Genomic DNA, 113,358 nt, shown 5'->3' on the forward strand with positions numbered 1-113,358 from the left:
GGTCTTCGTCTTGCGTGGCATTCATGCTCCTTGTTGACATGCTATGCCTCACACACAAACTTTCTGACAGGCTCGTGGGTCGCACTGCAACACCTGGCGCTGATCGCTCGCTGTCGCCTGTCACTTCTCCCCCGGCCACCACTCTGCCCAACATGGAAAAGTGCGCAAAAAAATGCTGCTGCCAACCGGGAGGCCGCATGAACTACTTCCCGTTTCACATAGGCGACTACGCATCCGACACGGCCCATCTTGAGCCCATGGAAGACTTGGCCTACCGCCGGATGCTCGACCTGTACTACAGGCGCGAATCCGCGCTTCATGCCGACCCTGCCGAAGTAGCCCGGCTGATTCGTCTGCGCAACTGCCTGGAAGAGGTGAAAGCAGTGCTTGGCGAGTTCTTCGACCTTTCGGACGACGGCTGGAGGCATGTCCGCTGCGATGAAGAAATCAAGCACATGCAGAAAAAGCAGTCGAAGGCTCGCGAGTCTGCCGCCGCATCCGTTCATGCGCGCAAGGCAAAGGCTGACGACCAGCCTCGGAGCGAACGTTCAACGAACGCTCAACGGACGCTCAACAAACGTTCAGCGGATGTTGAGCTACCAACACCAACACCAACACCAATAACCACTACCAACGTAGTGGGGGAAAGCGCGCCAAAGCCGCGCCCCACCCGCAAGTGCCCCGAGACATTCATGGTCACACCTGCTATGCAGGACTGGGCAGACCAGAACACCCCCCTGGTCAACCAAAACCAGGCCACGGCCACCTTCCGCGACCATACCTTTAAGACCGGCATTGCGGACTGGGCTGGCGCATGGCGCAACTGGATGCGCCGCGAGCAGAAATTCATCGAAGACCGCAAGCCAAGCGCAGGCCGGCAAACCCTGAGCTTCGCCGAGCGTGACGAAAAAACCCGCCGAAAGCGCTGGGAGGAGATGACCGGGCGCAAGTGGCCGGAAGGTGGCGAGGTCATTGACGTGGCCGCCGTGAACAGCGAAATCCAGGAGTTTCTGCAATGAGCCTGCCAATGAATGCCATTGACCGCCTGTTCGAGCGCCTAGCGGCCACCTACGGCGCAGCCTGGACACGCCAATGGGCCGATGTCCCGATGAACGACGTGAAGAGCTCGTGGGCACATGAGTTGGAAGGCTTTGCTGGACAGCTTGAGGCTCTGGCCTGGGCATTGGAGAACCTGCCGGAGCGCTGCCCCAACATCATCGAGTTTCGCAACCTCTGCCGGCGCGCGCCAGCCCCCAGTGTCCCCAAGCTACCCGAGCCAAAGGCTGATCCCGAGCGGGTCAAGGCAGAAGTAGCCAAGCTCAGGCCGATAAGCGTACTACTCGCCCAGGGCGGCCGAGACATGAAGGAGTGGGCCAAGGTCATCGTTGCTCGCGAGAAAGCCGGAGACAAAGTACCCCAGGTCTCCCTGCGGTTCGCCCGCGAGGCTCTTGACATCAAGGTGGGTACTTGACGTGCGAGTCAACCAAGTCATCTGCCGCACTCGATTTGCCTGGGGGATTCGAGCGCAAGCTCAAATTCCTTGTCAAGGTGGCCATAACGCTGGGCTGGAAGGCCTACTCTGGCACCGGGCCAAGGAGCTGGATGCCGACACTTGTTGGAATTTTGCAGGGATACACCTGGGCCCTACAAAGGCCAGGCAACAGCAGACAGGTGTCCTTGATTTAACAGAGGCGAAACAATGACCGAACCCATCAAGAAAAAACGCCAAGGCCGCTGGAAAGCCGGAGAGAGCGGAAATCCGAAGGGGCGCCCTACAGGCACAGGCAAGGTGGCACAGGTGCGCGCATCCATCGCTGAGCATATTCCCGAGTTGCTCCAAGCCCTCGTGGCCAAAGCCATCCATGGGGACGTGGGGGCGGCTCGCCTGCTACTGGAACGGACCATCGCGCCATTGCGTGCCATCGAACCAGCGCAGGCATTGAGCCTGCCAAACGGAACCCTGACGGATCAGGGACGGGCCGTGTTGACAGCGGTCGCTGCCGGCGAGCTGACTCCCAGTCAGGGCGCATCACTACTAGGGGCAATCGGCACGCTGGCTCGTGTGGCTGAAATTGACGAACTGATTACCCGCATCGAAGCACTGGAAGCCACGCACACAAACCGAGAGGGGTTGCATGGGTAATAACCTGAGAAAACTTGAAATGCGCCTGCTGGCACTCGAGCGAAACCGCACGAGTAGTCGACCCACTTGCGGCGTGGTGACGTTTGGGCGGCATGAGACGGCAGACGAAGCCATTGAGCGAGCCAGGCTCGCAGGGATGACTGGTTCTATTTTGGTGGTCCCAGAACCCATGACCGAAGAGGAGTGGGTAGCCATGATGAAAGATGCGATCATTCAAGACAGCCAAAAAAATAACCTATGAAAGGGACTCTCATGAACAAAAAGGCGCGACCCGAGGCCGTCGGCAATGAGAAGTATTCGTCCATCTGGGAGAGTACCCCCCATTGGACTTATGCCAGGCGGGACCGATACCCCTGCGGCACTGGGCTCGGCGAATACTTCGACCCTGGGAGCGTCAGGGACACTTTTCAGGGCCGACTGCACGGCTTTCTCAATCGCATCAAGCGACTGCTTCCTTTTCGCTGAAGCACCGTCGCTGAACTTTCCTCGACAGGTGCGGCATGAGTGGCTGGCGGAGAGAAATGGGCCTGCCTGCGAAGCTGGTACGGCCTAATAAATAAGACCCTGTTGGCCATACCGAATCACACCACCGGCACCTCGTCCCATGCCGTCGTGTAGTTCGGTGACTTGCGCTCCTGGCGCATCTCCCAGTCCCTGAACGCCCCCTGCGTGGACACTTTGACCGTACCCCGCCCAAAGCGCTGGTTGAGGGTGTCCAGCGCCAGCATCAGCTTGTCGTTGGCAAGGGTCACTGGCTCCAGCAGATCACCCTGCCGATGCGTCACTGGACTGATCTCGCTGAGCATGACCCCGGCCTTCTTGTACTGGTAACCCGGCTTAAACATCCGCTCGCACAAGTACGCCGCCCAGCGGTTGACCTCCAGGCTGTCGTTCGTGGGGTATGGCAACGGGACCGCCAGGCTTGGGTTGTATTGCGGCAGGTCCTTGCGAAAACGGTTGGTCTGCAAGAAAACCTGGATCACTGCCGCGTGACTCTTCTGTGTGCGCAGCTTTGCGCAGGCATTGGCCACGAAGGTGGACAGCGCGTCCTGGAGGATGACCAGCTCCGTGACCATGTTGCCGAATGACCGGCTGGAGATGATCTGCTGCTTGTCTGGCTGGATTTCCTGCAAGTCTATGCAGGGCACTTCCTGCAACTCGCGCTGGATCTTCTCCATGACCACGCCGAACTCGGCACGTAGCGTCGGCACATGCGCGTGGCGCAAGTCATGCACGGTCTGCACGCCGTGGACTGCCAGTTTCTTGGTCAGCTTGCGCCCTACTCCCCAGACCTCCTCAACGGCAATTTGCTTGAGCAGCCTTGTCTTCTGCTCATCGGTCAGCTCGTTGTAGTTGAAGACGCCTTTGGAGCGAGGGTGCTTCTTGGCCACATGGTTGGCCAGCTTGGCCAGGGTCTTGGTCGGGCCAATGCCGACGCACACCGGGATGCCCGTCCACATCCCAACCCGCTGGCGCATGCTGTAGCTCACGTCCCGCAGCTTGCGGATGCCAGTGAGGTCCACGAAGCACTCATCGATGGAATACACCTCGTGCCGAGGAGAGAAATGACTCAGGATGGACATCACCCGATTCGACATGTCGGCATACAACGCGTAGTTACTGCTGAAGGCCAGGATGCCATGCTCTTCGGCCAACTGCTTGCACTCGAACCAGGGCTGGCCCATCCGGATACCGAGGGCCTTGGCCTCGTTGGACCGGGACACCGCACAGCCATCGTTGTTCGAGAGCACCACCATCGGCACCCGCGTCAGGTCAGGACGGAAGACCCGCTCGCAGGAGACGTAGAAGTTGTTGCAATCAACCAGGGCCAGCTGCTGGGTCATACCACCTCGACCGTGGCGGTCCCCATCATGATCGGCTTGACCAGAATCTTGTACGTGTCCAGGTCAAACCCGTGCTGCTCGTGCGTGCTGAGTTCGTTGGCTCTGGAGCACCAGGTGCCCATGTAGCGCCAGTCCTGGATGCGGTGACGCTGGACCCAGTCGCCACTTTGCTCGACCAGATCTACGGCACCAGGGAACGGCCACACCTGCACCTTCATGTCCACCAGTGCTGAAAACAGCCGCTGGTCATGCTCCCGACGGCCTTCCTTGCCCACGCAGGCGCCCAGGCAAGTTTTGACTTGGAGGCCAAAGCAGCCCCGCTTGCTGATCTTCTCCAGCCCCAGTAGGCCCAGACACAGCCGGTGCTGGTCGGCCAGCTCCCGCAACTTGCTCTGGGCCGAATGCACGGAGCTGAACAAGCCGTACAGGTCATCGGCCTGCCCAACAGCCACCGCCTTACCGGAGAGGATTTCCGGGCTGACAACGCCGTCTTGCTCCGCGAGGCGGATTGAGCACAGGTTGCGCAGGCGCCGCAGTCGGATGTTGAACAAGGGGCTTTGCTGCTTGATCAGACGCGCTTCCAGCAGCAGTGCGCCGATCTCTCCTGCAGTCTCGATGAACTCCACCCGCCGGGACTGGGCAATCATCTCGGCCTCGTCTTCGGCACGCAGGTGTGACAGCACCCGGCTGCGAATATCCACGCTCTTGCCGATGTAGAGAGGCAGCGTGCCCTCGCCCTTGAATATGTAGACACCCGAGGTGCGTGGCAAAGCCGCCAGCGAGCCTGGGTCAATCTGATGCGGTAGCGGTGAAGCGTCAGGCTGCGTCATGGTCTCAGTACAGCTTGTGCAAGTTGTAGGTCACCACACCCCAGACGGAAAACTCTTCCTCCGGCTTGACCACGATGGTCGGGTAGCGCTGGTTTTCCGGGACGAGCTTGATGACGCCGCCTTTTCGGTACAGCCGTTTGAGCGTGAACTCATTGCTCAGGACCGCCAACACGATGTCCCCATGCTTGGGCTCGATAGAGCGGTCGATCAGCAAGGAGTCGCCCTCATAGATGCCGATGTCAATCATCGAGTCACCCTTGACCCGGTGAACGTACGTGGCGTCCGCATTGCGGATCAGGTGGTCATTGAGGTCGATACGCTTGCGCGTGTGATCACCTGCGGGGGAGGCAAATCCCGCAGGCACCTTCCAGCCACACACCTCCAGCCAGACCTTCTTGTCGGTCACGAGAACGGGTTGCGGGTGGGTAAGTACTGCGGCTTTCATGCCACCGAATATACTGTTATTTCATACAGCATTTCAAGTACACTAAGGTCCTCAGCCGCAAGCGCTTAATGGCGAACCTCGGGCAGCTTTCGGCCAGAAGCAGAGATCTTGGGCCATTCCTGAATTCAGTCGTTCACAGTTCATTGCGGACCGCAGTGATTTATTGGTCAACTTGATATCAATTAACTAATTTTCCAAGGGTTTCCACCAATACGACATCTCAACTTATCAGATAACCTGGTAACCATGTTTGAACACACTATGACAGCTCTTCCGAAGCCATTGCGCTTTCCCGATGAAATCACCACTGTGCTGCTACGCAGGATTGAGTCGGGTGAGTACACGCCTGGCTCCAAATTGCCTTCAACGCGCGAATTTGCACAGGCGTTCAATGTGAGCCCACCCATGGTGCGTGAAGCACTGTCGCGGCTCAAGCACGATGGCTATGTTGAAGCGCGTCAAGGCTCGGGGGTATTTGTCAGTACTCGGCAGTCAACACCTAGCCTTCGGCTCGGCGCAGGCATGACTGCTGACCAAGCGTTGCTTGCTGATACCTATGAAGTACGTCTTCATGTCGAGCAATCGTGCGCTGAGCTGGCAGCTTTGCGCCGTACAAATGAAAACCTGATCGAGATGCGCTTGGCCTTGGACGAGATGGCCGAGGCGGTCAAAAACCACACCAATGGCACGCCAGCAGATGTCCGGTTTCATCTCGCGATAGCTCGGGCCACACACAATGAGGCGATGCTGAAGTTGCTCAGGTTCCTGCATGGCTCCCTGGAAGAAAGCGTTCAGTTGGCCCGTGTTAACAGTGAAAAGACGCCTGGACAGCCCCAGAAAACACAGCTTGAACATCAATCGATTTACGCTGCCATTGAGGCAGCTGATCCTTTGGCCGCGAGACTGGCTGTCAAAGCTCACCTCGATGGCGCGGCCAATCGACTGGGTTTGCGCGTTGGTCCGCATCCTCAAGCCGATGTACAGAGCAAGGTCGCCTCAGACCGTCAGGAAAACAAATGAGCGCCACCCACACATATCTGCCCTACAAGGCGGAAGTTTCGGTGCCGTCCAAACGCTTGCCAGCTGGCGCGTGCGACTGCCACTTTCATGTCTTTGAAGACGCAAACCAGTATCCGTTCGCCGCTGCTCGCAGCTACACGCCAACGCCTGCGCCCATGGGAGCGTACAGGGCAATGACGCGTACGCTGGGCATTGAGCGTGCCGTCCTTGTGCATCCAAGCGTCTACGGACGCGACCACTCAAGTTTTGAGCATGCGCTGGCAGAGAACACCAGCTGGCTGCGAGGCGTTGCGGTGGTCTACACCGATATATCCGATCGGCAAATCCAGTATTGGCATCAGCTAGGCGCTCGTGGAACGCGTTGCAACGCACTGTTTGATGGGGGTGCTGCCATGCAGGACTTACCGGAGATTGTGGCACGTATCAAACCCCTGGGCTGGCATCTACAAGTGCTCATTGATGTCGATAAAGACCCCGAAATGGTCATCAAGATGTCTAGGTTCGGCGTACCACTCGTGGTCGACCACTACGGTCATGTTCCCGCCGAGCGAGCGATCAACAGCAAGGGCTTCAACAACCTCCAAGCCCTGATCAAGGAGGGCAACACTTGGGTGAAGCTTTCCGGAGGCTACCGAATTTCTCCACAACGCAGCAAATTCACAGACGTCGCACCGCTGATGCAGGCATTGCTCAAAGCCAACCCCGACCGACTCGTCTGGGGTAGCGACTGGCCGCACCCATCAATCGCGGCCCCTATGCCCGACGACGGGCACCTGATCGATGCACTGCTTGATGCTTGCGGGCCACAGGAGATTCAAAAGATTCTGGTCGATAACCCTACACGGCTTTACTGGAACGACTGAGAAGTTCAGTCGTGATTTATCTCATTGATCAACCCACCACCAAAAAGGAGACAACATGAAACGTCGCACCCCTCTGAAACTAATCGCCAGCCTGTCCGCAGCGGCACTGCTGGCCATCGCGCCCACAGCGCATGCACAAAACAAGCCAATCATCAAGGTCGGTTGGACCACTTCCGATGGCGCGCAGGACCCCTACGCTATTGGCGCACGCGCCTTCAAGGCAGCGGTGGAAAAGAACACCAAGGGCACCGTCGAAGTACAGCTTTTTCCCAACCGTCAACTCGGCGATGAACGCCAGATGCTTGAAGGCATGCGCTTTGGCACAGTGGATGCTGGCGTAATCACCAACGCCGTGATCGGTCAGATCGAACCTTCTTTCAGCATCAATGATCTTCCGTTCCTCTTTGCAAACGAAGAACAAGCACATAAGGCGCTTGATGGAGCGCTTGGTGCAGAGCTGAGCAAGCGCATTGAGGGCAAAGGCATTGTCGCGCTGGGCTATATGGAGGGTGGCTTTCGCAACATGATCAACAACAAGCGCCCCGTCTCTACTCCCGCAGACGTCCAGGGCGTGAAGTACCGGGTCATGCAAAACCCTATCTACATCGACATGTTCAATTCACTGGGGGGGTCTGCCGTTCCCATGGCCTGGGGCGAGACGTTTACAGCTGTGCAGCAAGGCACGATCGACGGGCTTGAAATCCCCTTGGCAGTCATCGAAGCGAACAAATACTACGAGGTGACCAAATTCCTTTCTCTGACAAATCACACCTATTCGATGATCGGTCTGATGATGAGCAAGCGCGCGCTGGACAAACTCACACCAGAGCAGCGTTCGGCCGTTATCGCAGCAGCCAAGGCCGCCACCATCGAACAGCGAACAACGGCCAAGGCCGATGCCAAGGGCATTTTGACCAAGCTGGAAAAGAGCGGAATGAAAGTCAATGCCATTGGTGATGTCGCAGCATTCCGCAAGGGTGTTTCCTCGCTGTATGAAAAGTACCGACAGGGCGGCAATGGCTCATTGCTGGAACTCGCGTTGAGCGCATCAAAATAATTCGAGGTAGACCATGAAATCGCTCTTTCGCAAAGGCTTCGACTGGCTGGACATGGGAGTGCGAACTGCCGTGATGGCATTCGCAACTGTCATGCTTCTGGCTCTATCTTTACAAGTGTTTATGCGTTTTGTTCTGGATAAGCCTTTGAGTTGGAGCGAGGAGTTGGCCCTGGCGTGCTTTAGCTGGAGCATGCTGCTCGCTATCGGATTGGGGGTCCGCCAGAAAACCCACGTACGCATGGACATCTTGGTGGACCACCTGCCCAAAGCTTTGAGTTTGGTGATTGAGAAAGTGGTCACGCTTTGCATCGCAGGATTTGGTGCATTCCTTGCCGTTGCAGGCAAAGATTACGTCGCAGATGCCGTGGGCTCCACCTCTGCCGCGATTGGTTATCCGATCGTTTATTTGTATGCCTGCGCGCCAGTCTGTGGCCTGGTCATTGCGCTCTTTGCTTTGGAGCACTTGATTCTTGGTAGTCCGGACAAATCACAAGACGAATTGGCCGAGGTCAATGTCTCAAAAGGATAAATAAAAATGACATTAACTTCTTGGATTTTGACGGCTGGTTTTGCTGGTCTGGTCGTGCTCGGGATGCCGTTTGCCTTTGCCATCGCGATCAGCGTCTTGGCCATTCTCGTGCTCAGCGGCATTGAGCCGATGCTGCTGCCCCAGACAATGGTTGCCGGCACGCAAAGCTTCAGCTTGCTTGCCATCCCGTTTTTCATGCTCGCTGGCGAGCTGATGAGTTCGGGTGGCTTGTCGCAGCGCCTGGTTAAAGTGGCAGACGTTTTTGTGCGCCACCTTCCGGGTGGGCTTGGACTTGTGGTTGTGGTTGCGGCTCTCATATTCGCAGCGGTCAGCGGCTCAGCACCTGCCACAACAGCAGCCATCGGCTCTGTAATGATTCCGTCAATGGTCGAACGGGGCTACAGCCGCAACTATGCAACCGCCTTGGTGGTTGCCGTTGGCGTGCTTGCCCCACTGATTCCGCCTTCAATCGCGTTTGTGATTTGGGGTGTCATTGCGGAGCAGTCGATTTCAAAGCTTTTCCTGTCCGGCGTGCTGCCTGGTTTTCTGATGGCTTTTGGCATCACCTTGATCGTCATCTTCAAAGACATTCAAGATAAGAGGCCTCGCCAACCTCGAGCCTCACTGGCCGAAATCATGTCCGTTCTCAAGGAAGGCATCTGGGCCTTGATGGCGCCAATCGTTGTCTTGGGCGGCATTTATGGTGGCGCATTTACCCCCACTGAAGCAGCTGTCGTCGCTTGCCTCTATGCACTGCTTGTCGGCTTCGTCATTGAACGTAGGCTGCGTTGGAAAGATCTGCCCAAGATCATGATGTCCGGCATGACCGTCAGTGCCATCGTCATGGCCATCGTGGCCGTATCGCAAGGTTTTGGATTCTTGGTCGCTCAAGAACAATTGGCAACCCGACTGGCCACCTGGCTCGGAGAGAACATTCACGACCGATGGATGATGCTGCTCGCGCTCAACCTGGGCTTCTTCCTACTGGCAGCGGTGATGGACGAAATCGCCATCATGGTGATTCTTGGCCCCATGCTAATCAGCATTGCCAAGCAGTTCGGCGTAGATCCGATCCATTTCGGAGCGATGATCGTGACGAACGTGGCCATCGGCATGGCGGCACCTCCTATCGGCTACTGCCTGTTCGTTGGCATGGCCATCGGCGGCACGAAGTTGTGGCCGCTCTCGCGTGCGATATTGCCTTTCGTGTTCGTCATGCTGCTGGTGCTGATCGCTGTGACCTACGTGCCAACGTTTGCACTGGCTTTGGTGCCCTGATGATGAGTCCAGAAAATATGTCTGACGATCAATCCGTGCTGAGTCAACTGCGCGGCACAGTGGGCGAGAAACATGTCCTGACCGAGGGCCAGGCCACCGCACCCTACTACGAGGACTGGCGCAAAAAATACCATGGCACTGCATTGGCCGTGGTGTGTCCTGCCAACACCCTGGAGGTGGGGGCGGTCATGCGCTTGGCACAGAAACACGGGTTGGCCATTGTTCCCCAGGGCGGAAACACCGGACTCTCAGGCGGTGCGACGCCCTCGGGCAATGCCCGTCAACTGGTCCTGAGTACGCGACGCCTCAATCGCATACGGCAGATCGATACAGCCAATGACACTGTGACTGTGGAGTCCGGTGTCGTGCTGCAAACGCTGCAGGATGTGGCCCGGGAAAACAACCGACTGTTCCCCCTCTCGCTGGCCGCACAGGGCAGCTGCACTGTTGGAGGCAACCTGGCCACCAATGCCGGGGGCACGGCTGTGTTGAGGTACGGCAGCATGCGTGACCTCACGCTCGGCCTAGAGGTGGTCACCCCTAACGGTGAAATCTGGGACGGCCTGAGAGCCTTGCGCAAAGACAACACAGGCTACGACCTTAAACAACTCTACATCGGCTCTGAAGGAACTTTGGGCATCATCACTGCTGCCGCTCTCAAGCTATTCCCGCACCCCGTCGCCAACCTGACCGCCATGATGGCTCTGCCATCACTGGTTGAAGCCGTCAATTTGTTGGCCCAAGCCCGAGAAGCCCTCGGACCGGGTCTGACAGCATTTGAGGTGATTTCAGCGCCTTGTGTGCCATTGCTCCAAAAACACTACCCGAACCTTCGCTGGCCCTTCAGCGATCCATGCGAAGTAGCTGTGCTGATGGAACTTACTGATCATGACAACGAAGCACATGCGCGCGATCAGCTTGAACGATTACTCATGCGGTCAATGGAAGCAGGGGACGTCTTGGATGGTGTTGTTGCCGAATCGGTTGCGCATTCTCAGACGTTGTGGTCGCTTCGTGAGTCAATTTCCGAGGCACAGGGTCTGGAAGGGGCGCACATCAAACACGATATTTCCGTGCCCGCGTCAGCCGTTGCTCAATTTGTCGCGCAGGCTCAGGAGGCCTTGAGCCAGGCTGCACCAGGTGCACGCTGTGCCTGGTTCGGCCATTTGGGAGATGGGAACTTGCATTTCAATGTGCTTTCCCCAGCAGGCGCCGATCCCATGCCGTTCGCTGCTCGTCAAAATGAAATCAATGAAATTGTTCATGATCTGGTCGTACACCATCGCGGCTCGATTAGCGCCGAACATGGCCTGGGGCAATTGCGCCGAGATGAGAACCAACGATACAAAAGCCCGCTCGAAATGGCGCTGCTGCGCCAGATCAAATCGGCGTTTGATCCCGAAGGACGAATGAACCCCGGTAAGGTTATTGCGTGACGACATTCGGTATTCGTGCCAAAGCCGTAAATGCTTAGGTTCGAGATGAGTGTTCTGCTGCGCGCGATCGCTGAGCTGCCCTCGAAAAAGGCAATGAAGTTTGACGGCCCCAGCGGTTCGACGCATTACTTGCCGCATCGTAATCAATAGCCTGGATTGAGTGGACCTCAGGGCAATTGAGTGAGGTATCCCCTATTGCTGATCCGACATCGAGTCCAGGCATTTAAAGACGAAACCCCAGGATCGTGCAATCTTGGTCGGGCGCTTTGGATAGAGGTTCTCGGCCAATCTGTCAGAACTGTTTTAGATAAATTTTCAAGAGGTTGCTATGAAGATTCTGGTTCCCGTCAAACGGGTGGTGGACTACAACGTCAAGGTGCGCGTCAAGAGCGACAACAGTGGTGTGGACATCGCCAACGTCAAGATGAGCATGAACCCGTTTGACGAGATCGCTGTCGAAGAAGCTGTGCGCCTGAAAGAAAAGGGCGTGGCCACCGAAGTGATCGCCGTCTCCTGCGGCGTGGCGCAGTGCCAGGAAACCCTGCGCACCGCCATGGCCATCGGTGCCGACCGCGGCATCCTGGTGGAAACCGCTGAAGAGCTGCAGCCCCTGGCCGTGGCCAAGCTGCTGAAGGCCTTGGTCGACAAAGAACAACCTGGCCTGATCATTCTGGGCAAGCAGGCCATCGACGACGACTGCAACCAGACCGGTCAGATGCTGGCCGCGCTGGCCGACCTGCCGCAAGCCACCTTCGCTTCCAAAGTCGAAGTTGCTGATGGCAAAGCCAATGTGACCCGTGAAATCGACGGTGGCCTGGAAACCCTGGCTGTGAGCCTGCCTGCTGTGGTGACCACCGACCTGCGCCTGAACGAGCCGCGTTATGTGACGCTGCCCAACATCATGAAGGCCAAGAAAAAGCAGCTCGACACCTTCAAGCCCGAAGACCTCGGCGTCGATGTCGCCCCGCGCATCAAGACCCTCAAGGTCATGGAGCCGGCCAAACGCAGTGCCGGCATCAAGGTGCCTGATGTCGCCACGCTGGTCGACAAACTCAAGAACGTTGCAAAGGTGATCTGATCATGACCGCACTCGTCATTGCCGAACACGACAACGCGTCCATCAAGGGCGCCACCCTCAACACCGTGACCGCTGCTGCCGCTTGCGGTGGCGACGTGCATGTGCTCGTCGCTGGCCACAACGCCGCTGCTGCTGCACAGGCCGCCGCCCAGATCGCTGGTGTCGCCAAAGTCATCCACGCCGACAGCGAAGCCCTGGCCCATGGCCTGGCCGAGAACGTCGCTGCGCAAGTGCTTGCCATCGCCGGCAACTACAGCCACATCCTGTTCCCGGCCACTGCCGGCGGCAAGAACGTGGCCCCGCGCGTGGCCGCCAAGCTCGACGTGGGGCAGATCTCTGACATCACCAAGGTGGACTCGCCCGATACCTTCGAGCGCCCGATCTACGCGGGCAACGCCATTGCCACCGTGCAGTCCGCTGATACCACCAAGGTGATCACTGTGCGCACCACCGGCTTTGACGCGGCTGCCGCCACCGGCGGTTCTGCTGCTGTGGAGTCTGCCGCTGCAGCAGCCGACAACGGCAAGAGCAGCCATGTGGGCAGCGAGATCGCCAAGAGCGACCGCCCCGAGCTGACCGCCGCCAAGATCATTGTGTCGGGTGGCCGCGCCCTGGGCAGCAGCGAGAAGTTCAACGAAGTGATGACGCCCCTGGCCGACAAGCTGGGCGCTGCCATTGGTGCCAGCCGCGCTGCGGTGGACGCGGGCTACGCCCCCAACGACCTGCAGGTTGGACAGACCGGCAAAATCGTCGCCCCTCATCTGTACGTGGCTTGCGGCATCTCGGGCGCCATTCAGCACCTGGCGGGCATGAAGGACTCCAAAGTGATCGTCGCGATCAACAAGGACCCCGAGGCCCCGATCTTCAGCGTGGCTGACTTCGGCCTCGAAGCCGATCTGTTTGCGGCCGTGCCGGAATTGATCAACTTACTTCCTTGACAAGCCATGGAACTGCCTGCGCATCAATTAACCATGACGGTGCTTATGACCCCCGATACCGCGAATTTTTCTGGGAATGTGCATGGTGGGACCATCCTCAAACTGCTGGACCAAGTGGCCTATGCCTGTGCCAGCAGGTATGCAGGTGCATACGTTGTAACCTTAAGTGTTGACCAAGTCATGTTCCGACAGCCCATCCATGTTGGTGAATTGGTTACCTTCCTGGCCTCAGTCAATCACACGGGTACTTCGTCCATGGAAGTAGGCATCAAAGTGATTGCCGAAAACATCCGCACCCAACAAAAACGGCACGTCAATAGCTGCTTCTTCACCATGGTCGCGGTGGATGATGAACGAAAACCGCAAGGGGTTCCTCCGCTTCGGCCCTTCTCCCCAGAGGAGAAACGTCGCTTTGCTGCAGCAGAGACTCGGAGAACCATGCGCCGCGAGATGGAGAAACGATTTTCAGAAATTTGACGATCAATGACAGCTTATGACCGAAGACCTCATTCACGGATGACAGCTTCGGTTATTGCCGAAGGACAGCAATGGGTCGACTGCTGCCGGCCATAAGCCGTCATCCGCATTCTCATCCTGCAGGTCAGGCCTGGGCTGCAGATCTTTGCATGGCTTGCGATGTTTCATTTCTGCAGTCGCGAGCCAACGTAGTTGGAGAGCTTTGATCCCAGCGCCATCAACTTGGATGCGACTGTACCCTTGGTGTTTGCAGCAGTGTTGAGTTGATTACCGATGACTACGACTGCCATATGGGTCGAATAGTTCTTCCCGTCCAGAACCAATTAAAAATCTAATTTAGCCATGCGGCAATAAATTGCTCTATTCGCGGCTGATATACTGAAACAACGCTCCGGGGTGTCCACATGGTGTGGGCTGAGATGGCTTGTCCAAACCCGCGAACTTGATCCGGTTCATACCGGCGGAAGAAGAGCATTTCCCTCTGCCCATGCTGGCTTTGCGCCTGCATGCTAACCAGGGCGACCTTCGGAGCGCACACACTGAAGGAATCTGCTCGTGAATGCTCCCGATCAATTCATCGCCCAATCGGCTACCGTGGATGAGGCCGCTATTGCGCCCCTGCCTGGCTCGCGCAAGGTGTACATACCTGGTTCGCGCCCTGACTTGATGGTCCCGATGCGCGAGATCAGCCAGAACCCCACGCCCTCGGCTTTTGGCGGTGAGGAGAATCCGCCAGTCTTCGTCTACGATACTTCTGGTCCCTACACCGATCCAGCAGCACGCATCGACTTGCGCCATGGCTTGCCTGCGCTGCGCCAGCGCTGGATTGAGGAGCGCCAAGACACTCAGGTCCTTGAAGGCCTGACCAGCGACTTCGGCCGTACCCGAGCCGAAGACCACGCGCTGGATAGCCTGCGCTTTCCCGGTTTGCTGCGCCGGCCACGCCGGGCGCGAACAGGTTCCAACGTCACTCAGATGCATCAGGCACGCAGAGGCATCGTCACGCCCGAGATGGAATTCGTGGCCATTCGCGAGAACATGAACCGAGAGCACTACTTGGCCACGCTGACCGCCAGCGGTCCAGGGGGCGAGAAACTGGCACAAAGACTGGGCCGACAGAATCCAGGACAGGACTTTGGCGCAAGCATTCCAGCACGGATCACCCCCGAGTTCGTGCGTGACGAGGTGGCACGTGGCCGGGCCGTCATTCCCTGCAACATCAACCATCCCGAGTCGGAACCCATGGCCATCGGTCGCAACTTTCTGGTGAAAGTCAACGCCAACATCGGCAATTCGGCGCTGGGCTCCTCGATCAGCGACGAGGTGGACAAGATGACCTGGGCCATCCGCTGGGGCGCCGACACAGTGATGGACTTGTCCACTGGCAAGCACATTCATGAAACAAGGGAATGGATCATCCGTAACTCGCCAGTGCCCATCGGCACGGTACCGATCTACCAGGCGCTGGAAAAAGTGGATGGCAAGGCGCAGGACCTGAGCTGGGAAGTCTTCCGCGACACACTGATCGAGCAAGCCGAACAGGGCGTGGATTACTTCACCATCCACGCAGGTGTGCTGTTGCGCTACGTGCCGCTGACTGCTGATCGCATGACCGGCATCGTGAGCCGGGGTGGCTCCATCATGGCCAAGTGGTGCCTGGCCCATCACCAGGAAAACTTCCTCTACACGCACTTCGAGGACATCTGCGACATCATGAAGTCTTATGACGTGGCCTTCAGTCTGGGTGATGGCCTGCGACCGGGCTCCATCTATGACGCCAACGATGAAGCCCAGTTGTCAGAACTTCGCACCTTGGGCGAGCTCACGCAAAAGGCATGGCAACACGACGTTCAGGTGATGGTTGAAGGCCCTGGCCACGTTCCGCTGCACATGATCAAAGAGAACATGGACCTGCAACTGGAGCAGTGCCATGAAGCGCCTTTCTACACCCTGGGTCCGCTGACCACCGACATCGCTCCTGGGTATGACCACATCACCAGCGGCATCGGAGCGGCCACCATTGGTTGGTACGGCACGGCTATGTTGTGCTACGTGACACCCAAGGAGCACCTAGGCCTGCCGAACAAGCAAGACGTCAAAGAAGGCATCATCACGTACAAGCTGGCAGCTCACGCTGCCGACCTGGCCAAAGGTCACCCTGGCTCGCAGGTGCGTGACAACGCGCTTTCAAAAGCCCGCTTCGAGTTCCGTTGGCAGGATCAGTTCAATCTGGGGCTTGACCCTGACAAGGCACGCGAGTTCCACGACGAGACCCTGCCCAAGGACTCGGCGAAGGTGGCGCATTTCTGTTCGATGTGCGGCCCTCACTTCTGCTCCATGAAGATCACTCAGGACGTTCGCGACTACGCCAACAATCAGGGGCTGGACAACCAATCTGCATTGACTCGCGGGATGGATGAAAAATCCGCTCAATTCAAAGCATCGGGTGGCGAGGTCTACATCCCGATTACGCAGAGTTCTTAAGACCAACTTCAACACAGTCACCCCGATTGGCATTCACTTGGATATATTCTTCGAGTGTCTGCCTTGGGTCGGGTAGAGCCGGTCAAGGGCCGCCGACTCAGTTCGGCCAAGAGAAGTCATCCGTGATCATTTCCTACAGCGGTCATTTGCAGGTCATATCGACCCAAAGCGGTCGGCCAATAAGCGCAGGCAATGTCGGCGCAGCCACCACATTTCAGAACCAGCATGCGAATGTAGGTGTATGAGCTAAACTAAAAAGGTTGGTGCTCGCGGTGTATTTCACACATCGCAGTTAAACGGGAAGCAGGGAAGCTAACCCTTTCAGGGAAAACTCAACCTGCGCTGTCCTCGCAACGGTAAGTGGACGAGACTCACCTCTCACTCCTGTCACTAGCCACTGAGCATATTGCTCGGGAAGGCGACAGCAGCTTCCACCAGCCCGGATACCGGCCAACAAGGTGGCGCATCGCCAGGTGACGCTGTTTTCCCATTCACTGTCGAGGATGCCAGTGAGGGAGCGTTCAGATTCATACCTGATGAAATTTCACTCTGCTCAGCAAGGTGAGCTTGCCATTCGGAGCCTTAACGTGGTGTGGCACCCTTGCACGCAAATGGCTCGCGCACAGAAGACGCCGCCTCTGCCAATCGCACGAGGCGAAGGCCCTTGGTTGTTTGACACGCAAGGAAGACGCTACTTCGATGCCAACAGCTCCTGGTGGGTCAACCTGTTCGGCCATGCGCATCCTGACGTCAATGCAGCCATCAAAGCCCAGCTCGATACGCTGCCGCATGTCATGCTGGCCGGTTGCACGCACGAACCTGCCGTTCGGCTGGCCGAACGGCTAAGCGTCCGAACGGGTGGCTCGCTGGGTCATGTGTTCTTTGCCTCGGATGGTGCGAGTGCCGTTGAAATCGCGTTGAAGCAAAGTTTTCACAGCTGGCGCAATCAGGGGCAAACGCTCCGGCGCGAGTTTGTCTGTCTCAAAAATGGCTACCACGGTGAAACCATCGGTGCGCTCGCCGTGACCGACGTGGCCATCTTCCGTGACGCCTACGATCCACTGTTGATGCATGCACACATCGTTGAATCGCCGGACAGCCGACTCAACAACGAGGATGCCGCGTTTTCTGCCTTGCGCAGCTTGCTCGATGAGCGGGGCGAGCACATTGCTGCAGTGATCGTGGAGCCGCTAGTCCAGGGGGCGGCCGGCATGGTCATGCACTCCCCCGAATACTTGCGCAAAGTGCGCGCGCTCACCCGCCAGCACGGTGTTCACTTGATTGCCGATGAGATTGCGGTGGGCTGCGGGCGCACAGGAACCTTTTTTGCCTGGGAACAGGTTGACACAGCGCAGTGGCCTGATTTCGTCACCCTTTCCAAAGGGATCACCGGTGGAACATTGCCCTTGTCACTGGTGCTGACCACAGAGGCTGTCTACCGCGCATTCTGGAGCGATGACGTATCCCGTGGGTTCCTGCACTCTCACTCCTACACGGGCAACGCTCTGGCCTGTGCCGCAGCCAATGCGGTGCTGGATCGATTCGATGCTGGACAGATACAGGCCAATCGAGTCCAGGCCTCGGCCTTGAGCGAAGCATTTGCAGTTTTGTCAGAGCACCCTCGTGTCAAGAACTTCCGCCAGCGGGGAATGATTCTCGCTTTCGACGTCACAGATGCCGGCGACCGATTCAGCGAACGTTTTCACTTGGCTGCACGGCGTCATGAGTTGTTGATCCGGCCGATAGGCAGCACGGTCTACCTGATGCCCCCCTATGTAATCGACCAGGCAGCAGCGGATTTTCTGGCCCATGCCGTGGGCGTCACCTTGAACGAGGTTCTGCACCATGCTGCATGAGCATCTGACCCAGAAACTCGACGCCATAGCCCAGCAGCACTTGACCCGGGTGTTGCGCACCGCAGAATCGCCAACGTCACCTCATCAAATCGTCCGGAGTACAAACGGCGTCGGCCAGCAGAGGCTGATGTTCTGTTCAAACGACTATCTTGGGCTGGCATCCCACCCGCGCATTGCCGAGGCTTTGGCGGAAGGCGCGCAAATTTGGGCTGGTGGCTCGGGCGCCTCACACCTGATCAGCGGCCACACGCTGGCGCACGAGCGCCTCGAAGACAGGCTGGCCAGCTGGTTTGCGCCTCACATTCCACAGGCGCGTGTGTTGAGCTTCAGCACCGGCTATATGGCCAATCTGGCGGTTACCTCGGCTTTGGGGGATTCCGAAGCCGAATTTTTCTCGGACGAACTCAACCACGCATCCCTGATCGACGGCATGCGCCTGGCCAAGGCACCCGTTCAGCGCTATGCCCACGCCAATGTGGCCGAGCTGCGCAAGCTTCTGGCGTCCAGCACGGCGAAAATCAAACTCATCGTCAGCGACACCATTTTCAGCATGGACGGGGACATGGGCCCCTTGCCGGAGTTGCTGCAATTGGCACAGGAGCACGATGCGTGGCTGGTCCTCGACGATGCGCACGGCTTTGGCGTGCTGGGGGAGCGTGGACGTGGTGCACTGGAGCACTTTGGCCTGTGCAGTGAGCGCATCATTCTGGTCGGCACCCTGGGCAAGGCGGCTGGCTTGTCAGGGGCTTTTGTCGCCGCCCACGAACGTGTCATCGCCTATTTGATGCAGGCGGCTCGCACTTACATCTTCACCACGGCCTCCTTGCCTGCGGTCTGCCATGCCTTATTGGCCAGTCTCGATCTCATTGAAGGAGATGTTGGCCAACAACGCCGCAGACACCTGTTGGCACTGCAGCACCAATTACGCAAGGGCTTGGGTGAATTGCTGGATCGCCATGCCCATTGGGGTTGGCAACTGACCCTTTCATCCACACCCGTGCAACCGCTGATCGTTGGCTCCAACGACGCCACCATGATCCTGTCATCGGAGCTGGAGACGGCTGGCCTGCGTGTACCCGGCATCCGTCCGCCGACGGTTCCCGTGGGGCAGGCGCGATTGCGCATTACCTTGTGCGCCACACACACTGCAAGCGACATCGACCGCCTTTTGGATGCCGTAGAGGCAGCCGTGCAACGCATGGAGGGTGCATGAAGGGATTTTTCGTCACAGGCACCGACACGGAAATCGGAAAGACCGCCATCACAGCAGGGCTGACCCATTTGGCGGGTAGCCTTGGAATGCGCAGCGCAGCCGTCAAACCCCTGGCGGCGGGCCAGGACATCGTGAATAACCGATGGGTCAACGAGGACGTACTGCGCCTGCGCGCCGCTGCCAATATTGAACTGACCGACGCCCAGGTTGGGCCTTTACAACTGCGCACACCTTGCGCGCCTCATATCGCAGCCGAACTCGAGGGCATCACCATTGAGCCAGAAGCGTTGCTCGCAACCGTGCAGCGGACGCTGAGACTTTGCGACATTGGGTTTGTGGAAGGCGTGGGTGGTTTTCGTGTGCCACTGACCGCTGGCTGGGACACCGCCGATATGGCAGCAGATCTCGATTTGCCAGTCATTCTCGTGGTGGGCATGCGCTTGGGATGCATCAATCACGCACTGCTCACCGTTGAGGCCGTTCAAGCTCGCGGATTGCACCTGGCTGGCTGGGTTGCCAATGCAGTTGATCCCTCGATGGCCTATGTTGAAGATAATCTGGCCGCTTTATCGGCCCGACTGAATGCTCCTTGCTGGGGTCAGGTGCCTCGTCTGCCAGACCCCAATCCCGCGGCTGTTGCCGCTCACTTGAGCCTGAGCGCTTTGCGCGTGGCACTGGAAAACGCATGAACCTCAATCAAATCAAGACACTGACACCGACTACTGACGCGGACCGCCGCAACACCAAACCGTGGACGGTGGATGAAGTGGCAGCACTGTTTGAGCTACCGTTCAATGACCTGATCTTCCGTGCGCAGCAGGTCCATCGGGACAATTTTGACCCCAATGCGATTCAGCTCTCCTCGCTGCTGTCCATCAAAACGGGCGGCTGCGAAGAGGACTGCAAATACTGCCCGCAATCAGCCCATTTCGATACGGGCCTCAAAGCCGAAAAACTGCTCCCGCTGGAAGAGGTCTTGGACGCGGCCCGTGCAGCCAAAGCCAGCGGTGCCACGCGCTTTTGCATGGGGGCGGCCTGGCGTTCACCCAAGGAGCGTCACATCGAGCAGATTGGAGAGATGATCAGCGAAGTCAAAGCGCTGGGGATGGAGACCTGCCTGACCGCAGGCATGCTGGATGATGTTCAGGCCGAACAACTCAAGGATGCCGGGCTGGACTACTACAACCACAACCTGGACACCTCCCCCGAGTTCTACGGCCAGATCATCACGACCCGAACCTATCAGGATCGACTCGATACCCTTGGACGTGTTCGCCATGTTGGGCTGAAAGTCTGCACCGGCGGCATCGTCGGCATGGGCGAGACGCGCCGTCAACGAGCCGGTCTGATCGTCCAACTGGCCAATCTGGACCCTTATCCTGAATCTGTGCCGATCAATAATTTGGTGCAAGTGGAAGGCACGCCTTTGGCAGGAACCCAGAGACTGGACCCCTTTGAGTTTGTCCGCATGATCGCGATTGCCCGCATCTGCATGCCTCGGGCGATGGTTCGTTTGTCGGCAGGTCGAGAAGAAATGCCTGAAAGCCTGCAATCGCTGTGCTTCCTGGCGGGTGCCAACAGCATGTTCTATGGGGATCGACTGCTGACGACCAGCAATCCTCAGGCGGAGAAGGATCGCCTCCTATTGAGCCGTTTGGGTATGCACTGTGCCACTGAAACGGAGAGCAAGGTGAAGGTCGTTAACTAGCTACTCGCCCCATTTTCACTGTTGGTCTTCTGGGTGCCTGCGACGCAGGTCTCACTCTCCAGCGAGACACCCAATTCTCTATATCGTGCGGGGACTGAGAGTCTGCTTATGGCCGAAGGGCTGGCTTCGTGAATGACAGCTTCGCTTCGCTGCCAACGACTGGGATGGGTCGACTGCTGCCGGCCAGAAGGCGTCGTTGGTGTGTCCGCCCTGGTGGGCCCGTCTAGGCTGAATGCGGCCGCTCGATTTTCATCAATGGTACAGCCGTTGAGTGAATAAGCAGTCGTTCGCTACAGGTGCCGAATGTGTCCAGTGGGTCAGGGTCGGTGAGCCTGATCCGTATTAAGCCGGCATCCTCGCAAGGCGGCGTTGGCAGTTCGCATACTGTCATGACCGCTGTGTGCCTTTGTTTGGCTCATCGGCCGCCACTAGCACTCCTGCTGAGATGATGAATTCCGCAGCAGACTGGATGTCGCCCTGCAAGGCTTTGCATGCCTTCTCCGGGTTTTTGGTGCGAAGGGCTTCTACGAGGGCGGCGTGGTGGGTTAGGGCGGTGCGCTGGCCCACGCGGTCTGAGCCGGCGCGAATGTCATAGTTCAGGATCGGGCCGATTCGCAACCACAGGGCTTCGATCAACTGCATCAGCACCGGCATACGCGAACCGCGGTAAATGCCAAAGTGCAGTTCCTTGTTGAAAGCGATCAGCCGTGCCACGTCCTGCGGCTGGTTTTTCATTTCATCTACAAAGCCCTCGTGCCAGACTTGGATCTGGCGTACCTCGTCTTCAGTCATGCGTTCGGTTGCGGTTGCCGTTGCCAGTCCTTCAAGGTTCATGCGGATGCTTGTGATTTCACGAAATTGACTGACTGACATGAGTGGTACCCGCAACGTGCGGTTTGGCGTGAGTTCCAGCGCTTGCTCGGCGCTCAGGCGCTGAACCGCCTCTCGCACGGGCATCACGCTCACCCCCAGCGCCTCGGCCATGCTGCGTAGAGAAATCTGTTCACCCGGCATCATGCGGCCGCTAATCAACAGTTCCTTGAACTGCTCGTACACGTCGGCGCTCAGGGTCTGGCGTTTGAGAGGGGTTAGATGTTGCGAAACCGTCATGGAGATCTTGCCTTCTTGGGTGGGCATGTTTGTGTGCATGTGCTGGATATGCAACGAAGCTTAGCGTTTCCTGATCGAATATGGATCAGGCACAGGGTAATCACTGACATGGTATCTGTGATCACAGATTACGATCGGGATGCCAGGGTAAGCAATCGCCGCACTGGCCTTCCCTTCCCTTCCCTTCCTTTCCTTCCTATCGGGACCATACAGGAGACAAGTTCATGAGTGACAAGACACTTTCGCCCTCTCAGGCCAACCGTCGGTTGGTGGTGGGTGCCATGGCCAGCGCCGCAGCGGCCCTGGCGGCACCGGCCATCGTGCGTGCACAGCCCAACGTCCTACGCATTGGCCATCTGACCCCCCGCACCGGTTTTCTAGGCCCGATGGGCGAGTACGCCGTCATGGGCGCTACGCTTGCCATGGAAGAGGTGAACGCTGCCGGTGGTGCGCTTGGCCGACCGTTTGAGATCCTCTTTGAAGATAGTGTGAACCCGCAGACCGCTTCGACCAAGGCGCAACGAATGGTCGAGCGAGACAAGGTGGACTTTCTGGTGGGTGAGATCAGCTCGGCCTCGGGGCTGGCGATTTCGCAAGTTGCCACCCGTGCACAAAAAATGTTCATGCAAACCGGCTGCAACTCCGATGAACTGCGCGGTAAGAACTGCAGCCGCTACATGTTCCACCTGGAAGCCAACAACAGCATGTATGTGCGCACCATCGGCCGCGAGATGCTGCGTCAGAACATGGTCAAGGGCAAGCGCTGGATGGCCTTCACGGCAGACTACGCCTTCGGTCACGATCTGTTCGAGAAGACCAAGCGCTTCATGGACGAAAACGGCGCCATCTTCATCTCCAACGACATGGTGCCGACCGATGCCACCGAATTCAGCTCCTTGATCCTCAAGGTGCGCCAGCAGCGCCCCGACCTGGTGATGAGCAACCTGGCCGGCAACTCCACCACCAACTTCATGAAGCAGTACAAGGAGTTCAACCTGCCGATCCCTCTGGCCGGTGCCGACCTGAACGCGGTCAGCATCTGGGGCGCGGGCGAGGGCAGCTTCCAGGGCGCCTGGCCGATCATCTGGACACACCAGGTCAATGCCCCTTCGGCCAAGGCATTCACCGAACGCTTCACCAAGCGCTGGGGCCGTCCGCCCGACAACCAGGCCGTGGCCGACTACCTGGCGGTCAAGATCCTGGCACGTGCCATTCAGGAGACCAAGTCGGTCGACACGCAAAAGCTCATCACCTACCTGGAGAGCGGCGTCAAGTTCGATGTGCTGCGTGCCCGCGAAGGCTACTTCCGTCCCTGGGACCACCAGCTCATGTTCGAGATGTACACCGTCAAGCCCGTGGCCGGCAAGGCGGGCAGCAAGTGGGATGTGATGGAAACCAGCGCCCCGGTGCCTGGCCCCAACGAGAGCCTGGAAGTGCTGGCCCCCACGCAGCAGGAAAACGCCTGCAAGTTCAGCTGATCTGACTGAAGCCGGACGCTGCCGAAGCAGGCTTCGGGCGTCCGGCTTGCATGCATGACGGGATAACCGGACAACTGGAACACTGGGAGAAGGCCTTGGCCAACGAGTTTGTTTTTTTGATCGAGCAGGTCATCAACGGCCTGCTCATGGGCGTGTACTACCTGCTCATCGCGCTGGGGCTGTCGATCATCTTCAGTCTGGGCGGTGTGGTGAACCTGGCGCACGGCGCCCTGTTTGCGATTGGCGCCTACATGATGGTGCAGATCACCGACATCGCCGGCTACGGTGTGGCCTTCATCGCCTCGCCCTTGATCGTGGCGGCGCTGGGCATGCTGCTTGAGCGCTTGTTTTTAAGGCACTTTTACAAGGCCGATCCGGTCTTGAGTCTGCTGTTCACCTTTGGTCTGGCGATGATCATCGAGCAGGCCCTGCGCATGGTGTTTGGTGCCTCGCCGCTGCAATTCAACGTGCCCAACTTCGCGCGCGGGCAGTTGATGCTGGGCGACTTCATGTACCCATATTACCGGCTCGCCATGCTGGCCGTGGCATCGGTGGCGCTGTTGCTGACCTGGTTGCTGCTCAACAAGACCGCCTTCGGCAAGGTGGTCAAGGCCGGTGTGTCCGACCCGGACATGGTGCGCGCGCTGGGCATTTCACTGGCCCCGGTGCTCACCGGCGTGTGCGGCATTGGCATTGGGCTGGCCGGTCTGGCCGGTGTGTTGCTGGCCCCGATCAGCGGGGTCCACCCGGCCATGGGGCAAGAGATCATGACCGCCGCCTTTGTGGTGGTGGTGATTGGGGGGCTGGGCAGCTTCTGGGGTGTGGTGGTGGCCGCGCTGCTGGTGGGCGTGATCCGTGGCCTGACCACGTATTTCTATCCCCCGGCCTCCGAGGCTTCGCTGTACATCTTGATGTTGGCGGTGTTGTTGTTGCGTCCGCGTGGCCTGATGGGCGAACGCATGGACCGCCTGGAGTAAATGAAGATGAGCCACATATCCCAAACTCTGGACGCGGCAGAAAACACCGCGTCACCTGTGCGCGGCCCCGCCGCGCGCCATGAAATGCGCGTCTGGCTCGGCATGCTGGCGGGTCTGGTGCTGTTGCCCTGGGTGCTGCAGGCCGGTGGCCTGACCATGACCTCGGTGGTCGACTGCGTGCTGCTGGCCATGGTGGGCCTGGGCCTGAACCTGCTGCTCGGTCACACTGGGCTGGTCTCTTTCGGTCATGCGGCCTGGTTCGGTCTGGGCGGCTATGCGCTGGCGATTGTGCAGCAGCGCTTCTTCCCCGATTCGGTGCTGATGCCCTTGCTGCTGGCCCTGGCCCTGGTGCTGGTGTCGTCACTGGTGCTGGGGGCAGTCATTCTGCGGCGCAAGGGGGTGTATTTCTCGTTGCTCACCCTGGCCCTGAGTGCGCTGACCTTCACCGTGGCTTTTCGCTGGACGGCGCTGACCGGCGGCGAAAACGGCCTGGGCGGCATCGAGCGGCGCAGCCTGTTCGGTCTGCGGCTCGACGATCCCTGGACCTTCTACATTTTCGTGGCCGTGATTGCCATGGCGGTGGGCGTGTTCATGCTGCGCCTGATGCACTCGCCTTTTGGCAAGGTGCTGCTGGCCATCCGCGAGAACGAGCAGCGCACCCGCTTCATCGGCTATTCGGTACGAAAGTACAAGCTGACGGCCTTCGTCATCTCCGCCACGGTCACCGGTCTGGCGGGCGCCTTGTCGGTGCTCAACCACCGCATTGCCTCGGCTGAAATGCTGTCTGTGCCGCTGTCGGGCGAGCTGCTGGCGATGGTGCTGATTGGCGGCATGCGCAGCTTTGCAGGTCCTTTGGTGGGCGCGCTGTTCTTCCTGCTGTTTCGCGAATATCTGTCGCAATACACCGAAAACTGGTTGTTGTTCTTTGGTCTGGTGTTCGTGGGCTTCATCCTGCTCTCGCCAGCAGGTCTCGTGGGCATTGGTGAGCGGGTAATGCGCTGGCTGCGCCCGGCCAGCACCACGCAGGCGGCCATGTCGGCGCGCAAGGTGCCTGCCACGCCGCAGCCTTTTCCCTCGTTCCTGCCCGAGGGCGGGGCCGACGCCCTGGTGGCCGAGCAGGTGACCAAGCACTTTGGCGGGGTCAGGGCGGTGCACGAAGTGTCGGTGCATGTGCAGTCGCGCGGTTTGCACGCCCTGATTGGCCCCAACGGAGCCGGCAAGACTTCCCTGTTCAACCTGATTTCGGGCATGTTCGCACCCGACACCGGCCGGGTCCGGCTGGGCGCTTCAGTTTTGCCGGGTGAAGACCCGACTGCCGCCTGCCAGGCGGGCTTGAGCCGGTCGTTCCAGATCACCAACCTTTTCAAAGGCCTGAGTGTGCAGGACAACCTGCGCCTGTCGGTCATGGCCCGCGACGCATCGTGCTTTTCCATCTGGCGCCGTGCCGAAGACTTGGCCGGTACCGAAGCGCAGACCCGTGAGCTGATCCGCTTTCTGGGCGTGGACGGCATGGAGTCTGCCCTGGCCGAGGATCTGTCCTATGGCGGTCAGCGCCTGGTGGACATGGGTCTGGCCCTGGGCGGTGCCCCGCGCATCCTTTTGCTCGACGAGCCGCTGGCCGGTCTGGCGGTGGCCGAGCGTGAGCGGATTGGCAAGCTCATTCGCCGCCTGGCCGACCGTATTGGCGTGCTTTTGGTCGAGCACGATGTGGACCGGGTGTTTGAATTGTCTGACCGCATCACTGTGATGAGCATGGGCAGCGTGCTGGTCGAGGGGGAGCCCCAGGTGGTGCGTGGCGACGACCGGGTGCGCGAAATCTACATCGGCTCGGGCACCGAAGCGCTGGCCAGCAAGGTCGTGCCCACCCGCGTGGGCGAGCAGGTGTGCATCAGCGTTTCAGGCATCGAGGCCTACTACGGCAAGAGCCACATCCTGTCGGGCATTGGGTTTGAGGCCCACGAGGGCGAGATCCTGGCGGTGCTCGGTCGCAACGGCGCGGGCAAGTCGACCTTGCTCAAGAGCCTGATCGGCATGGCCAGGCTCGGTGGTGGTTCGGTGCAAATCGAGGGCCGCTCGATCACCGCGCCGGTGCCCGAGCTGATGGCGCGGCTGGGCATTGCCTTTGTGCCGCAGGGCCGCCGCCTGTTTCCGGGCCTGACCGTGCGCGACAACCTGATGCTGGGCCGCCTGCGTCGCAGCCACAGCGGTGGCGAGGCCTGGACCGACGAGCGGATCTTCGAGGTTTTTCCCCGGCTGCGTGAGCGCTACGAAGTCAATGTCGAATCGCTATCGGGTGGCGAGCAGCAGATGGTGGCGATTGCGCGAGCGCTGGCTGGCCATGTGAAGGTGCTGCTGCTCGACGAGCCCTTTGAAGGCCTGTCGCCGGCCATGACCGAAGAGGTGTTCAACGCCATCTTGCGCCTCAAGGGCCAGGTGACGATGCTGATCGTGGACCACAACCTTGACCTGACTCTGGCCTTGTCCGACCGCGCCTTGGTGCTCGACCGTGGACGCATCTCGCACCTGGGCCCGGCCGAACCTTTGCTGCGCGACCTCGATTACCGTCGCGAAAAACTCTGGATCTGATTTTCACTGGAAGTTCTTATGCTCAAAGACCCTTCTCATTCCCAACTCAAGGTCCTGATCACGGCCGGTGCCAGTGGCATTGGCCTGGTCATGGCGCGCGGCTTCATGCAGGCCGGGGCCCGCGTGTTCGTTTGTGATGTGAACGGCGCCGCGCTGGCGCAGGCACAGCACGAGTTGCCGGGCCTTCAGGGCTGCGTCGCGGATGTGGCCAACGAGGCCAGCGTGCAGTCCATGCTGGGCCAGGTCGAGCAGGCCCTGGGGGGCCTAGATGTGCTGGTCAACAACGCCGGCATTGCGGGGCCCACGGCCCTGATCGGCGAGATGGAGCTGGTCGATCTGGTGCGCACGCTCGAAGTCAATGTGGTGGGACAGTTCCTGTGTGCCAAGCATGCCGTGCCCCTGCTTCGCCAGTCCAGGCAAGCGGCCATCGTCAACATGTCCTCGGCCGCGGGGCACCTGGGCATGCCGGGCCGCTCGGCGTATTCCGCGTCCAAGTGGGCCGTGATTGGCCTGACCAAGTCGCTGGCCATCGAGTTGGGCAAGGAGGGCATCAGGGTCAACGCTGTGCTGCCGGGGGCCGTGGACGGGCCGCGCATCCGCGCGGTCATCGAAGCCAAGGCCAAAATCATGGGCAAGAGCCTGGAGTCGGTCACCGCCGACTACGAAAACCAGTCGGCCCTGGGCCGCATGGTCACGCCCGAAGATGTGGCCGACACCGTGCTGTTTGCCAGCAGCGCGGCCGCACGCAGTATCACCGGCCAGGCGCTGGCGGTCGATGGCCACACCCAGTCCTTGAGCTGAAAGGACCTGATATGACAACAACCCCAACCGTGGCGGTGGTGGGCACCGGCCTGATCGGCCAGGCCTGGACACTGGTGTTTGCGCGCGCAGGCTGCGTCGTGCGCATATGGGACGGCGATGCCGCCGCATTGCAGCGCGCCCGTGAAATGGTGGGCGAGCTGGCCAACGAGCTGCAGCGAAGTGGTCTGGTGGACGATGCCGGCGCGCTGCTTTCGAGGGTGCAGACCTGCGAGGCTTTGGCCGACGCACTGGCCGGTGTGGACTATGTGCAGGAAAGCCTGCCCGAAGTGCTGAGCATCAAGCAAGACATTTATGCCCGCATGGACACGTTGGCGCCTGCACAGGCGGTGATTGGCAGCTCCACCTCCAGCATTCCGGCCTCGGCCTTCACCGAAACGATGGCCGGGCGCTCGCGCTGCCTGGTGGCCCATCCGGTCAACCCGCCCTATCTGGTGCCGGTGGTCGAGGTCTGTGGCGCACCCTGGACCACCCAGGAGGCGGTGCAGCGCTGCATGGCACTGATGGACCAGGTGGGCCAGAAACCGGTGCATGTCCGGCGCGAGCTCGAGGGTTTCATCCTCAACCGTTTGCAGGGTGCCTTGCTGCGCGAGGCTTTCCGTCTGGTCGAGCAGGGCTATGTCGATGTGGATGGACTGGATGTGACGATTCGCGATGGCCTGGGCCTGCGCTGGTCCTTCATGGGCCCGTTTGAAACGATCGACCTCAATGCCCCTGGCGGTCTGGAAGATTACTGCGCCCGTTACGGCGGCATGTACCAGTCGATCGCGAAGGAGCAGGTGTCCACCGAGCCTTGGTCCAGCGCACTGATCGAGCAGCTCCACCAGGCGCGTCGCGACCTGCTGCCCAGCGAAGCGCTGGGCGAGCGCCGCAATTGGCGTGATCGCCGGCTGATGGCGTTGGCGCTGCACAAGAAACAACTCGAATCCCAACTTTCCACCCGGAGCTGACCATGAGCAAGAACCGCAAAGTCATCATCACCTGCGCGCCTACCGGCGCCATCCACACGCCCAGCATGTCGCCCTACCTGCCGGTGACGGCCGACCAGATTGCCGAGGCCGCGATTGCCGCCGCCGAAGCGGGTGCGGCGATTCTGCACCTGCATGCGCGCGATCCGGCCGATGGGCGCCCTTCGCAGGACCCGGAGCTGTTTGTGCCGTTTCTGGAGCAGATCAAGGCGCGCACCCAGGCGGTGGTCAACATCACCACCGGTGGTAGCCCGCACATGACGGTGGATGACCGCATGCGCCCGGCCATGCGCTTCAAGCCCGAGGTGGCCTCGCTCAACATGGGCTCGATGAATTTCGGCCTGTTCCCGATGCTCGACCGCTTCAAGAATTTTGCGCACGACTGGGAGCGCCAGCACCTGGAAAACAGCCGCGACCTGATTTTCAAGAACACCTACAAGGACATCGAGGCGATTTTGCGCAAGGGCACCGAAAACGGCACCCGCTTCGAGTTTGAGTGCTACGACATCAGCCACCTCTACAACCTGGCGCACTTCATGGATCGTGGCCTGGTCAGCGGCCCGCTATTTGTGCAGTCGGTGTTTGGCATTCTGGGCGGCATCGGTCCTCACCCCGAAGACCTAATGCACATGCGCCGCACCGCTGACCGCCTCTTTGGTGACCAGTACCAATGGTCCATCCTGGGTGCAGGCAAGAACCAGATCGCGATGGCCAGCATTGGCGCGGCCATGGGCTCGCATGTGCGGGTGGGGCTGGAAGATTCGCTGTGGATCGGGCCTGGCGAGCTGGCGAAATCCAGCGCCGAGCAGGTGCGTCGCATCCGCACCGTGCTTGAAGCCCTGAACCTGGAGATCGCCACGCCCGCCGAGGCCCGACAGATGCTGGCCCTCAAGGGCGGTGATCAGGTCGCCTTCTGACCATGGCGCGCACCCCCTTGTTCCGACTCGATGGCCGCACTGCGCTGGTGACCGGTTCGACGCGTGGCATCGGTCTGGCCGCCGCGCAGGCGCTGGGTGAGCAGGGCGCCACGGTGGTCATCAATGGCCGCCAGGCCGCCCAGGTTGAGCAAGTGGTGCAAGAGGGGCGTGCGCTCGGACTGGATTTTCGGGCCATGCCTTTCGATGTTGGCGACTTGGCCGCCAGCGAGCAGGCGGTCGATCGCATCGCACGCGAGATCGGCCCGGTCGACATCCTGTTTGCCAATGCCGGCATCCAGCACCGCGAGGCTCTGCTCGACTTTCCGCAGGCCGAGTTCGAGCGGGTGATCGCCTTCAACCTCACGGCGCAGTGGGCGATTGCCCGACAGGTGGCGCGCACCATGGCCGAGCGCGGCTGGGGCCGCATCCTGTTCACCGGCTCGATCACGGCCGTGCTGGGCCGCGAGCGGGTGACGGCCTACACCGCCGCCAAGGGGGCACTGCACGCCCTGGTGCGCCAGTGGTCGAGCGAGCTCACCCCCCAAGGGGTGACCATCAATGCGATCGCGCCGGGCTATATCCAGACCGAGCTTACGCAAGCCCTCTGGCAGGACCCCCAGTTTGACGGCTGGTTGCGACAACGCACACCGGCCGGTCGCTGGGGCCAGCCGCAGGATCTGGCGGCAGCGGTGGCGTTTCTGGCGTCGCCCGAGGCGGCTTTCATCACTGGCCAGCTGCTGGTGGTTGATGGCGGTCTGACCGCCACCATGTGAGTTGGCGGATGGGCCTGAGATGTGCGGGCAGTCTCAGGCTGTGGCGCGTTCGATCAGTCGGCATTCCAGCACGACGTGGCGTGCCTGCACCCGGCCCTGCATCTGCTCCATCAGCAGCTCCACCGTGGCCTGTACCATGGCGGGCACATCCTGCAGCACGGTGGTGAGCTGGTAGCTGCCCCAGCGGGCGGGGGCGATGTCGTCAAAGCCGACCACTGCCACATCCTGCGGCACCCGCAAACCGCATTCGATGCGGGCCACATCCAGGGCTGCGATCGCCATGTGGTCGTTGGCCACGAAGACCGCATCGGGGCGGCTTGGCAGCGAGAGCAGTTCACGCATGGCCTGTTGTGCCGTTTCGAAGTTGTAGTCGCCGCTGGTGCGCGCATGCAAGGTCAGACCTGCCTGCGCCAGGCCTTCGCGCAGACCCGCTTCGCGCTCGATGCTGGTGGAGGCGTTCTCCAGACCCGCCACGTAGGCAATGCGTCGATAACCCTGCGCCACCAGCCACTGGGCTACCAGCAGGCCGCCCTGGCGGTTGGCGGTGGTGACACTGCTGGTGCCCCGCAAGGCCTGCTGCCCTATCTGGGCCAGTCGGTTGAGCAGCACCACCGGCACGCCCGAGGCTTCACAGTTGCGCGCCAGCTCGGGCGAGAGCGTGGTCGAGGCCAGCACGATGCCGTCCACCTGGTACTGCAGGATCTCGGTCAGTACTGCGTCGGCGTTGTGCTGACCGGTCTCGCCGATGAACATGAGGACGTGGTAGCCCTCTTGCTGCAGCTGCTGCGAGAGTTTTTCGATGACCTGGGGGTAGAACTGGTTGTCCAGGTAATTCATCACCAGCGCAATGATGCGGCTGCGGCGCGTGATCAGGCTGCGCGCCAGTGCATTGGGCCGGTAACCCAGCGCCGCCGCAGCGGCCAGCACTTTTTCACGCGTGGCGCTCGAGACGCTGGCCCCCGGTGTGAAGGTGCGGCTGACCGCCGACTGCGACACCCCAGCCTGGCGTGCCACCTCCTGGGCGGTGGCAGATTGCTTCATGCGGCGGTCCAGCCGCCGTCGAGCATTAGGGCGCTGCCCGTCATCAGGCTGGACGCCTCGCTGGCCAGAAAAACCACGGCCCCCATGACTTCTTCAGGGCGCCCCCAGCGTTGCAGCGCGATCTTCTCCTGCGCCCATTGCCTGAAGCTGGGGTCGGCCAGCATGGGCGCGGTCATGTCGGTTTCGATGAAAGTCGGGCACAGGGTGTTGACGCGGATGCGGGCGGGACCCAGCTCCCAGGCCAGGGCCTTGGTCATGCCTTCGATCGCATGCTTGCTGGCGCAGTACAGCGTGCGTCGGGGGCTGCCCACATGGCCCATCTGCGAGGAGATGTTGATGATGCTGCCAGGCAGCCCGGCGGCCAGCAGTTGACGGCTGACCGCACGGCTGACGTAGAAGGTGGCCTTGACGTTGAGGTCCAACACGGCGTCGATGTCGGCGTCGGGCGTGTCCACCAGCGGGCGGGGTCGGTTCATGCCGGCGTTGTTGACCAGCACCTGAAACGGTCCGTGCGTCGCAATGTCGCGTTCCACACGGGCCGAATCGGTCACGTCCAGCACCAGGGCATCGGCCGCCAGACCGGCCTGGCGCAAGGCCTGACAGGCCTGCTCGAGGTCAGTGGCTGAACGCGCTGCCAGGGTGACGTGGGCGCCGGCCTGGGCCAGCGCGGTGGCGGCCGCCAGGCCAATGCCCCGGCTGCCACCCGTGACCAGGGCCCGCTGGCCGTCGAGTCGGAAGGAGGGGGCTTGCGGCAGCTGCATGCTCAATCCAGTGCCGGGACCGGCTGGTACCACGGCACCTCGGCGCGCGTGCCATAGCGGCGAACGCGCAGATTGGCCTGCTCACCGTGACCTGCGAAATTTTCCATGTGGCACAGGCGCGAGCAGTACTCGCCCATCAGCGCGCTGGCTTCGTCGGTCAACACCCGTTGGTAGGTGCAGGTTTTGAGGAATTTGCCGACCCACAAACCGCCGGTGTAGCGGGCGTTGCGGTTGGTCGGCAGGGTGTGGTTGGTGCCGATCACCTTGTCGCCAAAACTCACATTGGTGCGCGGGCCGAGGAACAGCGCGCCAAAGTTGGTCATGCGGTGCAGGAAGTCATCGGGGTTGCGCGTCAGGACCTGCACATGCTCAAAGGCCAGCTCGTCGGCCTTGGCGATCATCTCGTCTTGCGTGTCACAGACAATGACCTCGCCATAGTCGCGCCAGCTTTGCGAGGCAATGGCTGCGGTGGGCAAGATGGTGAGCTGGCGCTCGACTTCGACCATCGTCTCGCGGGCGAGCTGTTCGCTGGTGGTCAGCAGCACCGCCGGGGAGGTGGGGCCGTGTTCGGCCTGGCCGAGCAGGTCGACTGCGCACATCTCGGCGTCCACGCTGTCATCGGCAATCACCAGGGTCTCGGTGGGGCCGGCAAACAGGTCAATGCCCACACGGCCATAGAGCTGGCGTTTGGCTTCGGCCACATACATATTGCCCGGGCCGACCAGCATGTCCACCGGCGCGATGCTGCCGGTGCCCACGGCCATGGCGACCACAGCCTGAACCCCGCCAAGCACCAGGATCTCGTCAGCCCCGGCCATGTGCATGGCCGTCACGATGGCCGGGTGCGGCTTGCCCTGGAAAGGCGGTGCTGTCGAGACGATGCGCTGTACGCCCGCCACCTTGGCAGTGAGTACGCTCATGTGGGCCGAAGCCAGCAGGGGGTACTTGCCGCCAGGCACGTAGCAGCCCACGGCATTGACGGGGATGTGCTTGTGGCCCAACACCACGCCGGGATAGGTTTCGACTTCCACGTCTTTCATCGAATCGCGCTGGATTTGCGCAAAGCGCTGCACCTGGGTCTGTGCAAAGCGGATGTCTTCGATCTCCCGATCGGACAGGGCCTTACGCGCCGCCTCGATCTCGGCCATCGAGAGCCGGAAATCGGCTGGGTCCCAATTGTCGAATTGCCGGCTGTACTCACGCACGGCATCGTCGCCGCGTTGTTCGACGTCACGGATGATCGACTCAACGGTGGCGCGCACCTTTGCATCGTCGTTGGCACGGATCTGCATGTCCTTGCCGCGCTTGAGGTATCTGATCATGGGAAAAACTTTCAAAGATGAGATTGCATACGTATGCAATTCCAGCAGAAAAAAAAGTTATAGCCATGGGGTGAAACCCTGATCCGAGTCATGGTGCAGATTATGAGCCGCACCTGAATGCTGTATTGGTACTGCAGACCCAGAAAGCAAAAAGCCCGGCGAACCGGGCTAAGTGCTTGATTTATATGGGGTGGCTAATGGGACTCGAACCCACGACAACCAGAATCACAACCCTAGAGACTTTTGCTTTTCACCTGGGCGACTACAGGGTCACCAGTTCAGTTCCCATGTCTATGTTCAGAATGCCAGCCATATTTCGAAAGCAGGCTTCGCTCGCAGTGTGGCTAAAAGTGTGGCTAAATTTTTCCATCTGGTTCCAGAAAGACAAAAGGGTTAGCAGACACTAGTCTGCTAACCCTTGTCATTACTGGTCGGCGTGGCGGGATTCGAACTCGCGACCCCTTGCACCCCATGCAAGTGCGCTACCAGGCTGCGCTACACGCCGACAAGACTTAGATTATATACAGATAATTCATCCGTCCCGGGAAAGCAGTGCACGAATTTCAAATAATTCCTGGCGCACCCCATGGCTGTCGAGCCAGACGCTGGCGGAATCGGCGCACAGGCCTTCCATGGCATCGTCGGTCACGACACCGTGCACCGATTCCGGCACCAGCGCCAGCGGCGGCGCTTCATCGTGCCCAAAAGGCGCCGGTTCCTGCAAGCGATTGCGTGCCCCGCTGATGGTGAAGCCCTGGTCGTACAGCAGATCACGGATGCGCCGGATCATGAGCACCTCGTGGTGCTGGTAATACCGGCGGTTGCCACGACGCTTCATGGGCCGCAGCTGGGTGAATTCCTGCTCCCAATAGCGCAACACATGTGGCTTGACACCGCACAGCTCCGCAACCTCACCAATCGTGAAGTACCGCTTGGCGGGAATCGAAGGAAGCTGGGTGCCCATAGATGCTGGTTCGGACGGAAAGCTGGCTAGCGTACTGCAGACAGGCTGCAAACGCCAGAATGAAACAACAATGGAGTCAAACTGTTCACGCTTCACCCAGCCACCGAAGCAGCAGACTGGATCTGCTCCTTGAGCTTGCTGCTGGCATGGAAGGTCACCACCCGGCGTGCCTGGATGGGGATGGCCTCACCCGTGCGCGGGTTGCGCCCCGGCCGTGGCGCCTTGGTCCGGATCTGGAAATTTCCAAAACCAGAGAGTTTGACGTCCTTGCCATCCACCAGGCGTTGGGCGATGAGGTCGAAGAAAGCGTCGATCATGTCCTTGGACTCGCGCTTGTTCAGTCCGATCTGATCGAACAGGAGATCGGCCAGCTGCGCCTTGGTCAGCGCAGGGGTTTCGATACTGTCTACCGCAAATTCAATCACGCAGGCGCTCCCGATTCCAGATCAAACACGCAACCGTCCACCAGTGTCGGCTACCCATCGGGCCACCACCGCTTGCACCGCGGCCTCGATCTCGGCTTCGGTCAGCGTGGCTTCGTCGCGTCCCAGCGTGAGGCGCACCGCCAGGCTTTTTTCGCCGGCAGCCAGGCCGCCTGCGGGAGCCGTTTCACCAGCGCGCAAAGGCTTGGGACGGTACACGTCAAACAGCACGGCAGAACGCAACATGCCGCCGGGGATGGCCGCCGTGATGGCATCCATCACCTGCGCATGCGTCACCCGCTCGGCCACCACCACGGCCAGATCGCGCTCGACCGCCTGGTGCTTGGCCACCGCCTTGAACTCGGGCACCACGCACTGCAGCACGGCATCCAGCTCCAGCTCGAACATCACCGGCGCCTGGGGCAGGTCCCACGACTGGCGCCACTGCGGATGCAGTTCGCCCACAAAGCCGCTGGCGCGTCCATTCACCAGCACGCGGGCACAGCGCCCGGGGTGCATGGCGGGATGGGTGCCCGGCTCGAAGGTGGCGCGCAGCGGCGCCAGCAAGGCCTCCACATCGCCCTTCACATCAAAGAAGTCGATGGCCTGTTCCTTGCGGCCCCATTGCAATGCATCGTTCGGGCCATAGGCCAGGCCGGACACGCGCATGGGCTGATGGAAGCCTTCCACCGTGGTGTCCGTGTTGCGCACGCCAGCGTCGCGCAGGAACACCCGGCCCAGCTCGAACACGCGCACGCGCTCGGCCTTGCGGTCCAGGTTGAATTTCAAAACCTGCAGCAAAGAACCCAGCAAACTGGAACGCATGACGCTCATGTGGCTTGCAATCGGGTTGAGCAGCCGGATGGGTTGCGCATTGCCAGCCAACTCCAGTTCCCAGCGCTCTTCCACAAAGCTGAAATTGATCGTTTCCTGATAACCCAGCCCTGCCAGGGAGCGGCGCACCGCGAACGGACTGCGCGTGGCCTCGGGTGAAAGCTTGGGCGTGATGGGCGCCAGCGGCGGTGTGGTGGGCAGGTGGTTGTAGCCCACCATGCGCGCCACTTCCTCGATCAGGTCTTCCTCGATCGTGATGTCGAAACGGAACGACGGCGGCGTGACGGTGACGGTGCCGTCGCCCTGCACCACCGGTAGCCCCAGGCGCTGCAATGCATCGGCACACTGCACCTGCGTGAGCGGCATGCCGATGACCTTGGCCGCACGCGCCACGCGCAACGTGACAGGCTTGGGGGTCGGCAGGTTCACCGTCTGGTCGTCCATGGGGCCGCACAGGGTGTCGGACGTGCCGCAGATGTCGATGACCAGCTGCGTGATGCGCTCGATGTGCTCCACCGTCAGGCTCGGATCCACGCCGCGCTCGAAGCGGTGCCCCGCATCGGTCGAGAAATTGAAGCGACGCGAGCGGCCTGCCACCGCCTTTGGCCACCAGAAGGCGGCCTCGATATAGATGTGCCTGGTGTCGTCGGACACCGCCGTGGCATCACCGCCCATGATGCCGGCCAGCGATTCGACCTGGTTGTCGTCGGCGATCACGCCCACCTTGTCGTCCACCGTGATGGTGTTGCCATTGAGCAGCTTGAGCTGCTCGCCCGGCTTGCCCCAGCGCACATCGAGACCGCCGTGGATCTTGTCCAGGTCGAAAATGTGCGAGGGGCGGCCCAGCTCGAACATCACGTAGTTGGAAATGTCCACCAGCGGCGACACGCCGCGCTGGCCGCAACGCGCCAGGCGGTCCAGCATCCACTGCGGGGTGGCGGCGCGCGTGTTGACGTTGCGCACGATGCGGCCCGAGAAGCGGCCGCACAGATCGGGGGCGCTCACCTTCACGGGCAGCTTGTCGGACAGCTTTGCGCTCACCACCGGAAACGACGGTTGCTGCAGCGGCGTGCCCGTGAGTGCCGACACTTCGCGCGCAATGCCATAGACGCTCAGGCAATGCGCCAGATTGGGTGTGAGCTTGAGGGTGAACAGCGTGTCATCCAGATTCAGGTGCGCGCGGATGTCCTGGCCCACGGGCGCCGAAGCATCCAGCTCCAGCAGGCCGCCGTGGTCTTCCGACAGCTTGAGCTCGCGCGCCGAGCACAGCATGCCCTGGCTCTCCACGCCGCGCAGCTTGCCTACCTTGATGAGGAACGGCTTGCCATCGTCGCCGGGCGGCAACTCGGCACCCACCAGCGCGCAAGGCACCTTGATGCCCACGCGGGCATTGGGAGCGCCGCACACGATGTTGAGCAAGGCGCCCTGCCCCACGTCCACCTGGCACACACGCAGGCGGTCGGCGTCAGGGTGCTGCACGGCCTCCTTGATCTCGCCCACGACGATGTGGGTGAACGGCGGCGCGACGGGGCGCAGCTCTTCGACCTCCAGGCCGGCCATGGTCAGCGTGTCGGCCAGCTCTTGGGTTGTCAGCGGTGGATTGCAGAATTCGCGCAACCAGGACTCGGGGAATTGCATAGGGAGATTCTTTGGCGTTAGCTCTTAAAAATATAGCTGGTTGCGCTTGTCAACAATAGATTCCAATAGACAAAGATGCATTCAAATCCAATGAAGACAGGCGCTGGCAGCTCACTTTTTTGCGTTATTGAAACTGCGACAGGAAACGGATGTCGCCATCAAAGAACAAACGCAGATCGTTGACACCGTAGCGCAGCATCGTCAGGCGGTCAGGCCCCATGCCGAAGGCGAAACCGATGTACTTTTCGGGGTCGAGTCCCATGTTGCGCACCACATTGGGGTGCACCTGGCCTGAGCCCGCCACCTCCAGCCAGCGGCCGGCCAGCGGGCCTGACTGGAACTGGATATCGATCTCGGCGCTGGGCTCGGTGAACGGGAAGAAGCTGGGCCGAAAGCGCAGCACCAGGTCATCGCTTTCGAAGAAAGTGCGGCAGAAAGCCGTGAAGATGACCTTCAGGTCCTTGAAGCTCACGTTCTCGCCAATCCACAGGCCTTCGCACTGGTGGAACATGGGCGAATGCGTGGCATCACTGTCCACGCGGTAGGTACGGCCCGGCACGATGACGCGAATCTCGGGCATCGGCTGGCCCGCGTCCAGCAGTGCGCGGTGCTTCTTGACATGCTGCACGGCATGGCGCACCTGCACCGGACTGGTGTGCGTGCGCAGCAGGTTGGGCGCGCCGGGAGCGCCGCCCTCCACATAAAAGGTGTCATGCATGGACCGCGCGGGATGGTCCTCGGGCGTGTTCAGTGCAGTGAAATTGAACCAGTCGGTCTCGATCTCGGGGCCTTCGGCCACGTCAAAGCCCATGGAGCCGAAGATGCCCTGGATGCGTTCGAGCGTGAGCGATACCGGATGCAAACCGCCCTGCCCGCGCTGGCGGCCCGGCAGGCTCACATCCAGCGCCTCGGCCTTGAGCTGCACCTGCAGCTCCGCGTCGGCCAGCGCCTGGCGGCGCGCCGTGAGGGCCGCCTCGATGGCCTGCTTGGCGACATTGATGGCGGCGCCGCGAGATTTTTTTTCCTCGACGGAAAGCTGCGCCATGCCCTTCATGAGCTCGGTCACGCGGCCCGACTTGCCCAGAAACTGCGCCTTGGCGTTTTCCAGATCTGCGGGAGTGGCGCTTTGGGCAAACAGTTGCGTCGCGCTCTCTACCAGGGAATCCAACTCGTTCATACCGACTCTTTCATGACTTACGCAAACAAGGATGCACAAGCGACATTTCCATATGGCAAGCGTCTTGCCTCAGCCCGTTTTGCGTAAGTCGTTCTTTATCGACTCGTGAAAATGAACAAGGGCTAGTGCCTTTTCAAGCCCTAGCCCTTGCTGTTATTGCGCAAGCAGCTATCAGGACGATAGCCGCTCATCGTGAACTCAAGCAGCCAGCTTGGCCTTGACTTGCTCCACGATGCTGCCAAAGGCAGCCTTGTCGTGCACGGCGAGGTCGGCCAGCATCTTGCGGTCGATCTCGATGGATGCCTTCTTCAGGCCGTTGGCGAACTGGCTGTAGGTCAGGCCCAGTTCACGGGCAGCGGCGTTGATACGGGCGATCCACAACTGGCGGAACACGCGCTTCTTGGTGCGGCGGTCACGGTAGGCATATTGCCCAGCCTTCATTACCGCCTGTTTGGCGATACGGAAGACATTACCGCGGCGACCACGGAAACCCTTGGCAAGGGCGAGAACTTTCTTGTGACGGGCACGGGCCGTTACACCACGTTTGACGCGAGGCATGTATGTACTCCTTGTTCGTCAGTTATTAAAGGCCAGCACTGGGCAGCATTTGTGCGATCGAGCCCATGTTGGTCTCATGCACAGCAACTGCACCACGCAGGTGGCGCTTGTTCTTGGTGGTCTTCTTGGTCAGGATGTGACGCTTGAAGGCTTGACCGCGCTTGACGGTGCCACCGGGACGAACGCGGAAACGTTTTTTCGCGCTGCTCTTGGTCTTCATTTTGGGCATGTGAATGCTCCTTTTCGTTGTGCTCGTGAGGCGTTTGCAAACCGATCTGCAAACTTGTTGGCCCCGAGCCACTTTTATCGAAAGGCTTTCGCCTCTCGTTCGGCAGTGCCAAAGCACCACCTGATTGAACGCTGCCCCCTTGCGGTTGCAGCGCTCAAATTCTCCAATCCATTCAGGCCGAAGTGCCAGACGCCGGAGCAGCTTCCGCCACCGGCTTGGCCGCAGGCTTCTTCTTGCCCGGGGCGATCATCATGATCATCTGGCGGCCTTCCAGTTTGGGAAACTGCTCGATGATGATGGAATCTGCCAGCTCGTCGCGGATGCGGTTCAGCAAGGCCAAGCCCAATTCCTGGTGCGTGATTTCACGGCCACGGAACCGCAGCGTGATCTTGCACTTGTCGCCGTCCGCCAGAAAGCGGCGGATGTTGCGCATCTTGATGTTGTAGTCGCCATCGTCCGTACCCGGACGGAACTTGACTTCCTTGATCTCGATGACCGTCTGCTTGGCCTTGGCTTCCGCAGCACGCTTTTGCTCTTGATACTTGAACTTGCCGTAGTCCATGAGGCGGCACACCGGCGGATTGGCGGTGGCGGCAATCTCCACCAGATCCACATCCAATTCACCGGCCATGCGCAGAGCCTCCATGAGACTGACCACACCCAAAGGCTCATTCTCAGGACCGGAAAGACGAACTTCCGGGGCCATGATTTCACGGTTCAGGCGGTGCTTGCGCTCTTCACGGTGGCGGCGATCACGAAATTCAGTAGCGATGGCTATCTTCCTTGAATCAAAATGCTACAAAATAAGTAGCTAACACCGCACAACGGGCGCACGCCAGAGCATGTTTTCATTCAAAATCACACTTTGGAAGCGATGTCCTGGGCGATCAGCTCTGCGAACGCTTCAACGGACATCACACCGAGGTCTCGATTGCCCCGGGTGCGCACTGCGACGGCACCTGCTGCCTTCTCCTTGTCACCAGCGACGAGTATATAAGGCAGCTTTTGCAACGAATGCTCGCGTATTTTATACGTAATCTTCTCGTTGCGCAGATCGAGCGCCACCCTAAGGTCTTGATGGGGCAGCGATTTTTGCAGTTTCGCGGCAATTTCGCGACAGTAGTCGGCCTGTGCATCGGTGATGTTGAGCACCGCAACCTGCACCGGCGCCAGCCATGTCGGCAATGCTCCCGCGTGCTGCTCGATCAGAATGCCGATGAAGCGCTCCAGGCTGCCGACGATGGCGCGGTGCAGCATCACGGGCCGGTGGCGCGCACCGTCCTCGCCCACATATTCGGCGTCGAGGCGCTCAGGCATGGAAAAGTCCACCTGCATGGTGCCGCATTGCCATTGCCGGCCGATCGCATCCTTGAGCGTGTATTCGATCTTGGGGCCGTAGAAAGCGCCATCGCCCGGCGCAATTTCGAACTCGCAGCCCGATGCCCGCAGGCTCTCCATCAGTGCGTGCTCGGCCTTGTCCCAGCTCTCGTCGGAACCAATGCGCGCCTCAGGGCGCGTGGCCACCTTGTAGATGATGTTCTCGAAGCCAAAGTCCTTGTAGACCTTCTGCAGCAAAGCCGTATAGGCCGTGCACTCGGGCAGGATATGGTCTTCGGTGCAGAAGATGTGCCCGTCGTCCTGCGTGAAGCCGCGTACACGCATGATGCCGTGCAACCCGCCCGTGGGCTCGTTGCGGTGGCATTGGCCGAACTCGCCGTAGCGCAGCGGCAGGTCGCGGTAGCTCTTGATGCCCTGCTTGAAGATCAGGATGTGGCCGGGACAGTTCATCGGCTTGAGCGCATAGTCGCGCTTCTCCGATTCGGTCGTGAACATGTTGTCGCGGTATTTGTCCCAGTGACCGGTCTTTTCCCACAGCGTCTTGTCGAGCAGCTGCGGGCCCTTGACTTCCTGGTAGCCGTTGTCACGGTAAACGCGGCGCATGTACTGCTCCACCTCCTGCCACACCGTCCAGCCCTTGGGGTGCCAGAAAACGACGCCCGGCGCATGGTCGTCGATGTGGAACAGGTCGAGCTCACGACCCAGCTTGCGGTGGTCGCGCTTCTCGGCCTCCTCCAGCATCGTCAAATACTGCTGCAGCTCGTCCTTGGTGGCCCAGGCCGTGCCATAGACCCGCTGCAGCATTTCGTTGCGATGGTCACCGCGCCAGTAGGCGCCCGCCACTTTCATGAGTTTGAAGAACTTGAGCTTGCCGGTACTGGGTACATGCGGACCCCGGCACAGGTCTTCGAAACTGCCTTCGCGGTACAGGCTCACATCTTCGTTGCTGGGAATGCTGGCAATGATCTCGGCCTTGTAGTGCTCACCCAGGCCCTTGAAGTACGCCACGGCCTCATCGCGTGGCAGCACGCGCCGCACCACGGGTTCATCCCTGGCGGCGAGCTCAGTCATGCGCTTTTCAATGGCGACAAGGTCTTCAGGGGTGAAGGGCCGTTTGTACGAAAAATCGTAGAAAAACCCGTTCTCGATCACCGGGCCAATCGTGACCTGCGCATCAGGAAACAGCTCCTTGACCGCATAGGCCAGCAGGTGGGCGGTGGAATGGCGAATCACCTCCAGGCCGTCGGCATCCTTGGCCGTCACGATGGAGAGCGGGCTGTCCTGGGTGATCTGGTGGCTGGTATCGACCACCTTGTCTCCGATCTTGCCAGCCAGCGCAGCCTTTGCCAGGCCAGCACCAATCGAAGCAGCCACCTCGGCCACGGTGACGGGGCCGGGATATTCGCGCTGAGAACCATCGGGGAGCGTGATGTGAATCATGGAAATCCTTGTCAAATCTTTTCAGGTGGGATGCGCTTGCCTGGCCCAGAACGCAAAAAAGCGCGGTACAGGTCCGCGCTTAGGAAAGGGGAAAGGTGAATCCCGAGCAGGCGCGAACGGCCGGCCTCAACGGCCGGTGAACATCTCCGATGTAGTTCGCGGTGTCATAACCAGCATGCCTTTCTCGCCCTTGTTGCATTGATCGGTGGCGCATTTTACCCTCTGCCAATAAAAAAGCCCGAAGCGGCAGCTTCGGGCTTGTGCACTGTGGCGCCAGGGATCAGTGGAACTGCTCTTCTTCGGTGGAACCCGTCAGGGCCTTCACGGAAGACGAACCGCCCTGGATCACCGTGGTCACATCGTCGAAGTAGCCTGCGCCCACTTCCTGCTGGTGCGACACGAAGGTGTAACCCTTTTCGCGGGCGGCGAACTCGGGCTCCTGCACCATGTTCACGTAGTGCTTCATGCCTTCGCCGCGGGCGTAGGCGTGGGCGAACTGGAAGGTGTTGTACCAGTTGATATGGATGCCTGCCAGCGTGATGAACTGGTACTTGTAACCCAGGGCCGACAGCTCTTCCTGGAAAGAGGCGATCTGCGAGTCGCTGAGGTTCTTCTTCCAGTTGAACGATGGCGAGCAGTTGTACGACAGCAGCTTGCCAGGGTTGGCGGCCAGCACGGCCTGGGCGAATTCACGGGCGAAGCCGATGTCAGGCACGCCGGTCTCGCACCACACCAGGTCGGCATAGGGAGCGTAGGCAATGCCACGGCTGATGGCTTGCTCCAGACCGTTCTTGACGCGATAGAAGCCTTCCTGCGTGCGCTCGCCGGTCAGGAAGGGCTTGTCGTTGGCGTCGTGGTCGGACGTGATCAGGTTGGCGGCTTCCGCGTCGGTGCGGGCCAGGATGATGGTGGGCACGCCCATCACGTCGGCGGCGAAGCGGGCCGAGATCAGCTTCTCGCAGGCTTCCTGCGTAGGCACCAGCACCTTGCCACCCATGTGGCCGCACTTCTTCACGGCGGCCAGCTGGTCTTCGAAGTGCACGCCGGCAGCACCGGCGGCGATCATGTTCTTCATCAGCTCGAAAGCGTTCAGCACGCCGCCAAAGCCGGCTTCCGCATCGGCCACGATGGGCAGGAAGTAGTCGATGAATTCCTTGTCGCCGGGGTTGATGCCACGGCCCCACTGGATTTCGTCAGCACGCTTGAAGGTGTTGTTGATGCGGCGCACCATGGTAGGCACCGAGTCGTAGGCGTACAGCGACTGGTCGGGGTACATGGTTTCCGACGTGTTGCCGTCCGCAGCGACTTGCCAGCCCGACAGGTACACGGCTTCGAGGCCTGCCTTGGCCTGCTGCATGGCCTGGCCGGCGGAGATCGCGCCAAAGGCGTTCACATAGCCCTTCTTGGCACCGCCGTTGACCTTTTCCCACAGCTTTTCCGCGCCGCGCTTGGCCAGCGTGTGCTCGATGGGCAGCGAGCCGCGCAGGCGCACCACATCAGCAGCGGTATAGCCCCGCTTGACACCCTTCCAGCGGGGGTTTTGGGCCCAGTCTTTTTCCAGGGCGGCAATTTGCTGTTCGCGGCTCAGTTGTTCATTGAAGGATTGGGGCATGGGTCACTCCAGGGGTTGTTGAAAAAAACCGGGCTGTATTTGCCAGCCCATGGGAAGTACTTTAAATCTTCTATAAGACCTGCACAAGCTCTTATGTCTTATATAAGATATAAATTTTTCCATTCAAAAACAACAGGTTAAATACAGAATTTCTCAATATGAAAATTGTTTTCTCATATCGAGAAAACTTTCAACGCTGCATTTCGTTCAAATTTTGAATTGTGAAATCACAATTTTGTATTGTGATAAGTCGCGCAACACCTCAGAGAACCTGTCGGCAACTTCCACGCAGTGGGCGGCGTCCCAATCTAGGCTGGTATGGTTTCATCCGTGAGACACGGCAACACCCGCACTTCTCCAGAGACTCCCCGTTGCATCGGCACCCTGCTCGCTCACGCCCCGGCACAAAGCATCGCTGACCAGAATGGGGAGGCGCTTCATCGGGCATGATGCGCAGTCCTGATTTTCCAGCCGCCAAGACGCATGAATGCCCCCAGCCGCCCCATCGCCTATCTGTGTCTGGCACTGAGCATGGCCCTGGTAGGCAGTTACGTGGCACTGTCCAAGCCGCTGGCGGCGGCTTTGCCGGTGTTTCTGCTGGCCTGGATGCGCTTTGGCATCGGTGGGCTGGCCATGGTGCACTGGCTGAAGAAACCCGCCGACGAACCACCCCTGACACCCCAGGTGCGGCGGCTGCTGTTTCTGGAGTCCTTCCTCGGCAATTTCCTGTTCACCCTCTGCATGATCTATGGCGTAAGCCTGACCAGCGCCGTGTCCGCAGGCGTGATCATGGCCACCATTCCGGCGGCTGTGGCCGTGATGAGCTGGCTATTCCTGCGCGAGCGCGTGGCGCCGCGCACCTGGGTGGCGGTGGCCTGTGCCGTGGTGGGTGTTGCGCTTTTATCACTGTCAAAATCAGAGCTGCCAGCCAATGCAGGGCATGCGCTGGATGGCAAAAACACCCCAAACCTTGTCTGGCTCGGGCAATTGCTGCTGGTGGGCGCCGTGGTTTGCGAAGCGGCGTATTCGGTCATCGGCAAGAAACTCACGGGGGCGCTCGGCCCCAAACGCATCACCTCGCTGATCAACCTGTGGGGGTTTGCGCTGTCCACCCCGCTGGGCCTTTACATGGCCTGGGGATTCGACTTTGCAGCGGTGGGCTGGAACACCTGGCTGCTCCTGGTGTTTTATGCACTGGCAGCCTGCATGTGGACCGTGTGGCTGTGGATGACGGGCCTGAAAGCCGTGCCGGCGGCACAAAGCGGCATATTCACCGTGCTGTTGCCTGTCAGCGCCGCGCTGGTGGGGGTGCTGGTGCTGGGCGAATCCTTTTCGGGCCTGCAGTTGCTGGCCTTTGGCATTGCGCTGGCCAGCGTGCTGCTGGCCACCCTGCCCACGCGTGCGGCGCTGCGCGTGGGCCTCCAGGTCGATTCAAGCCACAAGTGACCGGGCGCTGACAACGATGCCGTCGGCGTCCGCGCAGAGCCAGTCGCCCGGACGCACCCACACGCCCTGGATCTGCACGGCCACATCGCGCTGGCCCTCGTTGCGCTTTTCGGTGGGCAGGGGCATCAGGCCCAGGGCGCGGATGCCCACGGCGGCTGCATTCAGTTCGGCAACATCGCGCGCACAGCCATCCACCACCACGCCGGCCCAGCCATTGCGGGCAGCGGCGGCGGCCAGGTTGCCGCCCACCAGGGCGCGCCGCAAAGAGCCCCCGCCATCCACCACGAGCACGCGACCCAGACCGGGAGAATCCACCGCGACCTTGACCAGGGTGTTGTCCTCAAAGCACTTCACCGTTGCCACCGTGCCGGCAAAGGCCGCCACGCCGCCGTAGCTGTGGAATACGGGCGGCAGTACGCGAAATGCACCGCTGTCGTCGCCCTTGTGCGCGTCACAGATATCACAGGTGCTGAATGCCGTAGAAGAAGGGGCGGTCATGTCGGGAAACCTTTCACGCGGGAAGTTGCAGGAGTAGAAGGCGCGGCGCCGTCATGGCGTCGGCAGATTGTCGCGCCGCGCGGGAAAGCACCGGAAGCCGGGGCATGCATGAGGCATTCCCAAGCGCCCTCTGCAGCCCCTGCACAGTGCTCCACCGCAACAAATCGAGGTAAAAAAAGGCTTGGCCCGCTTGGAAACGTGTTTTTTTCCCAGTAGCATCACCGTGCCAGTGGGAAAGTCTCACTTTCGCTGGTGAAAATTTACTTCCAACAAGGACAACCCGACATGGCAACTGCAAAAAAAGCTCCGGCAAAAGCCGCTCCCGCAGCCAAGGCGCCCGCCACCAAGGCCGCCGCGCCCGCCAAGAAGCGCACCCCCAATGCTGCCTTCATGAAGGCGCTGACGCCCAGCCCCGCGCTGGCCGCCGTGGTGGGCTCGGCACCGCTGCCGCGCACGGAGATCATCAGCAAGCTGTGGGTGTACATCAAGGCCCATAACCTGCAGGATGCCGCCAACAAGCGCAACATCAATGCAGACGCCAAGCTCAAGGAGCTGTTTGGCAAACCGCAAGTCTCGATGTTCGAACTGGCCGGCCTGATCGGAAAGCACGTCAAGTAAGAAGCTTTCCCTCTTGCTGCAAAAAAACCGGCTTGGCCGGTTTTTTTTCGTCCGGATGCCAGGAAAGTGTCGTGCGTCAACATCAAGGCAAATGAGAATGACCCGCATTTGATGCAACATAAAGAAGCACGACGACGCACAGCCATGTTCACCTGGCCACTGCCTCTCGCCTGCCCGCGGGCGACATGATCCTGTACTCCAGCAGCACGTTGTACCAGGTATTGCCCGTCACACGCGAGCACCGCATCAGCAGCTTTTTCTGGATGGAGAGCATGGTGCGCGGAATGGAGCCGCGCCGGCATCTGGACGACAACGCCTGGGCCTATTTCAGCGGTGGTGCCGCCGACGAGATCACCTTGCGTGCCAACCGCAGCGCCTGGGACGCCCTGCCCCTGTGGCCGCGCGTGCTGCGGCCACTGGCGGGCGGGCACACCCGCGTGCAGCTGCTGGGCCGCACCCTGGCGCACCCCATCTTGCTGGCGCCCATTGCCTTCCAGCGCCTGGCCCACCCCGATGGCGAACTGGCCATGGCCTACGCGGCGGCTGCGCAGGGCGCGGGCGTGGTGCTCAGCACCCAGGCCAGCGTGTCGCTGGAAGCCATTGCCGACGCCGTGCGGCCCGACCCGGGGAGCGGCCCGCTGTGGTTTCAGCTCTACCTGCAGCCAGACCGGGGCTTCACCCAGGCGCTGGTGCAACGCCGAAGCCGCCGGCTACGAAGCCCTGGTGCTGACGGTGGACGCGCCATCGAGCGGCGTGCGCGACCGCGAACGGCGCGCGGGCTTTCGGCTGCCGCCCGGCGTGGGTCCGGTCAACCTGACGGGACGGCAGGCGCCCGCCATCCCCCCACTGCAGCCCGGCCAGAGCGTGCTGTTCGATGCCCTGCTGCACCACGCCCCCACCTGGGACGACATTGCCTGGCTGCAGTCCATCACCCGCCTGCCCGTGCTGCTCAAGGGGGTACTGCACCCCGCCGATGCGCGCCAGGCGGTGGCAGTGGGTGCGGCGGGCCTGATCGTTTCCAACCACGGCGGGCGCACGCTCGACACGGCCCCGCCACCGCCAGCGCCCTGCCGCGCGTGGTGCAGGCCGCAGGTGGCGCCATGCCCGTGCTGGTGGATGGTGGCATCCGGCGCGGCACCGACATCCTGAAGGCCATGGCGCTGGGCGCGTCGGCCGTGCTGGTGGGGCGCCCCGCCGTATGGGGCCTGGCCCATGCGGGCGCTGCTGGCGTGGCCCATGTGCTGCGCCTTTTGCGCGATGAGCTGGCGATTGCCATGGCGCTCACGGGCTGCGCCACGCTGGCGGAGGCATCACCGGCACTGCTGGATGCCGATGCCATCGCCGACAGCAGGGGTTGAAAAAACTTTCTCCCTCTTTCTCCCTTCTGGCGAAATTGGTTTAGTGCAAATACGATAGATTCGCATTTATAATCCAGTCATCCACAACAGCCAGCCAAACTGCCTGCCGCCATGATCGTCTGTGTTTGCCGCCGAATTTCCGACCGTGACATTGCCCGCCATGCGCGTGCAGGCATGAGTTTCGACGAGATCCAGTTCGAGCTGGGCGTGGCCACCCAATGCGGATGCTGCGAAAGCTGCGCCCGCGATGTGGTGGCGCAATGCAGCGCAACCCGTCCGGTGGCCGCCCTGCACAATGAGGTCACGGCGCAACCGGTCCAGCTTGCCAACTCCATTCGGGAAAGCAAGGCATGGAACTCCTCTCTACACTCGCAGGCAGCCTGATCCTTGTGGCCGGTTCGGCCTGGTGGGTCCTCCGTCAATAATTCAAGTGTTTTTTGGCGGTGGCGCTTATCCATAAAGCGCTTGAAGCTATCATTTTTATATGCCCCAACCAGACCGTTTTGCCCCCGCCGGGGGCGTGAGCCGCAATGCCGTGATCGTGGGTTCGGTGGTGCTGTTGCATGTGGCGGGCCTGTGGGCCCTGCAGTCCGGGCTGCTGCGCAAGGCTGCAGAGGTCATCGTCCCTGCGGAACTGCTGAGCGAATTCATCGCCCCGCCAGCCCCCAAGCTGGCCCCACCGGCACCACCTGCCCCACCGCCGCCCAAGGCAGCGCCCAAGGTACAGGCCCCACGCCCGGCGCCCATGCCCGTGGCCATTGCCGACCCCACGCCGGCCCCGAATGCCCCCGTTGGCGTCACCACGCCCCAGCCACCGGCACCTCCCATCGAAGCCCCGGTGGCGCCCCCGGCACCGCCCGCGCCACCGGCACCACCCGCTCCGGCCCGCATCGAGATGCCTTCCAGCGATGCCGCCTACCTCAACAATCCCAAGCCCAGCTATCCGGCCATCAGCAAACGCATGGGCGAGCAGGGCAAGGTGGTGCTGCGCGTACTCATCGGCACCGACGGCCTGCCGCAGAAGGTGGAAATCAGCCAATCCAGCGGCTACGACCGTCTGGACCGCCAGGCCCAGGACGCCGTGATGCGCTGGCGCTTCGTGCCTGGCAAGCGCAATGGCGTGCCCGAGACCATGTGGAATCTGGTGCCGATCAATTTTGTTCTCGAATAAACACATCACTTTGCAGGGAGTTTTCATGGAATCGCAATTCGGCATCGCCAACGTATGGACACAGGGCGACTTCGTCACCCGCGCCGTCGCCATCCTGCTGCTGGCCATGTCGCTGGCCTCATGGATCGTGATTCTCATCAAGGCGCTGGACATCGTCCGGTTCAAGAAGCACGCCCGCTCCGCGCAGGACTTCTGGCACAGCGAAGACTTTGCCGCCGGACTGACCAAGCTGGGCAATGACCCCGCCAACCCGTTTCGCCACCTGGCGCTGGAAGGCCGCGAGGCAACGGCCCACCACCGCAACACCAAGGTCCATCTGCACGACACGCTGGACGTGAGCGACTGGGTCACACGCTGCCTGCGCAACTGCATCGACGAGTTCACGGCACGCATCCAGTCCGGCCTGGCCATCCTGGCCTCGGTGGGCTCGACGGCTCCCTTCATCGGCCTGTTCGGCACCGTGTGGGGCATCTACCACGCACTGCTGGCCATCGGTACGTCGGGCCAGTCCACCATCGACAAGGTGGCCGGCCCCATCGGCGAAGCGCTGATCATGACGGCGCTGGGCCTGGCGGTGGCCATCCCTGCCGTGCTGGGCTACAACGCGCTGGTGCGCGGCAACAAGTCCATCCTGACCGGCCTCAACAGCTTTGCGCACGACCTGCATGCCTACTTCGTCACCGGTGCCCGGGTGAATGCCGGCGAACCAGCCAAGGTGCTGCCCATGAAGAAAGGCAGCTAAGCCATGGCCTTCGGAACCCAGGACGACTCCGACGAGGTGATGAACGAGATCAACATGACGCCGCTGGTGGACGTCATGCTGGTGCTGCTCATCATCTTCATCATCACCGTGCCGGTGATGAAGCATTCGGTGAACGTGGACCTGCCCCGCGCCACCAACCAGCCCGAGCTCATTCAACCCGAAACCGTGCGCCTGTCGGTGGCCGCCGACGGCCAGTATTTCTGGAACGGCGCGCCCGTGGCCGACGAAGAACTGTCCACCCGCCTGCAGGCAGAAGCCAGCAAAACGCCGCAGCCCGACCTGCACATCCGGGGCGACAGAGCGGTGCGCTACGAACGCGTGGCCCAGGCCATGGCGGCAGCACAGCGCGCGGGCGTGCGCAAGATCGGCTTTGTCACCGAGCCGCAGCCGTAAACCAGGCACCACGGGGCAGCGACCACTCCACGGTTCGCCCGAACGCCGGAACGCTTGGGCAAACAAGGGCTTCCACTTGGCAGTACCGGGGCAGTGCGATATCCGCCCGGCCCCTTTTTATCCCTTTTCAGCAGAAATCACTTGACTTGCAATTGCGAATCGTTATCATTAACAAACCGAATCGCAATGCACCTGGACCTCTCATGCAAGCCACTTTGACCAAAGCTTCCTCGCTGTATTTCGCCAGTTCCGGGTCGGTGGCCTCTCCACCAACCGTGCCCAGTTCACAGCTGCCTGATACAGCAGCAGTGGACAGCAGCACGCTCTTGCAGGGCCACAAAACCGTGGCCATCCGCCACAACGGATCGGTGTACCGCCTGCAGGCCACCAAGCTGGGCAAACTGATTCTCACCAAATAAATCGGACCGCCAGCCAGCGCGCTCGCACGCGCCACCTCGCAGCTGGCGTCTTTTCAGGGTTTCATCGTGGGGAGACTCCCGGGCTTGTCACAAGCCCGACAGGGTCTTTTTTGCCAGCCAACGGGCGTGCCCGCGTAGCCAGGCTTTTTTTCCAGCCCCCGCTGGCAGAAACTTTGGCGGCATCAAAAAACCGGTCCTTGAGACCGGTTTTTTGATTTGGAGCGTTTTCCGCCTGCAGCGCTTGATGGCAGAGCGCAAGCGGCTATCCACCCCATAGCATCCCATCGCCCATCAGAGGCCCAGCGCCGCAATGCCTGCGCGTGCAACCTGCGCATCCTCGGAGGATTTCACGCCGCTCACGCCCACGGCCCCCAGACAGTGCCCGTCTTTCAGGATGGGCACGCCGCCTTCGAGCAGACCCTCGATGGCAGGCGCGCTGAGAAACGCCGTGCGGCCGCCATTGACGATGTCTTCATACACCTTGCTCTCGCGGCGGCCCAGTGCGGCCGTGTGGGCCTTGGCCGGCGCGATGTGCGACGACACCGCCGCCGCGCCATCCAGGCGCTGCAGCCACAGCAGGTGGCCGCCATCGTCCACGATGGCGATGGTCACGGCCCATTGGTTCTTCAGCGCTTCGGCTTCGGCTGCCGCCGCGATCTTCTTGACATCGGCCAGTTCGAGTACGTGTTTGGTTTTCATGGTTGCACCGCAGTTGAGGGGGCTGGTGATCAGTGACCAGGCCACCCGAATGGAAACGGCAAGCATAGCGGCAGCCGGCGCCCGGCAAACCCCTGCATGGGGTGAAAGAATAATGACCTAAAGTGTCTGACCGGATGCGGTTATTGCTTTTCGTCAAGTCATCGCCACATAGAATCCAGCGGTCTGCACCGTGCAGGCCAACTAGGAGAGACACAAGATGAATGACCAAGTCACCACCCTGGGCCACTCTGCGGGCTATGGCATCTCGCAGGAGCAGCGCCACAAGGTGCTGCGCAACACCTACTGGCTGCTGGCCCTGAGCCTGCTGCCCACCGTGCTGGGCGCCTGGATTGGCGTGGCCACCGGCATCACCCAGTCGCTGCGCGGCGGCGTGGGCCTGATTGTTTTCATGGGCGGCGCCTTTGGCTTCATGTTCGCCATCGAAAAGACCAAGAACTCGGCGGCGGGCGTGCCGGTGCTGCTGGGTTTCACCTTCTTCATGGGCCTGATGCTGTCACGCCTGATCGGCATGGTGCTGGGCTTCAAGAACGGCACCGACCTCATCATGACGGCCTTTGCCGGCACGGCGGGCGTGTTCTTTGTCATGGCCAGCCTGGCCAGCGTGATCAAGCGCGACCTCTCGGGCATGGGCAAGTGGCTCATGGTGGGCGCACTGGTGCTGATGGTGGGCGCGGTCGTCAACGTGTTCGTGGGCTCGTCGGCCGGCATGATGGCGATCTCGGTGGCCGCCATCGGCATCTTCAGCGCCTACATGCTGTATGACCTCAAGCAGATCCTGGATGGCGGCGAAACCAACTACATCAGCGCCACCCTGGCCCTGTACCTGGACATCTTCAATGTGTTCCAGAGCCTGCTGGCCCTGCTCGGCATCATGGGCGGCGAGCGCGACTGATTGCGCCGCGCGCATCTTGACGACTGCCCACAAGGCTCCTTCGGGAGCCTTGTTCATTTCTGCCTTCCCCCGATCAGGCCTCAAGAGCGCGGCGGGCCTGCCGATGATGCAGACGGCGACATGCGCGAGCACAAGATCGAGGGCAGGCCTGCGGTGCTGGGCAAGAGGGACAGGCCCGAGCGCAGGAACCGCAACGCCGACATCGAAACCGAACCGCGCGACGGCCGCAACCGCAGCTGACGGGCCGGCGAGCGCAGCGCCGGTCTAGAGGCTGCCCCCACCCCACCCGTTCGGGCTCACACCCGTTCAAACACCGCCATGCTCTCGACATGGGCCGTGTGCGGGAACATGTTCACCATGCCCGCCGCCGTGCATCGGTAGCCCGCCAGATGCACCAACAGCCCTGCGTCGCGCGCCAGCGTGGCGGGGTTGCAGCTCACATAGACGATGCGCTGGGGCGGCGTCCAGCCCTCGGCCCCGGCGGGCAGCGGCCCTGCACCGTCGGCGCCGATGCGTGCCTGCTCGATGTCAGCCAGCGCCTTGGCCAGCGCAAAGGCCCCCTCGCGCGGGGGATCGACCAGCCACTTGTCGGCCACACCGTCGGCCACCAGCATCCCGGGGGTCATCTCGAACAGGTTGCGGGCGACGAAATCAGTAGCTGCCAGCGCTTTATTTTCCTGCGCCGCAGCCTGATTCGATGCATAGTTTTCGCGCGAACGCGCCACCAGGGCCTCGCTGCCCTCAATGCCCAGCACTTCGCGCGCCTGGGTGGCCAGGGGCAGCGTGAAGTTGCCCAGGCCGCAGAACCAGTCGATAACGCGCTCGTCTTTCTGCACATCCAGCAGGCGCAGCGCGCGCGACACCAGCACGCGGTTGATGTGCGGGTTCACCTGGGTGAAATCCGTGGGCTTGAACGGCATGGTGATGCCGAAGTCGGGCAGCGCATACGACAACGGTTCGCCGCCTTCATCGAGCAGCTTCACGGTGTCCGGCCCCTTGGGCTGCAGCCACCATTGCACCTGGTGTTCGGCCGCAAAGGCGCGCAGCCGGGCGAGGTCATCCGCGCTCAGCGGCTCCAGGTGGCGCAGCACCAGTGCGGTCACGCTGTCGCCACAGGCCAGTTCGATCTGCGGGCAGGTGTCGCGCGCGTCCATGCCGGCAATCAGCGCCCGCAAGGGCATCAGCATGGCGTCCACATGCGGCGGCAGCACGGGGCATTGCTGCATGTCGGCCACATAGCGGCTCTTGCGCTCATGAAAGCCGATCAGCACCTGGCCCTTCTTGATCACATGGCGCACCGACAGCCGCGCCCGGTAACGGTAGCCCCAGGCCGGGCCCTCGATGGGACGCAGCATGGTCTGGGCCTTCACCTTGCCCAGGTGCCAGAGGTTGTCCTCCAGCACCCGTTGCTTCACGGCCACCTGGGCGCCGATGTGCAGATGCTGCATCTTGCAGCCGCCGCAAGCGCCGGCGTGCAGGCCGAAATGCGGGCAGCCGGGGCGCACGCGCTGCGACGATTCGCGGTGAATCGCCACCAGGCTGGCCTGCTCCCAGTTGTTCTTCTTGCGGTGGGTGTTGGCGGTGACCAGCTCGAACGGCAGGGCACCATCGATGAAAACGACCTTGCCGTCGGGCTTGCGGGCGACGCCCTGGGCATCCAGGTCCATGGACTGGACCTGCAGCCAGCCTTCGGGCAGATCGCTCTGGGAATTCTGCGCGGTGGGTTCAAACGAGGGGGATAGTTCTTTCGGTTCGCTCATCCACCGATTGTCTCAGGCCCGGGGCTGCGCTTGCCCCGGCCCCGGAGATGTGGCTGGGTTCAGCCCCGGTCTGCGCGCGCAGGGCGCATGCCGACCCGCCCCGCGGTGGATGCCAGCGGCAGCTTGTTGATCGTGAGCTCGCAGCCCTGGTCGTTCAGCGAGAACACCAGCGTTGCGCCCGGGGCCACCTGGGGAAGGGTTTCATGGATGTCACGCGACATGTCCACCGGAGGCACGGACGCCCGGTAAACAATCTCCTGATCGGGCGCATACACCAGATAGCAGGCGGCTGCGGCCGACTGACTGGCAAAGGCGGCTACCAGTGCAACAGCAGCGCACGAAAATGCGGACATGGTCTTCTCCTCGATCTGGTTGAAATGGTCATTCATTATGCGGTGAGGACAGCACGCCCCCCAAGCCCGTTGCCGCGCAGCCAGACACCATTACCGCAAATGCAGATGGTTGCTGTGTTTGACCTCCTCCATCACCGCATAAGTGCGCGTCTCGCGCACGCCAGGCAGTTGCCACAGCACATTGCCGGCAAACACGCGGTAGGCATTCATGTCGGCAGATCGCGTCTTGAGCAGGTAGTCGAACCCGCCCGCCACCATGTGGCATTCCATGATCTCGGGGTGCACCTGCACGGCGGCCTTGAACTGGTCGAACACATTGGGCGTGGTGCGGTCGAGCAACACCTCCACAAACACCAGCATGCCCGCACCGAGTTTGATGGGATTGAGCCGCGCTTCGTAGCCCAGGATGAAGCCATCGCGCGTGAGGCGCTGCACGCGCGCCAGCACGGCCGTGGGCGAGAGAGCCACGGCCTCGGCCAGTTTGAGGTTGGCAATGCGGCCGTCTTCCTGCAGGATTGACAGGATCTTGCGGTCAATGCGGTCCAGATCGGTTTCCATGGCGGCAGACATTAGTGAATTATTCTGAAGATACCGCATTCTTTGAATATTCATTCTGTCCACACCCAAGGATCATTGCCAACAACACACCCAACCCGTGTCGGACCCGCACAACCACCGAAAGACTTCACCATGACGCAGCCCACCGCCCAGCCTTCCGCGCCGTTCGCCGACTTCGCCCCCCGCCCCCCGCTGAGCAACCCGCTGCGCGCCGCCATCACCGCCGCCACCCGCCGCCCCGAGCCCGAGGCGCTGGCCCCGCTGCTGGCCCAGGCCCGGCTACCCGCCGATCAAGCAGCGTCGGCCGAGCAACTGGCCCTGCGCATTGCCAAGGCGCTGCGCGAGCGCAAGGCCAGCGCCGGGCGTGCGGGCATCGTGCAGGGGCTGCTGCAGGAGTTTTCGCTGTCGTCGCAAGAAGGCGTGGCGCTGATGTGCCTGGCCGAGGCGCTGCTGCGCATCCCCGACAAGGCCACGCGCGACGCGCTCATCCGCGACAAGATCAGCAACGGCCAGTGGGATTCACACTTGGGCAAGAGCCCCTCGCTCTTCGTCAACGCCGCCACCTGGGGCCTGCTCATCACCGGCAAGCTGGTGGCCACGCACAGCGAGGGCAGCCTGGGCAACTCGCTCAGCCGCCTGATCGGCAAGGGGGGCGAGCCGCTGATCCGCAAGGGCGTGGACATGGCCATGCGCATGATGGGCGAGCAGTTTGTGACGGGCGAGACCATTGACGAAGCCCTGCGCAACGCCCGCACGATGGAGGCCGAGGGCTTTCGCTATTCCTACGACATGCTGGGCGAGGCCGCGCTGACCAGCGAAGACGCCCAGCGCTACTACCAGTCCTACGAGCAGGCCATCCACGCGATTGGCAAGGCCTCTGCCGGGCGTGGCATCTACGAAGGCCCCGGCATTTCCATCAAACTCTCGGCCCTGCACCCGCGCTACAGCCGCGCGCAGTTTGGCCGCGTGATGGACGAGCTGTACCCGCTGGTGCTGCGCCTCACAGCCCTGGCCAAGCAATACGACATTGGCCTGAACATCGACGCCGAAGAAACCGACCGGCTGGAGCTGTCGCTGGACCTGCTGGAGCGCCTGTGCCACGAGCCCACGCTGGCGGGCTGGAACGGCATCGGCTTCGTCATCCAGGCCTACCAAAAGCGCTGCCCCTTCGTCATCGACTACGTGGTGGACCTGGCCCGCCGCACCCAGCGCCGCCTGATGGTGCGCCTGGTCAAGGGCGCCTACTGGGACAGCGAGATCAAGCGCGCGCAGGTCGATGGCCTGGAGGACTACCCCGTCTACACCCGCAAGGTGCACACCGACATTTCGTACATCGCCTGCGCCAAGAAGCTGCTGGCTGCGCCCGAGGCCGTGTACCCCCAGTTCGCCACCCACAACGCCGAGACGGTGGCCACCCTCTACCAACTGGCGGGCAGCAACTACTACGCCGGGCAGTATGAGTTCCAGTGCCTGCACGGCATGGGCGAGCCGCTGTATGAACAGGTGGTGGGCGCCATCACTGCGGGCAAGCTCGGCCGCCCATGCCGCATCTATGCCCCCGTGGGCACGCACGAAACCCTGCTGGCCTACCTGGTGCGCCGCCTGCTGGAAAACGGCGCCAACACCTCGTTTGTGAACCGCATTGCCGACGAGACCATTGCGCTCCATGAACTGGTGAAAAGCCCCGTGCAGGTGGCGGACCAGCAAGCGGCCGTGGAAGGTGCCGCTGGCCTGCCCCACCCCCGCATTGCCACACCCCGGGGCTTGTATGGCGCGCACCGCACCAACTCGCGCGGGCTGGACTTGTCGAACGACAACACGCTGACCGAGCTGGCTGCCACGCTGCAAGCCACTGCAAGCCACGCCTGGACGGCAGCGCCCCTGCTGGCCGCTGACGTGCCCGCAGGCCCCACCCAGCCCGTGCGCAACCCGGCCGTCCACAGCGACGTGGTGGGCCAGGTGCAAGAAGCCACCACCACCGACGTGGACCAGGCCCTGGCCCACGCCCAGGCCGCCGCCGCCCCCTGGGCCGCCACGCCGCCCGCCGAGCGCGCTGCCGCGCTGCTGCGCACCGCCGACCTGCTGGAAGCGCGCATGCAGCCCCTGCTGGGCCTGCTGATGCGCGAAGCGGGCAAGAGCGCCAGCAACGCCGTGGCCGAAGTGCGCGAGGCCGTGGACTTTCTGCGCTACTACGCGGCCCAGGTGCAGAGCACCTTCGACAACGCCACCCACATCCCGCTGGGCCCCGTGGCCTGCATCAGCCCCTGGAACTTTCCGCTCGCCATCTTCATGGGCCAGGTGGCGGCCGCGCTGGCTGCGGGCAACCCCGTGCTGGCCAAGCCCGCCGAGCAAACCCCGCTCATCGCTGCCGAGGCCGTGCGCCTGCTGTGGCAGGCCGGCGTGCCCCGTGCCGCCGTGCAGCTGCTGCCCGGCCAGGGCGAGACCGTGGGCGCCCGCCTGATTGGCGATGCCCGCGTGATGGGCGTGATGTTCACCGGTTCCACCGAAGTGGCGCGCATCCTGCAGCGCACCGTGGCCGGTCGGCTCGATGCCGCGGGCCGCCCCATCCCGCTGATTGCCGAAACCGGCGGGCAGAACGCCATGATCGTGGACTCGTCCGCGCTGGTGGAACAGGTGGTGGGCGATGCCGTGTCGTCCGCCTTTGACAGCGCAGGCCAGCGCTGCTCCGCCCTGCGCGTGCTGTGCGTGCAGGAAGAAGCCGCCGACCGCGTGGTCGAGATGCTGCAAGGCGCCATGGGCGAACTGCGCGTGGGCAACCCCGCCGAGCTGCGCGTGGACGTGGGCCCCGTCATTGATGCCGAGGCGCAGGCAGGCATCACCCAGCACATCGAAAAGTTCAAGGCCCAAGGCCATCGCGTATTCCAGCACCCGAATCACATGTCTGCAGTCAGCGCACGGGGCACCTTTGTGCCGCCCACATTGATCGAGCTGAGCCACATCGGCGAGTTGCAACGCGAAGTCTTCGGCCCCGTGCTGCACCTGGTGCGCTATGCGCGCAACGACCTGGACGGTCTGCTCGACCAGATCAACGCCACCGGCTACGGCCTGACGCAGGGCGTGCACACCCGCATCGACGAAACCATCGCCCGCGTGGTGAACCGCGCCCATGCGGGCAACATCTACGTGAACCGCAACATGGTGGGCGCCGTGGTGGGCGTGCAGCCCTTTGGCGGCGAAGGCCTGTCGGGCACGGGGCCCAAGGCCGGCGGGCCGCTGTACTTGCTGCGCCTGCTGTCGCAGCGCCCGGCCGATGCACTAGAGCGCACCTTTGCCGGGGCAGACAGCACAACCCCGCCCGACACCGTGCGGCGCGAACGTCAGCTGGCCCCGTTGGGCACCTTGCAGCAATGGGCGCACCACCAGGGTAACCTGGCCCTGGCAGGCCACTGCCAGCGCTTTGCGCAGCAAAGCCAAAGCGGCACCGCCCGCACCCTGCCCGGCCCCACGGGCGAGCGCAATGTCTATACGCTGGCCCCCCGCGCACATGTGCTGTGCCTGGCACAGAGCGCGGACGACCTGCTGGTGCAGACCGCCGCCGTACTCGCCAGCGGCGGCATGGCCCTGTGGCCTAGTGCCCAGTCCCCCCTGCGCGCACAGTTGCCCACGGCGGTACAGGCGCAGGTCCTGCTGCAGGACAACACGCTGAACGACGGCACGCTGGAGCTGGACGCCGTGCTGCACCATGGCGACGCCCCATCGCTGCAAGCCGTGTGCAAGGCCCTCGCTCGCCGCGCCGGGCCCATCGTGGGCGTGACCGCGCTGCAGCCCGGTGCCGCAGACATCCCGCTGGAGCGCCTGCTGATCGAACGATCCCTCAGCGTGAACACGGCAGCAGCAGGGGGCAATGCGAGCCTGATGACGATTGGCTAAACGCCAGGCACTGCGCAGCTACCCATCGGCAAGAGAATTTGAATCAAATGAGCTGATATCGCTTATGTATAAAGCGCTTGAAGCTCTTTATTCAATAGCATTTCAAGATGAAGACGCCAGTGGCAAATTGAGCAGCAGGTTCTGCGGCTTGATGCGCACCACACCCTCGGCGTTGGTGGCCAGCCCCAGGTACACCGGCTTGCCCGCCACATCGGCGCGCATCTCGGCGGGGTTGGCGAAGGTCAGCGTGAACAGGCTCACCAGGCGCGCCATGCGGTCGGCCTCGACCGGGTGGCCCTGGTACAGGTCGTTGAGGATGGCGGTGGACTCCACATCCAGCCCTACATGCCAGCGCCAGGCGCTGTCGGTGACCTGGTGCACAGGCTCGACGCGCACCTGCACGCCCAGGAAGTGCTGCACCCAGCGTTCCAGCACGCGGGCCAGCGCCTTCAACCCGGAGCGCGCTCGCGTCATCTTGAAGGTCAGACCATGGCTCAGGTCCTGCGTCAGTTCATGGGTCAGGTCGAGCAAAAACCGGTAGCGGCCACTGTCCTGCCAATACGCCGCCGCGTTGTCGGCACCGAGCACTTGCAGTTCGACGTGCGGCTGCAGTGCGCCGCTTTCCAGCAGCAGCCGCCCTACATCGCCCAGGCCTGCGGTTTCGTTGAGCATGTCCAGCGTGGCGCGGTCGCCAGCCAGCATCTGCCCATCCTGCAAGCTCACGCGCTGCGACCGAAACAGCATCTCGGCTGCGCGGGCCTCCACGGCGTCGTTGCAATCGTTCAGCAGGTTGCGCAGCATGGCCTGCACCATGGCGTCAATGAACACCGCTGGAATGTTGATGGCACCACCGCGCATGAGCTGCAGGTAGTAGGCCTCCAGCGTGCCTGCGCTCACCAACGCATCGCGAAAATGCAGGAAGACGGCGTAGTTCTCGCGCGCGTCGTCGTCCGCCAGCACCGCCAGTTCCTGCGGCGCCACGGGCCGCAAAGGCGATGTGGCCAGAGACTGGTGCAGGGCCATTTCGGCAGCGCACGACTCGGGCACCAAGGCAAGCTCGGGCCTTGCCAATATCCACTGAAAATACGTTTCAGTAGGAACGAGCCAGCCGCGCGCATTTCGCACGAGCGCGTGAAAGCCGCATGGGGGCCAGAAGTCTGTGGACGAATTCATGTGGCAGCGCCTCGAGCTGGCACCCGTACGCAGGGAAGAAAAATATTCATAGAAGGTAAAGCGCGGTCCCCGGAGAGCCCCTCGGGTCGGATCACGGCGCGCAAAAAAAGGAGCAAGGTCCCATTGTGCCGATGGGCGCGCACGAGAATGGCAAAAGGACTCTTAAGGCACCATGATCACACACCCGTGGAGGAAAAAACGCAAACCACATCACATGCACCGCAGGTCCTGCAACGTCCACCGTCCCAGCACCCGGTACGGCCCCGGAGAGCCGCGCAGGTTGTAGAGCAACTGGAACTCCCGCACCGTCCACCCCACGGGCTCCACCGGATGCGGCTGCACCACAGAGGGGCTGTAAATCAGGGTCATGTGAGGGGTCACGGAAGGTACACCATGTGCCGCACCTGCCCCACCAGAAAATGCACTGTCCAGCGCGCCGTACAAGGAGCGGTGGAGTTCCAGAAAACCGGCCACACCCGCGCCATGGCCACACAACACCAGGGGGCGCCTTGCATTGCGCCGCTGAAAGCTCAGACAACGGTCCAGCCGCAGGGTGAATGCAGGGGCATCCACCTGCGCAGCTGCCAGGCGTGCAAGACCGACCTTGTGCGCTGGAAACTCAGCGTCCCACCCCAGGGACACCAGCGTGACATGCAAGCGCTCCCTGCGCACCTTGCTGCCTTCCAGGTGGCGCAGAGCCATCTCCTGATCGCACAGGCGATCTGCTTTTAGCCCTGCGTCGGCATCCGCAAGCACGGCAAAGAAAACATGGTGATGGAGGCCCGGCGCAGACGCGATACCGGGCAGCAGGGACTGGTCGTCGGGCATGTCACCGCCTCCTTCAACGAGCCAAGCACCTTAGCGCGCGAGCCGGGCCCCGTCCAGATTCCGCCGCCCTGTCGTCAGGCCGCAGGCTTCGCGCAGGCGCCAGGTCGCCTGCCGCGCGGCACTGTCACTTCATTCCCACTCCATCATCAACAAGCCGCCCAAACCCGCATGGTTAAAGGACTTGGCGGTGATCGACATGGGTCTCTACCGTCGCTTTTACCGTCAGAAACGCAGATCTTTTGCTGGCGCGGGAGATGGAGCGATTTGCGGGGGATCGACGTTTTCGACACCATCATCAATCAAGTGCAAGCATACCGAAAGATTTGTCCCGCCGCCCGGCAATCAATCGAACGTATCGCCTGACAGGTTCTAGCTCGAGTCGCTGTCGCCGACGAAGTTACCTGCTTTCGCCGAAAGCGCTGACGGAGAACGAAGTACGCCGGGAACGCGAAACACTACATGGTGGCGCGCCACTCGTGTCCCACTGGGGACGATTGCGTCGTACCAAATGCACTCCTCCAGGCTTGCGGGTGGCCCCCCACGATTCACGAGCTCCAGAACACCAAGCATCCCGAGCTTCACATTGGTACCCTGGTACGAGCCCGCTTGACCGAGGTACTGGCGAGCCACGTCCGCATTGACCATTCCGTGATGTCGCTTGAGTTCGATGATGAATCGATGTGTACCGAACCCGACGTAAATGTCGGCCCGTCCGGCCGCAACGCCTTCGACTTCCGTTCTCACATCCCCGCGCCGAAAATTTCCGGACAGCCACTCCCGAAGATCGGACTGAAACTGAAACTCCGTAGCGCTTGGATCCCGCAGGTACGCGCCGCGCGTCCCTAACTCCTTGAGACCTGCGTCCTGGCGATCCTTGCAGAAAAGGACAACTTGAAGCACGAGCTCATCGAAATCGTCTCGGACTATGCCGTTGTAGTCAGAGCATTGGGTGAAGGCGATGCGAACATCAGAAAGAATACGTTGCACCACGGGATGAACGATATGTTCGCTTCGTCGAGCGCGATCGTCGAGCAAGCCTTCTAGACGTTCGGCGAAGTCGGCCGGCATTTCCCCCACTCGTTGATCATCTTGGAGGACGCGCCGGAGTTGGGGATACGGGGCGCCCTCCTTTGGTTTTCCCGACGCTGCAGCGCCTTTTACGAGTTCGTCGATACGCGCGCGAAGCGTCCTAGAAACCTCTCCATGCGCTTCCAGCCAGCCAGGTTCACACAGGAGATCGTCAAGGTGGCTAAGGAGCCCGCGTTCACGGGCAAACGTAGCTTCGATGCGCGGTCTGAACAATGCATCAAGACCTGAGCCAGCGCAAATGGTGCGGTCTGCGTCGTAAACGTCCAGCAGTCGGTCCATAACCGCCCAGGCGTTGAGCCAGCTCGGTCGCTCCAAATCTTTCGCAAGGCACTCGACGGTACGAAGAAATCTTGCCCACTGAATATCGCGATCCTGACGTGGTTTGAGCCACGAGGGGAGGACGCCCATTTGCAAGAGCCGAGCCCTGTCGGCGACCGCTGCCATCAAGGTTTCCAGGGGAGCTCGCAACGCGTCTGCGGCGGCGCCCGCTGCAAATCCCCGTATCAGATCGATTGATGAGCAATACGCCACAGCGTCTGCGCGATCCTCATCCGCTCGCCGCGCGTGCGAGAAGAATACTCTTGCGGTCTCCAGGCCTTCTAGTATTTCTGGGAGGGAGTCACCTTCAAGCGCCTGGGCAAGATAGGCGAGACCCAACTCGAATGCCGCCTCGCCTTCTGCATCTTCGTTGGTGAGTAGTCGATCAAGAGCACGAAGCAGATCTTGTTCGCCCCAGATGTGAAATGCCGCACCCGTGAGCTTCGCAGCATGCTCTGCAAAGAGACCGCTTTTCTCAGGGCCCAACTCTGTCATTAATCCAAGCGTCTGATACTTGCTGATGGCACCCGACAGCGCGAGACGAAACATTGCCTCGAGGGCATAGGCCGCGACGAGTCCGTCTGCAACGCCTTGGCGTTCATTGACTCGCTGTGCAAGAACAGGCTGCAGCTCTTTACTTATCCGCATGCGGAGTGCATCGCTGTCCACAACGGCATTTGCAGCGTCTCGGAAAGGAAGCGCGTTGCAGCTCTCTCGAAATCCCCTCAGGACTAGGGCATCCAGAACCGATTCGTCCTTCGTATCGGCGGATGAGGCAAGTGACACGAGCACGTCAAGGTAAGGAGCCTTGACCAAAGCATCGGCTTCTGCAGCGATCGCGGCAGCACCCCCTAGTTGCGCGATGGTGAAGGCATTACCAGAAGCAAGCCTCGCCTCAATCTCAGCGATGACCGACATGGATCGCTCCGCTTGACGACTCCGCTACCACAGGTAAGCTCCTGCAGCGGCAACACGACATCTGTCTTTGCCCAAGGCCGACAAGACCGCAGGTGCGTCGGCGCTTGCGATCAAGATCTGTAGGCCTTGTGTTTCGCCGGCGATTTGCTTTAGTTCGCCAAGCAGCGTCGCAAGGTCGCTGTCGCTGGTCTCTTCCGCCCCAGGCGAGTCTATGATGAGCAGTCCGGGATGGCGCCCAACTCCACGCTCGCGCCCCACTCGAATCAGTGCGATGGCGGTGGCAATCCGAAGCCGAAGTCGTTCGCCCGCAGTAAGCTTGCTGAATGAGGTGGCTTGACCACCTTTCTCAAGTCTCATCTGTGCGACCCAGTTCAGTTTTACCTTCTCCAGTCGCAGCACACCGAACGACTTTCCAAGCCGAAGAATCTCCTCGTTCAGACGCTCCAAAAGATCGCCCCGTTGAGCCTCGAAGGCTGAATTGGCTTCGGTGAGAGCCGCATCGACTAGAGCAGCATCAGCAGGGGGAAGAAAACCGGTCGGCTCAGACTGCCTCTCCTTGAGCGCCCCTTCAAGTCGCGCCACCTCCAGTTCCGCTTCGCGACGCGTTACGAAGGCATCGCTCTGAGCTGCCGTGACAAGTGAATCTCGTGTCGTTTGGAGGCTAGTACGCGCGAGCTTCAACTGAGCTCGCAAAGGAGGTAACTCAGCCTTGCTACGTTCTGCAGCTGCTTGGGACATGGCGTGTCGTCGCTCAGCCTCGTCAATGGCATCGCTTGCGCCATCGAGCTGCTCTTCGGCAATCGGCTCTGAGCACAGCGAACAGTTGAACTGGGCGCTTTCGCGTTTGACGCGATCTTTGGTTACGGCCGCATCGCATCGCGGGCAGCAGGTAGGTTGCAGCCCATTGAAGAAGGAAGTCGCGATCAAGTTTTCCCGCAGATTTCGCACGCTTCGCTCATCGTCATCCGCCGTTTGCTTAAGCAGCTTGTACTCGTCCTCTGCCGCCGACACGCGTTGCTCCATCTCGAGTGCGATTGCAGACAGTCGGGCAATCTCGCTGGCCAGTCGATCCAATTCTGCGGCGGTCGCTTGCTCGGCCATGGCCTGAAGCAAGGTCTCGCGCGCGGCCTGGAGCTCTGTCTCGATTCGGCCCCTCGCCTGCAAAGTTCTTGCCGCCGTCTCGGACGTTGCACGCGTTGCGCGGGCGAGTTCCTGCTCCACCTCTTTCTTTGCCGTTGATGCCTGCATGACTGTGCTTGCCCATGGCAGGCCGACGTACATCTGAAGCATCCGAGCCGGGAGCCCGCCCCATTGCACATCGCCCAAAAGAAGTTTGTGGTCTCCACCGAAGTAGAGGGCCCCGGAGAGCGCAGTCCATCCGTGAACGACAGTCTGCTTGTCTTCTTCATCGCCTTGGCGTGCAGGCACAGGATCAAGGTCAAGCGTATCCATCATGAATCGCGACATTGCTGCAGCAAATCCAGGGTCGGATGAGAATTGGTCAAGCGCATCGGCTGCGCCATCGGGACGCAAGCGCGAGAGGGTGCCGCTGGGCACCTTGTCCACCATATCGAACTCAATGAGATATCTCTGGTCGTCAACCTCAAAGCCTACAACTACCGACTCCAGCCAACTGCGCACATCATCCTGAAGATTCTTCGGCTCGCCGCGAAAGCACCACAGCAGGACTTCGAGCACGCTGGACTTGCCGACCAGATTTGCATGGCTCGTCACAGCCCACACGCCCGACGACAGCCCTGACCAGTCAAACGCGATCTTGCCGGTGGCGGTGCCCTTCTTCTCGCCCGTGAATGCAATGCGGTTGACAACGAGGCTGCGTGCGGGACGCAGCGAACGATCAGGACGGATGCCGCGATGAGAGAGCATTCGCGCCGCCTCTGCAACGGAAACTTTTGCGCTCTCGGCCACTTTCTCAATCCACCCCTGCGTCATGCTGCTAGTCCTTTCTGGATCAGCTCCAGACGATCGCGAACGCGATCGGTGACGGGCGCGATCAAATGCTTCAGTTCCGTAGACGCATACTCTTGCTGCAAGTACTGGCGATCTTTGAGCGCTTTGCCTCCGACCTCGCCCGCGAGGGTTGCGACCACAGCGGCACGATCCTTATACCAAGCGATTTCCGGGGCGGCAGCTGCTAGCTCATTCATCGAAGCGCGGCCGCGACGCGTCAGCAAGTAAAGATGCTCCCGAACCTGGCCAGGCACCCCTTCTCGCTGCACCCGGATCAAGTCGGATGCCCGCAGGATGGCCAGTGGATTGTCCAAAGGCTCAAACGCTCCGAAGTGGTAGCGGATCATGGGCAGCCTGCGCAGATCTGGCTCGCGTGAATCGAATATCTGCTGGACCAGCTGGATCAGTGCCTTGTCTTTGGTTTTCTCAAACTCATTAAGCAGTTCGTTCGCCAGGTAGTCTGGATTGCGCATCCAAAAATCGAGGGCCTGGAGCCGAGACTGGCTTCGCAGGATCGCTACAACGTCCGCGCCCCATGATTCGTCAGTGACTGGCACGCTGCCCGCGTCGATACACGCGAGCAAACGGACAGCGCTCTGTCGGTCGCTGGCTACAGGTATCTCCGTCACGGCCTGTGACCTCCCTGCAATCGCCGTCGCAGCCGATCCAGAAAAAACGCGATCAAGTTCGACATACTGGGTCTCCGTAGTTCTTGAATGTAACCGACCGTAAGGGGTACCTTATGATCAGCGATGCGATAGAATCATCGCGTGCGTTCGTCGACGCCCGCTGCTCACCATGGCCCACCCGGTTCGCCGGGACGACGTGAAGACCTTCGTCTGAGCTTCCCATGTTTCGCGGAGCGCGGCAGTGAGCACCGGGTACATCCGCGGCAACATGAAGGAACGCACCATGGAATTCATCTCTACCACGGCGACTGCCGCCGAAAAGCTTAAGCGCCTGGCCAAGACGCTTCGTAAAACCACGGGTACATCGCTTGCCGTCGCGCTGGATGCTGTCGCCAAGCAGCACGGCTACGAGCACTGGAAGCATGTGACCATGTGCATCGAGCAGACAGCCAACGTCAGTCGCAGCAAACCGCTTCCCGGCTCGCTGAAGGATCTTCTGGATCGGGCAGCCACGCGCAAGCCCGCATCGGCCGAATCACAGAAGGCCTTCACCCAAGGGTTTGTGTTCGCGATGGACGTCAAGGACGCGGAAGAGCTTTCCCTGACCTCCGAGTACGCTGAATGCGACGATGGCTGGTATCTCGCGGCCAAAGATCTATGGCGGGGGCTGGTCCACTACCGTGACGACGAGACGGGCACCACGCTCTTCGAGACACAGTCACCCGAGGACTTGGCCAGCACGGCGCTGGATGACCTGCAGAACTACAGGCTCTTCCGCTATTCGGGCGCGGCCGCCCCCACCTCCCTTGAGGAGGCCTACAAGCAGACCCGCCAGCTCTCCTTCTTCCCTCCCACCCACATCTGGCTCGGCGGAAGGTTCATCGACATTGGCGAAGTTCCCGAAATCCGGGTGGACGGCCAGGTGGTGCTCTCCACCACGCCGGGTTTCACAGTGCTTTCGTCAGACGACAAGCGCTCCCGCTTCGAGAAGTTCGGCCATCTGCTGAATGCAGCGGAGCGGGCGCTGTTCGACAAGATGACGGCACAGGAACAGGACTCCTTGCTTTTCCAACTGGAAAAGCAGACGCCGGTCGGACAGGCGCGATACCAGCCCGTGCACAGTTCGGTGACGTCCAACTGGCGGGATGCCAAGAAAATCTAGCTCTGCGGGGAGTCCTCTACGGCGCCCTCGCCTGGTCGATCGTCGAACCACCATTTGTCAATGGCTTCACGGTCTTCCAGGTGCGAAACCCAACGGTCATCGAACAGCACATCGACGCTGAAGACCGGTTGCGCGTCGTAGGCGACCTCGTGGTCGAAGAAGCGCCCTTGCAGCGCGTCGCAGTGGAGGCAGCCGTTGGACAGGTAGGACTGCCCTTCCGTTCGGCTGTATCGCGGCTTGATTGGACCAATGCCATGGTGCGCGAGAAGCGCAGCCGGCAACGTAGACATCAACAACGCGGCTCCCTTGCCATCGTCGTCGAAATCGTAGATATCGGCGGTGACATCTGCGGCGCCCTGAAGCACCCGGCTGGCCGCGAAGCACAAATCGATGACGAGGCCCGTCGTCTTCTTGCAGCGCCAGCACTCGGTGTACGTGGCGCAGACGTCCAGCGGCAAGCTGCGGCCAACCTGTGGCGCAAAGCGCAGTTTTCCACCCAATGCCCCCTCAACAAACCGACCCAGCTCGATGTGCTGCCGCCAGTAATTCGGACCATCACTGTTCTTGCCGGTCGCGAACGCTGGATGGTAGTAAGGCCCCGGCAGTGACACAACGCACGTGTTGGCCTCGGCGTCATGGCCGAGCCTAAATGCCGGCGCTGTCTTTTCGACGGGAATGCTCTGCTGCCGCATGAGCCACAGCGTGCGAATCCCGGCTGCCTGGAGCACGGCTTGGCGATGGGACACCTCATCCAGCGGCAAGCGCCCCCATTGAACCTTGAACGCCACTGACTTCCCGCCCTCTTGACTTGCCAGCACATCGACCGTCCACCTGTCCTCTCCACCCGACGTCCCAGCCGCTTCGACCGAAATATTCCACCCCGCCCGCTGCACAGCCTTGGCGATCATCTCCCTTGCCAGCATGACCTCCGCCGGATCCGTGCCGGCCAGACATCCCTCTTTCTTGGCATGCGCGAAGTACCGTGTGCCGAGCTTCGTTTGCCGAAGAGTCACGTCAGCGCCGCAGCACGTCATCTTCAACGCACGATCCTTGCGGTCCCGAATCCGCAGGATTTCCCAGCGCTCGGCATCGAAATCGATGGAGAGCAGTTCTTGATCGCCTGAAGTGCATCTGAACGACATGAATCTAGGTACTCCTTCCTTCACCCGCTGCCAGGACAACCTAGCGGCAGGCTCCCCAACCGCGCTTCTTCACGGCTGCCCGGATCTTGTCTTCCCATGCCGAAGCGTGCGTGAATGTATGGTATTTGATTGCCCGAAGAAATCCAAAGTGAAGAAGCTCCACATCGAGTTGACCGATCCATGGAACTCACTCCTGTCTAAGATCGCTCCGCTCGCCGAAAGACGCACGAACCTCATGACGAGTGGCGTTGCAGTCACCTACCTTAGTGCAACGCTGAACCAATCGCCTAGCTTCCGGACTGGCCGTGAAAGTGAGTGGCGAAATAGTCAATCACCTCCGCGGCCTGCGTACCTTGGCGAAACCGGCGCTGTGCCTCGAAATCGATCGACGGCACCATATGAATGAACTGATGGTCGGCATAGAGCCCCATCACCGCTTCGGCATCCAGCCCTGCAACACGTTGGCCAGTCAACGTATTGGCCGCTTCGATGGCAGCGCCGATCATCATGTCGGCCAACTGCACAGCCGGGCTGGTCTTCGAGTCGACCTGCGTCACCGATGTGAGCTTGAGCGGAAACTTGATGCGTGCGATCTCGGACTGGCGGAATTCGATGGTCTGGTCGTGATCGATGTAACGCTGCAGCAGATCGCGGTAGGTGAGCAGGTTCTTGGACTGATCATGCTCAACAAAATAGGGGCCGGCGGCCATTTCTTCCATGCGGCTGACTAACGACTGCAACACCACGAAAGCCGCATCGGTGCTGACGCCGGGCGTTGCGATCGCATCCAGGCACTCCGGCGCCGCATACTGTGCCAACGGCCCAAGCGCCTCCGGGAGCGCTTGCCACTTGGTCTTGCGCGCCGCGGTGACCAGATCGCCAAGAGCCTCCGGCGTCTTTTCCCTGACGGCGCGCTGGAAAGCGGCCTGCAAGCCATCGAAGGCCGCTTTGCCCAAGAGCGTAGGGCCGACGGTGTACAGCAGCGATGCCATCCCGTAGTTTTGCCCATCCTCGTAAAAATTCAGCCCCCGCTCGTAGTAGAACGGCTCAACCGCGTAGTCCAGGAACATCAGCAACAGCAGGTAGCGCTTGTCGCAGACGTAGGTCACACACTTGTAGTTGGTCAGGATGTCGCGCTGTAGCCCCAACAGACGGGGATGGTTGCCGGGCCTGCGCGCGAGTGACCGGTACTTGAGCTCAGAGGCTTTCAGCTTCGGAAAATGCTCTTTGATCAGACGCGCAGCATCCTGGTCACTGATGGCGACGGCCGTGGCCCCTTGGAAGCGCTGGTCGGCGTTCAACAGGTCGAACCCTGTGTAGCCGCTCTCGTCGATTCGGAAGCATTCCATTCGATTCTTCCCTGCTCGATATTTTCGCCTGTCCAGCCCGTACTAGTGACGGAGCGGAGTAGGCCGTCTCACTATTGTTTCTACAATCTCGACAAGCATAGCCAAAACCAACTTGACGAGTGCACTCCCTGCATAAGAGGCAGCGCACCTAAATCGCGAGAGGCGCCCCCATGAAACCCCAGAAGCTGTACGTGATCGGCAACGGCTTCGACCTATGGCATGGCATCCCGTCCAGCTTGGCCCGGTTCAAACAATATGTCCAAGCCACTGACCGTGACGTGTACCGAGAGGTCGAGGACTACCTCCCAACCCAGGAGGACTGGAGCGACCTGGAGCGGGCTCTGGCCGACATGGACGTAGATGCGCTGATCGACAACCTGGGGCACTTCATGGGCTCGTACGGCGACGAAAACTGGAGTGACGCGGGGCATCACGATTTTCAGTACGAAGTGCAGAACGCCGTTGAGCGCCTTTCAACCGGCCTGCGGCTGAGGTTTTCTGAGTGGATCCGAAAGCTGCCAATTCCCACCCCGGCAACAGCTCAAAAGCAACTGGCGACGTTGGATGCGGATTCGCTGTTCTTCACCTTCAACTACACCAGCACCCTGAGCTCGCTATACGGAGTGCCTTCCGAGCGAATCCTGTTTATCCACGGCTGCGCCGATCTGGCGGACGATGACCTTGTGCTGGGCCACGCCTGGCATCCGCAGACCCGAAAGTCGCTGAACGATCGCTCCGACATCGAGGAAATCGACACGCGCTTGATAGAGGCCAACGACATCATCGATGACTACTTCTCTGCAACATTCAAGCGCTCGGCGGATCTCATCGCACAGCATCGGGGCTTCTTTGACGCCTTGACCGACATCGAGCAGGTGATCGTGCTGGGTCACTCATTGTCAGACGTCGATGCGGCTTATTTCATGGCCCTGCTTGAGCAGCGTAGCGTCGCGCAAGCCGCTTGGCTCATTGCATGCCGTTCTCCAGCCGATTGGCCAGAAAAGAAGTTACTGCTCACATATCTGGGCGTCGATTCCAATAGGGCTGTCCCAGTTGCCTGGGACAGCTTGTAGGTAAATCGATCATCAGTCTCAAGCAAAAACGCGCAGCTCTTGGGCCGCGCGTTCTCGGCAGAACTGAAGGGCGTGTTGACGGCCTCGGCCCTTAGCATCAACTCGAAGAAGCATTGGATCGAGCACAGATGTACTGTGCACCTCCAGCGCCAACGAAGACCGACAGTGCCACAGCCCAACTTGCCACGAAACTAAATTTGAAGCTTGATTTCTTCATAGTTACCTCCTTGGTTTGTTGTGCGTTGGTTAGGTTACGGTGCTTGTTGTTAGTGGGAATTTCACCCAGCAATCGGACGGTTCGCTCTGTCTTCTGGATCTGTTGATACGTCAGGCTGATTGAACTATCGGTCTTCTCGCTCCAATGCTTCCTCGTTGTGATTGGTGCCCTCAGTTTATCGCGAGAACACTTCGGCTACTAGATTGCTTGCCCTGTCCTCTTTTCTTGAATCCCCGATCTCCAGCCATAAACGCTTCCAGCATGTGCGGGATCAGCGTCGCCGCATCGACCGCCTCACCATAGGTCTGCGCGTGCAGCGCGGCATAGCGATCGAGTTCAGCCTTCAAGCTTGTCGGGCAAGAGAACGTTACCTTCGTGCTCTCAGCCTTGGGTAGCGGCCCTATCCGCAGCTTCCTGGCCCCGTTCATTTCGCAACTCCACGGTTGAAGAACATCGGTTGATAGGGACGCAGCACCAAGTCCCGGTTCACGATAACCCGCACCGGCAGCCCAGGCCGCGCCGTCAGCGTCGGCTGGATGTTCATGTTGCGCCGGGTCATCTCCTGCCCGATCTGGTTCACGCTGTCCTGCACGCTGTCGCGCCCGGCAATGACGATACGGTTCCCATCCTGCAGGTTCTCGGGCGCTGCCAGTTCGGCACCCACGCCCAGCAGCGTGGTCAGCGCCGCGCCGGCCAGGATGCGCCCCCAATGCCGGTCCACGCCATCTTCCAGCCCGGCATAGCCCGCTGGATCGGTGCCCACGAGGTTGTCCAGCGTCAGCGACGAGGTATCAGGCAGGATGACCCGGTTCCACACCATCTGCACCCGGCTCTGCCCGTAGCTCACCTGGCTGTTGTACTTGCCCAGGATGCGCGAGCCCTGCGGGATCAGCAGGAATTTGCCCGTGGCCGAGTCATAGACCGGCTCTGTAACCGTGGCGATCACATCGCCCAGCAGATCGGACTTGATGCCCGTCACCAGCGCCGCGGCAATCACCGTCCCTGCCATGACCTGGTAAGGGGACGCCGGCAATTGCAGGCTGCCGGAATTGCGGGTTTCCGCAGTTCCGGCTTTCTGGAATCCCTCTTTCTGGTCCTGCCGGTTTTGCAAAGCCGTTGGATCGAAAGGCTGGGCCGCTGTCGAGGCAGGCCCCGCCGCGAGCGGGTCCAAACCCGCCAAGTCAGCTGCCAGGGTGCTCGGGGCAGCGGCACCCTGCCCTGCCAGCGCGGCAGCGGAACGCTGGCTGGCCGAGCGAAAGAACACCGATGAAGCCGCTGCCGCCTCCGCTTCCTTGCGCAGTGCATCCTCGGGAACGTGTCCAGGTGGCCCATACACTGGCTGCTGCGACTTCACGATGGCCGGCCCCAGATCGCCCGGCAGCGGTGGCCCCAGTTCAGGCACCTTCCGCAACTTCGAGTAATCGGATGGGAGCTGGTCCAGGCCTTCCGACTTCGACACCCGGTCCACGTTGTACAGTTCGTACTGCTCGCCGCCGCCGCGCCGATGGGGCTGCAGCGACCAGATCATGGCACCGAGCACGGCGACCGACAGACCGCCGGTCAGCATGACCAGCATGCGCCGGTTCAGGCGCGTCACCGGGCGGGGCTGGGTGCGCAGCGCTACGGCTTCAGGTGCAACCTTGCCCGCCTGCGGCGGGGCGAGATCGGGTGTGTCGTCCTGGCTCATGCTCAGCCTCCTCGCTTGCCATCCGTGCGCTCGATCCGCACCACCTCACCTTTGTCCCCGCCCAGGCGCAGCTCTGCCGAGCCAAACAGCCGGTCCACGATGTAGTACGGTGCGCGAAACCGGTAGTTCACCAGTTGCCCATCCCCCTGCGCGCCGATCACGAACAACGGGGGTAGCTCACTCTGGGCGATGCCCTGCGGGAACTGGATGTAGACCTTCTCGCCGTCGTCGAACGCCCGCAGCGGCTTCCACGGCGGATTGCTACCGCTGACCGCGTAGCGGAAACGGATCTTTTCCAGCGAGAGGCCAGCATCGACCGGTGCGGCGGCGCTCGCCGCCTGCGCTTGGCGCTGCAAGGCCAACATCCGGTCCTTGGGGTACTCCCAGGACACCGACGCCATCCACGTCTTCTCGGTCGAGGTCAGTTCCAGCAGGTAGGTGCGCCGGCTGGTGGTGATGACCAGATTGGTCTTCAGGCCCGAGCGGATCGGCTTGACCATCACGTTGACGCGCAACGCATCACCGCTGCCGCTGGAGGTGTCCCCAACGATCCAGCGCACCGTGTCACCGGCCGCCACCGTCACCAGTTCCTCACCGGGTTGTAGCGAAACCACCGTCACGCGGCCGACGGCCGCATAGACCTGGTACAGCGCGCCATCGATGAAGGGCCACACCTGGATCGCGTTGACGTAGCCCTCGCGCGTGGGAGCGACACGGGCCTCGGCATTGGCGCGAGATACGCGCAACTTTTCGTCGGCAGGCTCCGGCGCAGGCTTGGCTTCTTCGCCTTCGGGCAGCGGCTTCAGCTGCGACGGCAACGCGAGCGGCTGGGGCACCGTGACCACCTCCACCGGCTTGGGTGGCTCCGGCAGCGGCTGGGCCTGCACCGGCTCGTCAAGCGAGATGACTGGCGGCGGCTTGACCTGCGAAGCGCAGCCTGCAAACAGGACGGTGGATGCCAGCAATATCACCTGCAAAGCGGATTTACGCAAAAGATCATTCATGGTTTTGCTCCTTCGTTTCCTTCCAGTTCGCGGCTCCACGAGAGCCCGTTGACGTAGATGCCCAGGGGGTTCTTGCGCAGCCGCTGCTCGGTGCGAGGGGGCTGCTGCACGATGGAGATCACCGCGTTCCAGCGCTCGGTGCGATCCAGCGCACCGTTCACAAAGCGGGTCTCCGTCCAGCGCACGTTGAATGACTGGTCGCTGGCGCGGGTCACGCTGGTGATCTGCACCGTCACCGACTCCTTGCCGATGCGCGCGAACGGATCGCTCACGCGGGCGTACTCGTTGAGCGCCACGGCACCCTTGTCCGTGGTGTAGTTGTAGGCATCGAGCCAGTTCTGCCGCACGACGATGGGGTCGATGGACAACGAGCGCACCAACCCGATGAAGCGGCCCAGGTGGTAAGCCACCTGGGCATCGCTGGGCCGGTATGGCGTGGCGGCCTCGCCGACCGCGCGCACCTGGCCCGCGTTGTCCACCTCCACCACGTAGGGCGTGACTATGGACTGCGCCGAGCGCCAGACCAGGCCACCGGCCATCAGCATGGCCAGCGTGAGGCAGCCAAAGGCCATGAAACGCCAGTTCCTGGCCTGCACACGGGCCGAGCCGATACGCTCGTCCCAAACCTGGCCTGAGGCTTGGTACGGAGTGGCAGGCTGCGGTGTGTCGGCGTAGCGCACCTGCGGTCGTTTGAATCGCATGGGAGTTCTCCTTATGAATCGGAATCGCGAAGGCTTGGGCCCTGACTGGAGCTGCCGCCGTCGCCGCCGCGCAGCGTGTGGGCGGCGGTGGTCGCGGCATGGGTGAGCTGCTGCCTGCGATGCAGGCGCTTGGCCCAGGCGGGCTGTTCGGTGGATGGGGGCGGTGCGGCGGCTTCGCTGCTGCTCTGCGTCCTGGCAGCTGCCTCCGATGTCGGTCCGACGTCATCGGGTCGGAAGGCGGCGGCGACGCGCTCCTTCATCGAGCGCGCCCCCTCGGCCACCTTCTGTCCGGCGGCCTGCGCGCCGGTCTTGGCGACGTTGCCCACGCCGGCAGCGGCACCCCTGAGGCCGCCACCGGCCGAGGCGGAACCAGCCTGGTACGCCGACCTGGCGCTGCTGGCAGTCGATGCCATCGAGCGGGCACCATCTCCGGCCATCCTGGCGGCGGCGGGCGCCATGCGAGCCCCAGCCGCCACGGCGCTGCCAACGCCAGAGACCGCTGCACCGACCGCTACGGCGGCACCGGCCGCCCCAACGGCAGCACCGGCCATCGCGCCCGCGCCGAGCTGCGGGCCACCCGATACCAAGCCCGTCGCAATGCCCGGCCCGAAGATGCCCAGGGCCAGCAGTGACAGCGAGGCCAGCATGATGACCAGCGCCTGGTCGATGGACGGCTCGGAACCGGGCGGTATCCTGAATTCGGCGAACAGCCCCGAGCCGATACCCACGATGACGGCGAGCACCAGCACCTTGATGCCCGAGGACACCACGTTGCCCAGCACCTTCTCGGCCATAAACGCTGTCTTGTTCCAGAGGGCAAACGGCACCAGCACGAAGCCCGCCAGCGTGGTCAGTTTGAACTCGATCAGCGTGACGAAGAGCTGCACCGCCAGCACGAAGAAGCTAACGATAACCACCAGCCACGCGAGGAACAGCACGACGATGGGCGCGATGTGGATGAACACCTCGGGGAAGCCCGCCATCTCCCTGATCTGGTCGAGGATCGGCGCCGCTGTGTCGATGCCGGCCTTGGCCAAGCGACCTGGTTGCAAGAAGTTGCCCATGCTCAAGGTCGAGCCGCTGGCTGTCAGGCCAAGACCCGCGAAGGAGTGGAACAGGACACCGGCCAGCATGTTGAAGTTGCCGATGATGTAGGCGAAGGCACCGACGTACAGCACCTTGCGGATCAGCTTGGCAATCACGTCCTCGCCCTGGCTGGTGGCATGGCCCATCGCCCAGAACAGCCCGGCGAGCGTCATGTCAATGACGATCAGCGTGGCCGTGAGGAATGCCACCTCGCCGTGTAGCAGGCCGAAGCCCGAGTCGATGTAGCGTGAGAAAACGTCGAGGAAACGGTCGATGACCGATACGTCGTTCATGGCCCAGCCCCGTCAACGACTGTAGAAATCGACGGACTGCGGCGTGTACGGCGTGCCTTCACCCAGGAAGCGCCGGTTCACCTCGCGGCCACGCTCCACGGCAGCGGCCTGCCGCGCCAGTTCCAGCGACGCGGCGCGATCCTGGGTGATGCTCAGGCGCTGCGTCTGGATGGACTGCTTGGCTTGCAGGGCCAGCAACTGGTTCATGGCCTGCATCGCCTGCAAGGCCCCAACTGCCGATTGGCTCTTGCCCACGAGGTCGGCCAGCACGCCCTCGTCGTCCTTGAGGTTCTGCGACGCCTGGGCCTGCATCTGCATGGTGGTCTGCAGGCCGGTCAGCGTGTTCTTCCAGCGTTCCTGCGCGTCGCGGTACATCTGGTCTCCGCTGACAGTGGCGGCGTATTGCTCCGGGTACAGGCGCTGGAACTCCCGATCCAGATTCGTCACGTCGTAGGCCAGGCCCTTGGCCTGCGCGATCAGCCGCTGGGTGGTCGCCAGGTTGGCGCGCAACTGACCCACCACGCTGGACGGCAGGCTGGCGAGGTTGCGCGCCTGGTTGATGAGCATCTGCGCTTCGTTCTGGAGCTGCTTGATCTGGTTGTTGATCTGCTCCAGCGTGCGGATCGCGGTCAGCGTGTTCTGCACGAGGTTCGTGGGGTCGATCACGACCCATTGCGCCTGCACGGCGGTGGCGGTGCAAAGCATGGCCGCGACGGCGGCGGCGAGAAGACGCTTTTTCATGATGGGTTCTCCTGGAGATGGGTGGACGGGAACGAGGACAGCAGTTCGGCGGCCCAATGCAGGCCGCGATGGCGCAGCCACGCGGCTACGAACGGGGTGGAAGCGGATGAAGCGCCAGCGAGCACCGCGTCGATGTCGCGCTGGTCTTGCGGCGTGGACGTGCCCGCAAAGGCCAGCGTCGCGGCGCCCAGGTCGAGGTCGAACAGGCGGTTGCCGAGACGAGACTGGTAGTAGTAGTCGCGCTTGGGCTGCGCGGTCGCCACGATCTCGATCTGGCGCGAGTTCAGCCCGAAGCCTTCGTAGATAACCCTGATCTGCGGCTCGGTCGCCTGTGGGTTGGGCAGGAAGATGCGGCTCGCGCAGCTCTCGATGATTGCGGGCGCGATGCTCGAATCCTTGATGTCCGCCAGGCTCTGCGTGGCGAAGATGACGCTCACGTTCTTCTTGCGCAGCGTCTTGAGCCATTGGCGGATGCGCGCCGCAAACACCGGGTCATCGAGGAACAGCCACGCTTCATCGAGGATCAGCAGCGTGGGCGCACCGTCGAAGCGTTCATCGAAGCGCGCAAAGAGGTAATGCAGCACGGCCATGACGGCGGCCTTGCTGTGCATCAGTTCCTCCATCTCGAAGCACTGCACGGAGCCGGCGCCCAGGCGATCCGAATCCGCATCCAGCAGCTTGCCGTGGGCGCCGCCCAGCACGTACGGCGCGAGCGCCTGGCGCAGCGCATTCGATTGCAGCAGCACCGACAGGCCGGTCATCGTGCGCTGCTCCACCGGCGCACCGGCGAGACTGCCGAGCGCCGACCAGATGGCGGCCTTCTCTTCGGGGCCGACGGCTACACCCTCATGCCGCAAGCGCCCTTCGATCCATTCGGCGGCCCAGGTGCGGTAGCCCTCGCGGTCGATGCGGGCCAGAGGCTGAAACGCGATCTCGCCATCCATCCCGAGGTCGTAGTGCTCGCCACCCAGCCCGAGGATGGTGGCGCGCATCGAGCGTCCCATGTCGAAGGCAAAGATGCGCGAGCCGCGATAGCGCCGAAACTGCATCGCCAATGTGGCGAGCAGCACCGACTTGCCCATGCCAGTAGGACCAGCCACCAGCGTGTGGCCCACGTCGCCGATGTGCGTCACCAGCCGGAACGGCGTCGCGCCCTCGGTGCGCGTCACGATCAAGGGTGGCCCGTCGAGGTGCGCGTTCTTCTCCGGCCCGGCCCAGACGGCGGACACCGGCATCAGGTGCGCCAGGTTCAGCGTGGAGACGATGGGTTGGCGCACGTTCGCGTAGGCGTGGCCCGGAATAGACGATAGCCACGCATCCACCGCGTTGAGCGTTTCGGGGATGGTGACGAAGCCACGCCCCTGGATGACGCGCTCCACCCTGCGCAGCTTCTCGTCGGCCACGGCGGCATCCGCATCCATGACGGTGACAGTCGCCGTCAGGTAGCCGAAGGCCACTTGATCGCTGCCCAGCTCCTGCAAGGCGGCATCGGCATCGGTGGCCTTGTTGCTGGCGTCGGTATCGACCAGCGGGCTTTCTTGCTGGAAGATCGTCTCGCGCAGCAGCGCGATGACGTTCTTGCGCTTGGCGAACCACTGACGGCGCAGGCGGGTGAGTTCCTTTTCTGCATCGGCTTTGTCCATGCAAAGGAACCTGGTTGACCAGCGATAGCCAAAGCCGAGGCGGTTGAGGTCGTCCAGAATCCCCGGCCAGGTCGAGGTGGGGAAGCCCCGCACCGTCGCCACGCGCAGGTGCTGGTCGCCCAGCATCGGCGCCAGGCCTCCGATCAGTGGCGCGTCGGCCAGAAGCGCGTCCAGGTGGAACGGCACCTCGGGCATGCCCACGCGGTAGCGCCGCGTGGAGATGGTCGAGTGCAGATAGGTCAGCATCTGGCTGTCATCCAGCCACACGATTTCCGGCATCACGCCGTCGAGCAGGTCGAAAATGCGATCCGTCTCCGCGACGAAGGCCGTCAGGCGCTCACGCCAGTCCACTCCCTCGGTCGGACGGTTCTCGTACAGCATTCCGGCCGCACGGGCGCGGGCTTCCTCTGGCGGCAGGTACACCAATGTCAGGTGGTAGCCGCTCTCGAAGTGGTTGCCCGAGTCCTCAAATGCGGCGCGGCGTTCTTCATCGACCAGCCAGGACAAGGGCTCCGGGAAGTCCGAGTGTGGGTAGCCGGCAGCAGCTCGCCGTTCGGCCTCGATGAACAGCGCCCAGCCCGAACCGAGCCGGCGCAGCGCGTTGTTCAGCCTCGCCGACGTGGAAATCAGTTCGCCCTGCGTCGCGCTGTCGAGGTCTGGCCCCCGAAAGCGCGCAGTGCGCTGGAACGAGCCATCCTTGTTCAGCACGACGCCCGGCGCGATCAGCCCGGCCCAGGGCAGCCAGTCGGCCAGCAGCGCGGGCCGCTGGCGGTATTCGGCAAGGTTCAGCATGGCGGCATCCCCCTACACGTCCAGCAGCGGCCGGTGCTTGATGTGGCGCGCGAAGACCTGCATGAACTGCGGATCGACACGCGCGCCCCAGACCGCCAGCACATGGCCAGCGATCCAGAGCACCACGCCCGGAATCCACAGTTGCAAGCCCAAGCCCACGGCGGCAGCCAGCGTGCCGTTGGCAATCGCCACGGTGCGCGGCGCACCGCCCATCAGGATCGGATCGGTCAGCGAGCGGTGCAGCGGAATCTCGAGACCAGGGGCGAAGCCCGAAGCGAAACCCTGCACGCCATCGTGGGCCGCGCTCATACGACGGCTCCGCCCGAGAAGCTGAAGAACGACAGGAAGAACGAGGACGCGGCAAACGCGATCGACAGACCGAAGACGATCTGGATCAGCTTGCGGAAGCCACCCGAGGTATCGCCGAAGGCCAGCGCCAGGCCTGTGGCGATGATGATGATGACCGCGATGATCCGGGCCACCGGCCCCTGGATGGATTCGAGAATGGATTGCAGCGGCCCTTCCCAGGGCATCGAGGAACCCGCGGCCTGGGCGGTGCCCGCAAGCAGCAGCATGAAGGCCGCGAGCATCAAGCCTTGCAGGGCCGGGCGAGCCAGACCCTCCAGTCGCGCAAGGTTGGAGCGGCGAGCAGCCGAGAGAGGTGGATTTACAGAAATACGGAAAGCATCAACGTGCGTCATGGCAGTTCTCCAGAGTGGTTAGGGGACAGAGAGGAAAGGTCGGACTGCGGCAGCAGCTTCGGGAATGGAGCCTCCAGCGCATCCGCCAGTTGGTAGCCCACGCCATCGAAGCCGACGACGCGGGCGATGCTCTCGATGCGGCGCTTTCGTCCGCGCCCGGCGATGTGGATGACCACATTGACCGCTTCCGCGATCAGCGCACGGGGCGGGTTCACCGCCACTTCGAGAATCAGTTGCTCCAGGCGCAGCAGCGCGCCCAGTGCGGAGCCGGCATGGATCGTGGCGATGCCGCCCGGATGGCCAGTGCCCCACACCTTGATGAGATCCAGCGCCTCGGCGCCGCGCACCTCGCCGACGACCACGCGATCCGGGCGCAGGCGCATGGACGAACGCACCAGCTCGGTCATCGACACCACGCCCTGGCGCGTGCGCAGCGGTACGTGATCGCGGGCCGCGCACTGCAGCTCCACCGTGTCTTCGAGCACCAGCACGCGGTCGCCAGTGGCGGCAATCTCCGCCAACAGCGCATTGGCCAAGGTGGTCTTGCCGGTGCTCGTCCCACCGGCGATCAGGATGTTCTGGCGCTCGCGCACGGCGCGCACCAGCAAGCCTGTCTGCGCGGCGGTCATCATCCCGTCCTCGATATAGCGCGACAGCGGGATCACGCCGACAGCACGCTTGCGCAAGGCGAAGGCCGGCCCCGGTGCGGCGGGCGGCAGGATGCCCTCGAAGCGTTCGCCCGTCTCGGGCAGCTCTGCCGTCAAGAGCGGCTGGCCGCGATGCACCTCGGCCCCGACGTGGGCGGCAACGAGGCGGATGATGCGTTCGCCATCGGCCTCGGACAGCTCCACGCCCATCGGCGCGCGGCCTGTGGACAGGCGATCCACCCAGAGCGTGCGGTCGGGGTTGAGCATGACTTCCACCACGTCCGGGTCTTCGAGCGCGGCGGCGATCAGCGGCCCCATCGCGGTGCGCAGCATCTGGATGCGGCGATCCAGCGAAACGGCGGTGAAGGAAGGAACGGCGCTCATAAGGCACGCTCCTGTGCTTCGGCTGTGTTCGCCATCCGCATCGGATCGGGATTCAGCTCGTCCACCACGTCGCGCACCAGGCTGCGCCCGCGCAGCAGGTGGCGGCCCAACTGCTCCACGAAATGCTCGAAGCGCGCCCTGCCCTGTGCGCGGGCGGCGTCCTGATGGGCCTCGGGCACCGGCGTGCTGACCGTCAGGAAGTAGCGGATGAACAGTGCCAGCGTCTCGATCTGGATGTTCTGGTCGCGCTCCAGGCGCTCGGCATGGCGCGACAGGCGATCCAGCCGCTTGGCAATCGCCGCCTCGCGCTGGTCGGCCGCATCGGGCGACAGCCAGGAGGCCAGGGCCGCCGCGACGATGCTGGACTTGGACACGCCCTTCTTGGCGGCCAGTTCATCGAGCCGCTTGCTGTGCTCCGGCTGGATGAACACATTGAGGCGGTGTTGGGTCATAGGTCGATTCCGTCATCAGGGTCGAGGGAAGCCAGGCGGGCCGTGCGCTGCAGGGCCGGATCGAGCTGGCGAGGAAGGGGAAGCGGCAGGTCGTCGTCATCGAGCAGCCCGAGATCGGCTGTGGGCATGGCCTGCTCGGGGTCATAGGCGATGGCGTCGGAAAGTTCGGGCTGGTGGCGTGGGCCGCCGTCGTCGGCCGAATCGAGGTTCTCCAGGCCATCGGCGGTGTCTATGGCCTGAGTTGCTTGAACAGCAGGAATCGGTAGCCCGCTCCAGTCGTCTGGGCGTGAGGGGGGGACGTCGGCATAGCGCCCGGCCGCAAACACGGGCGGCGGCAGCACGCGCCGCTTGAAATTGCTGTCCGCGTAATAGCGCAGCTTCTTCGCCTTGATCGGTGCCAAGCTGGACACCATCACCACGGCTTCATCGGGCGGAAGCTGCATGACCTCGCCCGGCGTCAACAGTGGGCGGGCCGTCTCCTGCCGCGACACCATCAGGTGTCCCAGCCACGGCGCGAGCCGGTGGCCCGCATAGTTGCGTTGCGCACGCAGCTCGGTTGCGGTGCCCAGCGTTTCGGAAATCCGCTTGGCCGTGCGCTCGTCGTTGGTGGCGAACGTCACGCGCACATGGCAGTTGTCTAGGATCGAATGGTTCTGGCCGTAGGCCTTGTCGATCTGATTCAGGCTCTGCGCGATGAGGAAGCTGCGGATGCCATAGCCCGCCATGAAGGCCAAGGCCGTCTCGAAGAAATCCAGGCGCCCGAGCGCGGGGAATTCATCGAGCATCAACAGCAGCTTGTGACGGCGCTCAATGCCGTCGGAGCCATCGAGCGATTCCGTGAGCCGCCGCCCGATCTGGTTGAGGATCAGGCGGATCAATGGCTTCGTCCGCGAAATGTCCGAAGGCGGAACAACGAGGTACAGCGACACTGGATGTTCGGCCGCGATCAGATCGGCGATGCGCCAGTCGCAGCGCGACGTGACTTCGGCCACCGTGGGATCGCGGTAAAGGCCGAGGAACGACATGGCCGTGGACAGCACGCCCGAGCGTTCGTTGTCGCTCTTGTTGAGCACTTCGCGCGCCGCCGAAGCGACAACGGGATGCGGCCCTTCGCCAAGATGCGGCGTGGTCATCATCCGGTGCAAGGTCAGCTCGAAGGGGCACGCCGGGTCGCTGAGGAAGTTGGCGACACCGCGCAGCGTCTTGTCCTCGCCCGCATAGAGCACATGCAGGATCGCGCCCACCAGCAGCGCGTGCGAAGTCTTCTCCCAGTGGTTGCGCCGCTCCAGCGCCCCTTCGGGATCGACCAGGATGTCCGCGATATTCTGCACATCGCGCACCTCGTGCGCGCCGCGCCGCACCTCCAGCAGCGGGTTGTAGGCGGCCGACCTCGCATCAGTCGGGTTGAACAGCAGGCAATGCGAGAAACGCGAGCGCCAGCCGGCGGTGATTTGCCAGTTCTCGCCCTTGATGTCATGGATGACGGCCGAGGCCGGCCAGGACAGCAGGGTCGGCACCACCAAGCCGACGCCCTTGCCCGAGCGCGTAGGCGCGAAGGTCAGGACGTGCTCCGGGCCTTCGTGCCGCAGGTACTGCTGGCGATGCTGGCCGAGGAACACGCCCGCAGGCTGGTCAAGGCCCGCTTTGCGAATGTCCTCCGCATTGGCCCAGCGCGCCGTGCCGTAGGTCGTGACCAGCTTGGACTGGCGCGAGCGCCAGATCGACATGCCGATGGCGACCACCACCGCGATCAGGCCGCTGCCTGCGGCAATGGCACCGCCCACGTCGAAGACATGCGGCGCGTAGGCGTCGAAGAAGAACCACCACTCGAACAGGCGCCAGGGGTGATAGACCGGCGTGCCGAGGAAGTCGAACAAGGGCGATCCCAGGCGTAGCTGGTAGCCCAGCGCCGCTGCTGTCCATTGCGTGGCGCTCCATACGCCAGCGATCACGATGCCAAAGACAACGGCAATCTGACCGAACAGCACGTTCGTTCCTTGCATTCGCCAACCTCCCATCACTGCACAAGAACGTGCCGTAGTGCCGAGGATCAAGGCGAGCGTGCAGGCCGGTCAAAGACCGTTATGGCGGGGATTCAGGCCCAAAAAGCCAGACTTATTGCTGCGGCGAAGACAATAAAAACGCCGCATGCGCGAGCGCGCTGCGGCGTGATGAGGTAACAGCGAGAACTTCGTCGCGGCGAGGCGACGGCAAGGGGCGCTATTTGGATTTCTGCTCCGGCCGATCGCCGAAGAAGCGGCGATTCGCGGCCTCGGCGGCACGACGGCAGAGTTCTTCGCCAGCCTTCGCGCGGTCTTCCTTGCACAGGCGCTGGACTTCCTTGAGGCGCTCGGGGTGGGCCACGAGGAAGTCCACGGTTTCTGAAGGCTGGGTTGGACCGCATGCTGCCAGCGCGGTGGCTACCAACATCACCAGCAGCATCCACTTATTCATGGTTCGAGTCCTTTCCAAGCGTAGATTCAAGCGCCACTGATCACATTACTGCCGTCATCACAGCCAAGGGTTACAACCCGCTCGACAAACCGGGCCAGCTCTTCGGACGGTTCTGCGTCACGGCGCAGCAGGTAGGTCGTGAGCATGGGCGGTTTGCCCTCCAGGGGCCGGCCCACGACGCCCGGTTCCCGGCTAGCGGCGATGTGCGCCGCGCCCGCCAGGCCCAAGGCCAGCCCGGCGGACACCAAGGTCATCATCACGTCGAAGGTTGCCACGCGCTGCGCTATCAGCGGCTCCTGATCCTGCTGGCGCAGAAAGCGGTCTACCTGGCGCGCATGGCCTTCGCACACTATAGGATCGCTCAGCACCAGCGCATGGCGCAGCACTTCGTTCAGCGGAATGCGTTTGTAGGCGAGCAAGGGATGACGATCCGGTACAGCCACTATCAGTTCATCCTTCCAGGCGGGTATGGCCACGATGCCATCGCCCACGTCGTCGGCCATCGAAAAGCCAGCGTCGTACAGGTCATCGTGCAGACCCTTGATCTGCTGGGCCAGCGGCGCCTCGCACAACCGCACCTCGATCTCAGGACTCTCCACACGATAGCGGGCCAACAGGGAAGGAAGGCGTGAGGGCGTGATCCCGTCAGACAATGCAATGCGCAACTGCCCATGAAAGCCGTTGGCCGCAGATCTGACACTATCGCGGGCTTGCTCCACAGCCGTGAAGATGCGCGGCACATGCTCCAAGAGCATCCTACCTGCGCGAGTCAGCTGTGTGCTGCGGGTAGTGCGAATGAAAAGCCGAGCGCCGAGTTCTTCCTCCAACTCTTTGATCGTGCGTGAGAGCGGCGACTGGTCGATATGCAGTCGGCCGGCTGCACGCGCGAAATGCAATTCTTCGGCCACAGCAAGGAAGCATCGAAAATGCCTCAACTCCATACGAATTTTTAGTCATCCTTCAATGCATATATCACGAGAAAATTGATATAGCTTATTTGCGAACCGCACTGGGAGAAACAAACTCCATCGCTACACGAAATAAAGAAAATCAGGTCCTTATGAGTCCATCCCTTCGTCCATAACGTTGCGCCAACTAGTCGCTTCGGGATTCAAGAAAATAGTACAGGCGGTCTTGGCTGCATCCGTCCCTCCTGTCGAGAATTCTTGCAGGCCCGCGCTTTGCCCGAAAAATATAAAATTTTTCCACCACGCTGCTCAGTCTAGCCTAGCTCGAGTTGAGACCGGCAGCATGGCATCAAGCAAAAAAATGCTTACTGCGCGGTGTACCCACCGTCGATGACAAGTTCGCTACCCGTCACGAAAGAGGATTCATCCGAGGCAAGATAGAGCACGCCGTACGCAATGTCGTCAGGCTGGCCCAGATGCCCGACTGGATGCATCTTCGCGACGGCTTGCCGTCCTGCATCTACATCGCCTAGGTCGGTCAAAAAACCTTCAACCATCGGGGTCCAGATGTAACCTGGGTGAATCGTGTTTACTCGGATGCGATAGCCGGCTTGAGCGCAATGAAGCGCGGCCGATTTGGAGAAAATTCGCACCCCACCTTTACTGGCGTTGTAGGCGGCAATTTTAGGGTCAGCGATGATTCCCTCGATCGAGGATATATTGATGATTGAACCAACACCATTCTTCATGGCTCGAATTGCATGCTTCGTGCCGAGGAATACGCCATCCAGATTGACGGCCATCGTACGTCGCCAACCCTCGAGGGTTTCATCCTCGGCGCTGTTAGGAACCGCGATGCCGGCATTGTTGACGACGATCTGCAAGCCACCGTACTGCGCGACGCTGCGCTCGATGATGTGCATCCATGATGACTCGTCCGTCACATCGTGACGCAGAAAGATTGCATCGCCGCCTGCGTCCTTTACAGCCCGCACCACGCCATTGCCTTCTACTTCGTCGAGGTCTGTCACCACCACCTGTGCACCCTCGCGGGCCAACATTAAAGCTGCCGCACGCCCTATGCCTTTGGCGCCACCGGTGATCAGCGCGACTTTCCCTTGCACTCGTCCCATGTTTTCTGTCTCCTATACATCGTTACTTGCTGAGATTGAGATCCAAGCACAGCTCAAGCGCTAGCTTGGCATTTGATCTTGAGCGCATTCCAAGAAATGAACCCTACCCTTGTGGGTGGACTTTGTTGCGCCATGATCCGAGAGGAACGGCAAATGCAGACCAGCCAGCAGATCCCGGTATTGGAGATTTCACTGCCTCTGCGTTTGTGGCAGCCGTCGGCGACTCCAGCGCGAATGCAAGGTCGCTTCCTGGGTCGGCTGGGCTCACGGCAGTTGACGCCGGCGGCAAGAGGCGGAAATTGGCGATCGCAAGATCTCCAGGCATGGCCATGCATGTTTTCGAGTCCGCTGGATCGAGCGGCTGCTGCAGCGACGCTATTGCGACGGCGTCGTGGCGGCCTTGGCCAAAAAGACGGTCCTTACCGAATGGTCTGTCACGATCATAGGCAAGGCCTTCGAAGGTAAGCGGTGGAATCCGCTGAAAGCTCTGAGCACCTGATCTGCAGGCACATCACAGATTCTTCCTCATCACTTCAGAACTCAGTCCAAACGCATCTGCTTTGCAATTTTGATCGCTTGAATGCGACTGCTTACCGCGAGTTTTGCATAGATGTTCTTGATGTGATACTTCACGCCGTCCTTGGATAAATGCATCTGCTTTGCGATATCCTCATTCGAGGCATAGCCAGTCAACAAAGTCAAGATCTTGGTCTCCTTCTTCGTGAAAGGCTCCAGTGGCTGGAAGGCTTCGCTGCTTGCAGAAGAAAATGATGAAATCGAGTGAGAGTCGCCCTTGACCTCAATATTCATCAACTCATAGAGCGCCAGCAAGAATTTCCCTGGACGGTTTTCTTTTGCCTCTGGCCTTTCGCCATGTTCCTGTCTAAGAGCATGGGCTGCAAGGAGCGGCTTTATGATGGGCCCTTCATCGGCAAAGGTGCGGATGAAGCCACCTGGAGAAGCCAATCGCAGCGCCTCACTCAATTGGGACACGGCGTGCTGCTCCGAACCATCCAGCCAATGGGCAATAGCCGCCAGAATATGGAGCTTAATCTCACGCCGTACCCAACCCTTCTGACTCGCTTCTTGGAGCAGAAACGATATCGCTTGAATCGAATGAATCCGCTGGCCGCCGTGCACTGCCAACCTGATGCGGCCGATAGCGCTGCCATCGGTCTCCTCGGAGAAGCGAATCCAACCGGCAGACACATCTGCCTCGTGATCCTCCCGCTCCACAATGGTGAGTGCGCGATCCAACTCGCCCAGAACGATTTCCCTTCTCACTCGCTCCCACGCCAGTAGCGTTGAGGCGCGTGGCCAACGGCTGGCAAAGCAGATGCTGTCGGCTTCATCCAGAAGTTCCAGCGCTTTGCTGGGCCTGCCCCGTGCGTCGTGAATTCTCGCCATCGAAACATAGGCAACGACCAAATAGTCATGCAATGCGGCATTGGCGATGGTGTCACGAAAGCGGACAAATCGCGCCTCTGCCGCGTCGAGATCGTTCGCTTCGTAAAGCGCCAGAATGTGCGCAGACACCAATGACGCTTGCGAGACGGACTCGTCCGCGTACATTCGAGGATCCGCCATGGCTATGCTCAACTGGGTGGCAGCTTCTTGAAGCTGACCCTGGGCCAGGTGGGCCAGAGATGATTTCGCGATCGAATAGGCCCACGCAAAGCTTGTTCCGGAAGGTGCACTCATCTCCCGAGCGCGCTTGAAGTTCTCGTATGCCGACCCGAAATCCCCGGCCGCGAATGCCGCATAACCCCGCGCATTGGACACTGCGCTGAGCTCAAAAATCCTGAAGGGCCGAGGGTCAGGCTCCTCAGTGTCAATGGACTCGACGGTCTTGGCCGCGCGCGGCAGGTCATCCTCCAAGATCGCCACCATGGCCAATACGACATCCGGGTCAGCCATGCTGTCCGAAGTGGGGGCAGGCAATGCACGCTGTCGCTGCATCATGGAGAGCAGCGGCTTCATCTTCTGGTGATTGCGAAGAAAAACCTGAGACCACACGATCTTCACGGCCAGGCCCGGTCGCTGCTCCAGTTCTTTGAGCGGAATGCGATCGGCCCAGCGCTCCACCGTCTCTAGATGCGCATCGGGTATCAGCCGATCCGACCAGATTTCGAGAACGTCAGCGGCGTCGGAATGGTCGCCAGCCTCTGAATAGTGCGAGAGCGCTTCTTCCAGGTAGCCTCTGTCCCGAAACCAGCACGCGGCAACCCGCCGAATGCGCGAAGCGGATCCCGGGTCACCCAATCGCAATTGCTCCACCAGGAATGCCCTGAACAGCGCGTGATATACGAACCATTCACCGTCCGCACTCAGCCGCCTCATGAACAAGCCCGCCTTCTCGACTTGCGTCAGCACGGTAAGCGAATCGCTGCGTTCAAGAACGGCATCACAAAGTTCCGCTGACATCCGAGACAGAGGAGCGGATTTCAGAAGAAAGTCCCGCCACTCTTCCGGCAGAGAACTGAGCACATTCTCGGACAAGTATTCCGCCAACTCCCTGGGCCGGTACTCGCCGATCCGTTGCAGAGACTGCCGTATCGCCGGGTTGCCCAGAGCCAATCGGTAGAGCTGAAGTGCGGCGGGCCATCCTTCCGTCTGCCGATGGATGACGCCGATCTCTTGATCACTGAGACGGACATTGCCGTTAGCGAAGAAGGAACCGGCCTCTTCTCGCGAAAAACTCAGGTCATCCGTTCGCAATACGAGCGCTTGATCATTTACCACAAGCCGAGGAATTCCGATGTCCGGCGGCGTCCTGGATGCGATGACAAACTGGACTCCATCAGGCGCGTTTCCCAGAACCTCCCGGATCACGTTCAGTGTCGATCGGGTGCCGACCGCATGAAGATCGTCCAGGAAGATGCGTACCGGCTTGCCGATCTCCAGGAGCTGAGCGACCAGCCAGTCGGATCGGAATTCATCAGCACCCATCGCCGGCTCGCAGTGCACCGGTCCACTTCTCCTGCGCATGTCGGACACCATGGCCCGCAGGTGGGCGTAGAAACGCTGAACGTCGTTGTCCGACTCGTCGATCGAAATCCAGCCCGTGGCGTACCCTTGCGATTCGTAGCCGGCCTGAAGTTGCTGCAACAACGTGGTCTTGCCGTGGCCCGCTGGAGCCTGCAGGAGAATCACCCGCGCATCACCTTCATCCAGAATTCTCGCCAGCAGAGCATCTCTGCTGATCGCATGTCGGTACCCACGCGGGGCCGCAAGCTTGTGCTCATAGCCAAGGCGTTCGTCTTGCACTTGGGCACTTGTGTTCGGCTTGCGTGGATTCCTTGCCATGCCATTGCTCTCCAGTTCCATCCGAGGGCCCAAATCGCGAGTGCTCAGCCTGCCGACATTCCTCCATCCACACTGTAGCGTCCGCCTGTGCAGAACCGACTCTCGTCACTCGCCAGGAAAAGAGCGGTCTGAGCGACTTCAGTGGGCGTACCGTAGCGTCCCGCCGGAATCGATGCCTCGAACTGCTTTTTGACCGCGCTGCCCTGGCCGGGTGCGGCACCTTCCTCGATTGAGCGCATCATTCTGGTTTCGATAGGTGACGGGTGGATCGTGTTGACACGCACACCGGAGTTTCCGATCTCAAGCACTGCAGAGCGCATCATTCCAACAAGAGCGTGCTTGCTTGTGACATAAGCCGACAACCCGGCAAATCCCTTGAGGCCACCAATCGACGAGGTAATGATGATGCTGCCACCACCTTGCTTCTGCATCACTGGAATCGTGTACTTGAGGCCGAGAAAAACGCCCATCACATTGACGTCGATAACGCGCTGGAACTCCGAGGGTTCGTAGTCGACCAGCGGAACAATGCGTCCTTCCGTTCCCGCGTTGGCGAACAGGACATCCAGCCGTCCATATCGTTGCACGGCAGTCTCCACCGCCTGTTTCATCTGCCCCCCATCCGACACGTCGGTCACGATATAGCTTGAAATCTCGGTTCCGATCTCCTGCACCACAGACTGCAGCGCGGGCTCTTGCAAATCGGCGAGCACGACACGCGCACCTTCTGCGGCGAAGAGACGCGCGGTTTCGGCGCCGATTCCACCGCCGCCGCCCGTGATCAACACGACCTTTCCGTCCAAACGCTTCATGTCCAATATCTCCTGTATTCGAATGATGAAAAATCGCTACCAGCGTTGAGCCCTACTGCCGAAGGCTGGACAACCGCTGGAGCACCGTTTCTGGCGTCCCATGCGCCGGGATTCGGGCATAGAGCCGTTCTCCAAGAGCATTTTTCTGCACAGAGCCCTCCGTCCAGAAAGACTCAGGGACGAGAACCAAGCCACGCCCGCCTGGCGTGGAAGCACGCGTTACAGCAAATGTCATGTCAGGGGGCATCGCATCCCCCGTGCCGTCTGCGGCGAGCAGTCCGGCATCCCACCGATAGTGACCGCAGACGTTGAAGATCGGTTGATAGAGTTCAAGACGAGATTCAATTCTGGTCACCGCACCGGTCATGCCAGTTAGCAGAAGAACGTCAAGCCCGGATTGGCCGAATATCCGCAAGAAATCGGCGATATGGACGGCTGCAGCATCCACTGCATCGTCGTCGATCTCTGTCGAAGCGCCGTCACCAGAGGCATCTTCATAGGCCTCTGCGATCCAGGCCTCGGGCACCGGGCAGGTCAGTGCCAGTATGGTTCCACCGAAACTCGCACGCAATCCGCTCAGGAGCTCGATCAGATACTCCCGCAGCGCGGCATCGCCCAGCAAGGCCTTGAGCGGGTACCCCACCTTCCTGCGTGCCGCCATCGACTGCCGTAGGTTGGCATGTGCCGATATCCAGGCTCGCGTCAGTTCGTTTACTGGCAACGTAACGACATCGGAATGGAGCAGACCCTGCGCCTTGCGCAGCCACGCAATGCAATCCGCCACATGAAGCCAAGGCGGTGCGCCTGCGGCGAGCAGGTCTGCGGCATAGTCCACATAGTCCAACCAGAGGATGGGGTGGCCCGCCGGTTGGGTCAGTTTTTTCTCATGATTCGTCATGGGGCTTCTCCCGCAGCACGGATTCCAACTGGGTCGAGCGTTCTGGCGTACCCCGCATACCATTCGATGGCCGAGGGATTCCTCAAGGCATCGCGACTGACAACCTTCTCCAAGGCGCCCCCTGTCAATAATTTGCGAACAGGAATTTCTGTCTTCTTGCCAGTGAGCGTATAGGGCACATCGGGAACTTGCAGTATCTGGTCTGGTACATGCCTCGGGCTGCAGTCCTTTCGCAGCTTCGTGACAATGCGCTTCCGCATCTCCTCGTCGAGTACGAAGCCCGGTTTGAGCTTCACGAACAAGGGCATGTAGAACCCCCCGTCATGCTGCTCGCAACATACGACAAGGCTGTCCGCGACACCCTCCACCTGTTCGACTGCGCGGTAGATCTCTGCAGTGCCGATTCGCACCCCATGGCGATTCAACGTGGAATCCGAGCGTCCGTAGATACAGCATCCGCCACGCGCGTTGATCTTGATGTAGTCACCGTGGCGCCAGACACCCGGGAAATTCGAGAAATAGGCGTCGTGATAACGTGCGCCATCTGCATCTCCCCAGAACCGCAGGGGCATGGATGGAAAGGGCGATGCCACCACCAGTTCGCCCACCTCATCCACGAGATCCTTGCGCACACCGTCGTCCGACCACACCTGCACGTCCATCCCCAGGGAACGGGCCTGCATCTCGCCAGCATGAACAGGCAGGGTAGGCACGCCACCCACGAAGGCTCCGCAGGCCTCGGTGCCACCCGAGAGCGACAGCACCCAAAGGTCGCGTTTGATGGCGCGATAGCACCATTCGTACGTTTCGGGCGTGGCTGGAGCGCCGCTCACGCTCACGACTTGCAAATGGGAGAGATCGTGGCGATCCTTCGGGACTATCCCGCCTTTCTCCATCATCTGTACGTAACTCGGGCTCGCTCCAAAAAAAGTCACGCCGGTCTGCGCCGCAATCTCCCACAAAGTGTCGGCCTTCGGATGCACGGGACTGCCGTCATACAACACGACGCTCGCGCCCGTGAGCAGCGAGGACAGCAGCACGTTCCACATGATCCAGCCCGTGGTGGTGTAGAAGAACATCACCGAACCAGGGCCAAGGTTCATGTGCAGGTGCATCATTTTGAGGTATTCGAGCAATGCCCCCTGATGACCGTGGACGATGGCTTTCGGCAAGCCTGTCGTGCCGCTGGAGAAGACGACCCAGAGTGGATGATCGGTCGGAACGCGCGTATAGCTGAACTGCTCGCGCGACACGTCTTCGCCCGACAACGCTTCTTCCCAGATGCACACGCCGGGCAGATCCGGGAGTGGTCCATCAGACTCGATGTTGCGCAGCCAGATAACCTGCTCCAGGGATGGCAACGCCTGCGCAATGGTGCGTACCTCTTCTCTCCGCCCGAAATCCTTGCCCGCGAAGCGATAGCCATCAGCGGCAAACATTAGCCGGGGCTCGATCTGAGAAAAGCGCTCGATGACCGTGCTGGAGCCAAACTCCGGTGCAGCCGAAGACCAGACCGCGCCGATTGCGATCGTCGCGAGCATCGCAATGGCCGTCTCTGGAACGGCGGGCATGTAGGAGACGATCCGATCACCTGGCTGGATGCCCGATTGCCGCAGGCGTGTCGCAAGGCGACGAACCTGTCCGCCGAGCTGGCGCCAGGTCAGATGCCCCGGCGCCCGTGCCTCTGCGTGATGATGGATGGCGATCTGCGAAGAGTCGCCGGAGCCTTCATGCCGCAGCACGTGTTCCGCGAAATTGATCCGCGTCCCATCGAACCACCGAGCGCCTGGCATCACCCGATGATCCAGAACCGTCTCATACGGCGTGTCGGAGATCACGTTGAAATAGTCCCAGATGGCCGACCAAAAACCCTCCAAGTCGGTCACCGACCAGCGTCGCAACTCCTCATAGTCTGCAAAGGACAGACCTCTCGTCTCATTGAGCCAGCGTTCAAATCTGGTCAAGGGTGCGGAATCGATGCATTCCTTCGTTGGCTCCCACAACAGATCTCCCTCGCTCACGACGCACACTCCTTCATTTGCAATTGCCATCTTTCCCGGTGCTCCTGAACCGCCTACACGCCTGCTGGACAGCTCAGTCGCGGGCGGCGAGATTGCCCGCGACTGCCTTGCACGCAGCGTCAGGGCCTGGCTGCTTCAAGCTCGGCGCGCAGCGCCTCGACCTCGGCCTCCAACCTGCCGATACGCAAATCCTTCGGATTCGGCATGAACATGCCTGTCAACTTGTCGGCATCGAGCACCACTCGCTGGCCGCCGTTCATCGCCCAGATCTTCTTCGGGTCGTCCCAGCTCCCGAAGTACGGAATGTGCGCGGGTGGTTCAGCTGTCTGCCATTCCTTGATGAACTCGTGATAGGGCTTGCCGCGTGCCACACGCGCCTTGCGTTCGTCGTGTCGAGCCTTCCGGGTGGCATCGGCATCAAGCAGCAGGTTTCGGGGGTCGTAGACCACTTTGAAGAGTTCTTTCGCGGTTTCGTGCGAGATCAGTCCTTCTTCCACGTCTTTGACCACTTGCGCTGGATCGCGCTCCAGCACGTCACCATAGCCCGCCCCTCCGCCCTGACAGATCATGTAGATCTCGCCTTCGTTGACCAGCTCGAAGGTCATGCCCATGTCGTGCGTCGAGTACTTGGCATCCGGAATGGGCTGTTCGTTCATCAGCGACAGGATGTCGAAGGTGATCTTGCCGGGATGCTTCTTGACGAAGTCGAACACGTTGATGCCACGAATCTTGCACAGTGCGTAGACGGGCGAGGCGTAACCACCGAACATGCCCGGCGAGGGCGAGAAAATTGAGCCCGTGCAACCCGTCATGAAGCCCCACAGGTTGCTGCCGCGCACCGTCGCTATCTGCTCATAGCCGAAGCCACCGCGGTACTTGCCGAAGCCCACCCGATCGGTGGCAATGTTGTGCCCACCCAAGCGCAAGATGGGCAACTCCTCCTCGGCCAACTCCTGCTCGCCGATGTCACACATGAACCCGAACGGCGGCGACAGCGCGTTCTCGCCATCGCGGTGGCTGCGTGCGCCTTGGCCGTTGCCGTTGATGTCAGCACAGAAGTTGCCAACGGACTCGCCATGCTGTGTCAGGCCGCCATAGATGAAGGTGGCCGGCTGGTCGTATTGCGGCGCGACAATCGCCGTGTAGCGATGCGGTAGGCTGTAGCTGAGCTTGGCCATCGGAATCACCGGCAGCGTCATGCCCTTGAACAGAGGGATCAAGCTCATTGCCTGCGGCGTATCGAACGAGGCGCACACGAGCGAGTTCTCGTCGGCGATGACCTTGATCGGTGAAAGAACGGCCATCGTGTGCGGCAGATCGGGCCAAACGTTCTGCAAGTAGGCCGTAAGGAGAATCGTTCTGAACGACGCGAAATTGGTGTTGATCGATCGGTTGAGGAACTCGGGCGAGGAGCCGCGCAGATCCAGCGTCATCTGGTCGCCCTTGACGGTCACGGCAAGGCTGAACTTGAGCAAGGCGTTCTCGCGCAGCGTCGAATCCGGGAAGCTGAGTACCCGTGTCGTGCCGTCGGGAAGTTCCGCGATACGCCGGAGCACTTCCACTTCGACGTCCTCGAGGTTCTTGCGCAGAGCGGCGATCAACGCATCCTTGCCATGCTCTTCCAACACACGCAGCACGCGTTCGCGCAGGCGCATCACCGCATGCAACTTGACCTTGACGTCCTCGAGTTGTAGCTTGGGGTCACGCACCGAGTTCTGCAAGAAGGTCAGTAGATCGCGGCGCACCTCGAAGTTCTCCACCAGGCGGAAGGGCGACATCTTCAGGCCCTCGTCGAACTTGCTTTCAGCCGCCGCCGGCATGCCACCCGGCTCGCAAGCGCCGTTCTCGCCTTCATGCACGGTCGAGGATATCCAGCAGATCAGCTCGCCTTTCCAATACACCGGCATGATCATCGACTGATCGGTATTGTGGATGCCCCCGTAGCGCGAGTCGTTGTGGATAAAGCCGTCCCCCTCGCGCAAGCCCACCGTCGGATCTTTCTCCCAATACTTGCGGATGAACTTGATCGGATAGTGGCAGCAACCTGCAAACGCTACGATGCCATGCGGCGCAATCATCGACAAATCGCCCGTGGCAGTGTAAATACCCGTTACCAAGTCGCCCCACTTGGCGCCGGGCGCGGCGCCCATCTGCTCCACCATCGTGAAGCTCTCGTCCAGGGCCGCGATGACGATCCCGCGCACCTGGTTGAGCCTGTGAGGATCGACCTCTTGAGAAAGCACCCGTTCCTCCTCGGCCGATCGCGGCGAGATCGAATGGCTGGCCATGATCTCGGGATCCGGTGCATAGAACAGCTGGTTGTCGTTCAGGAACTGATCCAGCAGACGCTTGTCTTCTGCCGTCAGAGTCGTATTCATATCGCTCATTTCGAAGTCTCCAGTTCGATGTTGTCGGATGTGGATCCGCTCAATGTGCTTGATTGCGGATGAACCAGACAGCGCCTTGGGCTGCAGCAAGATAGGTCCATCCCGGCTCCACCAGATAGGTCGTGGCGCGCGTGACGACAATGGCGGGCCCGTGAATCTCGGTACCTTCAGCCAGCGCGGCCTCGTCGTAGACGTGCGTTTTCATAGGCTTGTCGTGGCCGGCGTAGTGGCAGAGACGTTCGGACACGGCGGCAGGCGCAGGACGTGTCTTTCCGCTGGGTTTGATGCCCCGGAATGGCACGGTGGTCTGCTTGACGAACGAGCACACGCGGATCGTGTTGATGCGAACGCCTGCTTCGGGTGCCTGGCTACCCGCGCCGAAACGCTCGCCGTAGCGTCCGTGGAACTGATCGATCAGCTTGAGCACGTCGCTTTGCGAGCGCAGGCGATGCAGGTCCGTCACCACCGCGGTCTGTACGCGCTGGTTGCCGTAGCGCATGTCCAGTTCCAGACGGAATTCGATGCTGGCTGGATCCATCCCTTGGCGAACCAGGTCCTCGTGGCCGCGCCGTTCCAGTTCCTCTACGCCTGCGTTGAACGTGGCGTAGTCCGAGAACAGCGACTTTTTGTTGGCATCGAACAAGACGGTATAGGTGCTCATCTCATGGATGTGCATCTGGTTCATGTTGCCCGCGCCTACAGCGGAAAAGACCGAGGCAAACGGTGGTGCCAGCACCCGGCTTACCCCGAGCGCCTTGGCGATGCCGCAGGCATGCAACGGGCCGTTGCCGCCATAGGCCAAGATCGTGAATTCCTCCGGCTCATAGCCGCGCGTGCGCAACTCGGTGGCGATGCCGTTTGCCATGTTGGCGTCAACGGTCTGCTTGATCAGCTTGCAAACCTCAATGGCCTCCATGTCAAGATCTTCGGCCAGCCCATCCTCGATGGCTTGCTTGGCACGGCGCGGATTGAGCTTGATGCGTCCTGCCGCATAGTTGGCCGGATCCAGATAGCCGAGCAGCATGTCTGCGTCCGTCACGGTGGGCCGCATGCCGCCGCGGTCATAGCAGGCCGGCCCCGGATCGGAACCTGCGGATTCGGGGCCGACCTTCACCGTCTTGTACATGCGATCGAAGGTGCAGATCGAACCGCCGCCCGCCCCCAGGGTGACGAGGTGGACCATCGGTGCACTCACCATCCAGCGTTCGATGATCGGGTTGAAGTCGTAGTACTTCACGCCGCCGTCGACGACGAGGCCGATGTCGAAACTCGTGCCGCCCATGTCCGTGGCCACGATGTTTCCCAATTCCGCCTGCAAGGCCAGGTGTTCGCTGGCCGCGATGCCTGAGACCGGCCCCGAGTGCACGGTCTGCAATGCGTCCGTGGAATTGAGCTGTGCCATGCCGCCCGAGTTGTGGTTGACCAGCATGGGCTTGTCATAGCCTGTCGAGCGCAGGTTCAACTCCAGCGTGCCGAGGCCGTGGTACATGACCTGGTGCAGGAATGCGTCCATGATGGTGGACATCGAACGCACGTATTCGCCCTTGCGTCCTGCCACCTGGTGAGAGAGCAACAGCGGGATCGCGCCCAGCATGTGGCCCGGGTAGTCTCGCAGGAAGATTTCGCGCACCCGGCGCTCGTGCGTGGAATTCACGACGCTGTTGATGAGGTTGACCACCAGTGCTTCCGCTCCGGCATCGACCAGCTCGCGAATCTGGGTGCGCAACTGCTCCTCATCAAGCGGGATCACGATGTCGCCCCGATAATCGACGCGCTCACGCACCTCGCGAATCATCGTGATTGGCACGAGTGGATCGGGGCGCTGCGCGTTGGGCACGTCCATTTGCTGATCCTGGTCCAGTCCCACGCCATAGCCCGCAGCTCGCGCCAGTGGAACGGTCCCCTTGAAGCCTCCCGTGGTCAACAGGCCAATGCGCGGCCCCTTGCGCTCGATCAGTGCGTTGGTGCCGAGCGTCGTGGCGTAACGAACTGAATCGACTTGGCGCAGCATGTCGCTCAAGTCGACGTTCAACTCGCGCCCAGCCTCTGCCAGTGCCTCGTTGAATCCCAGCGCAAGATTCTGATGGGTGGTAAGGGCCTTGGCCTGCACGAATCGCTCGCCCCATGCGACAAAACAGTCGGTGAACGTGCCGCCAATGTCAACGGAAATGCGTTTCATAGGAATGTGCCTCCCTGCTCAATGGGGGTGACCGTGGTCATGGTCGTGGTGATGGTGGTGAACGCGGCGCACTGGCTCAGCACCGACAGGGGGTTCCTTCACCTCTTCGCGGTCCTTCCACTGCTCCTTGAGCGCGTCGATGTCGAGTTCAATGTCATGGGTCGGCGGATGTCCAGGCGGAAGGTATTCGGCCTCGACCAGGGTGCCGCAGCTGGGGCAGTAGAACTCCAGGATGCGACACCAGTCTGGATTGGGCGAGAAGGTGCGCTCGTACTTGCTCGGATCAAGCAGCGGCTTATGGACTTCACGTGGGTCTCGGTTGTGGACCAACAGCCCATGCTTGTAGTTCTCGCGGGCAGAGCCAATCTCATGGCTACAAGCCCGGCACTCCCATTTCTCGGTAGTCAGATTGATACGCAGGTATTCGGTAATCAAAACGTTCACGATCGCACCTTCAATGTTGTGTGGGGGGAGGACTTTGCTCGTCAAGCCCGGGTCAGCAGCACGTCGCCGCTTTCGTTGATGTTGAAGCGCCAGCCTGCATCCAGACGGCAGGTAAAAAACGCCTCCTCGAGCACTGCGGGCCCAACTGCGGCTGCTCCTTGCGGCTGCTCCTCGATCTTGTAGAGCGGGATCTCTGCCCGCTTGGAACCCAGCATCACCGAGCGAACACCGGCCGCCTTTGGGGCTACCTTCTTGTCCGAGAACGAACCGTGCAACTCCGGCCGATCGATGCTTCGCTGCGCCTCCAGGGCGACGGAGAGTCGGGCACCCTTTGTGATTCCACTGGGGAGAACGTCACTCGTCAGCACGTAGTTGCGCTCCTCGCCTTTGGCATTCGTGACGCGCAGGGTCTTTGTGATCGTGCAGTCCTCGATGGCGAACCCCTCGGCGAACATGCCGCGCTGAGCCTGCTCGAAAAGTCCTTCGAGGCAAGTCCTGAGCGATGCGTCGTCAGCCGTCGAGAGGGATGCTTCGTACTGATGCTGAATGTCGGAAAAGCCCAGGCCGAAGGCGGAGAAAACAGCGGCCAAGCCCGGAATGAGTACCTTCGAGATGCCTGCTGCCTCGGCGATCTTGCAGGTCACGAAAGGGCCTGCGCCACCAAACGCTGCCAGCGTAGTGTCCGGAGTGATGCGCGTGAAATCCTTGAGACTGTCTGCCACCTTGGCCACCCAGGCGTCTTCCATGCGTTGCACAGCCTCTTCGACGCCAATGCCCAGAGGATCGGCAACGTTGGTGACTACGGCTGCACGTGCGCGCTCCACATCGACTTTCAGCTGTCCGCCGAAGTAGGTGGCCGGATCAATCAGCCCCTGCAGCAGAAATGCATCGGTGATCGTGGCGCTGGTGCCACCCAAACCGAAGCACGCAGGACCTGGCGCGCTACCCACGCTTTCTGGACCAACCTGAACGGCCTTGCCGGCTACCTTGATGATGGAGCTACCGCCGACGCCCACGCTCACCACGTTGCATAGCGGAAAGGACGTGGACACGTTCTCCACCTTGCCGCGGCGATCCACGCGGACATCCCCGTCAAGAACTTCACCAATGTCGGTGGTCGTCCCGCCGATGTCCATGGTCAGCAGGTGCTTCAGCCCATGGTGCGCTGCGAGTGCCTTGGAGCCTTCCATGCCACCACGCGGGCCCGAACTGTAGGTCTTAAGCGCGATGGTCTTGGCCACGCGCGCCGAGTGCCCATCGTTGCGGAAGATCAATAGCGGATTCTTTACCTTGTGTGCACGCAACTTGTGCTCCGCGCTGTAGAGAAAGCGCTCCATCGCCGGATGCAAAAAGGCATTGAATACGGCCGTCCAAGTGCGGCGGACATCGTCCTCGTCTTCAACGACTTCATGCGAATACAGGATCGGAATGGAACCCAGCAGGTGCTGCGGAAACTTCTGCAGCAGAATGTCCTTAACGCGGTTCTCCACCTCGAACCGTCCTGCCCCGCCATGCGCAACAATGAGACGGTTCGCGCCTGCTGACGCCAACCCGCTGACAGCGCGTACGACTTCCGTCTCCAGCTCGACCGGCGACTGACTCAAATCCAGGCGTGCAGTTCGGGACCCCACCAAAGCATCGAATAGGTCGGCACTCTCCTCAAAGGCGCGCACCTGCTCGGGGACCAGTGTGCCGCTGAGCACGAGACCAAGACGCTGGCCCTTGCGCTCGACCAATGCATTGGTGCCCTGCGTGGTGGAGTAGCGTATGTGGTCGGTCGCCAGCAGCAGCGCCTGCACATCTTCGTGCCCATACACTGCGGAAGACACCTTCTTGATGCCCTCGAAGAAGCATTTGGAGAGATCGTACGGAGTGGTGAGAGTCTTGGTTCGGTAGACGCGATCCCCGTCTATCACGCAGATGTCGGTCAGCGTGCCACCGTTGTCAATATTTATTAGCATGCCCATGGCTTGTCTCGAAAATTGTTGTAAATAGGGTCGAGCGCTCCCGAGCGAAAGGTGGAACCCTTCACTTCACACTAGGAAAGTCTCGGCAGATTTTTGGGTGCAGCACTGCGTTGGGAAACGCAGTTACTGCTTGGCAGTCGGGCGCGGTGGCCCGGTTGGATTCTTCACTTGTCCTGTCTCCTTGGTAGTGCACCTTGCTTAGGCAAGACACTTTCTTCTGACTGCAAAGATAGTTGTCTCGCGTCACAAAGTCCCTACCCGGGAGGGTGAACTTGGGGCATGGGTTCGCCAGGGTTTTCCCTGGCGCGACCGGCTTCATCACTTCGGGGCAGCAAACGGACATAAAAACGTTGAGCCACCCGAAGGGTTCGACCAGAACGGCAGCGGTGATGAGCAGTTACTATTGGGCCGCGTTGCTGATTCAATGTGCTGGCGAGGAAGGTCTCTCCTACCGGTCTAATGCCCCAGAATTGATCACCAAATGAATGCGCGTCTTGTGCGCGTCGAAGTCGAAGCCCGCCAAGTTACGGTGCATGGGGATCTCCGCCAGCTCTGCCCAGCTTGCGCGAAGGGTCGGGTGACCATCAGAACCAGCGTCGCATTCCTCAAATCGCATAGCCCGCTGCGGCAAACTGCCACAGCGACGCAATCCGCGGTTTCCTCCCTTGAGGCTTGTGCAAGACCTGTCCTCAGGTCGTGGCTCATCCTCGACCTGCGGTTTGCCAGGCAGGTATCTCACAACCCGAAACAGAATGCGTAAGCCTGCCCCGGCCTGCTGAGTTCCGTGGTTGTGGTTGGCTGTTCGAGGAAGCGGGGCACTCTTCAGCGCACGCGTCAAATGGACTGGCTGTGACCTCTGCCTAGATGCCACTGAGGACTGTGGCCTTGTCCTGTTGCTGAAATCACTTGTCCCAAGCTTTTCTCTATAACCGGCCGCCACGGCACCAAGCTGAATCCCTTGCCATCGTCTAGCATCGCGTAGCGCCCGCTCGCAAGCATGACTGAGCGCCGGTAGATGCCGACCACGCGCTGCCCGTCGGCCGTCGGGCGATGCTCCAAGCCGGTTTCGGCTGCAATGTCCTTGGCAGCCTGCATCAGTTCCCGGTTGCGCAGCGTCCCCAGCAGATTACGAGCCAGGATCACCTGCTGCCCGCGCCGCTGGGCCAGCCCTTGTTCTTCGAGGAAGTCGGCGCGCTGCTGCAAGGCTTCCTTGACCTCGGCACCAAAGCCCAGATCGCCCAGCCCACGGCCGCCGCCGATCAGTTGCTGGTCGAGCCAGGTGGCCCCGATCACACGGGCCTGCCGCTCGATGGGTAGATGCGATTTCAGCTCCACGGCGACACCGTCCAGGCGCTGCGCGTCGTACTGGTGGCCACGCTTGGCTAGGTCGTCCGGCACCTTCCATAAACCATCGGCCACGCGCTCCACGATGCCGGCCCGGCGCAAGGCTTCCAGCCGGCGAACATGGGCTGCGACGACCTCCTGCGGGTCGCGGCCGGCCTTGGCCCGACCTTGCTCGATCGCCAGGTGATGGTCGGCGCGATACAGGCCATCGCTCGCCAGCGCGACGATGTTCTTGTCGGCCGCCCGCACCTCGGCGGAACCGCGTACCTCCACCACCGCACCGGCGGGATAGTTCGCCAGCTCGTCGCGGGCGTTCAGCGCGACGTAGTGGGCCTTGCCGTCCACACCGTCGATGACCAGATAACCGCGATCGTGCAGCTCGTCGGCCAGCCCGTTCGCGGCTACGCGGCCGACGATGGTGCGCCCGTTGTCGCCTGGCTCGAAAACCGCCAGCTCGCGCGGCTGGCCGCTCATGGCCCGCTGCATGGTGCGGATGATGTCGCCGCGCTCGCCCAGGGCGCGCAAGGTCTTCTCGGCATCGGCATGAATGGCCCAGGTGCCGGGCTGCACCTCATCGGCCAGGCCCAGGCGCTGCAAGCGTTGCAGGCGGCCGATCAGCAGCAGGCGCTGACGTTGCAGCCGGGGTTCGTTGAAGCGTTCGATGTGCACCCGGCCATCCTCGCCGGCCTCGCGTTGCAGCGTGCGGTCGAGGCTCGTCCACCGCTCTTGCTCCACTTCGCGCTGCAAGGTCTGCTGGATCTCCAGTTCGGTGCGCGGCCCCAGCCATTCCATCGCCAGTTCGGCGGCCCGATGGCGGAAGCCGTGGGCGATGTAGTCGCCCGCGATGATGAGGTCTTTGCCGGTGTCGTCGCGCCCGCGCACGATCAGGTGGGTGTGCGGGTTGTCGGTGTTCCAGTGATCCACCGCCACCCAATCCAGCCGCGTGCCCAGGTCAGCTTCCATGCGGTTCATCAAGTGCCGGGTGTAGGTGCGCAGGTCGTCCAACTCTGCGCCATCTTCAGGCGAGACGATGAAGCGGAAATGGTGCCGGTCGTCGGCGCTGCGCTCCTTGAAGGCGTCGAGGTCGGCATCGTCAGTCCGCGGCCCGTAGGCTCGGCCTGGTTCGCCATCGCGGCCCGCGCCGTCGCGCTCGATGTAGCGCAGGTGCTTGGCGAGCGACTGCGGGTTGGCGTTGCGTTGGTTGACCAGCAGGGTCTTGATGGTCACGCGCCGCGACATGGGCGTCAGCTTCGCGCCGGCGAAACGCGCCGCCGTGTGGCCGCGCCCAAGCCGTGAGCCGGGCCGCTGTCCGACGCGCTGGCCCTGGCCGCCGGATGCTGCGGAATGACGCATCGAGGACTTGCCGCCGCTGGCCTTGCCAGCCTGCTTGAGCACCTTGGAAACGAAGCTCTGGCCCTGGCCTTTGCCCCGGTTCTTCGGGGCGCTGGGGCGCACCCGGAAATCGTCGTCGCGGCGGTCGGTCATGGCTGCGCTACCCGCAAGCTACGGCGTATCCTGTCGTGCGAAGCACGCGGACACGCCTGCATTGGCGCGAGCCTCGCGCCCCACGCGGCACGGCGGCAAAGCCGCGCCGTGCCGCGCCACCCCCACGTGCAGACTGGCTTTGCGGGCCGACAGGTGCCGCACCCTTTTGTCTTGCCTTCCGCCTTTGCCTCCCCTGGCACCCCAGGCTCTCGCTCTCGACACCTGCGGCCCGGCGGCGCTGCTGCACCCGCAGTCAGCGCACCGGCGAACGCGGCGACGGCCGCAGGCCAGCCGTGTTCGAGGCAAGACGCCTGCACGTGGGACGGCTGCGTCGAAAGCAGCGCGAAGTGCGGTGTCGGATACGCAGGATCGGCACCTGCGCTGCACGCGCGACGACACGGCGACAAACGGCAGAAAGACACGCCCGATGGCGCGATGAGATGCACGGCGACGTGCAGCGAATCGACGGCCATCATGGGCGTTTCTCCAGCCAGACCGGGCGCGCAACGCCGATCACAGAGGCGGCGCTGACCGGCCCAAAATACCGGCTGTCGAACGATGCCGGATTGGTGACACTGAGCAGAAACAGTTCGCCAGGCCGAAGGCGGCGGCACTGCTGCCAGGATGGCAGCGGCCGGCCCCAGCGGTCAGCAGCCAGCACGGCGGCCGAAGGCACGCCGTCAATGCGGACACGGCCCCCGGTGATGCACACCTCCTGCGGTGCGACCGCACCCACGCGCTTGAGCAGCGGGATGCGCGTCGGCAGGTAGCCGCGCTGCGCAGCGAGCGCGGCAGCCTCGGCAGGCAGCGGCACCAGCACGATGCTGCCCACTTCCAGCCGACGTGGCGGCGAGCTGGTGCGATGGTCGAGCGGATCGACGCGATACCAGCCGACCGCCACGCTGTCGGACGGGTTGTAGGTCAGGCGCGGCAGCGGATGCACGAAGGACGCCCAGGCCAGCGCAGCGAGGCTGCAGGCGGACAAGCCCGCCAGAACGATGCGAGCGCGCACGCGGGAGCGAGGATGGGCCGTCATGGCAGCGCCCTCCCGGCGAGCCAAGCGGCGTGCCGCTCGGCGCTGTACTCGGGCAGCGGCAAGCGCGCCGCGAGCCGGTTGCCCAACGTGCGCCAGTACGCGGGCGAAGCGGCAGCGGGCGCGATACCCAGCGCCTCGATGGCGTCGATACGCTCCAGCACCGCGCGCACCGACTGCTCACCCTCGGCGTGCAGCAACAGGCGTGCGCCTGGTTGCACGCCGGGGATGCGCTGTGCGCCATCCATCGGCATGCACGCTTGCATCACCATGAGCTGCCAGCGGATCGTGCCGTAGTCGTTGGCCTGCCAACGGATGCGGCAGAGAACCGCATTCGGCGCGAACACGGCGCAGCGGCGCCAGCGGTCGAACCGGATGATGCGCGCAGGATCACCGAAGCGCAGGTAGAGGTCGAAGCGTTGGTCGATGCACGCGAGCGCAACGCGCGTCAGCGGTACGCCGTCGGCCACGCCGACAGGCGGGATGGACGGCACCGTCGATGCAATCGAAGCCGTCGAGACGGGTGTGTTCATGAGGACTTCTCCGGGAATTCCCGCTCCAGCAGCGCGCGCAACAGATCAGCCACCGTCACGCCTTGCGTGAAGGCCGACACCTTGATGCGCGCCCGCATGGCAGGCGTGATGTCGAGGGTCAGGCGGGCCGTGTAGAGGTCGCCCTTCTGGAGGCCATCGGCGCTGCCCTGGCGAATCCACGCCTCGGCGTGCGGATTCGCGGGCGGACGCGCGCCGATGCCGATGCGCTTGCCCGTGCGTTTGCTGGCGGGACTGCTCATGACGGCCACCGCAGCAGTTCATCGACCAATGCGGTGATTTCGCGCGCGGCGGCGCTGTCCGGCGCCGTCTCGCGTGCAAGCCGGCCAGCGGCCACGCTGTCGGCGAACACGATGCGCTGATGCACTTCCGCGCGCAGCGCAGGCAGCGGCTGCTCGGCCAGCGCGCCACGTGCCTCGCGTCCGATCACGGTGGTGCTGACGCGCCGATTGATGACGAAGGCCGCGCGCAGCGCTGGCCGGAACACCTGCGCCTCGCGGATCAGCGCCACCATCTCGGCAGAAGCCCACAGGTCGTAGGGGCTGGGCTGCACCGGGATCAGCACGCGCTCGGCCGCCAGCAGCGCGGAGCGCGCCAAGGCGGCGATGCGCGGCGGGCCGTCGATGACGACATGATCGGCCCGCCTGGCGAGTTCTGGTGCTTCCTGATGCAGCGTTTCGCGTGCGAGACCCACAGCGCTGAACAGCCTTGGCAAACCTTGCTGGCTGCGGCGCTGCGTCCAGTCCAGCGCGGAGCCCTGCGGATCAGAGTCCAGCAACACGACGTGCTGCCCGCGCATCGCCAGCTCGCCGGCGATGTGGGTGGCGAGCGTGGTCTTGCCCACGCCGCCTTTCTGGTTGAGCAGCGCGACGATCATGGCCTGGCCCTCCGTGTTGGAAAGCTGGGCTGTTGCTGCTGGTTCTCGTGCCTTTCGTTCGCCGGTTGGGTGGTTGTCCACCGAGACGCGACGCTTCTACTAAAAGTTAGAGAATTTAAGTTAGGGAAGTTAGAAGAGGCCGAAACCCGCGCCAGAATTGGCTTTGCGGCCGATTTTGTTGCCTGATAGCACGAGGATTCGTTGCCTGATAGCACGATACCTCTGTTGCCTGATAGCACGAGTCCGTCCACAGGCTTTGCCGCAGTTATCCCCGTGCCTTGGACGGCACGGGCCGAAACGTCAGCAGCGGCGAGGAAAGGCCCGAGACGTACTCGATGCCCAACTGGTAGCCCGGCAAGGCTTGCCGCGCCACCAGCGCCCGCAGGTCGGCGGCGAAGTCGTAGTACCGCGCCACGCTGCCCGATTTGCGGTACAGGTGCTGGAAGTCGAACTGCCAGCCGCCCGGTTGGCGCCCGCCGTGCTTGCGCACCAGGCGGTACAGCCATCGCTCGATCCCGCCCGTGAGCCGGAAATACGCCGGGTCGATGGTCAGCACGAGGGCAGCATCGAGCACGCCCGCATAGAACCAATCGGGCAGGATCAATTCGAGCCCCAGCGGCGTGCCCTTGGCATCGGCCAGCTCCTTCCACTCGTTGATCCACGAGAAGCGGTGCAGCCGCCTTCCCGTGGTCTCGCGGATGGAGGTGGCCACGGTCGTGGATTGAAGGCGATCCAAGGCCGCCTTGAGGCGCTGGTAGTCGCGCAGCGATGTACCGCGCCCGATGAAGCGCAGGATCTCGTAGGGCGTGGCCTGCATCAGCCGCGACGGGCGCAAGCCCGCGTCGCGCGCTTCCACGATCTGGCTGGCGGCCCAGATCAGCACGTCCGCATCCCAGATCGTGGCGATGCCGTGCTCGGCCGTGCCCTCCACGCGGATCGTGATGCCGCTGGCGCGGAAGTCGATCGGTGCCGTGCGCCGCGACTTCGCCAGCGAGAAGAACGGAAAGGCCATCAAGTCCTGGCTGTCGCGCGGCGCCATGTCGCCCGGCAAGGCGCGGAACAGATCGAGCTGTTCGCGCTCTTGCATCGGTCGCTGCCGCATGGGCAGCGCAGGGCTGGACATGGCGAAGGCCACCCGCGCGCAAGCGATCAGCGCGCACGGCTGTCCGCCGAGTGCTGCTCGGCGTATTCGGGATCGGACGTGCTCTCGAAGCTGCGCTCGGCGGCCCAGGCATCGAGGTCGGCCACGGCGTACATCACGCGGCGGCCGAACTTGCGGAACTTGGGGCCGCCACCCAGCACGCGCTGCTTTTCCAGCGTGCGCGGCGACAGCCGCAGGTAGTCGGCAGCCTCGTCGTTGGTGAGATAACGCTGCGGCTGTGCAGCAGCGGCCAGGGTAGCTGTGGGTGCGGCGGCAAGCCGCAAGGGAGCAGGACGCATGGTGAGAACCTCCATCGATATCAGGGCTCCGGCCACACAGCGCAACCGGATAGAGGCAGTCTCAGAAAACAAAGCTCTCCTGTTCAGGGTCGGTTTGCGTCCTCTTCAAAACGGCCCTTCTCAAGCGGAGGTAGCTGTGCTAGGCGGCGATAGCCGCCGCGCATCAGCGCATCGCCGCGCCGCGCCAGGCGGCGCACCTTGGAGCGCAGGCCGCCGTCGCTGTACCAACCGGCCGCGGCGTCCACGCCGTACAAGCCCTCGGCCACGTCGCGCAAGGACGCGCCCGCCAGGGTGGCGTCGAGCGCCTGCAGGGTGTGCAGCTCCAGCAGCGCCGCAGGGGGCGGCCTGGGCCGAGCCATTGACGCAGGCGTACCAGGCATAGAGGCTACAGGGGCGGCCCGACGGCCACGATAGGCATAGGCCACGGCCATGCCGTCCTCCAGGCCAGGCGCCAGCGCATAGCGCTGGCAAAGGCCGGGGCTGCGCGCGATCAGCGCCAGACCCTTGCCGTCCTGCAGCAGCTGCTTGTGGCCAGGGATGCGCCAGAACGCGAAGGCGGTGGCATCCGGCGGCGGGTCGGCATCCGGGTGAAGCTGCACCACGGCCTCATGGCCGGGGAGCCAGGCCGGATGCGCGTCACGCGCATCCAGGGCCGGGTCTTCCAGCAGACGCAGGCCCCAGCGGTGGGCAGCCTCATGCGTTGCTTGCACCCCGCGATGACGGCGCAGCCAGTCGAGCCGGTAGTCGGGATGGCGGCGCAGGTACTCCCAGGCCAGTGCGAGCGTGTCCAGGCACAGGACGTAGAGGTAGGCGGCGGTCGGATACCAGGGCGCGAAGTGGTGCGGCTCGGCCATGACGCAAGCTCCCGTAGAGCAGGACGGCCGTCACCGGTTTCACACGCAAACGTCACCGCATCAAACTAGCATCCAATCGTGAATAAGCTGGTAGATTAGTAACTTGCGTGTCAAGACGAAATGCATCGGATGGGTTGCATGGATCGTCTGAATGCGACGGTGGCGCGCGAGGACATACGCGCCTCCTGCGATATCCACCGTGCCCGAAGCACGGCCGACATCATGACCGTTTGCGTCACGATGGCACCGGTTTGGTGCAACAGTGCGGACTAAGACCTGATGGGTCGGGAGCAAGACCGAAATAGTCTCAATGCGCCCGGTTTAGCCAGAGCACGAATGGCTCAATCGAGGACGGAACCGTTCTCCTGGGCCAGCCGCAGGTACTCCGACAATGGGCGCACCGCCCGGAAATACCGATCTCGCATCACGGGCTGTTTGCTCGGCCCGACGATGGATGCGAGATCGGACAGCTTGATGTTGCCCAGCTCGGGCATGCCGATCCCCAAGTCGATCAGGCTATGGGCCGTATCGCCGTCGGCGGGGTCGAGCGATACCAGCAGCCAGGTGGCGTGTGCGTCCGGCGTGAACAGCCGCACCACGGGCAGCGGGTCGATGACCCGGCCAGCGGCGCGGGCCTGGCCGTGTTCCAGCAACAGCCTGCGCTCGTCCTCGGTGATGAGCTGGTTCATGGGCGTCCCCTCATTCGCACAAAACCGCCGAAGCGTGAAGGCGCAAAACCGCATTGGCAGGTTTGTGGAAAGGCACGGATGCGGCTTTGCGCTTCTGTGAGAAGCCGCAGATACGGATTTCCGTAAAAGCACGAAAGCGGCAGGCGGGCATAATTGAACACTATAGATTGTAGTCCTATAGGGTGCAATCGGCTGTCATCTTGGATTTTGGGGAGATCCAGGGTTGGCAGCGAAACATACATTGTCGGAGGCACTAAAGACCATCAGGAAAGCGCGTGGATTGAGCCAGGAGGCGTTCTCCGACGTGTCCAGCCGCACCTACATGAGCACGCTGGAGCGCGACCTCAAAAGCCCCACCTTGAACAAGCTGGCCGAGCTGTGCGAGGTCATGGAGGTGCACCCGCTCACGCTGCTGACGCTGGCCTATGCCGGCGACGAGCTGCAGCAGGTCGATCAGCTTCTGGTGCAGGTGCGCCAGGAGTTGGAGACTGTGGCGAAGAAGAGTGACACGCCATAGCGTGCGACGTCGCTGGCGTGGCCGATCCGGCGCCGCCGGTTCGGGGGACTGCAGGGGCGCCAAGCCCTGTGCGGCGGGGATAGCCCGCAGGGCTTTCCCCTGGAGGCAAGCGAAGCGCGCAGCGCCGCAGGCGCGAAGGCGTGAGGGATTGCAGCCGGATGGCCGTGACGGCGAAGTCGGCACGGGGCGCAGCCCGTAAAGCCCGGCGGTGCAACGCACCGACACGCCCGGCCACCGCTTGCAGCGGGCAACTCAACACATGCGAAAGCGGCTCGACACGGCGCAGCCTTGGCGATGGTGTTGCTGATGTTGCCTCCTTGAGTGCCGCGAAGGCAGCACTGCGCCCTGCCGCGTGGGCGGGGCGCTGCGGCCGTCAGGCCGCCTGGGGCTTGCTGCGCGACCAGATCAGGTCGTGCGTGCCGTCCTCGCCTTCGATCAGGCGGGCGTAGACCGTGGCCGGGAACGAAGGATCGTCGAGGGTTACGGAGATGTACTCCCGCCCGGCCTCGCTGGTCTTCTTCCACGCCGCGCCGATATCGTGGCTGGCGGCCTGCAGGCGAAAGTCCGGGGCCTTCTCGTTGTCTCCCTTGTCGTTGGGCACCAGCTTGACCTTGACGTTGAGCGTCAGGGTGCGAAGCGTGCCGGTGTAGCCGTCTTTGTCTGCGGTGAAGCTGCCGATGTTGGCCATGATGAAACTCCTTTTGGTGGAACAAGGTTCGCGCCCATTGCGTCCTTGTTGTGATCCGGCCGGCGGGGGACGGGCGGGCTGCACCGCTTGCGGTCGAAACGCAGTGGAGAGCCGGGAGGCGAAAAGAATTTGTCCCGCGAGGAATGCGCGTAGCGCAGGGGAAATTGTTTTCGCTGGACGGTTGCAGCCATGAAGCCCGAGGCGCAGCCGCGCCACCGCCAGGATTCACAACAACACAAGGACGCCTTGGGCCGAACCGCACCGAAAGAAGACAGGGCCGGCTCGGCATCCCCGCACGAAGGCTGCACCGGCTCGCCCACTGACGCGGGCCAGGTCAACCACCCGACGACAAGCGAGAACGTCCCCGCCGCACCTTGCGGCGCCGGTTTTGAGGCGTGGCGTGGAAGCTCCATGGCGATGCCGGGCGGGATGTCCGTGAACCGTCCTTCGTGACGTGATGGGCGAGAACCGTCAGCGTTGGGGACGGCACGCATTCGCACAACCTGCCGCAGCAAGCTTCAGCGTGTTCACCAGATCCTGTCCATCGCGGCGGGGCGCTGGCCGGGCCGATCCGGCGTAGCCGGTTCGGCGGAATCGAGGGGCGCCAAGCATTGCGCGGCGGGGATAGCCCGGTGGGCTTTCCCCTGGAGGCAAGCGAAGCGCGCAGCGCTGCAGGCGCGAAGGCGTGAGGGTTCGAAGCCAGATGGCCGTGACGGCGAAGTCGGCACGGGGCGCAGCCCGAAAGCCCGGCGGCGCATTGCGCCGACACGTCCAAGGTTTCAACCGAACAGCACAGACGGAAAGCGCTATGCCTTGCTGGCCTTCCACTTGGCAAACCAATGCGTGGCCGAGCGATGCGAAATCCTCATCAGGTATGCCACAGCCAACGGGCTTGCCTGGGCTTCAAAGAGCTGGAAAACGCAATCCGCTCCACGCTTGCTCAAGGCACCGTTTTCCTTGATGTTCCTCGGGTGGCCGGGCTGGGCCGATTCCATGACCGACTCCGGAATGGCTTTCATGATGCGGTTCGTTTCCGCAATCACCTTGTTGGCCTTCACGATGCCCTGGTTGACCCGCTTCTTCAGCCGCTCAATCTCCGCAATGTAGGTCTTCTCCGCCGCTTCAAAGGCGAGGAAGTCGAGCGACGCCATCATGATGAACTTCTTCATCATGCCCTTGCTCACCTTCTCGCTTAGAACCTTGGCCCGCTTGGCGGCCGTGTAGTCATACAAAGGCATCGGCTTGAAGGTTTCGGGGTGACGCCGTGTCAGATCGGAATAGGCACCCACATCCACGGTCAGATCGTGGATCGTGTGTCCAATGATGTTGCGATAGTCCACCAGCTCCTTGAGTTCATCGCTCTCGGCCTGGTCAATGACGCCATCGGAGACCAGCACCGCGCGGGCCAACTCCAGCTTCTTGCCCTCCTTGGTCTTGGGTTTGCCATCACTGAGGCGATTCACCCCGTGCAGTTGGTCGGTGGCCTCGATGGAGCCCATGATGAAGCGCCGCAAGTCCTCCATGTAAAAAAGGACCAGCACCATCTCAAAGGCTCGGATTTTGAGAATCTCGGCTTCCCAGGCAGCAGGAGCCCTGCCATGCGGACGATGTTCTTTGCTCATCAGATATTGCCCCATATCACTTCACTTTAATGGCACTCGTCGTGTATGGGCGCAACGGAAGAAGGCATCGCGCGGTACAGCGATGCCTTCAACGCCGCCGCCTGAGCGCTAGCGAGGGCGGTGGCGTTCTGATTGGGCTGTTGGGCCTTCAACACCGGGCGCGGCCACCGCCGCGCCCGGATTTTTGAAGTTCACCGCGCCCAGGGTGGAACGGCCTGGGCGCGGTGCTGACGATGGATATTCCTTCGTCTCGATGATCCACCACACGGCGCGCGGCAAGGCGCGGTCCGTGATGGGGTGAATATCCGCGAGGTCGGTGCGGGCCGTCCAGCCCGAGGGCGGTCGCTAGCCGCGCACGTCGCCCTCGCCGTACCAGCGGCGGGCGCGCACAGTGCCGGGGGCGTAGATGGCCGTCATGCGCGGGCGGCTGGTGGTGTTGATGGTGGGCATGGTTCGGCTCCCTGCGGCAAAGCGCCCCGGCCATGGTCGGGGCGCTTTGCCTTCGGCATGGGTCAGGCGGCCAATGCCTCGGCAGGTTCATGCGTCACGGTGGCGGCTTCTTGCGCGCCGTTCTGCTGCGCAACCTGCGGGCTTTCCTCGGGTGCGTCTGCCTTCTTGAAGATGGCAGGCATCCAACCCGTCCCCTTCGCCAGCCGCTCGGCCTCGCTGGCAATGTCGGCCTTCTTGAGCTTTGCCAGCCGGTGGACGCTCTCGGGCGCGAACTCGCCCACGGCTTGCAAAACCGCCGCCTTCGGAATGTGCTTGAAGTAGCCTTCTGCGGTGGGTTGCCACCATGCGGCCATGTCAAGACCCACGGCCTGCGCCAGTTCCGCGCCGGGCTGCTGTGCCGTGGCGCGCGGCGTCACCACGTCCACGGCCCCCGCCACGCACACGGCCAGCAGTTGGACCAGCTCGCCTTGCTCCATCGCCAGCAGCGCGGCGAACAGTGCGGCGCTGTCCTCGGGCAGCTTGCCGCCCCATGCCTGCTGCAATTCGCGCAGCGCCACGGCGGCGGGAGACTCGGGCCAGTCCGGGGCCATGCCTTCCAGCCGGTCTTGCACCGTGAGGCGCACGCCCAGCGGCATGGAACCATTGCTCGGGCCGTAGTAGCGGCCCCGCAAGACGGTCTGCACCATGCCATGCACCAGCGCAGCCAGCGCCGCGTGCGGGTGCTGCGCCACCTCGATTTGCAGTGCGGCGGTGCGGTGGGCGCTCAGGCGGTGGGCCAGCCGGTCGGAAATTGCTGCGGCCTTGGGTTGCTCGTCTTCCTCGCCTTCGTCGTCGTTCGCGGCGTCCAGGCCACTGAAACCCTGGCGCAGCTTTTCCAGCGTGCGCAGCGCCTTGGCCTCGGCCTCGCGCAGCAGCCCTCGATGAATCACGGCCTCGCCGTTGCGGTTGATGGTCACGATGGCACCGGCTGCGGCCTTCACGTTCGCGCCGTACCCCTGCAAGCCATCCTCCAGCGCCTGCAACTGTTCGCCCAGCCGCTCGCCTTCCTCTTGCAGAGCATCGGCCTTGTCCTCGTCGTCGTCGTCCGTCGCCGCATCAATGGCTTCGGCCACCTCCTGCATCTTGGCTTGCAGCTTCTCGATGCGCTGTGCTTCGCGTTTGTTCGGCTCGCGCCGCTCTCTCGGCGCACGCTGGAAGGCGTGCAGGTCGGCATGGGTCATGCCCGGCGTGGCATCGGCCCAAGCCCAGCCCTCGGTCTTCACCTCGGCAGCGATGCCCGCCAGCTTGTCTTGCGCCAGCCGCTCCAGCAGCGCGGCATCGGTCAGATACACGCCCGCGTCACCTTCCGCGAACAGGTCACGGCGGATGCCACCGCCTGCGGCCTCGTAAGCATCCAGCCCGACGAAGCGCACCAGCGGATGGCGGCAAGCATCAATCTCGCGCTCGGTGAGGCGTTCGCGCAGCGCGGACGGTTGGCGCTGCCATTGCGGGGCGTCGTAATAGGCAGCTTCCTGTGCCGCATGGTCATCCGTCCCGGCCAGGGCCATCAGCTGGTCAAGGCTCACGGCATCGGCCCGATAGTCCGCCATCAGGCGCGGCGAGACATTCGCCAGCTTCAAGCGGCGCTGCACCACCAGCGGCGTGACGGAGAAATCCGCTGCAATGTCCTCGATGGGCCGGCCCTCGGCCACCAGTGCGGCAAAAGCCTCGAACTGGTCTGCCGGGTGCATGGCTTCGCGCTGCACGTTTTCCGTGAGACTGGCGGTGCGGGCCGTGCCATCGGCCACCTGCAGGCAAGGCACTTGCCAATCCTTGGCGATGCGGTGCTTCTTCGCCAGCAGCTTGAGGGCTGCGAGGCGACGGCCACCTGCCACCACCTCGTAATGCTCGCCACCTTCCTCACGTTGTGCGGCGGGAATCACGATCAGGTTTTGCAGCAGGCCCACGCGCTGGATGCTCGCGGCCAGCTCGGGGATGGACATGCGCGGGACGGTCTTGCGCACATTGCGGCCCGTGGGGCGCGACACCAGCCGCGACAGCGGCACCAGAATCATGTGCTTGCTCGGATCGGCGGCTTGCAACACGTTCGCGGCGCTGTTGGCTGCGGTGTGGACGGCGCGGGCTTCGGTGGTGGTAACGGCGTTCATGGTGAATCTCCAATCAAGTGAAACAAGGGAATGGGGGGGAAACCGCCCCTCCGGCGGGAAAAACGTCAGAGGGGGTCAGGCTTTGAGGGCGCGCATGCCATCGGCCAGCAGCCACAGAGCACGGTTCAGGCGAATGTCGGAATCAATGC

101 protein-coding genes, 1 tRNA gene, 2 pseudogenes and 2 riboswitches (1 of these 106 only partly in view) are annotated in these 113,358 nt (G+C 62.0%); of the genes and pseudogenes, 38 read left to right on the forward strand and 66 right to left on the reverse strand.

The genetic code is table 11. From position 1 onward, the window contains the following. Window positions 1-197 precede the first annotated feature (197 nt). The 4 genes from AC1RDS_RS05290 (at window position 198) to AC1RDS_RS05305 (ending at window position 2,384) form a co-directional block, all read left to right on the forward strand. Complete coding sequence (locus AC1RDS_RS05290) at window positions 198-1,019, forward strand: YdaU family protein (protein ID WP_492226705.1); 822 nt, start codon at window positions 198-200, stop codon at window positions 1,017-1,019. Continuing rightward, on the forward strand, window positions 1,016-1,471 hold the full coding sequence (locus AC1RDS_RS05295; protein ID WP_492226706.1) for a hypothetical protein: 456 nt from the start codon (window positions 1,016-1,018) through the stop codon (window positions 1,469-1,471). Before AC1RDS_RS05290 ends, AC1RDS_RS05295 begins: the two co-directional genes overlap by 4 nt. A gap of 228 nt (window positions 1,472-1,699) precedes the next feature. After that, on the forward strand, window positions 1,700-2,143 hold the full coding sequence (locus AC1RDS_RS05300; RefSeq protein ID WP_492226707.1) for a DUF5681 domain-containing protein: 444 nt from the start codon (window positions 1,700-1,702) through the stop codon (window positions 2,141-2,143). Next, the gene (locus AC1RDS_RS05305) at window positions 2,136-2,384 is read left to right on the forward strand and encodes a hypothetical protein (protein WP_492226708.1); all 249 of its coding nucleotides are present in this window, start codon (window positions 2,136-2,138) and stop codon (window positions 2,382-2,384) included. The genes AC1RDS_RS05300 and AC1RDS_RS05305 overlap by 8 nt, the downstream gene beginning before the upstream one ends. A 340-nt stretch (window positions 2,385-2,724) precedes the next feature. Here AC1RDS_RS05305 and AC1RDS_RS05310 read toward each other — a convergent pair whose 3' ends face one another. The 3 genes from AC1RDS_RS05310 to AC1RDS_RS05320 are packed head-to-tail and all read right to left on the reverse strand — an operon-like array spanning window position 2,725 to window position 5,262. After that, complete coding sequence (locus AC1RDS_RS05310) at window positions 2,725-3,987, reverse strand: Y-family DNA polymerase (protein WP_492226709.1); 1,263 nt, start codon at window positions 3,985-3,987, stop codon at window positions 2,725-2,727. After that, entirely contained in the window at window positions 3,984-4,817 is an 834-nt protein-coding gene (locus AC1RDS_RS05315; RefSeq protein WP_492226710.1) for an endonuclease, read from the reverse strand. Before AC1RDS_RS05315 ends, AC1RDS_RS05310 begins: the two co-directional genes overlap by 4 nt. Window positions 4,818-4,821: 4 nt before the next feature. Then, window positions 4,822-5,262 carry a LexA family protein gene (locus AC1RDS_RS05320; RefSeq protein ID WP_492226711.1) on the reverse strand — a complete coding sequence of 147 codons (441 nt, stop codon included), beginning with the start codon at window positions 5,260-5,262 and terminating at the stop codon, window positions 4,822-4,824. 246 nt (window positions 5,263-5,508) lie between these two features. Here AC1RDS_RS05320 and AC1RDS_RS05325 point away from each other — a divergent pair, with 246 nt between their 5' ends. The 14 genes from AC1RDS_RS05325 (at window position 5,509) to bioB (ending at window position 21,199) form a co-directional block, all read left to right on the forward strand. Beyond that, window positions 5,509-6,282 carry a FadR/GntR family transcriptional regulator gene (locus tag AC1RDS_RS05325; RefSeq protein WP_492226712.1) on the forward strand — a complete coding sequence of 258 codons (774 nt, stop codon included), beginning with the start codon at window positions 5,509-5,511 and terminating at the stop codon, window positions 6,280-6,282. Continuing rightward, window positions 6,279-7,145: an amidohydrolase family protein gene (locus tag AC1RDS_RS05330; RefSeq protein WP_066709397.1), complete on the forward strand. Its 867-nt coding sequence runs from the start codon at window positions 6,279-6,281 to the stop codon at window positions 7,143-7,145. The genes AC1RDS_RS05325 and AC1RDS_RS05330 overlap by 4 nt, the downstream gene beginning before the upstream one ends. Before the next feature lie 55 nt (window positions 7,146-7,200). Beyond that, complete coding sequence (locus AC1RDS_RS05335; RefSeq protein ID WP_066709400.1) at window positions 7,201-8,202, forward strand: TRAP transporter substrate-binding protein; 1,002 nt, start codon at window positions 7,201-7,203, stop codon at window positions 8,200-8,202. Window positions 8,203-8,215: 13 nt separating this feature from the next. Then, window positions 8,216-8,731, forward strand: a complete 516-nt coding sequence (locus AC1RDS_RS05340; RefSeq protein ID WP_492226713.1) for a TRAP transporter small permease — start codon at window positions 8,216-8,218, stop codon at window positions 8,729-8,731. 6 nt (window positions 8,732-8,737) lie between these two features. Further along, a complete protein-coding gene (locus AC1RDS_RS05345) occupies window positions 8,738-10,009 on the forward strand; it encodes a TRAP transporter large permease (RefSeq protein WP_066709405.1) in 1,272 nt (423 codons plus the stop codon). A 17-nt stretch (window positions 10,010-10,026) separates the two neighbouring features. Beyond that, the gene (locus AC1RDS_RS05350; RefSeq protein WP_066709407.1) at window positions 10,027-11,445 is read left to right on the forward strand and encodes an FAD-binding oxidoreductase; all 1,419 of its coding nucleotides are present in this window, start codon (window positions 10,027-10,029) and stop codon (window positions 11,443-11,445) included. Window positions 11,446-11,773: 328 nt separating this feature from the next. Then, window positions 11,774-12,523 (forward strand): electron transfer flavoprotein subunit beta/FixA family protein, encoded by a 750-nt coding sequence (locus tag AC1RDS_RS05355; RefSeq protein WP_492226714.1) that lies wholly within the window; start codon window positions 11,774-11,776, stop codon window positions 12,521-12,523. Window positions 12,524-12,525: 2 nt separating this feature from the next. Then, complete coding sequence (locus AC1RDS_RS05360) at window positions 12,526-13,461, forward strand: electron transfer flavoprotein subunit alpha/FixB family protein (protein WP_492226715.1); 936 nt, start codon at window positions 12,526-12,528, stop codon at window positions 13,459-13,461. Window positions 13,462-13,467: 6 nt separating this feature from the next. Beyond that, window positions 13,468-13,938, forward strand: a complete 471-nt coding sequence (locus tag AC1RDS_RS05365; protein WP_066709414.1) for an acyl-CoA thioesterase — start codon at window positions 13,468-13,470, stop codon at window positions 13,936-13,938. 382 nt (window positions 13,939-14,320) lie between these two features. After that, window positions 14,321-14,424, forward strand: a riboswitch (TPP riboswitch). Between the two features lie 69 nt (window positions 14,425-14,493). Continuing rightward, on the forward strand, window positions 14,494-16,422 hold the full coding sequence (gene thiC / locus AC1RDS_RS05370; RefSeq protein ID WP_492226716.1) for a phosphomethylpyrimidine synthase ThiC: 1,929 nt from the start codon (window positions 14,494-14,496) through the stop codon (window positions 16,420-16,422). A gap of 246 nt (window positions 16,423-16,668) precedes the next feature. Next, a riboswitch (cobalamin riboswitch) is annotated at window positions 16,669-16,891 on the forward strand. A gap of 67 nt (window positions 16,892-16,958) precedes the next feature. Continuing rightward, window positions 16,959-18,278, forward strand: coding sequence for an adenosylmethionine--8-amino-7-oxononanoate transaminase (bioA, locus tag AC1RDS_RS05375; protein ID WP_492226717.1), 1,320 nt, complete (start codon window positions 16,959-16,961; stop codon window positions 18,276-18,278). Beyond that, entirely contained in the window at window positions 18,268-19,491 is a 1,224-nt protein-coding gene (locus AC1RDS_RS05380; protein WP_492226718.1) for an aminotransferase class I/II-fold pyridoxal phosphate-dependent enzyme, read from the forward strand. The genes bioA and AC1RDS_RS05380 overlap by 11 nt, the downstream gene beginning before the upstream one ends. Continuing rightward, a complete protein-coding gene (bioD, locus tag AC1RDS_RS05385) occupies window positions 19,488-20,180 on the forward strand; it encodes a dethiobiotin synthase (protein WP_492226719.1) in 693 nt (230 codons plus the stop codon). The genes AC1RDS_RS05380 and bioD overlap by 4 nt, the downstream gene beginning before the upstream one ends. Next, window positions 20,177-21,199 (forward strand): biotin synthase BioB, encoded by a 1,023-nt coding sequence (bioB, locus tag AC1RDS_RS05390; protein ID WP_283224980.1) that lies wholly within the window; start codon window positions 20,177-20,179, stop codon window positions 21,197-21,199. Before bioD ends, bioB begins: the two co-directional genes overlap by 4 nt. Window positions 21,200-21,586: 387 nt before the next feature. On the opposite strand, the gene AC1RDS_RS05395 is transcribed toward bioB, so the two are convergent. Then, entirely contained in the window at window positions 21,587-22,309 is a 723-nt protein-coding gene (locus AC1RDS_RS05395; RefSeq protein ID WP_492226738.1) for a GntR family transcriptional regulator, read from the reverse strand. Between the two features lie 224 nt (window positions 22,310-22,533). On the opposite strand from AC1RDS_RS05395, the gene AC1RDS_RS05400 reads away from it, so the two are divergent. The 7 genes from AC1RDS_RS05400 to AC1RDS_RS05430 all read left to right on the forward strand — a co-directional run bounded on the left by AC1RDS_RS05400 (window position 22,534) and on the right by AC1RDS_RS05430 (window position 30,827). Continuing rightward, window positions 22,534-23,787: an ABC transporter substrate-binding protein gene (locus AC1RDS_RS05400; RefSeq protein ID WP_492226720.1), complete on the forward strand. Its 1,254-nt coding sequence runs from the start codon at window positions 22,534-22,536 to the stop codon at window positions 23,785-23,787. A 95-nt stretch (window positions 23,788-23,882) separates the two neighbouring features. Further along, window positions 23,883-24,764, forward strand: coding sequence for a branched-chain amino acid ABC transporter permease (locus AC1RDS_RS05405; protein ID WP_492226721.1), 882 nt, complete (start codon window positions 23,883-23,885; stop codon window positions 24,762-24,764). 6 nt (window positions 24,765-24,770) lie between these two features. Then, the gene (locus AC1RDS_RS05410; RefSeq protein ID WP_492226722.1) at window positions 24,771-27,350 is read left to right on the forward strand and encodes a branched-chain amino acid ABC transporter ATP-binding protein/permease; all 2,580 of its coding nucleotides are present in this window, start codon (window positions 24,771-24,773) and stop codon (window positions 27,348-27,350) included. An 18-nt stretch (window positions 27,351-27,368) separates the two neighbouring features. Continuing rightward, a complete protein-coding gene (locus AC1RDS_RS05415) occupies window positions 27,369-28,151 on the forward strand; it encodes an SDR family oxidoreductase (protein ID WP_492226723.1) in 783 nt (260 codons plus the stop codon). A gap of 11 nt (window positions 28,152-28,162) precedes the next feature. Beyond that, on the forward strand, window positions 28,163-29,119 hold the full coding sequence (locus tag AC1RDS_RS05420; protein WP_492226724.1) for a 3-hydroxyacyl-CoA dehydrogenase: 957 nt from the start codon (window positions 28,163-28,165) through the stop codon (window positions 29,117-29,119). A gap of 2 nt (window positions 29,120-29,121) precedes the next feature. Then, a complete protein-coding gene (gene kce, locus AC1RDS_RS05425) occupies window positions 29,122-30,054 on the forward strand; it encodes a 3,5-dioxohexanoate:acetyl-CoA acetone transferase (protein WP_492226725.1) in 933 nt (310 codons plus the stop codon). A 2-nt stretch (window positions 30,055-30,056) separates the two neighbouring features. Further along, window positions 30,057-30,827, forward strand: coding sequence for an SDR family NAD(P)-dependent oxidoreductase (locus AC1RDS_RS05430; protein WP_492226726.1), 771 nt, complete (start codon window positions 30,057-30,059; stop codon window positions 30,825-30,827). 33 nt (window positions 30,828-30,860) lie between these two features. Here AC1RDS_RS05430 and AC1RDS_RS05435 read toward each other — a convergent pair whose 3' ends face one another. The 13 genes from AC1RDS_RS05435 to aceA all read right to left on the reverse strand — a co-directional run bounded on the left by AC1RDS_RS05435 (window position 30,861) and on the right by aceA (window position 44,163). After that, window positions 30,861-31,868: a LacI family DNA-binding transcriptional regulator gene (locus AC1RDS_RS05435; RefSeq protein ID WP_492226727.1), complete on the reverse strand. Its 1,008-nt coding sequence runs from the start codon at window positions 31,866-31,868 to the stop codon at window positions 30,861-30,863. Then, a complete protein-coding gene (locus AC1RDS_RS05440) occupies window positions 31,865-32,629 on the reverse strand; it encodes an SDR family NAD(P)-dependent oxidoreductase (protein WP_492226728.1) in 765 nt (254 codons plus the stop codon). Before AC1RDS_RS05440 ends, AC1RDS_RS05435 begins: the two co-directional genes overlap by 4 nt. Window positions 32,630-32,631: 2 nt before the next feature. Next, entirely contained in the window at window positions 32,632-33,951 is a 1,320-nt protein-coding gene (hisD, locus tag AC1RDS_RS05445; RefSeq protein ID WP_492226729.1) for a histidinol dehydrogenase, read from the reverse strand. Window positions 33,952-34,379: 428 nt separating this feature from the next. Then, window positions 34,380-34,456, reverse strand: a tRNA-Pro gene (locus AC1RDS_RS05450). 27 nt (window positions 34,457-34,483) lie between these two features. Next, a complete protein-coding gene (locus AC1RDS_RS05455; protein WP_092696649.1) occupies window positions 34,484-34,915 on the reverse strand; it encodes a MerR family transcriptional regulator in 432 nt (143 codons plus the stop codon). Between the two features lie 92 nt (window positions 34,916-35,007). Then, window positions 35,008-35,340 (reverse strand): integration host factor subunit alpha, encoded by a 333-nt coding sequence (locus tag AC1RDS_RS05460; RefSeq protein ID WP_034712216.1) that lies wholly within the window; start codon window positions 35,338-35,340, stop codon window positions 35,008-35,010. A gap of 21 nt (window positions 35,341-35,361) precedes the next feature. Next, window positions 35,362-37,809 carry a phenylalanine--tRNA ligase subunit beta gene (gene pheT, locus AC1RDS_RS05465; protein ID WP_348684048.1) on the reverse strand — a complete coding sequence of 816 codons (2,448 nt, stop codon included), beginning with the start codon at window positions 37,807-37,809 and terminating at the stop codon, window positions 35,362-35,364. A 124-nt stretch (window positions 37,810-37,933) separates the two neighbouring features. Then, entirely contained in the window at window positions 37,934-38,986 is a 1,053-nt protein-coding gene (gene pheS / locus AC1RDS_RS05470; RefSeq protein WP_092696647.1) for a phenylalanine--tRNA ligase subunit alpha, read from the reverse strand. Between the two features lie 198 nt (window positions 38,987-39,184). After that, window positions 39,185-39,544 (reverse strand): 50S ribosomal protein L20, encoded by a 360-nt coding sequence (gene rplT, locus AC1RDS_RS05475; RefSeq protein WP_005795139.1) that lies wholly within the window; start codon window positions 39,542-39,544, stop codon window positions 39,185-39,187. A 25-nt stretch (window positions 39,545-39,569) separates the two neighbouring features. Beyond that, the gene (gene rpmI, locus AC1RDS_RS05480; RefSeq protein ID WP_055402683.1) at window positions 39,570-39,773 is read right to left on the reverse strand and encodes a 50S ribosomal protein L35; all 204 of its coding nucleotides are present in this window, start codon (window positions 39,771-39,773) and stop codon (window positions 39,570-39,572) included. Window positions 39,774-39,945: 172 nt separating this feature from the next. Further along, complete coding sequence (infC, locus tag AC1RDS_RS05485; RefSeq protein ID WP_092696646.1) at window positions 39,946-40,551, reverse strand: translation initiation factor IF-3; 606 nt, start codon at window positions 40,549-40,551, stop codon at window positions 39,946-39,948. Window positions 40,552-40,631: 80 nt separating this feature from the next. Beyond that, window positions 40,632-42,551, reverse strand: a complete 1,920-nt coding sequence (thrS, locus tag AC1RDS_RS05490; RefSeq protein WP_348684046.1) for a threonine--tRNA ligase — start codon at window positions 42,549-42,551, stop codon at window positions 40,632-40,634. Between the two features lie 280 nt (window positions 42,552-42,831). Continuing rightward, complete coding sequence (gene aceA / locus AC1RDS_RS05495; RefSeq protein WP_092696644.1) at window positions 42,832-44,163, reverse strand: isocitrate lyase; 1,332 nt, start codon at window positions 44,161-44,163, stop codon at window positions 42,832-42,834. A 483-nt stretch (window positions 44,164-44,646) separates the two neighbouring features. Between aceA and AC1RDS_RS05500 the strand changes: the two genes are divergently transcribed. After that, window positions 44,647-45,609: a DMT family transporter gene (locus AC1RDS_RS05500; RefSeq protein ID WP_287877412.1), complete on the forward strand. Its 963-nt coding sequence runs from the start codon at window positions 44,647-44,649 to the stop codon at window positions 45,607-45,609. Here the strand turns inward: AC1RDS_RS05500 and rraA are convergent. Continuing rightward, entirely contained in the window at window positions 45,595-46,107 is a 513-nt protein-coding gene (gene rraA, locus AC1RDS_RS05505; protein WP_287877414.1) for a ribonuclease E activity regulator RraA, read from the reverse strand. The two genes, AC1RDS_RS05500 and rraA, sit on opposite strands and share 15 nt — an antisense overlap. A 285-nt stretch (window positions 46,108-46,392) precedes the next feature. On the opposite strand from rraA, the gene AC1RDS_RS05510 reads away from it, so the two are divergent. The 7 genes and pseudogenes from AC1RDS_RS05510 to hemP all read left to right on the forward strand — a co-directional run bounded on the left by AC1RDS_RS05510 (window position 46,393) and on the right by hemP (window position 50,829). Next, on the forward strand, window positions 46,393-46,725 hold the full coding sequence (locus AC1RDS_RS05510) for an SWIB/MDM2 domain-containing protein (protein WP_086912608.1): 333 nt from the start codon (window positions 46,393-46,395) through the stop codon (window positions 46,723-46,725). A 263-nt stretch (window positions 46,726-46,988) separates the two neighbouring features. After that, window positions 46,989-48,083 (forward strand): annotated as a pseudogene (locus tag AC1RDS_RS05515) (alpha-hydroxy acid oxidase). 111 nt (window positions 48,084-48,194) lie between these two features. Beyond that, complete coding sequence (locus AC1RDS_RS05520) at window positions 48,195-48,467, forward strand: (2Fe-2S)-binding protein (RefSeq protein ID WP_092696641.1); 273 nt, start codon at window positions 48,195-48,197, stop codon at window positions 48,465-48,467. A 100-nt stretch (window positions 48,468-48,567) separates the two neighbouring features. Then, window positions 48,568-49,254 (forward strand): energy transducer TonB, encoded by a 687-nt coding sequence (locus AC1RDS_RS05525; protein WP_092696640.1) that lies wholly within the window; start codon window positions 48,568-48,570, stop codon window positions 49,252-49,254. A 25-nt stretch (window positions 49,255-49,279) separates the two neighbouring features. Then, window positions 49,280-49,996 carry a MotA/TolQ/ExbB proton channel family protein gene (locus AC1RDS_RS05530; protein WP_092696639.1) on the forward strand — a complete coding sequence of 239 codons (717 nt, stop codon included), beginning with the start codon at window positions 49,280-49,282 and terminating at the stop codon, window positions 49,994-49,996. A gap of 3 nt (window positions 49,997-49,999) precedes the next feature. After that, a complete protein-coding gene (locus tag AC1RDS_RS05535; RefSeq protein WP_092696638.1) occupies window positions 50,000-50,410 on the forward strand; it encodes an ExbD/TolR family protein in 411 nt (136 codons plus the stop codon). Window positions 50,411-50,613: 203 nt separating this feature from the next. Next, window positions 50,614-50,829, forward strand: a complete 216-nt coding sequence (gene hemP, locus AC1RDS_RS05540) for a hemin uptake protein HemP (protein WP_348684043.1) — start codon at window positions 50,614-50,616, stop codon at window positions 50,827-50,829. Between the two features lie 291 nt (window positions 50,830-51,120). Here the strand turns inward: hemP and AC1RDS_RS05545 are convergent, their stop codons facing one another. Continuing rightward, entirely contained in the window at window positions 51,121-51,528 is a 408-nt protein-coding gene (locus AC1RDS_RS05545) for a GlcG/HbpS family heme-binding protein (RefSeq protein ID WP_348684041.1), read from the reverse strand. Window positions 51,529-51,745: 217 nt separating this feature from the next. On the opposite strand from AC1RDS_RS05545, the gene AC1RDS_RS05550 reads away from it, so the two are divergent. Then, entirely contained in the window at window positions 51,746-52,441 is a 696-nt protein-coding gene (locus AC1RDS_RS05550) for a Bax inhibitor-1/YccA family protein (RefSeq protein ID WP_092696636.1), read from the forward strand. Window positions 52,442-52,737: 296 nt separating this feature from the next. Here AC1RDS_RS05550 and rlmD read toward each other — a convergent pair whose 3' ends face one another. The 3 genes from rlmD to AC1RDS_RS05565 all read right to left on the reverse strand — a co-directional run bounded on the left by rlmD (window position 52,738) and on the right by AC1RDS_RS05565 (window position 55,124). Beyond that, the gene (gene rlmD / locus AC1RDS_RS05555) at window positions 52,738-54,201 is read right to left on the reverse strand and encodes a 23S rRNA (uracil(1939)-C(5))-methyltransferase RlmD (protein ID WP_287877422.1); all 1,464 of its coding nucleotides are present in this window, start codon (window positions 54,199-54,201) and stop codon (window positions 52,738-52,740) included. Between the two features lie 59 nt (window positions 54,202-54,260). Continuing rightward, complete coding sequence (locus tag AC1RDS_RS05560; RefSeq protein ID WP_287877424.1) at window positions 54,261-54,554, reverse strand: hypothetical protein; 294 nt, start codon at window positions 54,552-54,554, stop codon at window positions 54,261-54,263. Between the two features lie 90 nt (window positions 54,555-54,644). Next, entirely contained in the window at window positions 54,645-55,124 is a 480-nt protein-coding gene (locus AC1RDS_RS05565) for an Lrp/AsnC ligand binding domain-containing protein (RefSeq protein WP_287877426.1), read from the reverse strand. 120 nt (window positions 55,125-55,244) lie between these two features. Here AC1RDS_RS05565 and putA point away from each other — a divergent pair, with 120 nt between their 5' ends. Continuing rightward, window positions 55,245-59,003, forward strand: coding sequence for a trifunctional transcriptional regulator/proline dehydrogenase/L-glutamate gamma-semialdehyde dehydrogenase (putA, locus tag AC1RDS_RS05570; RefSeq protein WP_287877428.1), 3,759 nt, complete (start codon window positions 55,245-55,247; stop codon window positions 59,001-59,003). Window positions 59,004-59,105: 102 nt separating this feature from the next. On the opposite strand, the gene AC1RDS_RS05575 is transcribed toward putA, so the two are convergent. From AC1RDS_RS05575 to AC1RDS_RS05595, 5 genes are all read right to left on the reverse strand, one after another. Then, the gene (locus tag AC1RDS_RS05575; RefSeq protein ID WP_092696632.1) at window positions 59,106-60,176 is read right to left on the reverse strand and encodes a DUF6352 family protein; all 1,071 of its coding nucleotides are present in this window, start codon (window positions 60,174-60,176) and stop codon (window positions 59,106-59,108) included. Between the two features lie 210 nt (window positions 60,177-60,386). Further along, window positions 60,387-61,004 (reverse strand): 2'-5' RNA ligase family protein, encoded by a 618-nt coding sequence (locus tag AC1RDS_RS05580; protein WP_348684037.1) that lies wholly within the window; start codon window positions 61,002-61,004, stop codon window positions 60,387-60,389. Window positions 61,005-61,373: 369 nt separating this feature from the next. Beyond that, on the reverse strand, window positions 61,374-63,329 hold the full coding sequence (locus AC1RDS_RS05585) for a hypothetical protein (protein ID WP_210436195.1): 1,956 nt from the start codon (window positions 63,327-63,329) through the stop codon (window positions 61,374-61,376). 24 nt (window positions 63,330-63,353) lie between these two features. Continuing rightward, window positions 63,354-65,282, reverse strand: coding sequence for a coiled-coil domain-containing protein (locus tag AC1RDS_RS05590; protein WP_060985210.1), 1,929 nt, complete (start codon window positions 65,280-65,282; stop codon window positions 63,354-63,356). Next, window positions 65,279-65,773, reverse strand: a complete 495-nt coding sequence (locus AC1RDS_RS05595) for a hypothetical protein (protein ID WP_296337122.1) — start codon at window positions 65,771-65,773, stop codon at window positions 65,279-65,281. The genes AC1RDS_RS05590 and AC1RDS_RS05595 overlap by 4 nt, the downstream gene beginning before the upstream one ends. 439 nt (window positions 65,774-66,212) lie before the next feature. Between AC1RDS_RS05595 and AC1RDS_RS05600 the strand changes: the two genes are divergently transcribed. Then, on the forward strand, window positions 66,213-67,091 hold the full coding sequence (locus AC1RDS_RS05600; protein ID WP_492226730.1) for a hypothetical protein: 879 nt from the start codon (window positions 66,213-66,215) through the stop codon (window positions 67,089-67,091). Here AC1RDS_RS05600 and AC1RDS_RS05605 read toward each other — a convergent pair. Both AC1RDS_RS05605 and AC1RDS_RS05610 read right to left on the reverse strand, forming a co-directional pair. Beyond that, the gene (locus AC1RDS_RS05605) at window positions 67,088-68,233 is read right to left on the reverse strand and encodes a competence protein CoiA family protein (protein ID WP_060985207.1); all 1,146 of its coding nucleotides are present in this window, start codon (window positions 68,231-68,233) and stop codon (window positions 67,088-67,090) included. The two genes, AC1RDS_RS05600 and AC1RDS_RS05605, sit on opposite strands and share 4 nt — an antisense overlap. A gap of 287 nt (window positions 68,234-68,520) precedes the next feature. Beyond that, window positions 68,521-69,582, reverse strand: coding sequence for a DUF3800 domain-containing protein (locus AC1RDS_RS05610; protein ID WP_060985206.1), 1,062 nt, complete (start codon window positions 69,580-69,582; stop codon window positions 68,521-68,523). Between the two features lie 170 nt (window positions 69,583-69,752). On the opposite strand from AC1RDS_RS05610, the gene AC1RDS_RS05615 reads away from it, so the two are divergent. After that, complete coding sequence (locus tag AC1RDS_RS05615; protein WP_060985205.1) at window positions 69,753-70,655, forward strand: bacteriophage abortive infection AbiH family protein; 903 nt, start codon at window positions 69,753-69,755, stop codon at window positions 70,653-70,655. A gap of 387 nt (window positions 70,656-71,042) precedes the next feature. Here the strand turns inward: AC1RDS_RS05615 and AC1RDS_RS05620 are convergent, their stop codons facing one another. The 32 genes from AC1RDS_RS05620 to AC1RDS_RS05775 form a co-directional block, all read right to left on the reverse strand. Continuing rightward, window positions 71,043-71,300 (reverse strand): DUF2274 domain-containing protein, encoded by a 258-nt coding sequence (locus tag AC1RDS_RS05620; protein WP_492226731.1) that lies wholly within the window; start codon window positions 71,298-71,300, stop codon window positions 71,043-71,045. Beyond that, window positions 71,297-72,559, reverse strand: coding sequence for a TraB/TrbI/VirB10 family type IV secretion system protein (locus AC1RDS_RS05625; protein WP_296337116.1), 1,263 nt, complete (start codon window positions 72,557-72,559; stop codon window positions 71,297-71,299). Before AC1RDS_RS05625 ends, AC1RDS_RS05620 begins: the two co-directional genes overlap by 4 nt. Before the next feature lie 2 nt (window positions 72,560-72,561). Next, window positions 72,562-73,563, reverse strand: coding sequence for a P-type conjugative transfer protein TrbG (gene trbG / locus AC1RDS_RS05630; RefSeq protein ID WP_296337114.1), 1,002 nt, complete (start codon window positions 73,561-73,563; stop codon window positions 72,562-72,564). Further along, complete coding sequence (gene trbF, locus AC1RDS_RS05635) at window positions 73,560-74,264, reverse strand: conjugal transfer protein TrbF (protein ID WP_060986208.1); 705 nt, start codon at window positions 74,262-74,264, stop codon at window positions 73,560-73,562. The genes trbG and trbF overlap by 4 nt, the downstream gene beginning before the upstream one ends. Window positions 74,265-74,275: 11 nt before the next feature. Continuing rightward, window positions 74,276-75,643 (reverse strand): P-type conjugative transfer protein TrbL, encoded by a 1,368-nt coding sequence (gene trbL, locus AC1RDS_RS05640; protein WP_060986209.1) that lies wholly within the window; start codon window positions 75,641-75,643, stop codon window positions 74,276-74,278. Between the two features lie 12 nt (window positions 75,644-75,655). Then, the gene (gene trbJ / locus AC1RDS_RS05645; protein ID WP_060986210.1) at window positions 75,656-76,384 is read right to left on the reverse strand and encodes a P-type conjugative transfer protein TrbJ; all 729 of its coding nucleotides are present in this window, start codon (window positions 76,382-76,384) and stop codon (window positions 75,656-75,658) included. Then, window positions 76,381-78,819 (reverse strand): conjugal transfer protein TrbE, encoded by a 2,439-nt coding sequence (gene trbE / locus AC1RDS_RS05650; RefSeq protein ID WP_060986211.1) that lies wholly within the window; start codon window positions 78,817-78,819, stop codon window positions 76,381-76,383. Before trbE ends, trbJ begins: the two co-directional genes overlap by 4 nt. 12 nt (window positions 78,820-78,831) lie before the next feature. Continuing rightward, entirely contained in the window at window positions 78,832-79,128 is a 297-nt protein-coding gene (locus AC1RDS_RS05655; RefSeq protein WP_492226732.1) for a VirB3 family type IV secretion system protein, read from the reverse strand. Then, window positions 79,125-79,520: a TrbC/VirB2 family type IV secretion system protein gene (locus AC1RDS_RS05660; protein WP_060986213.1), complete on the reverse strand. Its 396-nt coding sequence runs from the start codon at window positions 79,518-79,520 to the stop codon at window positions 79,125-79,127. Before AC1RDS_RS05660 ends, AC1RDS_RS05655 begins: the two co-directional genes overlap by 4 nt. Beyond that, a complete protein-coding gene (gene trbB / locus AC1RDS_RS05665; protein ID WP_060986214.1) occupies window positions 79,517-80,551 on the reverse strand; it encodes a P-type conjugative transfer ATPase TrbB in 1,035 nt (344 codons plus the stop codon). The genes AC1RDS_RS05660 and trbB overlap by 4 nt, the downstream gene beginning before the upstream one ends. Continuing rightward, a complete protein-coding gene (locus AC1RDS_RS05670; protein WP_060986215.1) occupies window positions 80,548-81,003 on the reverse strand; it encodes a CopG family transcriptional regulator in 456 nt (151 codons plus the stop codon). The genes trbB and AC1RDS_RS05670 overlap by 4 nt, the downstream gene beginning before the upstream one ends. Next, window positions 81,000-83,006, reverse strand: coding sequence for a conjugal transfer protein TraG (locus AC1RDS_RS05675; protein ID WP_060986216.1), 2,007 nt, complete (start codon window positions 83,004-83,006; stop codon window positions 81,000-81,002). The genes AC1RDS_RS05670 and AC1RDS_RS05675 overlap by 4 nt, the downstream gene beginning before the upstream one ends. Before the next feature lie 217 nt (window positions 83,007-83,223). Further along, window positions 83,224-83,457 carry an EexN family lipoprotein gene (locus tag AC1RDS_RS05680; protein WP_060986217.1) on the reverse strand — a complete coding sequence of 78 codons (234 nt, stop codon included), beginning with the start codon at window positions 83,455-83,457 and terminating at the stop codon, window positions 83,224-83,226. 26 nt (window positions 83,458-83,483) lie between these two features. Continuing rightward, window positions 83,484-84,398, reverse strand: a complete 915-nt coding sequence (locus AC1RDS_RS05685) for a LysR family transcriptional regulator (protein ID WP_060986218.1) — start codon at window positions 84,396-84,398, stop codon at window positions 83,484-83,486. A gap of 332 nt (window positions 84,399-84,730) precedes the next feature. Then, entirely contained in the window at window positions 84,731-85,498 is a 768-nt protein-coding gene (locus tag AC1RDS_RS05690; protein ID WP_060986219.1) for a glucose 1-dehydrogenase, read from the reverse strand. 540 nt (window positions 85,499-86,038) lie between these two features. Further along, window positions 86,039-88,765 carry a winged helix-turn-helix domain-containing protein gene (locus tag AC1RDS_RS05695; RefSeq protein WP_492226733.1) on the reverse strand — a complete coding sequence of 909 codons (2,727 nt, stop codon included), beginning with the start codon at window positions 88,763-88,765 and terminating at the stop codon, window positions 86,039-86,041. 83 nt (window positions 88,766-88,848) lie between these two features. Continuing rightward, window positions 88,849-89,616 carry an SDR family NAD(P)-dependent oxidoreductase gene (locus AC1RDS_RS05700; protein ID WP_060986221.1) on the reverse strand — a complete coding sequence of 256 codons (768 nt, stop codon included), beginning with the start codon at window positions 89,614-89,616 and terminating at the stop codon, window positions 88,849-88,851. A 52-nt stretch (window positions 89,617-89,668) separates the two neighbouring features. Continuing rightward, the gene (locus tag AC1RDS_RS05705; RefSeq protein WP_492226734.1) at window positions 89,669-90,514 is read right to left on the reverse strand and encodes a hypothetical protein; all 846 of its coding nucleotides are present in this window, start codon (window positions 90,512-90,514) and stop codon (window positions 89,669-89,671) included. Next, entirely contained in the window at window positions 90,511-92,535 is a 2,025-nt protein-coding gene (locus tag AC1RDS_RS05710; protein WP_296336755.1) for an acetoacetate--CoA ligase, read from the reverse strand. The genes AC1RDS_RS05705 and AC1RDS_RS05710 overlap by 4 nt, the downstream gene beginning before the upstream one ends. Window positions 92,536-92,654: 119 nt before the next feature. Beyond that, entirely contained in the window at window positions 92,655-94,922 is a 2,268-nt protein-coding gene (locus AC1RDS_RS05715) for a hydantoinase B/oxoprolinase family protein (RefSeq protein ID WP_060986224.1), read from the reverse strand. Window positions 94,923-94,962: 40 nt separating this feature from the next. Beyond that, window positions 94,963-97,101 (reverse strand): hydantoinase/oxoprolinase family protein, encoded by a 2,139-nt coding sequence (locus AC1RDS_RS05720; protein ID WP_060986225.1) that lies wholly within the window; start codon window positions 97,099-97,101, stop codon window positions 94,963-94,965. An 18-nt stretch (window positions 97,102-97,119) separates the two neighbouring features. Beyond that, on the reverse strand, window positions 97,120-97,545 hold the full coding sequence (locus tag AC1RDS_RS05725; protein ID WP_210436241.1) for an acetone carboxylase subunit gamma: 426 nt from the start codon (window positions 97,543-97,545) through the stop codon (window positions 97,120-97,122). A gap of 41 nt (window positions 97,546-97,586) precedes the next feature. Continuing rightward, entirely contained in the window at window positions 97,587-99,512 is a 1,926-nt protein-coding gene (locus AC1RDS_RS05730) for a hydantoinase/oxoprolinase family protein (RefSeq protein ID WP_060986226.1), read from the reverse strand. Window positions 99,513-100,346: 834 nt separating this feature from the next. Further along, window positions 100,347-102,341 (reverse strand): relaxase/mobilization nuclease domain-containing protein, encoded by a 1,995-nt coding sequence (locus AC1RDS_RS05735; protein WP_060986228.1) that lies wholly within the window; start codon window positions 102,339-102,341, stop codon window positions 100,347-100,349. Window positions 102,342-102,813: 472 nt separating this feature from the next. Continuing rightward, window positions 102,814-103,377 (reverse strand): S26 family signal peptidase, encoded by a 564-nt coding sequence (locus AC1RDS_RS05740; protein WP_175202033.1) that lies wholly within the window; start codon window positions 103,375-103,377, stop codon window positions 102,814-102,816. After that, window positions 103,374-103,907, reverse strand: coding sequence for a DUF2840 domain-containing protein (locus AC1RDS_RS05745; protein ID WP_060986654.1), 534 nt, complete (start codon window positions 103,905-103,907; stop codon window positions 103,374-103,376). Before AC1RDS_RS05745 ends, AC1RDS_RS05740 begins: the two co-directional genes overlap by 4 nt. Beyond that, window positions 103,904-104,167 (reverse strand): hypothetical protein, encoded by a 264-nt coding sequence (locus AC1RDS_RS05750; protein ID WP_060986653.1) that lies wholly within the window; start codon window positions 104,165-104,167, stop codon window positions 103,904-103,906. Before AC1RDS_RS05750 ends, AC1RDS_RS05745 begins: the two co-directional genes overlap by 4 nt. Then, window positions 104,164-104,802, reverse strand: coding sequence for a ParA family partition ATPase (gene parA / locus AC1RDS_RS05755; protein ID WP_175202031.1), 639 nt, complete (start codon window positions 104,800-104,802; stop codon window positions 104,164-104,166). Before parA ends, AC1RDS_RS05750 begins: the two co-directional genes overlap by 4 nt. Before the next feature lie 265 nt (window positions 104,803-105,067). Further along, on the reverse strand, window positions 105,068-105,925 hold the full coding sequence (locus AC1RDS_RS05760; RefSeq protein WP_175202030.1) for a replication initiator protein A: 858 nt from the start codon (window positions 105,923-105,925) through the stop codon (window positions 105,068-105,070). A 26-nt stretch (window positions 105,926-105,951) separates the two neighbouring features. Further along, window positions 105,952-106,242 (reverse strand): helix-turn-helix transcriptional regulator, encoded by a 291-nt coding sequence (locus AC1RDS_RS05765; protein ID WP_175202029.1) that lies wholly within the window; start codon window positions 106,240-106,242, stop codon window positions 105,952-105,954. Window positions 106,243-106,325: 83 nt separating this feature from the next. Beyond that, on the reverse strand, window positions 106,326-107,096 hold the full coding sequence (locus tag AC1RDS_RS05770; RefSeq protein ID WP_060984507.1) for a DUF2285 domain-containing protein: 771 nt from the start codon (window positions 107,094-107,096) through the stop codon (window positions 106,326-106,328). Between the two features lie 341 nt (window positions 107,097-107,437). After that, window positions 107,438-107,785, reverse strand: coding sequence for a DUF2958 domain-containing protein (locus AC1RDS_RS05775; RefSeq protein ID WP_060984506.1), 348 nt, complete (start codon window positions 107,783-107,785; stop codon window positions 107,438-107,440). 223 nt (window positions 107,786-108,008) lie between these two features. Here AC1RDS_RS05775 and AC1RDS_RS05780 point away from each other — a divergent pair, with 223 nt between their 5' ends. After that, complete coding sequence (locus AC1RDS_RS05780; protein WP_395031035.1) at window positions 108,009-108,302, forward strand: helix-turn-helix domain-containing protein; 294 nt, start codon at window positions 108,009-108,011, stop codon at window positions 108,300-108,302. A gap of 373 nt (window positions 108,303-108,675) precedes the next feature. Here AC1RDS_RS05780 and AC1RDS_RS05785 read toward each other — a convergent pair whose 3' ends face one another. From AC1RDS_RS05785 to AC1RDS_RS05805, 5 genes and pseudogenes are all read right to left on the reverse strand, one after another. Further along, entirely contained in the window at window positions 108,676-108,990 is a 315-nt protein-coding gene (locus AC1RDS_RS05785; protein WP_016452552.1) for a DUF736 domain-containing protein, read from the reverse strand. 806 nt (window positions 108,991-109,796) lie between these two features. Beyond that, window positions 109,797-110,627: a hypothetical protein gene (locus AC1RDS_RS05790; protein WP_492226735.1), complete on the reverse strand. Its 831-nt coding sequence runs from the start codon at window positions 110,625-110,627 to the stop codon at window positions 109,797-109,799. 225 nt (window positions 110,628-110,852) lie between these two features. Next, a pseudogene (locus AC1RDS_RS05795) lies at window positions 110,853-111,062 on the reverse strand (hypothetical protein); the annotation flags it as partial. Window positions 111,063-111,124: 62 nt separating this feature from the next. Further along, complete coding sequence (locus AC1RDS_RS05800) at window positions 111,125-113,209, reverse strand: ParB/RepB/Spo0J family partition protein (RefSeq protein ID WP_296337629.1); 2,085 nt, start codon at window positions 113,207-113,209, stop codon at window positions 111,125-111,127. 75 nt (window positions 113,210-113,284) lie between these two features. Then, window positions 113,285-113,358, reverse strand: partial view of a DUF932 domain-containing protein gene (locus AC1RDS_RS05805; RefSeq protein WP_296337632.1) — the end only. It continues 751 nt past the right edge of the window; only the last 74 of its 825 coding nucleotides appear in the window; its start codon lies off the right edge, out of view — the gene reads right to left on this strand; it ends in the stop codon at window positions 113,285-113,287.

The sequence above is a fragment of the Acidovorax sp. GW823-FHT02H02 genome, assembly GCF_058797075.1.

What these genes read in the sequence shown, in the direction of transcription:
- AC1RDS_RS05290 (WP_492226705.1), top strand. Translation starts at nt 198, where the DNA reads ATGAACTACTTCCCGTTTCACATAGGCGACTACGCATCCGACACGGCC.
- AC1RDS_RS05295 (WP_492226706.1), top strand. Translation starts at nt 1,016, where the DNA reads ATGAGCCTGCCAATGAATGCCATTGACCGCCTGTTCGAGCGCCTAGCG.
- AC1RDS_RS05300 (WP_492226707.1), top strand. Translation starts at nt 1,700, where the DNA reads ATGACCGAACCCATCAAGAAAAAACGCCAAGGCCGCTGGAAAGCCGGA.
- AC1RDS_RS05305 (WP_492226708.1), top strand. Translation starts at nt 2,136, where the DNA reads ATGGGTAATAACCTGAGAAAACTTGAAATGCGCCTGCTGGCACTCGAG.
- AC1RDS_RS05310 (WP_492226709.1), bottom strand. Translation starts at nt 3,987, where the DNA reads ATGACCCAGCAGCTGGCCCTGGTTGATTGCAACAACTTCTACGTCTCC.
- AC1RDS_RS05315 (WP_492226710.1), bottom strand. Translation starts at nt 4,817, where the DNA reads ATGACGCAGCCTGACGCTTCACCGCTACCGCATCAGATTGACCCAGGC.
- AC1RDS_RS05320 (WP_492226711.1), bottom strand. Translation starts at nt 5,262, where the DNA reads ATGAAAGCCGCAGTACTTACCCACCCGCAACCCGTTCTCGTGACCGAC.
- AC1RDS_RS05325 (WP_492226712.1), top strand. Translation starts at nt 5,509, where the DNA reads ATGTTTGAACACACTATGACAGCTCTTCCGAAGCCATTGCGCTTTCCC.
- AC1RDS_RS05330 (WP_066709397.1), top strand. Translation starts at nt 6,279, where the DNA reads ATGAGCGCCACCCACACATATCTGCCCTACAAGGCGGAAGTTTCGGTG.
- AC1RDS_RS05335 (WP_066709400.1), top strand. Translation starts at nt 7,201, where the DNA reads ATGAAACGTCGCACCCCTCTGAAACTAATCGCCAGCCTGTCCGCAGCG.
- AC1RDS_RS05340 (WP_492226713.1), top strand. Translation starts at nt 8,216, where the DNA reads ATGAAATCGCTCTTTCGCAAAGGCTTCGACTGGCTGGACATGGGAGTG.
- AC1RDS_RS05345 (WP_066709405.1), top strand. Translation starts at nt 8,738, where the DNA reads ATGACATTAACTTCTTGGATTTTGACGGCTGGTTTTGCTGGTCTGGTC.
- AC1RDS_RS05350 (WP_066709407.1), top strand. Translation starts at nt 10,027, where the DNA reads ATGTCTGACGATCAATCCGTGCTGAGTCAACTGCGCGGCACAGTGGGC.
- AC1RDS_RS05355 (WP_492226714.1), top strand. Translation starts at nt 11,774, where the DNA reads ATGAAGATTCTGGTTCCCGTCAAACGGGTGGTGGACTACAACGTCAAG.
- AC1RDS_RS05360 (WP_492226715.1), top strand. Translation starts at nt 12,526, where the DNA reads ATGACCGCACTCGTCATTGCCGAACACGACAACGCGTCCATCAAGGGC.
- AC1RDS_RS05365 (WP_066709414.1), top strand. Translation starts at nt 13,468, where the DNA reads ATGGAACTGCCTGCGCATCAATTAACCATGACGGTGCTTATGACCCCC.
- bioA (WP_492226717.1), top strand. Translation starts at nt 16,959, where the DNA reads ATGAAATTTCACTCTGCTCAGCAAGGTGAGCTTGCCATTCGGAGCCTT.
- AC1RDS_RS05380 (WP_492226718.1), top strand. Translation starts at nt 18,268, where the DNA reads ATGCTGCATGAGCATCTGACCCAGAAACTCGACGCCATAGCCCAGCAG.
- bioD (WP_492226719.1), top strand. Translation starts at nt 19,488, where the DNA reads ATGAAGGGATTTTTCGTCACAGGCACCGACACGGAAATCGGAAAGACC.
- bioB (WP_283224980.1), top strand. Translation starts at nt 20,177, where the DNA reads ATGAACCTCAATCAAATCAAGACACTGACACCGACTACTGACGCGGAC.
- AC1RDS_RS05395 (WP_492226738.1), bottom strand. Translation starts at nt 22,309, where the DNA reads ATGACGGTTTCGCAACATCTAACCCCTCTCAAACGCCAGACCCTGAGC.
- AC1RDS_RS05400 (WP_492226720.1), top strand. Translation starts at nt 22,534, where the DNA reads ATGAGTGACAAGACACTTTCGCCCTCTCAGGCCAACCGTCGGTTGGTG.
- AC1RDS_RS05410 (WP_492226722.1), top strand. Translation starts at nt 24,771, where the DNA reads ATGAGCCACATATCCCAAACTCTGGACGCGGCAGAAAACACCGCGTCA.
- AC1RDS_RS05415 (WP_492226723.1), top strand. Translation starts at nt 27,369, where the DNA reads ATGCTCAAAGACCCTTCTCATTCCCAACTCAAGGTCCTGATCACGGCC.
- AC1RDS_RS05420 (WP_492226724.1), top strand. Translation starts at nt 28,163, where the DNA reads ATGACAACAACCCCAACCGTGGCGGTGGTGGGCACCGGCCTGATCGGC.
- kce (WP_492226725.1), top strand. Translation starts at nt 29,122, where the DNA reads ATGAGCAAGAACCGCAAAGTCATCATCACCTGCGCGCCTACCGGCGCC.
- AC1RDS_RS05430 (WP_492226726.1), top strand. Translation starts at nt 30,057, where the DNA reads ATGGCGCGCACCCCCTTGTTCCGACTCGATGGCCGCACTGCGCTGGTG.
- AC1RDS_RS05435 (WP_492226727.1), bottom strand. Translation starts at nt 31,868, where the DNA reads ATGAAGCAATCTGCCACCGCCCAGGAGGTGGCACGCCAGGCTGGGGTG.
- AC1RDS_RS05440 (WP_492226728.1), bottom strand. Translation starts at nt 32,629, where the DNA reads ATGCAGCTGCCGCAAGCCCCCTCCTTCCGACTCGACGGCCAGCGGGCC.
- hisD (WP_492226729.1), bottom strand. Translation starts at nt 33,951, where the DNA reads ATGATCAGATACCTCAAGCGCGGCAAGGACATGCAGATCCGTGCCAAC.
- AC1RDS_RS05455 (WP_092696649.1), bottom strand. Translation starts at nt 34,915, where the DNA reads ATGGGCACCCAGCTTCCTTCGATTCCCGCCAAGCGGTACTTCACGATT.
- pheT (WP_348684048.1), bottom strand. Translation starts at nt 37,809, where the DNA reads ATGCAATTCCCCGAGTCCTGGTTGCGCGAATTCTGCAATCCACCGCTG.
- pheS (WP_092696647.1), bottom strand. Translation starts at nt 38,986, where the DNA reads ATGAACGAGTTGGATTCCCTGGTAGAGAGCGCGACGCAACTGTTTGCC.
- rplT (WP_005795139.1), bottom strand. Translation starts at nt 39,544, where the DNA reads ATGCCTCGCGTCAAACGTGGTGTAACGGCCCGTGCCCGTCACAAGAAA.
- rpmI (WP_055402683.1), bottom strand. Translation starts at nt 39,773, where the DNA reads ATGCCCAAAATGAAGACCAAGAGCAGCGCGAAAAAACGTTTCCGCGTT.
- thrS (WP_348684046.1), bottom strand. Translation starts at nt 42,551, where the DNA reads ATGATTCACATCACGCTCCCCGATGGTTCTCAGCGCGAATATCCCGGC.
- aceA (WP_092696644.1), bottom strand. Translation starts at nt 44,163, where the DNA reads ATGCCCCAATCCTTCAATGAACAACTGAGCCGCGAACAGCAAATTGCC.
- AC1RDS_RS05500 (WP_287877412.1), top strand. Translation starts at nt 44,647, where the DNA reads ATGAATGCCCCCAGCCGCCCCATCGCCTATCTGTGTCTGGCACTGAGC.
- rraA (WP_287877414.1), bottom strand. Translation starts at nt 46,107, where the DNA reads ATGACCGCCCCTTCTTCTACGGCATTCAGCACCTGTGATATCTGTGAC.
- AC1RDS_RS05510 (WP_086912608.1), top strand. Translation starts at nt 46,393, where the DNA reads ATGGCAACTGCAAAAAAAGCTCCGGCAAAAGCCGCTCCCGCAGCCAAG.
- AC1RDS_RS05520 (WP_092696641.1), top strand. Translation starts at nt 48,195, where the DNA reads ATGATCGTCTGTGTTTGCCGCCGAATTTCCGACCGTGACATTGCCCGC.
- AC1RDS_RS05525 (WP_092696640.1), top strand. Translation starts at nt 48,568, where the DNA reads ATGCCCCAACCAGACCGTTTTGCCCCCGCCGGGGGCGTGAGCCGCAAT.
- AC1RDS_RS05530 (WP_092696639.1), top strand. Translation starts at nt 49,280, where the DNA reads ATGGAATCGCAATTCGGCATCGCCAACGTATGGACACAGGGCGACTTC.
- AC1RDS_RS05535 (WP_092696638.1), top strand. Translation starts at nt 50,000, where the DNA reads ATGGCCTTCGGAACCCAGGACGACTCCGACGAGGTGATGAACGAGATC.
- hemP (WP_348684043.1), top strand. Translation starts at nt 50,614, where the DNA reads ATGCAAGCCACTTTGACCAAAGCTTCCTCGCTGTATTTCGCCAGTTCC.
- AC1RDS_RS05545 (WP_348684041.1), bottom strand. Translation starts at nt 51,528, where the DNA reads ATGAAAACCAAACACGTACTCGAACTGGCCGATGTCAAGAAGATCGCG.
- AC1RDS_RS05550 (WP_092696636.1), top strand. Translation starts at nt 51,746, where the DNA reads ATGAATGACCAAGTCACCACCCTGGGCCACTCTGCGGGCTATGGCATC.
- rlmD (WP_287877422.1), bottom strand. Translation starts at nt 54,201, where the DNA reads ATGAGCGAACCGAAAGAACTATCCCCCTCGTTTGAACCCACCGCGCAG.
- AC1RDS_RS05560 (WP_287877424.1), bottom strand. Translation starts at nt 54,554, where the DNA reads ATGTCCGCATTTTCGTGCGCTGCTGTTGCACTGGTAGCCGCCTTTGCC.
- AC1RDS_RS05565 (WP_287877426.1), bottom strand. Translation starts at nt 55,124, where the DNA reads ATGTCTGCCGCCATGGAAACCGATCTGGACCGCATTGACCGCAAGATC.
- putA (WP_287877428.1), top strand. Translation starts at nt 55,245, where the DNA reads ATGACGCAGCCCACCGCCCAGCCTTCCGCGCCGTTCGCCGACTTCGCC.
- AC1RDS_RS05575 (WP_092696632.1), bottom strand. Translation starts at nt 60,176, where the DNA reads ATGAATTCGTCCACAGACTTCTGGCCCCCATGCGGCTTTCACGCGCTC.
- AC1RDS_RS05580 (WP_348684037.1), bottom strand. Translation starts at nt 61,004, where the DNA reads ATGCCCGACGACCAGTCCCTGCTGCCCGGTATCGCGTCTGCGCCGGGC.
- AC1RDS_RS05585 (WP_210436195.1), bottom strand. Translation starts at nt 63,329, where the DNA reads ATGTCGGTCATCGCTGAGATTGAGGCGAGGCTTGCTTCTGGTAATGCC.
- AC1RDS_RS05590 (WP_060985210.1), bottom strand. Translation starts at nt 65,282, where the DNA reads ATGACGCAGGGGTGGATTGAGAAAGTGGCCGAGAGCGCAAAAGTTTCC.
- AC1RDS_RS05595 (WP_296337122.1), bottom strand. Translation starts at nt 65,773, where the DNA reads ATGCGCAATCCAGACTACCTGGCGAACGAACTGCTTAATGAGTTTGAG.
- AC1RDS_RS05600 (WP_492226730.1), top strand. Translation starts at nt 66,213, where the DNA reads ATGGAATTCATCTCTACCACGGCGACTGCCGCCGAAAAGCTTAAGCGC.
- AC1RDS_RS05605 (WP_060985207.1), bottom strand. Translation starts at nt 68,233, where the DNA reads ATGTCGTTCAGATGCACTTCAGGCGATCAAGAACTGCTCTCCATCGAT.
- AC1RDS_RS05610 (WP_060985206.1), bottom strand. Translation starts at nt 69,582, where the DNA reads ATGGAATGCTTCCGAATCGACGAGAGCGGCTACACAGGGTTCGACCTG.
- AC1RDS_RS05615 (WP_060985205.1), top strand. Translation starts at nt 69,753, where the DNA reads ATGAAACCCCAGAAGCTGTACGTGATCGGCAACGGCTTCGACCTATGG.
- AC1RDS_RS05620 (WP_492226731.1), bottom strand. Translation starts at nt 71,300, where the DNA reads ATGAACGGGGCCAGGAAGCTGCGGATAGGGCCGCTACCCAAGGCTGAG.
- AC1RDS_RS05625 (WP_296337116.1), bottom strand. Translation starts at nt 72,559, where the DNA reads ATGAGCCAGGACGACACACCCGATCTCGCCCCGCCGCAGGCGGGCAAG.
- trbG (WP_296337114.1), bottom strand. Translation starts at nt 73,563, where the DNA reads ATGAATGATCTTTTGCGTAAATCCGCTTTGCAGGTGATATTGCTGGCA.
- trbF (WP_060986208.1), bottom strand. Translation starts at nt 74,264, where the DNA reads ATGCGATTCAAACGACCGCAGGTGCGCTACGCCGACACACCGCAGCCT.
- trbL (WP_060986209.1), bottom strand. Translation starts at nt 75,643, where the DNA reads ATGAACGACGTATCGGTCATCGACCGTTTCCTCGACGTTTTCTCACGC.
- trbJ (WP_060986210.1), bottom strand. Translation starts at nt 76,384, where the DNA reads ATGAAAAAGCGTCTTCTCGCCGCCGCCGTCGCGGCCATGCTTTGCACC.
- trbE (WP_060986211.1), bottom strand. Translation starts at nt 78,819, where the DNA reads ATGCTGAACCTTGCCGAATACCGCCAGCGGCCCGCGCTGCTGGCCGAC.
- AC1RDS_RS05655 (WP_492226732.1), bottom strand. Translation starts at nt 79,128, where the DNA reads ATGAGCGCGGCCCACGATGGCGTGCAGGGTTTCGCTTCGGGCTTCGCC.
- AC1RDS_RS05660 (WP_060986213.1), bottom strand. Translation starts at nt 79,520, where the DNA reads ATGACGCACGTTGATGCTTTCCGTATTTCTGTAAATCCACCTCTCTCG.
- trbB (WP_060986214.1), bottom strand. Translation starts at nt 80,551, where the DNA reads ATGAGCGCCGTTCCTTCCTTCACCGCCGTTTCGCTGGATCGCCGCATC.
- AC1RDS_RS05670 (WP_060986215.1), bottom strand. Translation starts at nt 81,003, where the DNA reads ATGACCCAACACCGCCTCAATGTGTTCATCCAGCCGGAGCACAGCAAG.
- AC1RDS_RS05675 (WP_060986216.1), bottom strand. Translation starts at nt 83,006, where the DNA reads ATGCAAGGAACGAACGTGCTGTTCGGTCAGATTGCCGTTGTCTTTGGC.
- AC1RDS_RS05680 (WP_060986217.1), bottom strand. Translation starts at nt 83,457, where the DNA reads ATGAATAAGTGGATGCTGCTGGTGATGTTGGTAGCCACCGCGCTGGCA.
- AC1RDS_RS05685 (WP_060986218.1), bottom strand. Translation starts at nt 84,398, where the DNA reads ATGGAGTTGAGGCATTTTCGATGCTTCCTTGCTGTGGCCGAAGAATTG.
- AC1RDS_RS05690 (WP_060986219.1), bottom strand. Translation starts at nt 85,498, where the DNA reads ATGGGACGAGTGCAAGGGAAAGTCGCGCTGATCACCGGTGGCGCCAAA.
- AC1RDS_RS05700 (WP_060986221.1), bottom strand. Translation starts at nt 89,616, where the DNA reads ATGAAGCGTTTGGACGGAAAGGTCGTGTTGATCACGGGCGGCGGCGGT.
- AC1RDS_RS05705 (WP_492226734.1), bottom strand. Translation starts at nt 90,514, where the DNA reads ATGACGAATCATGAGAAAAAACTGACCCAACCGGCGGGCCACCCCATC.
- AC1RDS_RS05715 (WP_060986224.1), bottom strand. Translation starts at nt 94,922, where the DNA reads ATGAGCGATATGAATACGACTCTGACGGCAGAAGACAAGCGTCTGCTG.
- AC1RDS_RS05720 (WP_060986225.1), bottom strand. Translation starts at nt 97,101, where the DNA reads ATGAAACGCATTTCCGTTGACATTGGCGGCACGTTCACCGACTGTTTT.
- AC1RDS_RS05730 (WP_060986226.1), bottom strand. Translation starts at nt 99,512, where the DNA reads ATGGGCATGCTAATAAATATTGACAACGGTGGCACGCTGACCGACATC.
- AC1RDS_RS05735 (WP_060986228.1), bottom strand. Translation starts at nt 102,341, where the DNA reads ATGACCGACCGCCGCGACGACGATTTCCGGGTGCGCCCCAGCGCCCCG.
- AC1RDS_RS05740 (WP_175202033.1), bottom strand. Translation starts at nt 103,377, where the DNA reads ATGACGGCCCATCCTCGCTCCCGCGTGCGCGCTCGCATCGTTCTGGCG.
- AC1RDS_RS05745 (WP_060986654.1), bottom strand. Translation starts at nt 103,907, where the DNA reads ATGAACACACCCGTCTCGACGGCTTCGATTGCATCGACGGTGCCGTCC.
- AC1RDS_RS05750 (WP_060986653.1), bottom strand. Translation starts at nt 104,167, where the DNA reads ATGAGCAGTCCCGCCAGCAAACGCACGGGCAAGCGCATCGGCATCGGC.
- parA (WP_175202031.1), bottom strand. Translation starts at nt 104,802, where the DNA reads ATGATCGTCGCGCTGCTCAACCAGAAAGGCGGCGTGGGCAAGACCACG.
- AC1RDS_RS05760 (WP_175202030.1), bottom strand. Translation starts at nt 105,925, where the DNA reads ATGTCCAGCCCTGCGCTGCCCATGCGGCAGCGACCGATGCAAGAGCGC.
- AC1RDS_RS05765 (WP_175202029.1), bottom strand. Translation starts at nt 106,242, where the DNA reads ATGCGTCCTGCTCCCTTGCGGCTTGCCGCCGCACCCACAGCTACCCTG.
- AC1RDS_RS05770 (WP_060984507.1), bottom strand. Translation starts at nt 107,096, where the DNA reads ATGGCCGAGCCGCACCACTTCGCGCCCTGGTATCCGACCGCCGCCTAC.
- AC1RDS_RS05775 (WP_060984506.1), bottom strand. Translation starts at nt 107,785, where the DNA reads ATGAACCAGCTCATCACCGAGGACGAGCGCAGGCTGTTGCTGGAACAC.
- AC1RDS_RS05785 (WP_016452552.1), bottom strand. Translation starts at nt 108,990, where the DNA reads ATGGCCAACATCGGCAGCTTCACCGCAGACAAAGACGGCTACACCGGC.
- AC1RDS_RS05790 (WP_492226735.1), bottom strand. Translation starts at nt 110,627, where the DNA reads ATGGGGCAATATCTGATGAGCAAAGAACATCGTCCGCATGGCAGGGCT.
- AC1RDS_RS05800 (WP_296337629.1), bottom strand. Translation starts at nt 113,209, where the DNA reads ATGAACGCCGTTACCACCACCGAAGCCCGCGCCGTCCACACCGCAGCC.